At 57.0% G+C, this 115,343-nt stretch carries 96 protein-coding genes, 4 tRNA genes, 1 pseudogene and 1 other annotated feature (2 of these 102 running past the window's edge); of the genes and pseudogenes, 54 read left to right on the top strand and 47 right to left on the bottom strand.

Going from position 1 to position 115,343, the window contains the following annotated elements:
* The 3 genes in view from JOE09_RS17370 to cdiI are tightly spaced (at most 35 nt apart) and all read left to right on the top strand, a layout consistent with a single transcriptional unit that may run on beyond the window.
* A protein-coding gene (locus JOE09_RS17370; RefSeq protein WP_205066624.1) for a hemagglutinin repeat-containing protein crosses the window boundary here: on the top strand, positions 1-2,760 show its 3' end. The gene continues 6,597 nt to the left of window position 1, outside the view; the window shows 2,760 of its 9,357 coding nt (coding positions 6,598-9,357); its start codon lies beyond the left edge, outside the window; the stop codon is at positions 2,758-2,760.
* Positions 2,703-3,044, top strand: coding sequence for an EndoU domain-containing protein (locus JOE09_RS17375; RefSeq protein WP_205066799.1), 342 nt, complete (start codon positions 2,703-2,705; stop codon positions 3,042-3,044). Before JOE09_RS17370 ends, JOE09_RS17375 begins: the two co-directional genes overlap by 58 nt.
* A 35-nt stretch (positions 3,045-3,079) precedes the next feature.
* Positions 3,080-3,442 (top strand): ribonuclease toxin immunity protein CdiI, encoded by a 363-nt coding sequence (cdiI, locus tag JOE09_RS17380; protein ID WP_205066625.1) that lies wholly within the window; start codon positions 3,080-3,082, stop codon positions 3,440-3,442.
* Between the two features lie 136 nt (positions 3,443-3,578).
* Here the strand turns inward: cdiI and JOE09_RS17385 are convergent, their stop codons facing one another.
* The 7 genes and pseudogenes from JOE09_RS17385 to JOE09_RS17415 all read right to left on the bottom strand — a co-directional run bounded on the left by JOE09_RS17385 (position 3,579) and on the right by JOE09_RS17415 (position 9,170).
* Complete coding sequence (locus JOE09_RS17385; protein ID WP_205066626.1) at positions 3,579-4,169, bottom strand: cupin domain-containing protein; 591 nt, start codon at positions 4,167-4,169, stop codon at positions 3,579-3,581.
* 82 nt (positions 4,170-4,251) lie between these two features.
* Entirely contained in the window at positions 4,252-4,950 is a 699-nt protein-coding gene (locus JOE09_RS17390; RefSeq protein WP_205066627.1) for a DUF1989 domain-containing protein, read from the bottom strand.
* Positions 4,910-6,149 (bottom strand): annotated as a pseudogene (locus JOE09_RS17395) (M20 family metallo-hydrolase). The gene JOE09_RS17390 and the pseudogene JOE09_RS17395 overlap by 41 nt, the downstream one beginning before the upstream one ends.
* A gap of 46 nt (positions 6,150-6,195) precedes the next feature.
* Positions 6,196-7,011, bottom strand: coding sequence for an amino acid ABC transporter ATP-binding protein (locus JOE09_RS17400; RefSeq protein ID WP_205066628.1), 816 nt, complete (start codon positions 7,009-7,011; stop codon positions 6,196-6,198).
* Position 7,012: 1 nt separating this feature from the next.
* On the bottom strand, positions 7,013-7,651 hold the full coding sequence (locus JOE09_RS17405) for an amino acid ABC transporter permease (RefSeq protein ID WP_105593057.1): 639 nt from the start codon (positions 7,649-7,651) through the stop codon (positions 7,013-7,015).
* Positions 7,648-8,310, bottom strand: coding sequence for an amino acid ABC transporter permease (locus JOE09_RS17410; protein WP_172606599.1), 663 nt, complete (start codon positions 8,308-8,310; stop codon positions 7,648-7,650). Before JOE09_RS17410 ends, JOE09_RS17405 begins: the two co-directional genes overlap by 4 nt.
* 8 nt (positions 8,311-8,318) lie before the next feature.
* The gene (locus JOE09_RS17415; protein ID WP_239553152.1) at positions 8,319-9,170 is read right to left on the bottom strand and encodes a transporter substrate-binding domain-containing protein; all 852 of its coding nucleotides are present in this window, start codon (positions 9,168-9,170) and stop codon (positions 8,319-8,321) included.
* A gap of 557 nt (positions 9,171-9,727) precedes the next feature.
* Between JOE09_RS17415 and JOE09_RS17420 the strand changes: the two genes are divergently transcribed.
* On the top strand, positions 9,728-10,234 hold the full coding sequence (locus tag JOE09_RS17420) for an RNA polymerase sigma factor (protein WP_105593060.1): 507 nt from the start codon (positions 9,728-9,730) through the stop codon (positions 10,232-10,234).
* Between the two features lie 166 nt (positions 10,235-10,400).
* Here the strand turns inward: JOE09_RS17420 and JOE09_RS17425 are convergent, their stop codons facing one another.
* The 3 genes from JOE09_RS17425 to exbB are packed head-to-tail and all read right to left on the bottom strand — an operon-like array spanning position 10,401 to position 12,795.
* Positions 10,401-11,258: a TonB family protein gene (locus JOE09_RS17425; protein WP_205066629.1), complete on the bottom strand. Its 858-nt coding sequence runs from the start codon at positions 11,256-11,258 to the stop codon at positions 10,401-10,403.
* On the bottom strand, positions 11,255-11,692 hold the full coding sequence (gene exbD / locus JOE09_RS17430) for a TonB system transport protein ExbD (RefSeq protein WP_205066630.1): 438 nt from the start codon (positions 11,690-11,692) through the stop codon (positions 11,255-11,257). Before exbD ends, JOE09_RS17425 begins: the two co-directional genes overlap by 4 nt.
* A gap of 2 nt (positions 11,693-11,694) precedes the next feature.
* Positions 11,695-12,795 (bottom strand): tonB-system energizer ExbB, encoded by a 1,101-nt coding sequence (gene exbB / locus JOE09_RS26380; protein ID WP_338049368.1) that lies wholly within the window; start codon positions 12,793-12,795, stop codon positions 11,695-11,697.
* 391 nt (positions 12,796-13,186) lie between these two features.
* Between exbB and JOE09_RS17440 the strand changes: the two genes are divergently transcribed.
* Together JOE09_RS17440 and JOE09_RS26320 are read left to right on the top strand one after the other, a co-directional pair.
* On the top strand, positions 13,187-15,889 hold the full coding sequence (locus tag JOE09_RS17440; RefSeq protein ID WP_239553153.1) for a M16 family metallopeptidase: 2,703 nt from the start codon (positions 13,187-13,189) through the stop codon (positions 15,887-15,889).
* A gap of 50 nt (positions 15,890-15,939) precedes the next feature.
* The gene (locus JOE09_RS26320; RefSeq protein ID WP_205066631.1) at positions 15,940-17,193 is read left to right on the top strand and encodes a thioredoxin family protein; all 1,254 of its coding nucleotides are present in this window, start codon (positions 15,940-15,942) and stop codon (positions 17,191-17,193) included.
* 164 nt (positions 17,194-17,357) lie between these two features.
* Here JOE09_RS26320 and JOE09_RS17450 read toward each other — a convergent pair whose 3' ends face one another.
* Together JOE09_RS17450 and JOE09_RS17455 are read right to left on the bottom strand one after the other, a co-directional pair.
* Positions 17,358-19,955 (bottom strand): TonB-dependent siderophore receptor, encoded by a 2,598-nt coding sequence (locus JOE09_RS17450; RefSeq protein WP_205066632.1) that lies wholly within the window; start codon positions 19,953-19,955, stop codon positions 17,358-17,360.
* Between the two features lie 91 nt (positions 19,956-20,046).
* Positions 20,047-22,722, bottom strand: coding sequence for a M16 family metallopeptidase (locus JOE09_RS17455; RefSeq protein WP_205066633.1), 2,676 nt, complete (start codon positions 22,720-22,722; stop codon positions 20,047-20,049).
* Between the two features lie 149 nt (positions 22,723-22,871).
* Here JOE09_RS17455 and JOE09_RS17460 point away from each other — a divergent pair, with 149 nt between their 5' ends.
* Together JOE09_RS17460 and JOE09_RS17465 are read left to right on the top strand one after the other, a co-directional pair.
* Entirely contained in the window at positions 22,872-24,644 is a 1,773-nt protein-coding gene (locus JOE09_RS17460; protein ID WP_205066634.1) for an ABC transporter ATP-binding protein/permease, read from the top strand.
* A 29-nt stretch (positions 24,645-24,673) separates the two neighbouring features.
* Complete coding sequence (locus tag JOE09_RS17465; RefSeq protein WP_205066635.1) at positions 24,674-26,425, top strand: ABC transporter ATP-binding protein/permease; 1,752 nt, start codon at positions 24,674-24,676, stop codon at positions 26,423-26,425.
* A 31-nt stretch (positions 26,426-26,456) separates the two neighbouring features.
* On the opposite strand, the gene JOE09_RS17470 is transcribed toward JOE09_RS17465, so the two are convergent.
* Positions 26,457-27,434, bottom strand: coding sequence for a FecR family protein (locus tag JOE09_RS17470; protein WP_205066636.1), 978 nt, complete (start codon positions 27,432-27,434; stop codon positions 26,457-26,459).
* A 371-nt stretch (positions 27,435-27,805) separates the two neighbouring features.
* Between JOE09_RS17470 and fhuD the strand changes: the two genes are divergently transcribed.
* From fhuD to JOE09_RS17485, 3 genes are all read left to right on the top strand, one after another.
* On the top strand, positions 27,806-28,699 hold the full coding sequence (gene fhuD, locus JOE09_RS17475; protein ID WP_205066637.1) for a Fe(3+)-hydroxamate ABC transporter substrate-binding protein FhuD: 894 nt from the start codon (positions 27,806-27,808) through the stop codon (positions 28,697-28,699).
* Entirely contained in the window at positions 28,696-30,636 is a 1,941-nt protein-coding gene (gene fhuB, locus JOE09_RS17480) for a Fe(3+)-hydroxamate ABC transporter permease FhuB (protein ID WP_205066638.1), read from the top strand. The genes fhuD and fhuB overlap by 4 nt, the downstream gene beginning before the upstream one ends.
* A 147-nt stretch (positions 30,637-30,783) precedes the next feature.
* Positions 30,784-33,000, top strand: coding sequence for a TonB-dependent receptor (locus tag JOE09_RS17485; RefSeq protein ID WP_205066639.1), 2,217 nt, complete (start codon positions 30,784-30,786; stop codon positions 32,998-33,000).
* A gap of 99 nt (positions 33,001-33,099) precedes the next feature.
* Here JOE09_RS17485 and JOE09_RS17490 read toward each other — a convergent pair whose 3' ends face one another.
* Positions 33,100-33,789: a hypothetical protein gene (locus JOE09_RS17490; RefSeq protein ID WP_205066640.1), complete on the bottom strand. Its 690-nt coding sequence runs from the start codon at positions 33,787-33,789 to the stop codon at positions 33,100-33,102.
* Between the two features lie 331 nt (positions 33,790-34,120).
* Here JOE09_RS17490 and JOE09_RS17495 point away from each other — a divergent pair, with 331 nt between their 5' ends.
* Positions 34,121-35,137: a linear amide C-N hydrolase gene (locus tag JOE09_RS17495; RefSeq protein ID WP_234480028.1), complete on the top strand. Its 1,017-nt coding sequence runs from the start codon at positions 34,121-34,123 to the stop codon at positions 35,135-35,137.
* Between the two features lie 293 nt (positions 35,138-35,430).
* On the opposite strand, the gene JOE09_RS17500 is transcribed toward JOE09_RS17495, so the two are convergent.
* The 3 genes from JOE09_RS17500 to yjjJ all read right to left on the bottom strand — a co-directional run bounded on the left by JOE09_RS17500 (position 35,431) and on the right by yjjJ (position 37,934).
* Positions 35,431-36,018 carry a hypothetical protein gene (locus JOE09_RS17500; RefSeq protein ID WP_205066641.1) on the bottom strand — a complete coding sequence of 196 codons (588 nt, stop codon included), beginning with the start codon at positions 36,016-36,018 and terminating at the stop codon, positions 35,431-35,433.
* Positions 36,019-36,045: 27 nt separating this feature from the next.
* Positions 36,046-36,555 carry a hypothetical protein gene (locus JOE09_RS17505; RefSeq protein WP_239553154.1) on the bottom strand — a complete coding sequence of 170 codons (510 nt, stop codon included), beginning with the start codon at positions 36,553-36,555 and terminating at the stop codon, positions 36,046-36,048.
* Between the two features lie 74 nt (positions 36,556-36,629).
* Entirely contained in the window at positions 36,630-37,934 is a 1,305-nt protein-coding gene (gene yjjJ, locus JOE09_RS17510; protein ID WP_205066642.1) for a type II toxin-antitoxin system HipA family toxin YjjJ, read from the bottom strand.
* Positions 37,935-38,028: 94 nt separating this feature from the next.
* Here yjjJ and JOE09_RS17515 point away from each other — a divergent pair, with 94 nt between their 5' ends.
* A complete protein-coding gene (locus tag JOE09_RS17515; RefSeq protein ID WP_205066643.1) occupies positions 38,029-38,226 on the top strand; it encodes a hypothetical protein in 198 nt (65 codons plus the stop codon).
* 34 nt (positions 38,227-38,260) lie between these two features.
* On the opposite strand, the gene JOE09_RS17520 is transcribed toward JOE09_RS17515, so the two are convergent.
* Positions 38,261-38,336: transfer RNA gene (locus tag JOE09_RS17520), tRNA-Ile, on the bottom strand.
* Positions 38,337-38,995: 659 nt separating this feature from the next.
* On the opposite strand from JOE09_RS17520, the gene JOE09_RS17525 reads away from it, so the two are divergent.
* From JOE09_RS17525 to JOE09_RS17540, 4 genes are all read left to right on the top strand, one after another.
* On the top strand, positions 38,996-40,387 hold the full coding sequence (locus JOE09_RS17525; protein ID WP_205066644.1) for an MFS transporter: 1,392 nt from the start codon (positions 38,996-38,998) through the stop codon (positions 40,385-40,387).
* A gap of 24 nt (positions 40,388-40,411) precedes the next feature.
* Positions 40,412-41,476: a LacI family DNA-binding transcriptional regulator gene (locus JOE09_RS17530; protein ID WP_205066645.1), complete on the top strand. Its 1,065-nt coding sequence runs from the start codon at positions 40,412-40,414 to the stop codon at positions 41,474-41,476.
* Positions 41,473-42,468, top strand: a complete 996-nt coding sequence (locus tag JOE09_RS17535) for a nucleoside hydrolase (protein ID WP_205066646.1) — start codon at positions 41,473-41,475, stop codon at positions 42,466-42,468. Before JOE09_RS17530 ends, JOE09_RS17535 begins: the two co-directional genes overlap by 4 nt.
* A 357-nt stretch (positions 42,469-42,825) precedes the next feature.
* The gene (locus tag JOE09_RS17540; protein WP_205066647.1) at positions 42,826-44,061 is read left to right on the top strand and encodes an MFS transporter; all 1,236 of its coding nucleotides are present in this window, start codon (positions 42,826-42,828) and stop codon (positions 44,059-44,061) included.
* A 32-nt stretch (positions 44,062-44,093) separates the two neighbouring features.
* Here the strand turns inward: JOE09_RS17540 and JOE09_RS17545 are convergent, their stop codons facing one another.
* Positions 44,094-44,561 carry a YbaK/EbsC family protein gene (locus tag JOE09_RS17545; RefSeq protein WP_205066648.1) on the bottom strand — a complete coding sequence of 156 codons (468 nt, stop codon included), beginning with the start codon at positions 44,559-44,561 and terminating at the stop codon, positions 44,094-44,096.
* Positions 44,562-44,573: 12 nt separating this feature from the next.
* On the bottom strand, positions 44,574-45,692 hold the full coding sequence (locus JOE09_RS17550) for a GGDEF domain-containing protein (protein WP_205066649.1): 1,119 nt from the start codon (positions 45,690-45,692) through the stop codon (positions 44,574-44,576).
* 247 nt (positions 45,693-45,939) lie between these two features.
* Between JOE09_RS17550 and JOE09_RS17555 the strand changes: the two genes are divergently transcribed.
* Positions 45,940-46,224: a DUF1435 domain-containing protein gene (locus JOE09_RS17555; RefSeq protein ID WP_205066650.1), complete on the top strand. Its 285-nt coding sequence runs from the start codon at positions 45,940-45,942 to the stop codon at positions 46,222-46,224.
* 143 nt (positions 46,225-46,367) lie between these two features.
* Here JOE09_RS17555 and JOE09_RS17560 read toward each other — a convergent pair.
* From JOE09_RS17560 to rsmC, 4 genes are all read right to left on the bottom strand, one after another.
* Positions 46,368-46,454: transfer RNA gene (locus JOE09_RS17560), tRNA-Leu, on the bottom strand.
* Between the two features lie 35 nt (positions 46,455-46,489).
* A tRNA-Leu gene (locus JOE09_RS17565) sits at positions 46,490-46,576 on the bottom strand.
* 33 nt (positions 46,577-46,609) lie between these two features.
* Positions 46,610-46,696 (bottom strand) — tRNA-Leu (locus JOE09_RS17570).
* A gap of 176 nt (positions 46,697-46,872) precedes the next feature.
* Positions 46,873-47,907: a 16S rRNA (guanine(1207)-N(2))-methyltransferase RsmC gene (gene rsmC, locus JOE09_RS17575; RefSeq protein ID WP_205066651.1), complete on the bottom strand. Its 1,035-nt coding sequence runs from the start codon at positions 47,905-47,907 to the stop codon at positions 46,873-46,875.
* A gap of 104 nt (positions 47,908-48,011) precedes the next feature.
* Between rsmC and JOE09_RS17580 the strand changes: the two genes are divergently transcribed.
* From JOE09_RS17580 to yjjG, 3 genes are read left to right on the top strand one after another with little or no spacing between them, the layout of a single operon-like run.
* Positions 48,012-48,434: a DNA polymerase III subunit psi gene (locus JOE09_RS17580; RefSeq protein ID WP_105595805.1), complete on the top strand. Its 423-nt coding sequence runs from the start codon at positions 48,012-48,014 to the stop codon at positions 48,432-48,434.
* Entirely contained in the window at positions 48,397-48,837 is a 441-nt protein-coding gene (rimI, locus tag JOE09_RS17585; protein WP_205066652.1) for a ribosomal protein S18-alanine N-acetyltransferase, read from the top strand. Before JOE09_RS17580 ends, rimI begins: the two co-directional genes overlap by 38 nt.
* A gap of 13 nt (positions 48,838-48,850) precedes the next feature.
* Positions 48,851-49,531, top strand: a complete 681-nt coding sequence (yjjG, locus tag JOE09_RS17590) for a pyrimidine 5'-nucleotidase (protein WP_205066653.1) — start codon at positions 48,851-48,853, stop codon at positions 49,529-49,531.
* 481 nt (positions 49,532-50,012) lie between these two features.
* On the opposite strand, the gene yghU is transcribed toward yjjG, so the two are convergent.
* Positions 50,013-50,864, bottom strand: coding sequence for a glutathione-dependent disulfide-bond oxidoreductase (gene yghU, locus JOE09_RS17595; RefSeq protein ID WP_205066654.1), 852 nt, complete (start codon positions 50,862-50,864; stop codon positions 50,013-50,015).
* 169 nt (positions 50,865-51,033) lie between these two features.
* Here yghU and JOE09_RS17600 point away from each other — a divergent pair, with 169 nt between their 5' ends.
* The 10 genes from JOE09_RS17600 (at position 51,034) to deoD (ending at position 61,713) form a co-directional block, all read left to right on the top strand.
* Positions 51,034-51,681, top strand: a complete 648-nt coding sequence (locus tag JOE09_RS17600; protein WP_205066655.1) for a DNA-3-methyladenine glycosylase I — start codon at positions 51,034-51,036, stop codon at positions 51,679-51,681.
* A gap of 106 nt (positions 51,682-51,787) precedes the next feature.
* On the top strand, positions 51,788-53,377 hold the full coding sequence (prfC, locus tag JOE09_RS17605; protein ID WP_205066656.1) for a peptide chain release factor 3: 1,590 nt from the start codon (positions 51,788-51,790) through the stop codon (positions 53,375-53,377).
* 317 nt (positions 53,378-53,694) lie between these two features.
* Complete coding sequence (osmY, locus tag JOE09_RS17610) at positions 53,695-54,306, top strand: molecular chaperone OsmY (RefSeq protein WP_205066657.1); 612 nt, start codon at positions 53,695-53,697, stop codon at positions 54,304-54,306.
* A 136-nt stretch (positions 54,307-54,442) separates the two neighbouring features.
* Positions 54,443-54,604 (top strand): DUF1328 domain-containing protein, encoded by a 162-nt coding sequence (locus JOE09_RS17615; protein WP_105594818.1) that lies wholly within the window; start codon positions 54,443-54,445, stop codon positions 54,602-54,604.
* 106 nt (positions 54,605-54,710) lie between these two features.
* Positions 54,711-55,757 (top strand): patatin-like phospholipase family protein, encoded by a 1,047-nt coding sequence (locus JOE09_RS17620; RefSeq protein WP_205066658.1) that lies wholly within the window; start codon positions 54,711-54,713, stop codon positions 55,755-55,757.
* A complete protein-coding gene (locus JOE09_RS17625; protein ID WP_205066659.1) occupies positions 55,754-56,530 on the top strand; it encodes a TatD family hydrolase in 777 nt (258 codons plus the stop codon). Before JOE09_RS17620 ends, JOE09_RS17625 begins: the two co-directional genes overlap by 4 nt.
* 285 nt (positions 56,531-56,815) lie before the next feature.
* The gene (deoC, locus tag JOE09_RS17630; RefSeq protein ID WP_205066660.1) at positions 56,816-57,595 is read left to right on the top strand and encodes a deoxyribose-phosphate aldolase; all 780 of its coding nucleotides are present in this window, start codon (positions 56,816-56,818) and stop codon (positions 57,593-57,595) included.
* A 700-nt stretch (positions 57,596-58,295) separates the two neighbouring features.
* A complete protein-coding gene (deoA, locus tag JOE09_RS17635) occupies positions 58,296-59,618 on the top strand; it encodes a thymidine phosphorylase (RefSeq protein ID WP_205066661.1) in 1,323 nt (440 codons plus the stop codon).
* 63 nt (positions 59,619-59,681) lie between these two features.
* Positions 59,682-60,908: a phosphopentomutase gene (deoB, locus tag JOE09_RS17640; RefSeq protein WP_205066662.1), complete on the top strand. Its 1,227-nt coding sequence runs from the start codon at positions 59,682-59,684 to the stop codon at positions 60,906-60,908.
* Between the two features lie 85 nt (positions 60,909-60,993).
* Complete coding sequence (gene deoD, locus JOE09_RS17645; protein ID WP_105594813.1) at positions 60,994-61,713, top strand: purine-nucleoside phosphorylase; 720 nt, start codon at positions 60,994-60,996, stop codon at positions 61,711-61,713.
* A gap of 57 nt (positions 61,714-61,770) precedes the next feature.
* On the opposite strand, the gene JOE09_RS17650 is transcribed toward deoD, so the two are convergent.
* Both JOE09_RS17650 and JOE09_RS17655 read right to left on the bottom strand, forming a co-directional pair.
* Positions 61,771-62,163, bottom strand: coding sequence for a DUF4354 family protein (locus JOE09_RS17650; protein ID WP_205066663.1), 393 nt, complete (start codon positions 62,161-62,163; stop codon positions 61,771-61,773).
* 121 nt (positions 62,164-62,284) lie between these two features.
* Positions 62,285-62,995 carry a YtjB family periplasmic protein gene (locus JOE09_RS17655; RefSeq protein ID WP_205066664.1) on the bottom strand — a complete coding sequence of 237 codons (711 nt, stop codon included), beginning with the start codon at positions 62,993-62,995 and terminating at the stop codon, positions 62,285-62,287.
* 125 nt (positions 62,996-63,120) lie between these two features.
* Between JOE09_RS17655 and serB the strand changes: the two genes are divergently transcribed.
* The 3 genes from serB to nadR are packed head-to-tail and all read left to right on the top strand — an operon-like array spanning position 63,121 to position 66,769.
* Complete coding sequence (serB, locus tag JOE09_RS17660; RefSeq protein WP_200545110.1) at positions 63,121-64,098, top strand: phosphoserine phosphatase; 978 nt, start codon at positions 63,121-63,123, stop codon at positions 64,096-64,098.
* Positions 64,099-64,107: 9 nt separating this feature from the next.
* Positions 64,108-65,490 carry a DNA repair protein RadA gene (gene radA / locus JOE09_RS17665; RefSeq protein ID WP_105594809.1) on the top strand — a complete coding sequence of 461 codons (1,383 nt, stop codon included), beginning with the start codon at positions 64,108-64,110 and terminating at the stop codon, positions 65,488-65,490.
* Between the two features lie 49 nt (positions 65,491-65,539).
* Entirely contained in the window at positions 65,540-66,769 is a 1,230-nt protein-coding gene (gene nadR / locus JOE09_RS17670) for a multifunctional transcriptional regulator/nicotinamide-nucleotide adenylyltransferase/ribosylnicotinamide kinase NadR (RefSeq protein WP_146114185.1), read from the top strand.
* Between the two features lie 222 nt (positions 66,770-66,991).
* Here nadR and JOE09_RS17675 read toward each other — a convergent pair whose 3' ends face one another.
* Positions 66,992-67,993, bottom strand: a complete 1,002-nt coding sequence (locus JOE09_RS17675) for a zinc-binding alcohol dehydrogenase family protein (RefSeq protein WP_205066665.1) — start codon at positions 67,991-67,993, stop codon at positions 66,992-66,994.
* A gap of 95 nt (positions 67,994-68,088) precedes the next feature.
* Here JOE09_RS17675 and JOE09_RS17680 point away from each other — a divergent pair, with 95 nt between their 5' ends.
* Complete coding sequence (locus JOE09_RS17680; protein WP_205066804.1) at positions 68,089-68,985, top strand: LysR substrate-binding domain-containing protein; 897 nt, start codon at positions 68,089-68,091, stop codon at positions 68,983-68,985.
* A 169-nt stretch (positions 68,986-69,154) separates the two neighbouring features.
* On the opposite strand, the gene ettA is transcribed toward JOE09_RS17680, so the two are convergent.
* The gene (gene ettA, locus JOE09_RS17685; protein ID WP_200545115.1) at positions 69,155-70,822 is read right to left on the bottom strand and encodes an energy-dependent translational throttle protein EttA; all 1,668 of its coding nucleotides are present in this window, start codon (positions 70,820-70,822) and stop codon (positions 69,155-69,157) included.
* A gap of 205 nt (positions 70,823-71,027) precedes the next feature.
* On the opposite strand from ettA, the gene JOE09_RS17690 reads away from it, so the two are divergent.
* Complete coding sequence (locus JOE09_RS17690; protein ID WP_105594805.1) at positions 71,028-71,975, top strand: 2-hydroxyacid dehydrogenase; 948 nt, start codon at positions 71,028-71,030, stop codon at positions 71,973-71,975.
* Positions 71,976-72,100: 125 nt separating this feature from the next.
* Here JOE09_RS17690 and deoR read toward each other — a convergent pair whose 3' ends face one another.
* The 9 genes from deoR to atzF form a co-directional block, all read right to left on the bottom strand.
* Positions 72,101-72,844: a DNA-binding transcriptional repressor DeoR gene (deoR, locus tag JOE09_RS17695; protein ID WP_200562068.1), complete on the bottom strand. Its 744-nt coding sequence runs from the start codon at positions 72,842-72,844 to the stop codon at positions 72,101-72,103.
* 159 nt (positions 72,845-73,003) lie between these two features.
* The gene (gene urtE / locus JOE09_RS17700; RefSeq protein ID WP_205066666.1) at positions 73,004-73,702 is read right to left on the bottom strand and encodes an urea ABC transporter ATP-binding subunit UrtE; all 699 of its coding nucleotides are present in this window, start codon (positions 73,700-73,702) and stop codon (positions 73,004-73,006) included.
* 1 nt (position 73,703) lies between these two features.
* A complete protein-coding gene (urtD, locus tag JOE09_RS17705) occupies positions 73,704-74,495 on the bottom strand; it encodes an urea ABC transporter ATP-binding protein UrtD (protein WP_205066667.1) in 792 nt (263 codons plus the stop codon).
* A complete protein-coding gene (urtC, locus tag JOE09_RS17710) occupies positions 74,488-75,564 on the bottom strand; it encodes an urea ABC transporter permease subunit UrtC (RefSeq protein WP_123336405.1) in 1,077 nt (358 codons plus the stop codon). The genes urtD and urtC overlap by 8 nt, the downstream gene beginning before the upstream one ends.
* Positions 75,564-77,123, bottom strand: coding sequence for an urea ABC transporter permease subunit UrtB (gene urtB / locus JOE09_RS17715; RefSeq protein ID WP_205066668.1), 1,560 nt, complete (start codon positions 77,121-77,123; stop codon positions 75,564-75,566). The genes urtC and urtB overlap by 1 nt, the downstream gene beginning before the upstream one ends.
* Positions 77,124-77,200: 77 nt before the next feature.
* Entirely contained in the window at positions 77,201-78,469 is a 1,269-nt protein-coding gene (urtA, locus tag JOE09_RS17720) for an urea ABC transporter substrate-binding protein (RefSeq protein ID WP_200545120.1), read from the bottom strand.
* Between the two features lie 28 nt (positions 78,470-78,497).
* Positions 78,498-79,208, bottom strand: coding sequence for a GntR family transcriptional regulator (locus tag JOE09_RS17725; protein WP_205066669.1), 711 nt, complete (start codon positions 79,206-79,208; stop codon positions 78,498-78,500).
* Between the two features lie 10 nt (positions 79,209-79,218).
* The gene (gene uca / locus JOE09_RS17730; RefSeq protein WP_205066670.1) at positions 79,219-82,836 is read right to left on the bottom strand and encodes an urea carboxylase; all 3,618 of its coding nucleotides are present in this window, start codon (positions 82,834-82,836) and stop codon (positions 79,219-79,221) included.
* Positions 82,829-84,631: an allophanate hydrolase gene (atzF, locus tag JOE09_RS17735; protein WP_205066671.1), complete on the bottom strand. Its 1,803-nt coding sequence runs from the start codon at positions 84,629-84,631 to the stop codon at positions 82,829-82,831. Before atzF ends, uca begins: the two co-directional genes overlap by 8 nt.
* A gap of 262 nt (positions 84,632-84,893) precedes the next feature.
* On the opposite strand from atzF, the gene sltY reads away from it, so the two are divergent.
* A complete protein-coding gene (gene sltY / locus JOE09_RS17740; protein WP_205066672.1) occupies positions 84,894-86,816 on the top strand; it encodes a murein transglycosylase in 1,923 nt (640 codons plus the stop codon).
* A gap of 100 nt (positions 86,817-86,916) precedes the next feature.
* Positions 86,917-87,249, top strand: coding sequence for a trp operon repressor (gene trpR / locus JOE09_RS17745; protein WP_105594795.1), 333 nt, complete (start codon positions 86,917-86,919; stop codon positions 87,247-87,249).
* On the opposite strand, the gene yjjX is transcribed toward trpR, so the two are convergent.
* Complete coding sequence (gene yjjX, locus JOE09_RS17750) at positions 87,246-87,770, bottom strand: inosine/xanthosine triphosphatase (protein WP_200545125.1); 525 nt, start codon at positions 87,768-87,770, stop codon at positions 87,246-87,248. The two genes, trpR and yjjX, sit on opposite strands and share 4 nt — an antisense overlap.
* Before the next feature lie 49 nt (positions 87,771-87,819).
* Here yjjX and gpmB point away from each other — a divergent pair, with 49 nt between their 5' ends.
* Positions 87,820-88,467 (top strand): 2,3-diphosphoglycerate-dependent phosphoglycerate mutase GpmB, encoded by a 648-nt coding sequence (gpmB, locus tag JOE09_RS17755; protein WP_105594793.1) that lies wholly within the window; start codon positions 87,820-87,822, stop codon positions 88,465-88,467.
* 40 nt (positions 88,468-88,507) lie between these two features.
* On the opposite strand, the gene robA is transcribed toward gpmB, so the two are convergent.
* A complete protein-coding gene (gene robA, locus JOE09_RS17760) occupies positions 88,508-89,386 on the bottom strand; it encodes an MDR efflux pump AcrAB transcriptional activator RobA (RefSeq protein WP_205066673.1) in 879 nt (292 codons plus the stop codon).
* 214 nt (positions 89,387-89,600) lie between these two features.
* Between robA and creA the strand changes: the two genes are divergently transcribed.
* Positions 89,601-90,077, top strand: a complete 477-nt coding sequence (gene creA / locus JOE09_RS17765) for a protein CreA (protein ID WP_205066674.1) — start codon at positions 89,601-89,603, stop codon at positions 90,075-90,077.
* A gap of 77 nt (positions 90,078-90,154) precedes the next feature.
* Here the strand turns inward: creA and arcA are convergent, their stop codons facing one another.
* Entirely contained in the window at positions 90,155-90,871 is a 717-nt protein-coding gene (arcA, locus tag JOE09_RS17770; protein ID WP_105594790.1) for a two-component system response regulator ArcA, read from the bottom strand.
* A gap of 612 nt (positions 90,872-91,483) precedes the next feature.
* Between arcA and JOE09_RS17775 the strand changes: the two genes are divergently transcribed.
* The 5 genes from JOE09_RS17775 to thrC all read left to right on the top strand — a co-directional run bounded on the left by JOE09_RS17775 (position 91,484) and on the right by thrC (position 97,213).
* A complete protein-coding gene (locus tag JOE09_RS17775) occupies positions 91,484-92,182 on the top strand; it encodes a tRNA/rRNA methyltransferase (RefSeq protein WP_205066675.1) in 699 nt (232 codons plus the stop codon).
* Positions 92,183-92,375: 193 nt separating this feature from the next.
* Positions 92,376-92,447, top strand: coding sequence for a thr operon leader peptide (gene thrL / locus JOE09_RS17780; RefSeq protein WP_105594825.1), 72 nt, complete (start codon positions 92,376-92,378; stop codon positions 92,445-92,447).
* Positions 92,383-92,504 (top strand) — a sequence feature (Thr leader region). Its footprint overlaps the gene before it by 65 nt.
* A gap of 24 nt (positions 92,505-92,528) precedes the next feature.
* The gene (thrA, locus tag JOE09_RS17785; protein WP_205066676.1) at positions 92,529-94,991 is read left to right on the top strand and encodes a bifunctional aspartate kinase/homoserine dehydrogenase I; all 2,463 of its coding nucleotides are present in this window, start codon (positions 92,529-92,531) and stop codon (positions 94,989-94,991) included.
* Positions 94,992-94,993: 2 nt separating this feature from the next.
* Positions 94,994-95,923 (top strand): homoserine kinase, encoded by a 930-nt coding sequence (gene thrB, locus JOE09_RS17790; protein WP_200545131.1) that lies wholly within the window; start codon positions 94,994-94,996, stop codon positions 95,921-95,923.
* A gap of 3 nt (positions 95,924-95,926) precedes the next feature.
* Positions 95,927-97,213 carry a threonine synthase gene (gene thrC, locus JOE09_RS17795; protein WP_205066677.1) on the top strand — a complete coding sequence of 429 codons (1,287 nt, stop codon included), beginning with the start codon at positions 95,927-95,929 and terminating at the stop codon, positions 97,211-97,213.
* 110 nt (positions 97,214-97,323) lie between these two features.
* Here the strand turns inward: thrC and yaaA are convergent, their stop codons facing one another.
* Positions 97,324-98,100, bottom strand: a complete 777-nt coding sequence (gene yaaA / locus JOE09_RS17800; RefSeq protein WP_205066678.1) for a peroxide stress protein YaaA — start codon at positions 98,098-98,100, stop codon at positions 97,324-97,326.
* A gap of 266 nt (positions 98,101-98,366) precedes the next feature.
* On the opposite strand from yaaA, the gene tal reads away from it, so the two are divergent.
* A complete protein-coding gene (gene tal / locus JOE09_RS17805; RefSeq protein WP_105594784.1) occupies positions 98,367-99,320 on the top strand; it encodes a transaldolase in 954 nt (317 codons plus the stop codon).
* A 49-nt stretch (positions 99,321-99,369) separates the two neighbouring features.
* On the opposite strand, the gene JOE09_RS17810 is transcribed toward tal, so the two are convergent.
* The 4 genes from JOE09_RS17810 to JOE09_RS17825 are packed head-to-tail and all read right to left on the bottom strand — an operon-like array spanning position 99,370 to position 104,242.
* Entirely contained in the window at positions 99,370-100,470 is a 1,101-nt protein-coding gene (locus JOE09_RS17810) for a fimbrial protein (protein WP_205066679.1), read from the bottom strand.
* Positions 100,471-100,488: 18 nt separating this feature from the next.
* On the bottom strand, positions 100,489-102,924 hold the full coding sequence (locus JOE09_RS17815; RefSeq protein WP_205066680.1) for a fimbria/pilus outer membrane usher protein: 2,436 nt from the start codon (positions 102,922-102,924) through the stop codon (positions 100,489-100,491).
* Positions 102,924-103,616: a fimbrial biogenesis chaperone gene (locus JOE09_RS17820; RefSeq protein WP_205066681.1), complete on the bottom strand. Its 693-nt coding sequence runs from the start codon at positions 103,614-103,616 to the stop codon at positions 102,924-102,926. Before JOE09_RS17820 ends, JOE09_RS17815 begins: the two co-directional genes overlap by 1 nt.
* Before the next feature lie 32 nt (positions 103,617-103,648).
* The gene (locus JOE09_RS17825) at positions 103,649-104,242 is read right to left on the bottom strand and encodes a fimbrial protein (protein WP_205066682.1); all 594 of its coding nucleotides are present in this window, start codon (positions 104,240-104,242) and stop codon (positions 103,649-103,651) included.
* Between the two features lie 399 nt (positions 104,243-104,641).
* Between JOE09_RS17825 and mog the strand changes: the two genes are divergently transcribed.
* The 6 genes from mog to nhaR all read left to right on the top strand — a co-directional run bounded on the left by mog (position 104,642) and on the right by nhaR (position 112,391).
* Positions 104,642-105,229 (top strand): molybdopterin adenylyltransferase, encoded by a 588-nt coding sequence (mog, locus tag JOE09_RS17830; protein ID WP_205066683.1) that lies wholly within the window; start codon positions 104,642-104,644, stop codon positions 105,227-105,229.
* A 127-nt stretch (positions 105,230-105,356) separates the two neighbouring features.
* Entirely contained in the window at positions 105,357-106,661 is a 1,305-nt protein-coding gene (locus tag JOE09_RS17835; RefSeq protein WP_205066684.1) for an MFS transporter, read from the top strand.
* Between the two features lie 235 nt (positions 106,662-106,896).
* A complete protein-coding gene (gene dnaK, locus JOE09_RS17840) occupies positions 106,897-108,804 on the top strand; it encodes a molecular chaperone DnaK (protein WP_205066685.1) in 1,908 nt (635 codons plus the stop codon).
* Between the two features lie 110 nt (positions 108,805-108,914).
* Positions 108,915-110,054, top strand: a complete 1,140-nt coding sequence (gene dnaJ / locus JOE09_RS17845) for a molecular chaperone DnaJ (RefSeq protein WP_105594776.1) — start codon at positions 108,915-108,917, stop codon at positions 110,052-110,054.
* A gap of 267 nt (positions 110,055-110,321) precedes the next feature.
* Positions 110,322-111,482: a Na+/H+ antiporter NhaA gene (gene nhaA, locus JOE09_RS17850; RefSeq protein ID WP_205066686.1), complete on the top strand. Its 1,161-nt coding sequence runs from the start codon at positions 110,322-110,324 to the stop codon at positions 111,480-111,482.
* Between the two features lie 18 nt (positions 111,483-111,500).
* Positions 111,501-112,391, top strand: coding sequence for a transcriptional activator NhaR (gene nhaR / locus JOE09_RS17855; protein ID WP_205066687.1), 891 nt, complete (start codon positions 111,501-111,503; stop codon positions 112,389-112,391).
* Positions 112,392-112,448: 57 nt separating this feature from the next.
* On the opposite strand, the gene rpsT is transcribed toward nhaR, so the two are convergent.
* Entirely contained in the window at positions 112,449-112,712 is a 264-nt protein-coding gene (gene rpsT, locus JOE09_RS17860) for a 30S ribosomal protein S20 (protein ID WP_123336463.1), read from the bottom strand.
* A 317-nt stretch (positions 112,713-113,029) separates the two neighbouring features.
* Here rpsT and ribF point away from each other — a divergent pair, with 317 nt between their 5' ends.
* Together ribF and ileS are read left to right on the top strand one after the other, a co-directional pair.
* Entirely contained in the window at positions 113,030-113,968 is a 939-nt protein-coding gene (gene ribF / locus JOE09_RS17865; protein ID WP_205066688.1) for a bifunctional riboflavin kinase/FAD synthetase, read from the top strand.
* A 35-nt stretch (positions 113,969-114,003) separates the two neighbouring features.
* On the top strand, positions 114,004-115,343 hold the 5' end (the start) of the coding sequence (gene ileS, locus JOE09_RS17870) for an isoleucine--tRNA ligase (protein ID WP_205066689.1). The gene runs 1,480 nt beyond the window's last position; only the first 1,340 of its 2,820 coding nucleotides appear in the window; it begins with the start codon at positions 114,004-114,006; its stop codon lies off the right edge, out of view.

Here is a 115,343-nt window from a genome sequence, read left to right on the forward strand (position 1 = left end):
CGTAATACCGGCGTGACGGAAGAGGCCGGTAAGCGGATGGCGCAGGTGAGCGGCGAATGGCAGCAGGCGCTGGGCAGCCAGCTCAGTGCCGGGGGCAACCTCAGCCTTCAGGCCGGGCAGGATATCACCCTGCAGGGCAGCCAGGTTAAAGCCGGAGAGCAGCTTGGCGTGCAGGCGGGCGGCGATATCAAACTGCTGGCGGACAGCACCAGTAATAAAACACAGCTGGAGGCCGGAGCGCGTACCACATCGGTCAGCAACAGCCGTGAAGAGGAACGCCTGCTGCTCAGCACGCTGAGCGGCGACAAAGGCGTGAGCCTGCATGCGGGTAACACACTGCTGGCCGCAGGCGCACAGGTTGACAGCACGGCAGGCAGCATCGGATTAAGCGCCAACGATGTGACCATTAAAGAAGCGCATCAGCAGACGCAGGATCTGGACAGCGAACGACGGGGCGGTGGGAAATCCAAAAGCAGCCGCGTGGTGGACTCTTCGCGCGATGAGGTCACGGGCAGCACCTTCAGCGGGCGTGATGGCGTCACCGTTATTGCGCGTGAGGGCGATATCACCGCCACCGGCAGTACGCTGCACAGTGAAAAAGGGGGCATTGCGCTACAGGCGAAGAACGATGTGCTGCTGAACAGCGCCACGGAGCAGCAGTCGGAATACGTTGAATCGCACTCGCAGAAAAAAGGATTCCTGAAAAAATCCACCACCCATACGGTGCAGAACGATCGCGTGACGCGTGAGCAGGGCACCTTGCTGAGCGGCGACACGGTCAGTGTGGCCGCCGGAAAGGATCTAACGGTCAGCGGTTCGGCGATTGCCGCCGACCGGGACGTGGCTCTGCAGGCCGGTAACAACGTGGATATCCGCGCCGCCACGGAAAGTGAATCCCACTACCTGCTGGAGGAGAAGAAAAAAAGCGGGCTGATGGGCAGCGGCGGCATTGGCTTCAGCGTCGGTAAACAGTCCACGCGCCATGAGATCGATGAACAGGGCACCCGCCAGAGCCAGAGCGTCAGCACGGTGGGCAGCAGCCAGGGCAGCGTCAGCATTACGGCGGGCGATAAGCTGCATATCGGCGGTGCCGATCTGGTGGCGGGGAAAGATCTGACCCTGAGCGGCGACAGCGTGCAGATCGATCCGGGCTACGACCAACGCACTCGTAATGAGACGTTTGAAGCGAAGCAGAGCGGGCTGAGCGTGGCGCTGTCGGGAACGGCAGGCAGTGCGCTGAACACGGCGGTCAGCACCGCGAAACAGGCGAGGAAGGAGAGCGACGGAAGGCTCAGTGCGCTACAAAATACTCAGGCTGCACTCTCCGGCGTGCAGGCGGCACAGGCGCTGGAGCGGGACGGGCTGGTGACTGAAGCCGCGAATGCCGGCAACGCCGCAGCCGGTCTGCAATCGGGTGACAACGGGGCGGCGCAGGGTGCCACTAATACCGTGGGGATCAGCGCATCTTACGGCAGCCAGTCGTCGAAAAGTGAAACGCGCAGCGAAAGCCGCCAGTCGCAGGGCAGCACGCTGACTGCCGGGCAGAACCTGTCGATCAACGCCACCGGGAAAAATAAAACCGGCGGAAGCGGCGACATCACCCTCAGCGGCAGCGCGCTGAAGGCGGGCGGCGGGATGACGCTGGACGCCGCGCGGGATATTAACCTGCTGTCGGCGCAGAACACCGAACGTACCGAAGATAAGAACAGCAGCAAAGGCGGCAGCGTGGGTGTGGGTATCGGCGCGGGAGCTGGCGGATACGGTATCAGTGTTTCCGCCAGCGTGAATGCCGGTAAAGGTCATGAAAAAGGCCACGGCCTGACGCATACTGAAACCACGCTGGATGCGGGCGGCGGCATCAGCCTGACCAGCGGGCGCGACACCACGCTGAAGGGCGCACAGGTCAGCGGCGAGAAAATTACCGCCGACGTGGGCCGTGACCTGACGCTGCAAAGCGAGCAGGACAGCGATCGTTACGACGCGAAGCAGCAGAACGTCAGTGCGGGCGGCAGTTTTACGTTTGGTTCAATGACCGGCTCGGGCTATGTCAGCGCCAGCCGGGACAAGCTGCACAGCAACTTTGACAGCGTGAACGAGCAGACCGGGCTGTTTGCCGGTGACGGTGGCTATCAGATTACGGTGGGTAAGCACACGCAGCTTGACGGTGCGGTGATTGCCAGCACGGCGGATAAAGCAAAAAACAGCCTGGACACCGGTACGCTGGGCTGGAGCGATATCGACAACCGGGCGGACTTCAGCGCGGAGCACAGCGGTGGTTCGCTGAGTTCCGGTGGCCCGGTGGGCAAAGAGCTGCTGACCAATATGGCAGGCGGAATGCTGTCCGGTGCGAATAACAGCGGCCATGCGGCAGGCACCACGCAGGCCGCGGTCAGCGACGGTCAGCTGACTGTCCGCGACGGAGAGCATCAGCAGCAGGATATTGCCGAGCTGAACCGGGACGTGGAGCACGCCAACGACGGCAGCATCAGTGCGATCTTTAACAAAGAGAAAGAGCAGAAACGCCTGAAGGAAGCGCAGCTGATCGGCGAGCTGGGGATGCAGGCGATGGATATCGCGCGGACGCAGGGAGAGATAGCGGCGCTGGAGGCGCAGAAAGATCCGGCGAAGCTGGCGGCAGCGCGGGCGGAGCTGTTGAGCCAAAGCATCTATCAACAGCTGATGGATTTACACAAAAAGCAGGTATTTCCGGTGGTCATAATGCTGATTCATTTTATGATGCTGCAAAAAAATATAATGTAAAAATCGTGAGTGAAAAATCTACGAATGTTAATGGTATCAATGAAATAGAGTATTTAGTGCCGACGAAAGATCGTTCTGGTAATCTGACTGGAGGGTATAAGCCCAATCCAGAAAAGAAAACAATTTATGATCCAAAAATATTTACAGATAAAAAGATGTTAGATCTTGGTCAGCAGGCGGCCATAGTGGGTTATAAAGATGCAATAGCTAAAGGGCAGCAAGCATATGATGCAACAGCAGGCGGAGTAAAATTTAGGGTCTATCTTGATAAAAAAAACAGGTAGAGTAACTAACTTTCATCCTAAATAGGATTTGAAAAATGAAATTTTTATTTGATTTACCCTATGAGCAATCCGATCCCTATTGGGTCATAAAAAGCTACTTTGATCTTATGTATAATGATGATATTTTTTTAAATTCAGTTGAAAGTCTACTGAAAAATAACTCATTTATGAGGGATGGGGTTTATTGTTTTTTTCCTGATTTAAATAGTTATGATGAAAGTGAGCATTTTGAAGGGGTTGAGTTTGCTATTGGTTATCCACCATCTGAGGCAGAATCTATTATTGTGAGTGAAGATATTTGCTATCAGTATATTAGGGTTTCTTGTGAAAAGTATTTAAAATTTCACCCTGAAGATACAGATAAAGTTAATATTTTATTTGGTAAGATCCCTGTCTAATGAGTAAATTCCGGCCACTGAGCCGGGATTTACTTATCTGTCTTTCCTGACGCTGCAAAGCGAGCAGCGTAGCGATCGCTACGATGCGAAGCTACAGAACCTCAGCCACGACGCCTGACCCCAGCCCGAAAATCAATCAGAACGTCACCGGCGTATTCACCCACAGCACCTTCGCTACCGACTTCCCGCTGTTGCGATAGCCGTGCGGTACGTTGCTGGGGAAATAGAATGAATCTCCGGCGGTAAGGGTGTACGTCTGCTCGCCTAAAGCCAGCTCGATTTCGCCTTCCAGCACGTAGCCCATCTCTTCGCCGTGGTGTTCAATCTGCCCGTCGCTGGCCACGCCCGGTTCGATAATATGAATATTGCCCTGCAGCAGGCTGCCTTTGTGGTGAGGGGTCAGGTTCTCCAGCTCAATGCCGCCCTTTTTGTTGCGGGCAACAAAGCGTTTGCGCTGGCGCTGATCGGGCTTCAGTACCGGGGAATCCGCCACCCAGCTTTCGGCCATCAGATCAGAAATATTGGTTTCCAGCGCGCTGGCCAGCCGGTGCAGCATCGCCAGCGAAGGCGAGGCCACGTCGTTTTCCAGCTTGGAGAGCAAACTCTCCGAACAGCCGACCTTCAGCGCCAGCTGCTTCAGCGTAATCTCCTGCGCTAAACGCGCATGGTGCAGGCGCATGCCCAAATCAGGTAAAACAAAGCCACCGCTATCGCCGTTTTTTTTCATAAGTGTTTATCTGCAACCCTTCAATCCGTAAACGCCCGGCATTCTGCGGCCGGGCACTGTTGCACTGGCCAGAAAAGGCCGGTTATTCGGTCACGCTAAAGTGCACTTCCTGCGGGTTCAGGCCGTTAATCGGCACGATATCCTGCGGGCAGGCGGACATAACCACGATGCAGTCCAGTTCGGCGCGGATCTCTACGTAATCACCGGATTTGCTGACCGTTGGCAGCCAGGAGATGGTGTAATCCGGGTTAACCGGCGTGTTCATCCACAGGTTCAGCGGCTGCGGCACTTCGCGCGCGCGCAGTCCGATGGCGTTCAGCGCCAGGCGCATGTTATCCGCACAGCTGTCATGATACTCGGTGATGCCCATATTGCTGTAACGATACAGATCGCAGGCGGCAATCATCGTGTCGTGCACGCCCGGCGAGGTATCGGTCAGCAGGGTGCCGATGGCGCGGCGCTGGTTAGTCACCAGCACGTCGCCCGGCTGCGGGATGATTTTATTGATAAAGGCGCGGGTATGCTCCATCGAAGAGAACTCGCTTAAATCCGCGCTGTTAAACAGCCAGGTATCGCACACCTGGCTGCCCGGGGTGTTGATGATGCGAATTACCTGCCCCTTGCTCAAGCGTGCCGCGCGGCCACAGCGTGCAGGGACGGTGTACAGTTCGCCGATAACCGGCGTGCCGTCTGCGGAGATCGGTTCGCCGATGGTGGCGTTGGTGCCCAGCGCGCTGCCGTTATCTTTGTCGCAGCAGGAAGGATAGGTATGGGTGCTCATGGGGTAACTCCTGTCGTTTGATTGGCCAGTTCTGTCAGGCAGCAGGCAAGTGCTTTTGCGCCCAGGTACAGATACTGAGGATCGGTGTATTCAGCCGGGTTATGGCTGATGCCTTTATGGCTGGGTACAAAAAACATGCTGGTCGGGCAGTGGCTGGCCAGGTGCATCGCATCGTGAAATGCCCCGGAGGTCAGCGTGGCCGTTTTAATCTTCAGCGCGTCGCTGCAGGCGAACTGCTGTGCCAGAAGCTGCGAATGAAACGCCACCGGCGGGTTATTGAATACGCAGGCCACCTGCACGTTATCGGCGGTAATCTGCTGCATCCAGCGGTCAAACTCGGCCAGCACCTCAGGGTCGGCATGGCGGAAATCGAGGGTAAAAGTCACCCGCCCGGCGATGGTGTTGATCGCGTTGGGTTCCACTTCCCAGCGGGCGAACGTCAGGCGCAGCTCGTCTTTCGGCAGCGCTTCTGCACGCTGCTCCAGCTGGCTGACGATACGGCGGGCGAGGGTCATCGCATCCTGGCGGTCGGCCATCGGCGTGGTGCCTGCGTGGGCTGCCTGTCCGAGGCAGGTCACCTGATACCAGCGTACGCCCTGAATGCCCTGCACCACGGCCAGCGGCAGTCCGGCCTGCTCCAGCACCGGTCCCTGCTCGATATGCAGTTCGATAAACGCGGCCATTGGCACGGCGCTGCGGTGCGGCAGTGCGGGAAAACGCTGATGACAGCGGGTCAGCGCCTCGGCCAGAGTTACGCCCTGCGCATCCTGATGGCTGAGGTAATCCGTCAGTCGTTCCGGCTGTACGAAAGCGCTGGAGCCCATCGCGCCGGGCGCAAAACGGCTGCCTTCTTCATTCATCCACACCGCGACTTCAATCGGGCGCAGCGTCTCAATCCCGGCTGCCGCCAGCGCGCTCAGGCACTCCATTCCGGCCATCACGCCGTAGCAGCCATCGAGGTTGCCGCCGCCGGGTTGAGTATCAATATGACTACCGGTGACCAACGGCGGCAGATCTTCGCGGCCCGCGCGGCGGATAAACAGGTTGGCGCAGGCATCGGTAAACACCTCGCAGCCGAGGGTACAGGCCCAGTCAATCAGCCAGGCTCTGGCATCCAGTTCAGCTTCCGACAGCGCCTGGCGGTCAACGCCGCCGTTCTCCAGCGCGCCGAAGCGGGCCAGCTGCGCCAGGCGGTCCATCAGCCGCTGCTGGCTGATGGCATTAGCGGCGCGCAGCGCGATAGCATCAGGCATGGGTGGCCTCCGCATCATCCAGCTGCAGCGGGCGCTTAAACCACGGCGCAAGAAACGATTTCAGGCGTTCGGTCTGCGGCTGGCGGAACAGCGTGGCGGGCGCGCCGCTCTCAATGACCGAGCCGTCGGCCATAAACACCACGCGGGAGGAAATTTTGGCGGCGAACGACATCTCGTGCGTCACCATCACCATCGTCATGCCGTTGTTCGCCAGTGCTTTAATCACATCCAGCACTTCTTCCACGCGTTCCGGGTCCAGCGCTGAGGTGGGTTCATCCAGCAGTAGCAGCTCCGGCTCCAGCGCCAGCGCGCGGGCAATACCCACCCGCTGCTGCTGGCCGCCGGAAAGGCGTGCCGGGCGTGCCTGCGCTTTCTCCAGCATGCCGACCTGCGCCAGCGCCGCCGTCGCTTTTTTGCGGGCGTCATCGCGCGACATCTTCTTGCCCAGCACCAGCGGCGCGCAGACGTTCTCCAGCACCGTCAGATGCGGCCACAGATTGAACTGCTGAAACACCATCGCCAGCGGGCGGCGCACGTCGGCAATCAGCCCGGCGCCGTCGCGATGTTTCAGTTCCCGGCCGGTGCCGCTGTAGCCCAGCAGCTGGCCTTTAATCAGGATTTCGCCTTCATCGTAGGCTTCCAGAAAATTCATGCAGCGCAGCGCGGTAGTCTTGCCCGAGCCGGAAGGGCCGATCAGGGTGACGATCTCCCCGGCATTGACGGCCAGATTGATGCCCGCCAGTACCCGGTTGCTGCCAAACGATTTGCCGACGTTGCGTAATTCTAAAATCGGTCCGTTATTCATCATCTTATCCCTCTGTTGCCTGACGGCCGAGCAGCCGCACGCCCACGCTGACACCCTGCGCCAGCAGCCAGTAGCTGAGGATCAGCAGGGTGTAAGGCACGATGTAGGTATAGGTACTGGCGACGATCTGCCCGGTGGTCATGGTCAGCTCCGGTACGGTAATAATCGAAGCCACTGCGCTCTCTTTAATGGTCAGAATGAACTGGTTACCCAGCAGCGGCAGGCTGAACCGCAGCGCCTGCGGGGCCTGGATATGCCAGAAGCTCTGCCAGGCGGAAATATCGTGAACCTGCGCCGCCTCGAGCTGGCCACGGCCAATGCTCTGCCAGGCAGTACGGAAGATCTCGCCGAAGTAGGCCGAGCTGTAGATCGCCAGTGAAATCACCGTGGCTTCGACGGCGCTCAGCGTGATGCCCACGGCGGGCAGGCCGAAGTAGAACACCGCCAGCTGCGCCAGATACGGCGTACCGCGTATCAGCCAGACGTACGCGCGCCACGGCCAGAACAGCCAGCGGCTGAGGCTGCCGACCGCCTGCAGGATAAACCCGCCGCAGGCACCGATCAGTGCGGCGCTCAGGCTGATCGCCAGCGTCACACCGAGCGCGCGGGCGAAGTCCGGCAGATAAAGGATGAAATCGTTCATCGGTTCTCCCTGTTCCAGCGCCGTTCAACATAGCTCCCCAGCAGCGCCAGCAGGCTGGTCAGCACCAGGTAGGAGAGGGCGATAGCGATATACACTTCTAACGGGCGGTAGGTGGCGGAGGCCAGCTGCTGTCCTACCCGCATCAGGTCGGTAATCGCAATCACCGACACCACCGCCGACGCCTTAATAACGTCGATCAGCTCGGATATCAGCGACGGCAGCGTCAGCCGCAGCACCTGCGGGATCTGGATATGCCACAGCGTCTGGCGCGGGCTGAGCCCGCAGATCGCCGCGGCTTCCAGCTGCCCCGGTGGAATGGCATCAAAGCCGCTGCGCAAAATCTGCGACTGGTAGGCGGCGGTATTGAACGTCAGGGCCAGCACCGCTGCCATATAGCCCGGCAGCGAGAGTCCCAGCTCGCCGGGCAGGTAGAAGCAGAGTAAAACCTGCGCCAGCACCGGCGTGCCGCGAAACAGACTGATATAGAGACGGGCGAAAGCTCTGCCGACCGGTGAACGGCCGTTTTCCATCAGATAAATCACCACGCCGACGGCAAAACCGGCCACGATCGCCACGATGCACAGCGAGGCCGTGGTCACCGCGCCGTTAAACAACATCGGCAGCCACGAGGTCAGCAGCGGAAGAAATTCGCCCATCATCACTCCTCTTACAGCGCCGGTGCCGGCATTTTGTCCGCCGGAATATCCATCACGAAGCCAAACCACTTCTGCTGTAGCGCTTTCATGGTGCCGTCACGGTTCGCTTCACTGATGCCGTCGCTGAACAGTTTCACCATGCTGGCGCTGTCGGAATCTTTGCGGCCAACCCAGCCAAAGTAGGTGGTCGGGCCTAACATGGGTTTCAGCGTGGTAAAGATCCCCGGACGGGCTTTGATCAGCGGGCCAAGGTTCGCCAGCGACTGGGCAACGCCGTCCAGGCGCTTGTTCGCCAGATCGGCATAGGCCTCATCGAACGACACGTACTGTTTGATCTCTTTGATCCCCGGCTTGCCGCTGGCCTTCAGCTTTTCATTGAACTCCTGCAGTACCTGCAGCTGGCCCGATCCGGCCTGCGAACCGACGATTTTGCCGCTGAGATCGTCCAGCGTGGCAATCGATCCGTCGTTGTCACGCTTAAGCAGCGCAACGGTGGATTCGGCAATCGGCACGGTGAAAGCGAAGTGATCCATACGCTGCTTGTTGACGGTAACCGCGGTGATCACGAAGTCGAATTTTTTGGCATCAAGGCCGGGAAGGATGCCCTGGAAAGGCAGATCCAATTGTTTAACCGCCACGCCCGGCAGGCTTTTCTGCAGGATGTGGTTCATCAGATCCACGTCGTAGCCGACGATCTTGCCATTCTCGACCGACTCAAACGGCGCATAGCGCGCCTCGGTGGCGATGGTGATGGCCTTGTCGGCTTTAATGCGATCCAGCAGATCGGCGCTGTGTGCCGCCGCAGAAAAGAGGCCAGAACACAGCATGGCCCAGCAGAGAGAACGTGTTGTTTTGAGTTTCATGATGACCGCCCCGGTGAAAGTGGTGTGAAGTGTATTCAAGTAACTTGAATGTAATGACATAAGCATGAAGCGTGCCAGGCGGGTCGGCGTGATGAAAATGGCGAGAAACAGGGCAATAAGGCGCTATATTTAAACGGAAATTTCTCAAAGCGGTGCTGGCGGTGATAACGGGCACTTCACCGCGCCAGCAGGAAAGCTGCCGGTACCGCTGCACATAAAAAGTGCAGGAGCGGCAGTTTTGTGTGCAAATGATGTGCAAAATTCATTGCCAATAATTATCCCATTCAGCCGATGCGCGTCTGGCGGGTGGGGTTATCAGCATAACCCTGCGCCGAAACAGCAAGGTATTGGCGTTCTGACCGGCACGCTGGTTGACTTACATGAATATGCCGGGATGAACGATGGCGAAACGGTGTATGTTTTCTTGGGTTAAAATTCCACAAACCGTTACTCATTCTCAGATAATCAATATATGGAAATATTATTAGTGTGACGGGGTGAATTCTTTTATATTAACTTTAATATTGAAATATTCTTGCCCGTCTGGAGTTATAACCATGCTAGCAACTCATGACATTGTCGATGTCTTTGTTGACCTCCATCCGACATTACAGCGGATTGTCACCTATCGCACCGGTTCACGGCAGGTTGCTCAGGATCTGACGCAGGATATTTATTTTCGCATTCTTAATCTGGCTAATCAGTTTCCCACTCACGACGATGCGCGAAATTATCTGATCCGCATCGCCATGAATGCCTCAACGGACTATGTCCGCACCGAACAGCGCCGCAGTCAGCTGCTTAAAGGCACCTTTGAGCTGTTTGAAAACTACATGCCTACTCCGGAAGAAAATCTGCATTACAAGCAGAAAATCAAAGAGATAGATGAGGCTCTTTCTTCACTTCCTGAGAAGTCTCGTGAAATCCTCTACATGAGCCGCGTTGAAGGCATGACCCACGCGCAGATAGCGGAAAAGCTTGGCGTGTCCCGCAGCCTGGTAGAAAAATATGCGGTAAAAGCGGTGCTGCACTGCCGGGAAGTTTTGCTGAAGAACCAGTCATAATTTAAAATAGATTATCATTCCCTTCTTTATTTATTCTCTGCCGACTTTATTCCTCCCGGTAAAAATGAAATCTTTTCACTTTTTTAATTCATTTAATTTTATACGGACGTAAATAATCGCCACCGCCGCATAACGACGATGACGATAGTTTTATGTTATGCCTCAGCTAAACATTACGAATAGCAAATGAAACCGGCACGACTAATTCCATTCTGTCCGATTGAGTAAACGCGCTGGCTGGCGGTTTGGGCAGCGGTGATGCGCGCTCAAGCAGCTGCAGCGATTCACGATCCAGCGTGGCATAACCTTTACTTTTCTCAATGGCGGTTTCCAGCACGTTGCCGTCACGGTCGATGGTGAAGCGTACCATCACCGTATCCTGCTGTTTCATTCGCAGCGCATAGCCGGGATAGCGTTTTTCACGCTGGAGCTGGGCGAGGATCAGCGACTGCCAGCTCTGCTTCGCCGAGGCGGCCTGATTACTGGCGGCTCCGACCTGCGGTGCCTGATTCTGCCGCGAAAGTTGTTCGCTGCTGTTGCTGCGCATTGAATCCGGGGTGGTGACCGGGGCTGGTTTTTTCACCTCCACCTTTTTCGGTAGCGGTTTCACCTCGCGCGGCTTAACGGTTCGCTGCGGCCTGGACGGCTTTGGCTCCGCTTTCGGCTGCGGTTTGCTGTCGTGGACTACCGCTTTAACCTCGGCATTTTTCACCTCTTTCTCCGCTGCGTCCAGTTTGGCAGGAGGAGGTGGCGGTGCCGATTCGTCGGGCTGGCTGGCCTGCTGCGCCACGCTTTCCTGGCTGGAGATCTGCGACGTGGTTGGCATCACCGCCATGGTTATCACCATCGGGGCCGCCGCCGGGCTGGGCATCACCATCGGCGCCGCCGCCGGTTTCCACAGCAGGTACATCAGCACCAGCAGATGGGCGGTGACCGCCAGCAGAGGACCGGTTGACCACAGCAGCTTCTCGCCGCGCGGTTTCGCGGGCGGCGGCAGGGCGTTATCAAGAATAAAGCTGGTCATGGCTTGGTCCCCGCTGCCTCACCGGGCAGGCCAATCAGCGCCACTTTGGTATAGCCGCCGTCGCGCAGCAGATCCATAAAGGTCATCAGCCGGGCGTAGTCGATATCTTTGTCTGCCCGCAGGAAAATCCGTGCGTCCTTGTCGCCGTGGGTGCCGCTATCCAGCTCGGCGATAAAACGCGCCCGGCTGACCGACTTATCGCCGATATACAGCCGGTTATCGCTCTTCAGGCTGACGGTAATCGGTTCCGGCGCGGGCGTTGGCTGGCTGGAGGTGGTAGACGGCAGGTCCAGCGGAATATTGGCGGTGGAGAGCGGTGCCGCCACCATAAAGATGATCAACAACACCAGCATCACGTCGATAAACGGCGTTACGTTGATCTCGGCCAGCGCGTTCAAATCGTCGCCGTCAGCGGGTTGAGAGGAAAAGGCCATCGCTATGCTGCGCTCGTCAAAAGAGGGTGGGCGTTCTGTTCCAGCGCATCCAGATCGTGGCTGAGCAGGCACAGGGTCAGGGTCATCGATTCGGCCAGCAGCAGGCGATAGCCGGTAATCAGTCGGCCGATCACGTTGTAGAGGATCACCGCCGGAATGGCGACGACCAGCCCCAGCGCAGTGGCGAACAGCGCCTCGGCTATGCCCGGTGCCACCACGCTGAGGTTGGTGGTCTGCGACTGCGCGATGGAGATAAAGCTGTGCATGATGCCCCACACCGTGCCGAACAGACCGATAAACGGCGCAACGGCGCTGGTGGTGGCAAGGATGCTGGCTCCCCGGGTAGCCCGGCGCGCTTCAGCCGCTTCAACGCGCTGGATGCGGGCGACAACCCGGTCGCGCAGCGCCTGTAGCGCCTGAGCTGAGAGGCGGCTATCGGCACGATCCAGTTCAGTCAGTGCCACCTGACGCATCTGTTCGCAGCTTTGCGCCGAGAGTTCGCCGCACTGGTGCAGCGAGCGTTTACCGGCCAGCAGCGCGAGGTTTTTTCTCAGGCGGCGACCGCGTACCAGCAGCTCCAGGGTTTTGCCGGACCAGATGCTCCAGCTGAGTACGGAAGCAAAAATCAGGATCAGGATCACCGCTTTCACTATCTGGTCGGCGTGGTGATAGAGGGCGAGCGGTGAAAAGTCGGTCAGCACCGGCGGCTTAGCGGCTGCGGTAACGACAGTTTGTGGCGTGCCTGAGGTGGGTGCAGCCCCGGGGGACTGTGCCACATCGCTGGATGTAGAAGGATTCTGCGACTGAGCTGAAATCTGAGACGGTACGCGCTCCGTATTCCCCGGCCGGTTCTGGCTTTGTGCCTGCACCTCAGTTCGATCGGCCGCCTGCACAACAGCCTGTGGTTGAGCCTGGCCGGTAGCAGGAACCGCCGTTTGTACCGTAACCCGATCGCTGGCGGAAACCGTATCGACCGGCGTGGCCGGTGTTTCGGCCTGCACGGTCGTCGAGGCTGCGAAAGCTAACAGCAGCGCCAGGCCGACGCCGACGCGGATTTTTGCCGCACCCGACGCGTCGTCAGATTTTTCAGAATTGGTATGCACGCTCACTCACTCCTCACCACACTGGCAGAAATCATTCGGGAAGCCGCAGGTCAGCAGAGAGCACAGCGGCGATATGATGAAAACGACCCTGCCCGCCGTTTTCATCACTCGCCGCGGAAAAATAACGCGATATTTTTAATGTCGCATGATTTGTGGTGTTTTTTTCTACATGAATCGTAATGGTTAGATAATTGTGCTGATTAGATCCGTCTTCAGCGTCAACGTCTTTATATCCTGTTGATTAACCGGCGGCAGAAAATATTTTTCACCGTTGCTGCGAATAATCCCTCGTTCAGTCGTTTCTCTCTCGCCCGGCCCCTGAGCCGGTCTTTCCTGAATGCCGCCCGGCGGCGTTCTGATATGTCATGGCACAGCCGAGAGAGGATTGATTTTGACTACGCAGTTCACGCCACAACCCGCATCGGATAAGCGCGAGCCTCTGGCCGATATCGCTTTTCCCACCGGCACCTTCACGCTGGATAACGGACTGACGGTTATCGTGGCTGAAAACCGCGACGTGCCGCTGGTGTCGTATCAGCTGATCTACCAGGTCGGTTCTAAAGATGAACCCGCAGGGATGACCGGGTTCGCCCATTTGTTCGAGCATCTGATGTTCGAAGGCAGCGAGCATGCGCCCGGCTCGTTTCTGGAACATATGACCCGCGCCGGGGCCACCAACCTCAACGCCTATACCAGCACCGATCGCACCACCTATCACGCCACGCTGCCGACCGGGTCGCTCGACTATGCGCTGTTTATGGAGTCGGACCGCATGGGGCATTTCTGCGACAGCATCAGCCAGTCGTCGCTGGATCAGCAGCGGCGGGTGGTGCTCAATGAGAAACTGGAAACCGAAAGTGGCCCGTACGGCAAGCTCTACGAGTTTAAATCGCGGGGCTGCTTCCCCGCTGAACACCCGTATGCGCATACCGTTATCGGTGAAAAGGCGGATCTGGTCTCCGCCACGCTGGGCGACGTGCAGCGCTGGTTCCGCAAATACTACACGCCGTCCAATGCGGTACTGGCGCTGTGTGGGGATATTGATCTCGCTACCGCGCGGGAGAAGGTCAGCCACTGGTTTGGCGATATCCCACCCGGCCAGCCGCTGACCCGGCCCGACAGCTGGATCGCGGATATCACCCCGCAGCGCCGCGATCGCTATCAGGCGAACGTCGCCAGTGGCACGCTGCTGCTGGTGTGGAATATTCCCCCGGCGGGCAGCCCGGATGCCACGCTGCTGTCACTGGCGGCGGATTATCTGGCCTCCGGCCTGTCGTCGGTGCTGGTAAAAAACCTGGTGTACGCCAGGAAAATCGCCAGCAGCGTGCAGGCCGAAGTCGCCGACGGTGCGCTGTGCAGCCAGTTTATTCTCAGCGCCACCGTCGCCGAGGGGCAGTCGCTGGCCGCGCTGGAGCAGAGCCTGTTGGATGAGCTGCACGCTTTCCTTGCGCAGCCCTGCGATGGCCCGCGCCTGCGCGAGGTGAAAAACGATGCGCTTAACCTGTTCCGCGACAGCTATAAAACGTCGGCGCAGATTGCCGCGCTGCTCTCTGTCAGCCGGGTCACCCTGGGCCACGCCGATGCTTTTCGCCAGCAGCTCAGCCAGCTGGATGAAGCATCGCCTGACGATCTGCATCAGGCCGCGCAGCGCTGGCTGAGCCGCCCGCACTACACGCTGGAAATTGACCCCTTCAGGGCCAGAACCGATGAGTCGGCCACCGCCGCGCCGCGCACGACACCGCCAGTAATTCAGCCTCCGGTGCCGCTGGTGCTGCCGCAGGCGCAGCATGCCCGGCTGGATAACGGCATCCGGCTGGTGCTGCTGGAGCGCCACGGCCAGAACGATATTTACCTCGACCTGCTGCTGCCTGCGGTTGCGCTGCCGCATCCCGGCCAGCATCAGTTGCTGAGCGAACTGCTTAACCAGGCCGGAGCCGGTGAACGCGATGCCTTTGCCTTCAGTCAGGCCTGTCGCGATCTGGGCTGCCGCATGGGGCTGCGCAGGCGGCTGCGTCATCTTTCCCTGCTGCTCGCCTGCCGCAGTCCGCAGCTGCCCGCTTCGCTGGCGCTGCTCAGCGATCGCCTGGCAAACAGCGTGCTGCTGGAGGCCGATTTTGAGCGCCAGCGCGCTATCCAGCTTGATGCGCTGACCGAACAGCAGCAGGTGGCCAGCGCGCTGGTCGAGCGCGTTCTGCCGGGCCTGATCTATCCCGCAGGCCATCCCTGCCGGGTGCCGGGCGGGCCGGAAGGGACGTTTGCCGGGCTGGCGCAGACCACCTTCGACGCGCTGACGGCGGCGGTGCCGCAGCTGCTGAATATTCAGGATGCCACGCTGATTGTCACCGGCGACACCACGCTGGCACAGCTGCTGCCGCTGCTGAATGCGTCCTTGGGGCGGCTGGCCGGGCTACCGCGGGATGCTGTTGTTGTGCCGCAGGCCGAACAGCCGCCGCGGCCGCGCATCTGGCTGCTGGATATTCCCGGCGCGGAGCAAACCGCCATTGCGGCGGCTTCGCTGCTGCCGGGCGTCAGCGGCACCGATGAAGCCGGATTCGAGCTGCTGAACGCGGTCTTCGCCAGCGGCTTTACCTCCCGCATTAACCTCAACCTGCGGGAAGACAAAAACTGGACCTACGGCGCGAAAGGGCGGCTGATTAACGATTTTCAGCAGCGGGCGCACTACGTACTGACTGAAGTGCAGGCCGACCGCACCGGCGATGCGATCCGCGAGATCCTGGCGGAATACCGGGCGCTAATCGCTGACCGTCCGGTGACGTCGGACGAGCTGGAAGAAGTGCGCCGCACCAGCCTGCTCGGCTTCAGCAGCAGTGCCGAAAGCCTGCCCGGACTCAACAACATGATCTCCTGGCTGGCACGCAGTGAGCAGCCCGATGATTTCTGGCAAAGCCACCAGCAGCGCATCGCTGACATCACCCTGGAACAGATTAACGACCTGGCGCAGCAGCTGTTTTCCCCCGAGCGGCTGACGTGGGTGGTCGCCGGGGATATCAGCCTGTTCCGGGACGAACTGGCCGCGCTGTTCCCGGCTGGATTGCAGTTTATCAACGACGGCGGCGATGCCCTGTATGACTGAACAAAGCCGCTTCATTACACCTAATCTTGTTCCAACATCATGGAGTTACTATGTCTGACCTTATTACTAACCTGACGGACAGTACGCTGGACGACGCCCTGAACCATGCTTCCCAGCCGGTGCTGCTGGATCTGTGGGCACCCTGGTGCGGCCCCTGCCTGGCTATCGCCCCGCTGCTGGAGAAAGTGGCGGCGGCAACCGAAGGGCAGCTGACGGTGGCCAAGCTGGATGTGGAACAGTATGAACATCTGCTGCCGCGCTTCCGCGTACGCGGCATTCCGACGCTGCTGCTGTTCCGCAACGGCAGCGAAGTGGCGCGCAAAGTGGGCGTCGATTCCCTGTCCGATCTCAACGGCTGGCTGCGATCGCAGGGGATCGCCATTGAATCCGAGGGGGAAGTGGTGGTGCCGGAGGTGCAGCCGTGGTCGTCGTTCTACGGCGATGATGCGCTGCGGGCGTTCCTGACAAACCGCCTGAAAGTGACCGCGCTGGCGGCTGAGATCTCGCACTATGCCTTCCCGCGCCCGCAGGATCTGTTGACCGCGCCTTACGTGCTGGCCGGGCAGGAATCACTGGACGTTTTCGAGCGCGTTACCGGTCTGCCGCCCGCGCTGGCGCTGTGGCTAGAGGTGCTCGACTTCGTCACCCCGCAGCAGATCGACGAGCTGATCGCCGTACTGGCGAGCGGTAAAGCCTACGGCGATGCCCCGCTGCACCTGCTGGCGCAGTGGCTGGAAGATGCTGATGTTCGCTGGGCAAGCGTGCTGTCCGCGCCGCTCAACGCGCTGCGTTTGCGCTGGCTGGCTTTGACCCACAGCTATCTTAACGGCCAGCAGACGCCGCGCCAGGCGTGGCTGGCGATTCAGCAGGAGGCCAGCGCGCATCACGATAGCTGCCAGAGCGGGCAGGATCTGGAGCAGCATCTTTGTTCGCTGCTGTTTATCCTCTCTCCGCCGTCGGCGCTCAACGATACGCAGGCATCGAGTACCATTCAGCATCACTGGTATCAGATCCAGTTCCACCTGGGGCAGATTAGCGCGGGATGGAGCAGCGAGGAGCTGGCGCTGGCCGATCGGCGCTGGGCATGGATCGAGCCGCAGCTGGCGGCAATCCCGGAAGAGGAATCAGAAGGGGCATTAGAGTCACTGCACCTGAAGTGGCGGCAGCAGTCACCCGAGTTTGCCGACTACGTGCAGAAGGAAGCGCTGTATCACGAGGATTTTGCCGCGGGAGAACCGCAGCGTACCCAGCTGTTCAGAGAACGGTTCCTGCTGTTGCTGAAGCAGGCGCCGGACGCCGCATAATCCCCTGAAGTAAAAAGCCTGCCCGCGGGCCTGATGCCATGGTTTTAAGTGACCGGCATCAGTCCCGGGGCAGGTTTTTTTTCGTGCTGAATTCGGCGCATAAAAAACCCCGAACGATCATTCGGGGTGCAGCAACAGGCGATAATGGCCAACGGACCAGCCGGTCAGTCAAAGGTGCCGCTAATTGACAGCACAAAATTACGCGGATCGCCGTACCAGTAGCCGCCGAAAGTGCCGCCGACGGTAGAGTAGTAGGTTTTATCAAACAGGTTATTGCCCAGCAGGGCAACGCTCCAGTTGCGGTTAATGGCGTAGCCGATTCTGGCGGAATACACCGCATAGAACGCGGTGTTGGCGTTGTAGTTGCGGATCGTATCGGTTTTCTCGTCGTACAAGGTGCCGAGCTGTTTGGTTTTACTCTGCGCCTGCACGCCAACGCCAAAGCTGAACTTGCTTAAGGTCTCCCCGGCATCGTTAAACTGGAAGTCGTTCCACCATTTGATGGTGTGCTTTGGGGTAAACGTCGTAATGCTGTCGTTAAGGCCGTCCGGCGATGAAGACGATTTATTAAAGTTGTAAGTATAGCCCAGTGAGGTCTGCCACCACGGCTGCACGCTGCCGGTGATCTCCAGATCCACGCCCTTGCTGATATCCGCTTCCGGCGCGTTGCGGTAATAGCCCTGGCGGCCGCCGCCCAGATCGACGGAGTTTCCGCCAATCAGCTGCCCCTGATTCACCAGGCGGATTTGATACAGCGACAGCGACGCGTTCAGCATACCGCCCGGCTGGGCGTACTTGAGTCCGGTTTCCAGATTGCTGCCGGTTTCCGGATCGATCTGCTGACCGGAGGGCGAGATCATATTGCTCTGCGGAATAAAGATTTTGGTATAGCTGCCGTACCAGCTCAGATCGTCGTTGATATCGTAGCTGACCGAGTAGTAGGGGCTTTCCCACTTGCGGGTAAATTCGCTGGTGTCGCTCTGGTCGTTGGCGGTACTGGTGTGGGTATTGCTTTTATAGGCGTTCAGGCGTAGTCCTAAGCCAAAGTGCAGCGGCTTCCACGGCGTGAGCACCAGCTGCGAATACATCCCCCAGTTGATCGAGGAACCGCTACTCAGATAGGCGTAATAACCTGACGGGATGGACGGTGCCGGTACCGAAGTATCCCAGTTCCAGGGGTCCATTGAGGGACCGGTGTTGCCGAACCAGCCGCCGGTATTGCTTTCAGCATCCGGCGAGGTCATCCAGTAACTCTGTTTGGAATAATTAGCGCCCAGGGTCAGCTTCTGCGGCAGGCCGAAGACATCAAATTCACCGGCCAGCGTGGAGTCAAAAGAGAACTGTTTGTTGTTGCTGTTACCGCCGTCAGCGGTAATCGGATCGGCTGAGAACAGACCGGTATCCGGCATGATGCTCCCGGCGACGTTAGAATAAATCGTGCTGTTGCGCTGATACAGCCCGCTGTAGTTCAAATTGAAGTTCCAGCGGTCGCCAATTTTTTGATCCAGCTTGGCGAAAACTTCACGCGTGTCGGAGTCGGCTTTTTCCCACGGAAACACCCACGCCGTTTTACGGCTGAAGTGCGGGTCGTTGCCGTCCGAGTAAAGTGCCAGACCGTTAGACAGCGGCACGCCGCGAATGCGCTGGTAGCTGCCGCCGAAGGTTAGCAGGGTTGAGTCGGTGAGATCGGCCTCCAGCATGCCGTAGGCCACGGTTTTTTCATCTTTTGCGGTACGGTAAAAATGGTGGCTGTCCTTGCGGGTCAGCACGGCGCGCGCGCGCAGCGTACCGGCATCATTCAGCGGTGAGCTGAGGTCCAGCGAGTTCTGGTAGTTATCCCAGCTGCCCGCCGAGCCGTCGTACTTTAGCTGAAAGTGATCGAGCGGGCGCTTGCGCACCAGGTTGACGGTGCCGCCCGGTCCGGTGGTGCTGAAGCCGTTAAACAGATCGTCGGCACCGCGCAGGATCTCCACGTGATCGTACATCGACATATCAAAAGAGGGTGAAAAGCGTTTATTGAAGTTGGTGCCGCCGCTGATATCGATCGGCGATCCGCCGTCGATGCTGGCGCGGGTGATCTGAAAGCCGCGTGAGTAAAACGCCTGCTCGCGGGAGTTGTTGCCCTGCTGAACGGTGATGCCGGTGGCCTTTTGCATCGCATCGTTCAGGGTGCGAATACCCTGCTGCTGCATGGTTTCACTGGTGATCACGCTGACCGACTGCGGCGTGTCCTTGACGCTGGTGGCCCCCTTCGATCCGACGGTGAGCATGCTGCCGTTCAGGCTGCCGGAGCCCTCGGTGGCGGTGATATCGGTACTGCCGTTGACGCCGCCGATCGCGGTGGCCTGGTCCAGCGCGCCGTCCACCTGCACCGCGCCCAAAACCTCGGTGCCGTCGGTAGAGGCCACCGTGTTGCTGTAGATCTGGATGGTATTGGTGCTGACGTATTTAAAGCCCAGCGAGGTGCCCGACAGCAGCGTGCGCAGCGCGTCATCCGCCGGGTAGCTGCCGCTGACCCCGGCGCTGGAAAGCCCGCTGGTCAGTTCGCTGGGTGCAATCAGCTGCAGCCCGCTTTGCTGACCAAAGGCCAGCAGTGCCCCGGCCAGCGAGCCGCCGCCGGGGATGCTGAAGTTATGCCGCAGTGCCTGGGTAGCGCTGTCTCCGGCGGGGGCTGCCTGCTGTGCCAGCGCGGAGGTGCCGCCCGCCAGGTTCCCGCCCAGCACCGCCAGCATCAGCCAGGAGTGGTAGTGTTTCGATGCCATAAAGTGTGATTCCAGTCATGAGTTAGTGTTATCTCTGAGTGAACGAATCAGCGGCGAAAACATCGCAACGAAAAACCGGCGGTAAAAAAATTTATTTATACAGATCCTCCGGCTGAGGCGGGAAATGCCCGGCGGGCAGCGACAGAATGGCCGACAGTTCGTCGGCAATCGCGCTCACGGAGCCTTCAATCAGCCATTTTCCATACCCTGGTGCGATCGTCTGGCGTAACAGGGGATCGATCCGGTCCACGCTCATGTCGGCCAGTGCGCCCAGCAGCCGCTGGCGGTAATCCTCCGGCAGCCCTTCGCGCAGCAGCGACTCCTGCTGGCACAGCGCCTCGAAGTCATTGCCCACCGGACGGCCCAGCCGCAGCTGCTCGATCTGGATCAGCCCGGCCAGTTCCTGCGCGGTCAGCGGGCGGTCGCCCAGCAGGGCATCGCATTCGCGGCGAATGGCGCGCACCGCCGCCAGAGTGCTCCCGGCGGCCACGCTCAGTTCAAAACCCAGCAGGCGGCTGCCCGGCAGCGACTGCATCAGCGGCGTGACGTTATAGGTCAGGCGATCCACCTCGCGCAGGGCGAAGTTAATGCGCGAGGCAAAGCTGGCGGCCAGCAGCGGATGGATCAGCTGCACGGCGGCATCGTGCGACGATCCGCTGCCCGGCAGCACAAACCACGCCTTCAGCGTGCTCACCGCCGATGCGGGGTTATCGATCAGCAGCAGTGCGCCCGCGCTATCGGCCGGGGGGATTGCCGGTTTCTCCGGGGCCGACACCGCGCCGGGCTGCCACTGCGCCAGGCTGTTTTCCAGCAGCGCGATGAGCTGTTCAACGGGGAGCGAACTGCGCAGCAGCAGGGTGGCATTGTGCGGCTGATAGTGCCGCTGATAAAACGCACTCGCCGCCTCGGGCGTCAGCTGCGCCAGTCCGTCAGGGGTGCCCTGAATAAACGCCGGGCGCTTCAGCGGGTGCTGCGGCGGGAAGCTAATCGCCGGTAAGGCCCATGCCGTGTTGTCGAGATCGTTGAGTACCTGGCGGTAATGCTCGCGGTGCGCCTCCACGCTTTCCGTCGAGGTCGGGTCACGGTGCAGCACCGCGCTCAGGTGATGGAAAACCTGTGCGGCATTCGGCTCCGGCATCTGCATTCTCAGCGCGATGCTGGTTGCGCCAACGTCCAGCGCGATGCCCGCGTCCTGCGACCACAGCCACTGTTCCAGGGTAATACCGTCGTTTTCACCACCTGCGACCAGCCCGGCAACCAGTTGCGCCAGGCCGTCGTGCTGCGGGGGATCGAACTGCGATCCGGCGTTGACGATCAGGCTGGCGCTGAGCAATCCCGGCTGCATTGCCGGAACCACAACGATCTTCAGGCCGTTTGACAAGATCCGCCGTTCGGCAACCGGCGCTGGGGCCAGCGGCGCGACGGTAATCGGCGGTGGGGTCAGAGCGGGGGCGGGATCGCGGCGGGCGGCCACGGTAGTAATCGGATCGACGGTGACCACCAGCCTCCCCTGATGCAGCCAGCGCTGCGCCGCCGCAACCACGGTTTCAGCGGGCATGTTCAGCGCCTGAACCACCCGCTGGCGCAGACCTTCGGCGCGCTGCGGCGAGAGTTCGTGGCGGCCCAGCGCGGCGGCCAGCGTCAGGGGATCGGCCCACTCGGATCGCGCATTTTCCAGCAGCTGCTGCTGGCTGTGCTGAAGCAGGTCGGGGTTCAGCGGGCTGGTGCGCATCTCGTCCAGCGCCGCCAGGGTGTGGCGCTCCACCTCGTCCGCGCTGACGCCCGGCTGCAGTTCGATGCGCAGATTGAAATAGCTTGCCAGCATGCCGGATTCCACGAAGGCCGAAATCTCGGTGGCAAACTGATTATCCACCATCAGCCGCACCACCAGCGGCGACCAGGCGGTATCGGCCAGCACCCCGGCAAACAGCTCCAGCGCGGTGGCATCCTCCTCCCCGAACGCTGGGATTGTCCAGCAGATGCGCAGCAGCCGGTTGTCGATGTGGTCCTGTAGCCGCAGGCGTTTTTCGTGCGCCAGCGCAGGCAGCCAGCGCTGCACGGTTTCCCGTGCTGTGCCCGGTACGATGTTGCCAAACCAGTGCTGCACTTTTACCCGCGCGGCGTCAGTGGTGACCGCCCCCGCGAGGGTAATCACCGCATTGTCAGGCCGGTAAAAATGCTGACTCCACGCCTGCACATCGGCATAGCTGACCTGCTGTAAATCGGCACGTTCACCGGCCACTTTATGGGCATACGGATGCTCCGCCGGAAACAGATGGCGCAGGATCGCTCCCTGCACCGCGCCCAGCGGCTGCAGCTCGTTCTCTTCCATTTCACGAGTGACCACATCGCGCTGCACTTCCAGCGCTTGCGGCGACAGTCCACCTGCCAGCCAGCCCATCCGGTCCGCTTCAGCAAACAGCGTATAGTCCAGCGATCCCGGTGGTACCGACTGGAAAAACTGGGTGATATCGGCGCTGGTTACGCCGTTCAGCCCTTCGGCTCCGGCGCGCTCCAGGTGGCTGATATAGCTGCCCGGCAGGGCGGCGCTGCCGGAAAACATCAGGTGCTCCATCAGATGCGCCAGGCCAAAGCGACCGACGGGCTCATCCTTCGCGCCAACGCCGTAGGCCACGTGGACCGCCACTGTGGGTGAATCTGCGTTTTCAAGCACCAGCAGGGTCAGGCCGTTATCAAGGATAACGCGCTGGAAAGGGATCTCGGGCAGCGCGGCCGCGAGATTTGGGGTGGTGGTGACGTCGTTCATGCAGGCTCCAGAAACAGGGGATATATCGGGAAAGTTCGATGCAGACAGAACGAGTCAGGCCGCATTTTTCCACAATTTTCCCGTACGTTTGTGGATTAACGGCGGCTTGATCGTTCTCTGGATATCTGGAAACCCTGTGGATATTTGCCATGTCAGTTGATGAACAACCTGCTGCCACCCGCAGCTATAAACTGAACGCGCTGTTTTTTCGTCGGCTCTGGACGCTGAGCGCTCCCTACTGGTGCCGTCGCGAGGCCTGGAAGGCGTGGTCGATTATGGCGATGCTGCTCTCCTCCGCCGCCGCCTTCAGCCTGGTCGGCGGCTATATCTCGAATCTGGTGGCGGACTCCACCAATGCGCTGGTGGCCAAACAGAGCATCTACTGGCGGATTATGATCTGGATGACCTTCGTGGGCCTGATGCAGACCCTGGCGCTGCAGGTCACCAGCTGGTTCAGTGCCTGGCTGCTGCTGGACTGGCGTAAATGGATGACGAACCATCTGCTCAACGCCTATATGCACAACCGCACCTACTATGAAATTGAGAAAGACGGCTTTATCGATAACCCGGACCAGCGGTTACAGGAGGAAGTGCCGTCGGTGTGCCAGACGGTGATCGGTGTCCCGCAGTTTATTCTCAGCTCGCTGATGACCATTGCGGTGCAGGCCAGCATTATTGTGCAGGTTTCGCCGGGCATGTTCTGGGCGGTGGTGATCTATGCCGGAGTGAACACGCTGGTCTCCATGTGGCTCTATAACCCGACGATCCGGCAGAGCTGGGATTTGACCGTGGCCCAGGCGCGTATGCGTACCGGGCTGATGCACCTGCGTGATAACGCGGAAACCATCGCCTTCTATCGTGGTGAAAACAGCGAAAGAAAGGGGCTGCACCAGCGGCTGCGCGATGTGGCAAGAGTCAAAATGACGATGATTTTTTACGGCATCCGCATGAGCGTGGTGAATCAGGTGATGGGCCTGATCTTCAGCCTGCTGCCGATCTTTTTTGTCGTGCCGCTCTACTTCAGCGGCAAGGTGGCCTACGGCTCGATCGATCAGGTCGGGGCGGCGGCGGCGATGGTGCTCTCCGGCCTGTCGGTGATCTCTAACTTTATTCCCACCATGACCAGCACCATGCCGAGCGTGGTGAGACTGTCCGAGATTCAGGAAAAATTCAATCAGCTCAACGATCCCCGACGGGTGCAGGAGGCGGCACGCATCCGCCATCGCGAAGGGGAGATCGTGGTGCTGGAACAGGTGGATGTCGCCACGCCCGGTGGCGAACAGCAGCTGGTGCGCAACCTTTCCCTGCGCGTGGAAGAAGGCCAGCACACGCTGATCGCCGGCCAGACCGGTGTGGGTAAAAGCTCGCTGCTGCGGGCGATTGCCGGGCTGTGGCGGCGCGGTGAAGGCGAGATACAGCTGCCGCCGTATCAGCAGCTGATGTTTATTCCGCAGAAGCCCTACATGATCCTCACCGATTTACGCTCCCAGCTGCTGTACCCGGAACCGGCGGAAAGCGCGGAGGATGTGCGGATACAGCAGGCGTTTGTTCGCCTCGGCAGGCCGGATTTCCTGGCAAAGCAGGGCGGGCTGGACTGCATTAAGGACTGGCGCAAGGTGCTGTCATTGGGCGAGCAGCAGCTGGTGGCGTTTGCCCGCATTTTGCTGCGCCAGCCGCGCTATGTGTTTCTGGATGAGGCCACCAGCGCGATGGATGTGGAAACCGAACGCCAGGCCTATCGCGCACTCGGCGAGGCGAATATCACCTGCATCAGCGTCGGGCATCGCGAAACGCTGCTGCAGTTTCATCCGCAGAAGCTGCACCTGCTGGCTCACGGCGAGTGGCGGCTGACGCAGCATCGCGAAGAGGCCTCGCCGGATGCCGATTCCGATTCATTTCATCTTCAGGCCCGGGCGGTCTGATTTTCTTAATTTTTCGCAGGGTATGACTGATGGCCGTGATGTTATCGGAACTGAAAAACGATCAAAACCGGCACCGGTTAAATCGCCTGTTCTTTCGCCGCGTGTGGCAGCTGGCCGCACCTTACTGGACCCGTAAAGGGGCATGGAAATCCTGGCTGACGGTGGGCATTCTCTGCCTGATGATGGGCGGCTTCAGCCTGGCGGGGGCGAAATTCACCCAGCTGACCGCCGATGTCACCAACGCGCTGGTGGATAAGCGCACCGATCTCTACTGGGAGCTGTTTACCTGGCTGACGGTGCTCGGCGTGCTGCGCTTCGGTGCAGATCTGGTGCAGCAGCTGATCGATTCGATGCTGGCGATGCACTGGTGGCGCTGGCTGACCGAATACATTATGGATAACTACCTCTACCGCCACGCCTACTACCATATTTTGCAGGATGAGAAGATCGACAACCCCGATCAGCGCATTCAGCAGGAGGTAGAACCATTCTGCGGTACGGTGGGCGCGTTCCCTCGCCAGTTCCTCGGCTCGCTGATGGATATGGGCGTACAGACCACCATTATGATGAGCATCTCTACCCCGATGTTCTTCGGGGTGATCGGTTTTGCGCTGTTCCAGGCGGTGGCGATGTATTACATCAACCGGCCCACCATTAAACAAAACTTCGACGTCACCGTGGCCGAAGCGGATTTGCGCTACGGGCTGACCCACGTGCGCAACAATGCGGAGAATATTGCGTTTTACCGCGGCGAGTCGGTAGAAGTCGGCCATATCGGCACCCGGCTGCTCAACGCCACCCGCAAACAGATGCGGGCAAACGTCTACGGTATTTATATGCAGTTGATGAACGAGGGTGTGGGCCAGGTGTGGAACTATCTGCCGCTGATTATCCTCGTGCCGGTCTATTTCCGTGGCGATATCAGTTACGGCAGCATCGCACAGGCCACCGCTTCGGCTACCATGTTGTTGAATAGCCTGTCGGTGTTGACCACCTATATCCCAATGCTCAGCCAGACCGTACCGAACGTGGTGCGACTGGCGGAGATCCACGAAACCTTCCTTAAGCTGCAGGAAAATCAGGTCGATGAAAAAAATCATCTGGTGATGAAGCCCGGTAAAACCATTGCGCTGAGCAACGTCAGCCTGAAAACGCCCGGCGGCGAGCAGTCGCTGGTGCAAAACCTTAATCTTGAGCTGCCGGAAGACAGCCGCCTGATCATCGTTGGCCGCACCGGGGTGGGGAAAAGCTCGCTGCTGCGCGCCATCGGCGGGCTGTGGCAGACCGGGCAGGGCAGTGTGACGCTGCCGCAGGAGGAAGGGGGCTGCCTGTTCCTGCCCCAGCGCCCCTATACCTTTGAAGGCGATCTGCGTAGCCAGATCTGTTATCCCGCGGCGCAGTCGCCGGTCAGCGATGAGACGCTGGCGGCGCTGCTGGATAAAGTGTGCCTCGGCGATCTGCTGGCGCGCCACGGTCCGCTGGACCGGGTGGCCGACTGGCCGCGCGTTTTGTCGCTGGGCGAGCAGCAGCGCATTGCCTTCGCCCGTATGCTGCTGATTAAGCCGCGCTATCTGTTCCTGGATGAAGCCACCAGCGCCGTCGATTTGCAGACCGAAGCGGCGCTGTATCAACTGCTGGAAGACGTGGGAACGGCGTGGATCAGCGTCGGGCACCGGCCAAGCGTGATGCGCTTTCATCGGCAGGCGCTGCGGCTGCATGAGGGAGGAAGCTGGGAGCTGCTGACCATGGCACAGCTGAACGAACTGGCGGACGGCGACTGACTGTGGGGCGCTAAGGCGGTGGCCTTAGCGCTTATTTGCGCTCGCGCAGCCAGACTACCGGACCGACCCGGCTGATGTTCACCGGCAGCGACTGCTGCAGGCCGTCGTACCAGTCGTCGAGATGGTTGATGTCGATAATGGCGTTGAGCTTAACCGCCGCCAGACGCTCGCTGTTAAACACGATCACCCGCTTATCGTAGCGCTTCAGGGTGGCGAGAATGGTCCCCAGCGGTTGCTCCTCGAAGACCAGCTGCCCCTGATGCCAGGAGAGCACCTGGCCGGCATTGACCGAAGTGATTTTCGCGCTGTCCTGCCCGCCGTGCAGCTCCGCCTGCTGGTTCGCGTTCAGCTGCATATCGGGATGATCCCTGCGGCTCAGTTCGACCCTGCCGCGCTCCACGGTGACCACCATACCGTCGCCATCACGCTGCACGCCAAAGGCGGTGCCCAGCACTTTGACTTCGCCAACGCCCGCATCAACGATAAACGGCTGTACCGGGTTATGCACCACGTCGAAGAAGGCTTCACCGCGCGCCAGCCGCACGAAGCGCTGCCCGGAATTCACCCGCACATCCGCCGCGCTGTCGGCATCCAGCCACATGCGGCTGCCGTCATCCAGCGCCAGCATGCGCTGCTCCCCGCTGGAGGTATAGTGATCGTACTGCCAGCGCGACAGCCAGTTTTGGGTCATGATTGCCGAGAACAGCAGCAGCCCCGCGGTGGGCAGCATAATCTGCCAGCGCCACAAGCGGCGGCGCGCCTGCTCGTGCGGAGAGATACCGCTCAGGGCATCCGGCTGATAGTAGTTTTCCAGCGACATCCCCATGCTGACCCACAGACCACGCGCATCCGCCAGCGCGGCTTCATGGCGGCTGTCGGCGCTGCGCCAGCGCTCAAAAGCCGCCAGCTCATCGCTGGTGATATCACCCGAGGTCAATCGCACCAGCCAGGTTACGGCCTGCGTATTGATTTCCGTCGTGTGCTCTGTGTTGTCCCCGGTCACTGGCATCGATCAGCGCCGGTCCGCATCAGGTTGGGTGGACATCCGGTAACTCCCTTTGGCAGACAGGTAAAATGTATGATTACAGTATGTTATGCGAAATCCGGCATCCTTCCGGTAAACCCTTATCGTAGCATAATTCAGCCCGTATCCGCGCAGGCGTGCCGGGGACGATAGCAGCCCCGGTTCTCCGCGAACGGCATAATTCAATGAAGAAACGAACGACGGAGGGATTTTCATCAATCAATATGAAAAATTTTTCATCAAAGGCGCGATGACCGGCATCGGCGATCGTTTATCGGATCAACGCCCGGCTTTTTTGGCGCTGACCGACGGCTCAGGCATAATGCGACTCATTCGTAAATTGATGCCTTAACGTTATGACCTTAACCTCTGAACAGCATACCCGCCGTCGCCTGTTGATGCTGCTGGCGTGTTCGCCGCTTTTTGTCACGCCGGGACTCCTGGCTGCGCCTGCCGATCCCCACCGGGTTATTGCCCTGGAATGGCGGCCGGTGGAGCTGCTGCTGGCGCTGGGGATTATGCCGCTGGCGGTTGCCGATCTGCCTAACTATCGCCGCTGGGTGGTGGAGCCGGTTCTCGCCCCTGATGTCATTGACGTTGGGCTGCGCAACGAGCCCAATCTTGAGCTGCTGCAGCGCCTCAAGCCGTCGCTGATGCTGCTATCGCGCGGTTTTGGCCCAAACGCCAAACGCATCAGCACGCTTTCCCCGCAGTGGACCAGCCAGTTCAGCACCGCAGAGCGCGGGCCGCTGGCCAGCACCGTGGCCGATATTCATACGCTCGGCAGCCTGCTGGGCAGAGACGCCGAGGCCGATCGCTATCTGGCCGCCATGGATCGGCGGCTGAATACCAGCGCAGAGCGGCTACAGGGCTACCGGCAGGAAAAGCTGCTGATGTTCAGCTTCCTCGACAGCCGCCGGGTGATGGTATTCGGCAAGGGCAGCCTGTTCGGCGATATTCTGAGCCGTCTGGGGCTGAACAGCGCCTGGCAGGGGGAAACCAACCAGTGGGGCAGTACCATCGTCGGGATTGAACGCCTGGCGAAGATGGAGGGCGTGCGGGCGCTCTGCTTCCTGCACGGCGATGATGATCCGATGCGCGAGATCGCCCATGCCCGGTTGTGGCGCAGTATTCCGTTTGTGCGTGAAGAGAAACTGCATCTGCTGCCAGCGGTGTGGTTCTTCGGCGCTAACTTTTCCGCGCTGCGTTTCTGTCAGCTGCTGGAACAGACGCTGGAGGCCAGGGTATGAGCCGCGGGTTATGGCTGGTTTTACCGGTATTAGCGCTGGCGCTGATGGCAGGAAATTTTATGCATCAGCTGGATTTTCAGCTGTGGTGGCAGGCGATTACTGCACCCGATGAAAGCGACGTCAGCCAGATGCTGTTTCACTTCAGCCTGCTGCCCCGCACGGTACTGGCACTGTTGGTCGGTGCCGGGCTGGGCGTGGCGGGTATCCTGTTTCAGCAGATCCTGCGTAACCCGCTGGCCGAACCGTCAACGCTTGGCGTCGCCGCCGGTGCTCAGCTCGGCCTGACGCTGGCGATCCTGTTTGCGCCTGCATGGGGAGAGACGGGCCAGCAGCTGGCGGCGCTGGCCGGAGGCTTATCCGCCGGGGCGGTGGTGCTGGCTATCGCCTGGGGGCGGCAGCTCTCGCCGGTCACGCTGATCCTTGCCGGGCTGGTGTTCGGTCTTTACAGCGGGGCGATAAAAAGCCTGCTGGCGTTGTTTAACCACGAACGGCTACAAAACCTGTTTATCTGGAGCAGCGGCATGCTGAACCAGTATGACTGGAGCGCGGTGCAGTTTCTCTGGCCGCGTATGCTGGCGGCCATGGTATTGATTGTGCTGATGATCCGCCCGCTGACGCTGCTGGGGCTGGACGACAGCGTGGTGCGCAACCTGGGCATGCGGCTGGCGCTGGTGCGCATCAGCGGACTGCTGCTGGCCGTGGCGCTGAGCGCGCTGACCGTTGCCAGCGTGGGGGTGATTGGCTTTATCGGCCTGTTCGCGCCGGTGCTGACCCGGCTGCTGGGCGTGCGGCGGCTCGGCCCCCGGCTGTTCTGCTCCGCAGCGCTGGGGGCGGGCCTGCTGCTGATTAGCGATCAGGCGGTGATGCTGCTGGCCCACCACTGGCGCGAGCTGCCAACGGGCGCGGTGACCGCGCTGATCGGTGCGCCGCTGATGCTGTGGATGCTGCCGCGCCTGCGTCATACCAAGGTGGCGAACTCCGCTGCCCCGGTCACCGAACGTGCACGCGGAGCCTCGCGTTATCTCCCGCTGCTGGTGGCGGGCGGACTGCTGCTGCTGATCGCCGCCGCGCTGTTCAGCGGTGACGGTGGGCAGTGGCTCATTTCCGACCTCTCATTGCTCCAGTGGCGCTGGCCGCGCGTACTGGCTGCGGCGGCGGCGGGGGCGATGCTGGCGGCGTCCGGCATGCTGATACAGCGGATGACCGGTAACCCGATGGCCAGCCCGGAAGTGCTGGGGGTCAGCTCCGGCGCGGCCTGTGCCATTGTGCTGCTGATGTTCCTCGTCTCCGGTGATGTGGATAGCTGGCTGCTGCCTGCCGGAACGGCGGGGGCGATGCTGACGCTGGGGGTCATGGTGATGCTCTCCCGCCGGGAAGGGTTTTCCGCCACCCGGCTGCTGCTGGTGGGGATTGCACTGAGTACCATTTACGGCACGCTGCTGACCCTGTTCCTCGCCAGCGGCGATCCGCGCAGCGGCGTGGTGCTGAGCTGGCTGGCAGGTTCAACTTATCGGGTAACCGGTGAGCAGGCGCTGGGCGTATCGCTGCTGGCCGTGCTGCTGCTGGCGCTGATCCCGCTGCTGCGCCGCTGGCTGACGGTGCTGCCGCTGGGCGGCGTGACGGCATCCAGCGTTGGCGTGCCGATGCTCAAGTCCCGGCTGTTGATCCTGCTGCTGTCGGCCGGACTGATCGCCGCCGCCACGCTGATGATTGGCCCGCTGAGTTTTGTTGGTTTAATGGCTCCACATCTGGCGCGCCTGCTGGGCTGGCACCGGCCGCTACCGCAACTGGCCGCGGCGGCTACCATCGGCAGCAGTATGATGCTGCTGGCGGATCTGCTGGGCAGGGTGGTGATTTTTCCCTATCAAATTCCGGCGGGTTTGCTGGCAACCTTTATCGGTGCCCCCTGCTTTATCTGGTTGTTGCGCCGGCGATAATTCCTTCCTGCTGCAATCCCTCTCCTTAACCGGAGAGGGCAATCCTGTTTCGCAGCGCGAATTTTTAGCTTGATCTGGAAAGAATGAGTCGGATAATCGCAAGCTCAATAATAAGTATTATCATTCCATACACAGACAGGATAAGAGATGTCCGCTTCATATTCCCCCTCTGGCCGATTCCGCCTGAAACTGCTGGCGCTGGCCGTCGGCGCTGCAACGTTGCCAGCCATGGCAGCAACCGAAACCCGTCAAACCGCAACCTCCCCAGCCAGCAACGAGCAGACACTGACGGTCACCGCGACTGCTGATTCTCAGTTCACTCCAGGCGGCGATAAGCTGGTTCCTGCCTATCTTGACGGGCAGGTAGCGAACGGCGGCCGCATGGGGATGCTGGGCCAGCAGGACGCGCGTAATGTGCCGTTTAACATCGTCAGCTACACCTCCAAACTGATTCAGGATCAGCAGGCCAAAACCATCAAAGATGTGGTCGCTAACGATGCGTCGATCCAGAACGTGCAGGGCTACGGTAACTTTGCGGAGACCTACCGCATTCGCGGCTTCGATCTCAACGGCGATGACATGACCTTCGGCGGCCTGTCCGGTGTGATGCCGCGCCAGGTGGTATCGACCCAGATGGTGGAGCGTGTTGAGGTGTTCAAAGGTGCCAATGCGCTGATGAACGGCAGCGCGTCGAGCGGCGTGGGCGGGATGATTAACCTCGAACCTAAACACGCGGATGATGTGCCGTTGACCCGCGTAGGCGTTGACTACACCGGCAAAAACCAGCTGGGTGCCAGCATTGATGCCGGTCGCCGCTTTGGCGACAACAATCAGTGGGGCGCGCGCGTTAACCTGCTGGACCGAGAAGGCGAAACCGCGGTGGATAATGAGAAACGCCGCACCACGCTGGCCTCCATCGGCCTGGACTATCGCGGCGATCGGCTGCGCACCTCCCTCGATATGGGTTATCAGAAGCAGGCCTTCCACGGCGGTCGGCTGGGCGTGAACGTCAGCGGCGTGGATTTCATTCCTGAAGTACCGAAAGCCACCAGTAACTACAGCCAGGACTGGGTATACAGTAACCTGGAAAGCGAATTCGGCATGGCGCGCGCGGAGTATTACGTTGCCCCGGACTGGACGCTGTACGGTGCGCTCGGCGGGCAGCACTCTCACGAATACGGTGCCTACGGCACGCCGAAACTTACGGATGCCAGCGGCAATGCGGTGATTGGCCGTATGGATACCAATAAATTTGTCGATGCCTTCAGCGGTCAGGCCGGTATTCGCGGCCAGTTTGCCACCGGCGTGGTGAACCACAGCGTTAACCTCGGCTATTCGGCGATGAACCGTCGTGAGAAAACCTCCTACGGCATGGCGAAAGCGGCCGAAGCCGTTGGCACCAATATTTATGAGCCTTCCGCCGTTAACCCGCCGGAGATGACCTCATTCGGTGGCGATCTCAACTCTCCGCGCCCAACCAGTCGCGTGCGCAGCCAGGGATTCCTGCTGTCGGATACGCTGGGAATGTTTGACGACAAGCTGCTGCTGACCCTGGGTGCTCGCCATCAGAAAGTGGTGGTGCGCAACTACTATTACGGTACGGCAATTGAGAAGGACAAAGAGCGCTTCACCAAAAATCGCTGGACGCCTGCCTACGGTATCGTGTTCAAACCGTGGGAGTCGATTTCTCTCTACGCTAACCACATCGAGTCGCTGTCTCCGGGCGAGACGGCACCGTCAACGGCTACGGCTAATCCGGGTACCGTTTCTGGTATCTCGCTGGCGAAGCAGAATGAAGTGGGCGTGAAGTTTGATTCAGGCCGGGTCGGCGGCTCGCTGGCGCTGTTTGAAATCAAAAAGCCGAAAGGGCTGACCAACCCTGAAACCAAATACTTCTCGCTGGACGGCGAGCAGCGTAACCGTGGCGTGGAGCTGAACGTCTTCGGCGAGCCGGTATTTGGCCTGCGCCTGAACGGCAGCGCGACCTGGCTCGATCCGAAAATGACCAAAACTCAGAACGGCACCAACGACGGTAAGAACGCGGTGGGCGTAGCCGAGTTTTACACCGTGCTGGGCGCGGAGTATGACATCAAGCCAATCGACGGTCTGACCGCCACCGCGCGCCTGACCCACTCCGGTTCGCAATATGCCAACGCGGCGAACACCAAAAAGCTGGATGCGTATACCACGCTGGATCTCGGTGCGCGCTACCGCATGAAGGTGCAGGACAACGACCTGGTCTGGCGCGTGGGCGTGGATAACGTCACCAATAAACGCTACTGGTCTGGCGTGGAGAGCGGCGGCACCTATATTTACCAGGGCACGCCGCGACAGTTGAAAGTGTCGATGTCTTACGACTTCTGATGACGTAAGTATTTAAAGTACTGCACGACTGCGGAAATGCCCGGCCTTAACAGGCTGGGCATTTTTTTTAACTTAATGAAGAAGAGGGAGAGGTCAGCGTTAGAAACGCCACGTTACCCCAATAGCCGGGCCGCGCAGCAGGGTGTCATAGACGTGGCCGTTATGGTCGTAATCCACTTTCAGCGCCTTATAGCCTACCGATGCCGAGATATTATCCGTAAAGGTGTAGTTGATGCTGGCCAGCACCGACCAGGTGAGGTCGGCCCCCATACCAAACCCGCCCACATCGGCCTCTGTCTGGAACGAAAAATCGTTCGTCAGCGGCAGGAACACGCGTGCACCGACCAGCGGATCGACCCAGCTGAAACTCTCACCGTACGAGGCGGTTCGGCTGCCAATCAGCGAATGGCTGGCCGACACGGTGATATCGTTAGACACGTGCCATACGCGCATGCCGCCGAGCAGATCGAGAGTAAAATCAGGCGTTTCCATTACGCGATAACCGCCCAGCAAAGTGGCCATAAACTGTCGGCTATCCACTTTTGCGTCAACGTTAGATCCGGGCGGGATAGTCACGCCGAATCCCGGGATCTGGAATGCGGAGAGCGGGCCGCTGGCGTGGCTGTCTGTGGTATCGACATACATCAGATTTCCGGAGAAGACGAAACGATCGTAGCGCGCCCAGATATCAAGGAATCCCCCAAAGTTCAGATCGTCCATCACCTCTGAAAAAGGCTTATCCACATCCACCGTCGAACCGCGCTGAAACGGCGAGATACTGCCGCTCATGCTTGCCGCCCACAGAAACGGCGTGACCTGAAAGGCCCAGTCCGGTTTTTCTGATGTGTTGATGAGTGGTCGGTCGGGAGTCGTGAGGGCTGAGGGGGCCGCACCGGCTGCCTGAAATCCGTAGAGAGGCAGTATGGCTAAGACGGCAAGTCGTTTCAAAGCATCGTCCCTTTTATAAAATTTATTAACGGTATTGGGTAAAATAATGCCAGTTACTGTTACATTAACATACCGTTTTTGGGAACTTCACACAGAAAAAACACAGGGAAACAGAGCGATGATTTTGAAAAAGAACTCATTTTTTGCGAAGTGTAGCGCAGCGCTTCTGACGATGGGCATGCTGATGCCGACGGTGGAAGCATGCACGCGGCTTGTCTATCTGGGCGCAAACGACCAGGTGATCACCGCGCGTTCGATGGACTGGAAGGTGGATGTCGGCACCAATCTGTGGATTTTCCCGCGCGGCATGCAGCGCACCGGTGAAGCCGGGCCAAATTCCGTTAAGTGGACCTCGAAATACGGCAGCGTGATCGCCTCCGGCTACGATATCTCTACCACCGACGGTATGAACGAAGCCGGGCTGGTGGCGAATGTGCTGTGGCTGGTGGAGTCTTCTTATCCAAAATACGACAGCAAAAAACCGGGCCTGACGATCGCCGCCTGGGCGCAGTACGCGCTGGATAATTTCGCCACCGTTCAGGAAGCGGTTGATGTGCTGAGTAAAGAACCGTTCAGCATCGTCACCGACAAAGTGCCGGGGGAAGATCGGTTGGCCACGCTGCACCTCTCGCTGTCTGACGCTACCGGTGACAGTGCGATTATCGAATATATCGATGGTAAACAGGTTATTCACCACAGCCGTAGCTATCAGGTGATGACCAACTCACCGATTTTTGAGAAACAGCTGGCAATGGAAGAGTACTGGAAGCAGATTGGCGGCACGGTGATGCTGCCGGGTACTAACAGCGCGCCGGACCGCTTTGCCCGCGCCAGTTTCTACGTTAACGCGATCCCTAAATCTGAAAACGCGGTTGAAGCCATCGCCAGTACCTTTAGCGTGATCCGCAATGTGTCCGTGCCTTACGGTATCTCAACGCCCGGCCAGCCGAATATCTCCTCCACGCGCTGGCGGACCGTCTCCGATCAGAAGCGCGGGCTTTACTTCTTCGAGTCTGCGCTGACGCCGAACGTGTTCTGGACCGACCTGAAAAAGATCGATTTCTCGGAAAAAACCGGCAGGGTGATGAAGCTCGACCTGGGGCCAAACCAGACCAACATCTATTCAGGCATGGCCAACGACCATTATAAAGAGGCGAAGCCGTTTACCTTCCTCGGGTTGAAAATGTAGTTCAGTTAACAGCTGGTTTTATTGTTGTTGGCGGAAGCATTCATGGTGATGCGGGGGAAATGTTTTCTGGAATAGTGTGCTCGCGCTGGCTGGTTGATGGCCCGCTCGGGGCATCAGTCAGCCTGCTTTGTGACTTTTGCGTTGCCTGCTGCACTTTAGACAAAACAAGCGATTATGAGTCCCAACTTAATTCATTTAGAAACAATGAATTACTGTGATTTCAACGGCCTGAGTCGTTGAATGCTGTTTAATACCATTGCATAGTTCTGTGCTCTGCTGCCGTTTTGCTGCCATTACCGATTCGGCAGCGGCTCGTCGGCAAGCCAGCTGAGCCACTGATCTTTTGACAGTACCAGGGCACAGGGACGGACTGACGTTCTGATATACGCCAGAATTTCAGCATCGGTCATTGTTGATGCAGTGGAAGGGTAGCCAATGCCGTCATCGAACAGATAGAAGTAAAGCCAGTTTAGATGCTGACAGATTTTACTCACCAATTTCGGGTTGGCTTCTACCCAGTAATCAACGAAAAAACGCAGGTGGCCTTCAGCGTCCTGCACGGTCTCACAGCGAATCAGATGCTCAAGCTGAATTCTCAACCACACCAGCGTGCTGAGCTTCGTCCCCGGATAGACCAGACCCGCTTCGATCATATACCGACCGAGGTAGTCGCGGATTTCATCCTCATTCGGCGTGGCATCCAGGCCTAACGAAGCGAGGATCAGCAGCGGTTCGGAATGATTGCCGGCAATCACGGCTTCCTCGGCCCACTCCACGATAGCTCTCGCATAATTTTCATTGGCGAGATGACGGGCGGTTTTCCTTAATTCCATCAGGCACAGCAGGTCGTTTAACCTGTCGATGGCGTGAATCGGTGGCATATCAGGCTCGCAGCTCAATAGCGTTGGTCAGGGGGCCGTCATCGCAAAGAGAATAACGGTGCCCAGCGCATTGGTTTTTTTGGAAATGAAAATGTCTTTATCAAACTGAAAATTCCCTTCGGGATAACATATTTTGATATTCCGCCCCAGATCGGGATCGTCAACTCTTGCCCCGGCGCAGGATTTATGGCCGCGCGGGGAATAGGTGTAGCTGGCGGCATAGGCGGAGGTTTCACCGGGAAGATAGTAAGCAACCGTCATTAATGGAATAATGGCTATTACCATTAAAACAATAAACGATCCAAGGAAAAATTTAAGATAATCAATGCGTTTTCCGCTCTTAATTAGCCCGCGATGAAACGCAAAAAGAGAGAGGCAGAGTGATAACCCCAGCGTCATCAGGATAAAGTTTTTTCTGGTGGCATCATTAAGAAAGGTTTCGGCATAAATCCCGCTGCGCCAGACGATAAAACCGAATATCACCAGCAGAACCGCGATGCTGATCGTGAACAGGTAAAGATAGGAATAGTTTTTCATTGTCCCCATTACGGCTTTTTCAGATCCCTCGTTAGCCGAATCATAGCATCACGCCGCTGAGCTGCACTCGCCTTTTATCCCAGGCGGGCGATACGCGAGCTGGCCTCGTTAAGATGGCGGCGTAATACGTCAAGACATGGGGTGAAATTGGCGGAAAAGCGGTTGCAGCTGCTGGCTATAGCATAAAAGTTCTCAGCCAGTTCCAGCGCTTCCTGCCAGGTGTCTCGACTAATGATTTCCGGTAATGACGCCGCCCGAAGCTCGTTCACGATTGCGCCGCCGGCTCTGGGGGCAAACCCCATAGGCAGGATGTCGTAGGCCGGGGCGAGATGATAGGGGCGGCCACGGTCGCTGATGAACGACAGATTGCCGTGGTGCATGTCGGTATTGCCAATCAACATGCCGAATGCCCAAAGCCGTGCGGTGCTGGCTGCCGATTCAGAGTCGACATGTCCTTGCGTAACAAGGTTATTAACCAGAACAGGCCAGGAGGCAGGGGCATTGCCGACAAATTCTGCATCAAGCGCGCGCAGCGAGAAGACGCCAATACGGCCCAGCTGTCCAACGCGGTCGAATCGGGGGATCTCAAGGAAGCGCTGACCGCCAAAATCGAAAACTTCTGTTTCCACACCCAGCACCCCCAGCGCCAGGTGTTCGGCCAGCAGAAGGTCGCGCCAGCGTTCGCTGACCGGATTATTGTCCGGGGCCGAGAATTTCACCAGTACGTGCCCGCGTTCTGTATAGGTACAGAATTTTGGCTGTTCTCCTCCTGCTGATGATCCAGGAGCCTCACCGGCACCCGCTGCCAATGCCAGCGCGGGATACGCCGTGGCGCGCTCAACCGGGGTGGGGTCCGGCATTTCCAGGAAGCGGTTTCGCGCCTGTTCCCCTATCAGCAGGTTGCCGATAGCATCATGGCCCTGTGCGAGCAAAGCTCTGACCACATCGGAATCGATCCACTGCTCTGGATTCATCGGCAGGCCGAGATCGGCCGCATGTGCTGATGCCCAGGCGCGCCCAAGATACCCCTGTGGCCGCATGTCAAACAGCCACCACGGCAGTCCGTCGCTATGGAGACTGACGTTGTCAGTCTGCACCATAACAAATCCCTCAGGCCGAACCGGAATGAGTTCGCCAAGCGGCATGACGCGGCCTTCAGCAGTGATACGGTAAATGGGCGCAGATCTGAATCCGCGCCAGGCGTCGCGCAGGGCATATTGAATAGATGGGCCCGCTCCAATCCGCACAATATCATCCCCCATATCCCTTAATGCACGGGACATCGTTGGTTGGCTGATTTCCAATATTTCAATAAGTTGCCGAGCTTTCATCGGCCCCTGGTTGAGTAACTGGCGTAATGTGTCAGTGCGAACAGGCATAATATTGAATCGCTTTATGAATAGATAAGTGAATAGATAAATGAATGACTATCTTATCAGTTAAATTTTAACCGATCACCTCTCTGGAAGGGGCGTGTGGGTGTTTTTTGATCGGAAAAAGATTGTGTGTGGGGATGGCATCAGGTTGCTGGCGAAGGCATGGGGTAAAAGCGGTAAGGCGGCAAGCAAAGTGGGACCGGTAATGGATTATAACGTTGAAGCAGCAAAGCAATTTCTCTGCCGCCACTTTGCTGCCACTCAAGTCTCAGGCAACAAAAAAGCCACTCAATAGAGTGGCTTAATTATATGATTCTAAAGCTAAAATTTGGTGGCCCCTGCTGGGTTTGAACCAGCGACCAAGCGATTATGAGTCGCCTGCTCTAACCACTGAGCTAAGGGGCCTGAGGCGCAGGATTATAATGGAACTGCGCGCAGCGATCCAGCGTTTACCATTTGTATGTCTATTTTCCAGGCAAACTACGATAGCCCGGAACTGGTTGAATTACAGACAGTTTGAGCACGACGATAGAACGATCCCCCATAGCTAACCTGCGCAATGTGCTTCCATAAATCTTTCCGACCTTCATTTTTCTGTAATATTTTCCCGTTAAAAATCGGGCTGCGCGATTCGGCCGGGTGGAAAACGTTGTGCCTCTGCCGGGCTTTGGTGCGATAGAAAAAGTTGAATTTTTAACCTGTTTTATCCCCTTGATTTTGTTTGTAATTCCATTGGTTTTTCGTGATGAATATCAAGATTAATTAATGAGTTAGTCCTGCTGCCTTGATTTATCTACACGCGTAGATAGAATGCGTGTTGAGTGAAAATTCACGGCGTGGGAAATCCGGCGGCCACGTGAAGGTCAATTTTGTTTCGCGTTACTTATATGACTGGTCGCTTTTGAACCGGCGAGCGCGGAACGAAAAACATGTTCCAACACCAGGGAACCCGTTACCGATCTTTGCTACAGGGCTTTATGTTTCTCTCCCCCGACCGTGTTTTTTCCTCATGCAGGAAGCTCACGGCAGGGGCCTTAAATGGATTTTCAAATCAGGATTTGTCTATGTCTCAACCTAATAGCGTTGCCAAACCCGATACGGTGCCACCTACCGCAGCGGCCGATGAACGTTTAACCACCGAAGAAGGGCGTAAGGATTTTTGGCGTGCGACCCTGTCATGCTGGCTGGGTACAGCCATGGAGTACGCTGACTTTGCGCTGTACGGGTTGGCCGCCGGTATTATCTTTGGCGATGTCTTTTTCCCCGAAGCCAGCCCCTCAATGGCGCTGCTCTCCAGCTTCGCGACCTGGTCGGTGGGCTTTATCGCCCGCCCCATCGGTGCGCTGTTCTTCGGCTGGCTGGGCGATCGCCGTGGCCGAAAAATCGTCATGGTCTCCACCATTATTCTGATGGGCGTTTCAACGACCCTGATTGGCCTGATCCCCTCTTATGCTTCCATCGGACTGTGGGCTCCCGCCTGTCTGGTGATCCTGCGCTTTACTCAGGGTTTCGGAGCCGGGGCGGAGCTTTCCGGCGGTACGGTGATGCTCGGTGAATATGCCCCGGCGCAGCGGCGTGGGCTGGTATCCTCAATTATTGCGCTCGGTTCCAACAGCGGCACGCTGGTTGCGTCGCTGGTGTGGCTGGCGGTGGTGCAGATGGATCAGCAGTCGCTACAGGAGTGGGGCTGGCGTATTCCTTTCCTGTGCAGTTCGCTGATTGCCCTGGTGGCGCTGTGGATACGCCGCCATTTACGCGAAACGCCGGTGTTCGAACGTCAGAAACAGGCGCTACAGCAGCAGCGCTCGCAGGCGCAAAACGCACCGGCAACCACCGATAACCGTGGATTCTGGCAGCGCAGCCGTGCTTTTCTGGTGATGGTCGGCCTGCGAATTGGTGAAAACGGTCCCTCGTATCTGGCTCAGGGGTTTATCATCGGCTACGTGGTAAAAGTGCTGGCCGTAGATAAATCCGTGGCGACGACCGCCGTGTTTATTGCCTCTCTGCTTGGCTTCCTGATTATTCCACTGGCGGGCTGGCTGTCGGACCGCTTTGGCCGCCGGATTACCTATCGCTGCTTCTGCCTGCTGCTAATCCTCTATGCCTTCCCGGCCTTTATGCTGCTCGATTCCCGCGAGCCTGCCGTGGTGATTGCCACTATCGTCACCGGAATGGGGCTGGCATCGCTGGGGATTTTTGGCGTACAGGCGGCGTGGGGAGTAGAGTTGTTCGGCGTGACGCATCGCTACACGAAAATGGCCACGGCGAAAGAGCTGGGATCGATTCTCTCCGGCGGTACGGCACCGCTGGTGGCTGCGGCGCTGCTCTCCTGGACCGGGCACTGGTGGCCGATTGCTACCTACTTCGCGGCGATGGCGGCGATTGGACTGATGACAACGTTTGTTGCACCGGAAACGCGCGGGCGCGATCTCAACGATCCCGACGACGCAATTTAACGACAAAATAAGGATAGCGGCTGAATGGCAGTAAATAATCTGACGAAGTCGGCGGCCGCAAAGCAAAACCCTCATCGAGCCACGCGTGCCGATGTTGCCCGAGAAGCCGGAACGTCGGTGGCCGTGGTCAGCTATGTGATCAATAACGGCCCGCGTCCGGTGGCGGCGACCACGCGCGAACGTGTTTTGGCGGCGATTAAGAAAACCGGCTATCGCCCCAATAATGTGGCGCGGGCGCTGGCCTCCGGCACCACCAAAACCTGGGGCCTGATTGTGCCGAATATCGATAACGCCTTTATCGCTTCGCTGGCCCATGCGCTTCAGCAGGAGGCGCTGGCCAACGATATGGTGATGCTGTTAGGCGATTCGGGTGACAGCCGCAGGCGCGAGCTGCAGCTGATTAATAATATGCTCAGCCAGCAGGTCAGCGGGCTGTTTTATATCAGCGTGGATCGCCACCCTTATACCGATTTACTGCAGGCCAGCGGCACGCCGTTTGTGATGCTGGACAGTGTCGATCCGGCACTGCAGGTCAGCGTACTGCGGGTGGATGAGCGGGAGGCTTCCCGTCAGGTGACCGCTCACCTGTTAAGTCATGGCTACGGCGAGGCGGGGATTATCTGCGGTCCGCTGGAGATGCTGAATACGCAGGAGCGCCTGCTCGGCTGGCGGGAAGCGCTGGCAGAGCACGGCGTGCAGGAAAATCCGCAGTGGATTTTTAGCACGCCCTACACCCGCGAAGGTGGCTATCTGGCGGCAAAAAAAATGTTACAGGGGGCGACGGTGCCGCGTGCGCTGTTTGCTACCAACGAAGCGCAGGCAATTGGCTGTATCCGCGCGCTGAGCGAGCAGGGGCTGAAGGTGCCGGAGGATGTGGCGCTGGTCTGTTTCAACGGCACGCAGCAGTCGGCGTATCACGTGCCTTCGCTGACCACCGTTCGGCAGCCGGTGGCCGAGATAGCCAAAGCGGCGATCGTCATGCTCGCAGAATGGAACGGTAAAGCCATGCTGCGCGAGTTTTCCCACCGGCTGGAGATTGGTGAATCCTGTGGCTGTCAGGCAGCCCCTTATTCCGATAGCGAGTTATGAAGAGATTAATTATTGACTGCGATCCCGGCAACGGGATTGCCGGAGCCAATGTAGACGACGGGCTGGCGATAGCACTGGCGCTGGCGGCTCCGTCGCTTTCACTGGAGCTGATCACAACGGTGGCGGGAAATACCCCCAGCGAGGTGGGATACAGCGTGGCGAAAGATTTGATGCAGCGTACCGGCAGGTCGGTGCCGGTGGTGAAAGGGGCCGACAGGGCGTTGTATGAACCTGCCGGGCCGTGGCGCGAAGTGCTGGATCGCCGGGTAAACGATAATCAACTGGGATATCTGTGGCAGGGGGTACGTCAGCCCGCCAGTTTTGAACCCACGCAGCAGGAGGCGGCGGATGCGATCGGCCAGCTGATTTGCGACAATCCGGGTGAAATTACCCTGGTGGCGATCGGTCCGCTGACCAACGTTGCGCTTGCGCTTCAGCGCTATCCACAGATGGCGCAGGCGGTGCAGGAGATTGCCATTATGGGCGGCGTGTTCGCGCTGGATGATTTTATTAAGGACACCAACTTCGGTATCGATCCAGAGGCGGCGCATCAGGTGCTGACCAGCGGCGCGAATATCACGCTGGTGCCGATGGACGTCACCAGCAAAACGATGATGACCCACGGCGATCTGGATCGTATTGCCCAGCTACCCGGGCCACTGGCCGAATTTGTCAGTGAAACGCTGCGGCCGTGGATTGATTACTCGATGCAGACCCGTCGCCTGCCGGGCTGCTGGATACACGATGCGCTGGTGGTGGCGTGGCTGATTAATCAGGACGTTGCCCGTGCGGCGGATTACTACGTCGATGTTGAACTCCGACCAGGCATGACGCGCGGTAAATCCTGGCGCTACCGCCCGCCGCTGCGGCTGGATGTGGGGATTGACCAGCCCGAGGGGGGACTGATCCACGTGTTGCAGTCCGTGGATAACGATCTGCTGTTATCGATGCTGGAGACGTATCTGGCGATGGCCCAACCTGCCATTCCCTGAATCGATGAAAGCGTGAGGCTGATGCAGCATGGTCTTTCGATTGCACAAGATCGAGGCCGATGCATCAGTATCCTCTGACTTTTATCGTGCAGGCCGGTAAGCGCTATTTCCCTCCTTTGCCAGGCGCCTGGTAAATATGCACCGGTTTCCTCGTTCGTTCAAAAGCGGCCTGGCACTACCTGATCTCGGCGCGGTTTTGACACTGACTCGATGATTACCTGCCTAATAATTACTCGAGAAACAAACTGAAACTTCCGCTTACACCCTGATGATAAGCCTGACAAAAGGGTTCCCTTGGGCTTGTTGTTCACATGCTATAAACAAATAAATAACAAATATCCCCTACAGGACATCCCCATGCTTAACTGGACTTCTACCCAGCGCAATGTGGCGTTCGCCAGCTTTGCCAGCTGGACGCTGGATGCGTTCGACTTCTTTATTCTGGTCTTTGTGCTGAGCGATATTGCCGCCAATTTCCACACCGAAATTTCCGATGTCTCGCTGGCGATCATGCTGACGCTGGCGGTCAGGCCGATTGGTGCACTGCTGTTTGGCCGCCTGGCGGAAAAATACGGGCGACGCCCGATCCTGATGACCAACATCATTATCTTTTCACTGTTTGAGCTGCTTTCCGCCTGGTCGCCGACGCTGGAGTGGTTCCTGATCTTCCGCGTGATCTACGGCGTGGCGATGGGCGGCGTGTGGGGCGTAGCCTCCTCGCTGGCGATGGAAACCATTCCCGATCGCTCGCGCGGACTGATGTCCGGCGTGTTTCAGGCGGGTTATCCCTGCGGCTATCTGCTGGCGTCAATCATCTTCGGCCTGTGCTACAGCATGGTGGGATGGCGCGGGATGTTCCTGATTGGCGCGTTGCCGATCCTGCTGCTGCCGTTTATCTATTTTAAAGTGCCGGAGTCGCCGGTGTGGCTGGCCGCCCGCGAACGTAAGGAGAGCGCGGCGCTGATGCCGGTGCTGCGCAGCCACTGGAAGCTGTGCATCTATCTGGTGCTGCTGATGGCCTGTTTTAATTTCTTCAGCCACGGGACTCAGGATCTCTATCCTACCTTCCTGAAAGTGCAGCACGGCTTCGATCCGCATACGGTCAGCATTATTGCCATCTGCTACAACATTGCGGCAATGCTGGGCGGCATATTCTTCGGTTCACTGTCGGAGAAAATCGGCCGTAAGAAGGCGATGATGATCGCGGCTTTCCTTGCGCTACCGGTGCTGCCGCTGTGGGCGTTTTCCAGCGGCTCGTGGATGATTGGCTGCGGCGCGTTCCTGATGCAGTTTATGGTGCAGGGCGCGTGGGGCGTGGTGCCGACTTATCTGACTGAACTGGTACCGGCCAATGCCCGTGCGGTGCTGCCGGGATTTGTCTATCAGCTGGGGAATCTGATTGCGTCGGTGAATGCCACACTGCAGTCGAAAATTGCCGAAGCGCACGGCAATAACTACGGGCTGGCGATGGCGATCGTTGCGGGAACGGTGGCCGTGCTGATCTGCCTGATTGTCGCCTTTGGGCGTGAAACCCAGGGCGTTAAAATTTCAGGTAGTGAGGACCGGGGGCAGGGCGCAGCGGAAAACCGGTGAGGGGACGACAGCCTGGGGCCGTCGTCGGTAAGTCATTCAGGCGGCTGGCAGACGTCGACCCATTCGGCGTTGGTCAGGGTGGCCATATACTCCGGCGCGATGCGCACCGCGCTGTGGATAGCGCCCGCTGCGGGTAACACTTCCGGATAGTCGCGGAGTGAAATGTCACAATAGACGGTGAGCGGATTTTCCAGACCAAACGGGCAGACGCCGCCAACAGGATGACCGGTCCAGCTCACCACTTCTTCGCCGTTTAGCATGCGGGCTTTCGCACCCAGAGCCTGCTTAAGCTTGCGGTTATCCAGCCGCGCATCGCCACGTGTCACGACCAGCACCACGCGATCTTTCACTTTCAGCGACAGTGTCTTGGCAATCTGCCCCGGTTCAACCTGATGGGCCCGGGCGGCCAGATCGACGGTGGCGGTACTCTCTTCCAGTTCGATAATGGCAATTTCGGGTGCGCGCTCGGCAAAAAACTGCCGTACGGATTCCAGACTCATGTTAATTCTCCTTTATTTTCCGCCGGTCAATACATTCTGAGGCTCGGCGGCCTGTGGCTGGGTGCTGTTCATCAGATCCTGCCAGGACAGCAGCATATTGCGCCCCTGATTTTTGGCCAGATACAGCGCCCGGTCGGCATTGGTCAGCGCGGTGTTAAAATCATCACCTTCCAGCGGGGCAATACCGGCGCTGAGGGTGACGTGGGTCGATACCTTATCGTTAAAGCGGTGGGATATCTCCAGATTAACTACGTACTGACGAATGCGCTCCGCCAGCTGCATGGCGATGGTTTCATTGACGTTGGTCAGCAGCACCAGAAACTCTTCGCCGCCAAAGCGGGTAACGACATCCCGCGATCGTACCGCATCGCGGATGGCGGCAGAAACGCGTATTAACGCCTGATCGCCCATGGTATGGCCGTAGTTGTCGTTGTAGGCCTTGAAATTGTCGATATCCAGCAGCAGGACAAAGTGACTGCCCGAGTGTTTTTCAAGAATGCTTTGCAGGCGGTTATGCAGGCCCCGGCGGTTATATAAGCCGGTGAGCGGGTCCAGCATGCTGAGATCGTTGTAGGACTCTTTTTCTGCGTAAAGCTGGCTGAGCAGACGACGGGTGAAATTATCCAGCCGCCGCAGCATCAGGTGATGAAGGGTAAAACCGACCAGCGGCAGCGTGATGGTAAACAGCATTAACAGTAAATTGCGACCACCATCAAGGATCAGCACGGTCGCGGCGGTCGGCAGGGCGTGCAGGCAAAACGCCAGCAGATGATCCCCTAACGCAATGGCACTAATAAAGAAGACGCTGACCAGGGCAACCAGCAGGTAATTATCGGCGATATAGAACTGATAATGATAGCGGGAGAATATATGCCACGCCCAGAGTAGGCCGGTAAATAAAGCCACGCTATTCAGGCGCTGTATTTGTGCTGCAGGATTAATTAGCAATCTTGCTAGCAATGCCACACTGAATATCGCAATAAGTAATGTGGGGGCACAGGCCGTGAGCGGCGTGTGGCTGGTGGCGCGAAGCGACAAAAATAAAGCAGTAACAATATTTAAAAAAAGAAATAACATTAACGACAGGCGACGCTTGCTGTTAAGCAATTCATCATAGATTTTAGTTTGCATTTTATATACTCGTGACTGCCCTGGAATATCAAAGCATGGCTTGCTGCAGGTGGCAGATGCTTATCAACTGGAATAGTTTAGAGCTGTTATTATTTGATTTTTCTGAATTGTGATCGGAGTCAATCTAACATTTATCGACCAGGCTGTCATCCGCCGGAATAAAGTTTCAACAATGTTGCTGCAAAGTGATAAAAAATATCATATGATATTGGTAATCATTATCATTTAAAATTGTGTGGACACAGCTATGGTAGCCGCAATGATCACTGCGTGTGGACTATGGGGGATAAGCTGGATGATGGGTAAAAGACTTGATAGCGGCTGGGGCGTGCTGCTGCCCTGCACGGTTATGCCACTGATGGCGATGATGGAACTGTCATTTACCGAATGGCGGATGCTGATGGTGGTCGCGTTTCTGGCAACCGTGGTGATGCTGTTTCACAAGCGTTTGCGTCACTATATGCTGTTGCCGTCGTGTATTGCGCTGGTGGGCGGGCTGGCCGCGATTACCGTTAACTTCAGTACGCAATAAGCCGATAATAAGCACCATCAGGGATGATGGATATATCAATACAGACGTTCAGGACGAGTGAGAATAAAACGAATAATACCGGGAGTGAATGACATACTGCTGGGGAAAAGTGCTGGGTGTCTTTCAGAAGGAAGTCATCAACATGGTGCGAAGAGAGGGACTTGAACCCTCACGTCCGTAAGAACACTAACACCTGAAGCTAGCGCGTCTACCAATTCCGCCACCTTCGCGTCCTGTTGATTTTTCTTATTCACATCACCGCATTTGGTGCGAAGAGAGGGACTTGAACCCTCACGTCCGTAAGAACACTAACACCTGAAGCTAGCGCGTCTACCAATTCCGCCACCTTCGCGCAGATGCTGCGTAATATGAATAACATGGTTTTTGGTGCGAAGAGAGGGACTTGAACCCTCACGTCCGTTAAGACACTAACACCTGAAGCTAGCGCGTCTACCAATTCCGCCACCTTCGCATACCCGCAACACAACAACGTTGTATCGCAACCACGGAGGCGCATTCTAGAGATTTTACCAGGTACGTCAACAGTTATTTTTTATTGCTGGATCAATCGCATGAAAAAACAGCGAATGAGAGGTTTTTGGCGGTTTTAAGGTGCTTTCAGGGGACCCTGCGGCCCCCTGGTGACTATTAACGTGATGCTTTCGGCGTGCGGCCTTTAACGGCGCGATACACCTTGAAGCGGCCGTTCTGCAACAGCACTTCATGGCTGCCGAAGGTTTCATCCAGCACCTGCGGATACGGCAGGAAGGCGTTAGCCACAATGCGCAGCTCGCCGCCGGTGTTCAGATGGGTGACCGCACCGCGGATCAACGTCTGTGCCGCATCCAGGCTGGTCTGCATACCATCGTGGAACGGTGGATTGGAAATAATCAGATCGAAGCGCCCGCTAATGCCGGAATAAACGTTACCGGCGACCACGGTACCTTCCAGGCCGTTGGCGGCCAGCGTGGCTTCACTGGCGGCGACGGCGCTGGCGCTGGCATCGGTCAGCGTCAGTCGCACTTTAGGAGAGTGGCTGGCCAGCATGGCGGACAGCACGCCTGCGCCGCAGCCTACGTCCAGCACTTTGCCTTTGGTGTGTGGCGTCAGCGTGGAGAGTAGCAGCTGGCTGCCGACATCCAGTCCATCGCGGCTGAATACGCCCGGCAGGGTTTTGATGGTCAGATCGCCCAGTGCGTAATCTTCCCAGTAGCCGTCGGCATCAAACGTTGGCTGCTGCTCCAGACGGCCGTGGTATAAACCACAGCGGCGAGCGCTGTCGATTTTTTCCAGTTTGGTCCAGTTTTCCAGCATCTGTTCCGCGCTGCGCACGCCGCTGCGGTTTTCACCAATCACAAAGATGTCGGTGCCAACCGGCAGCAGGGCCAGCAGGTTTTGCAGCTGGAACTGGGCTTCCGGCTTGTTTTTCGGCCAGTAGTACACCAGGGTGTCGCAGCCCTCGGCGATCTCTGCCGTAGCCACCAGACCGAAAAGAACGTTTTCACCCATCGCACGGTTCAGGATCTGCCAGTGATGATATTGCTGGGTATGCGCCCGGCTCTGTGCGGTTTCCAGCTGTGCGGGCAGGTCATCCTGCAGATCGCCAGCAAACAGCACGCGGCGTTGGGAAAATTCATCACTGTGGCGCAGTATCACTTCACTGGCCGGGGTAAATGCGGACATCGGTCACTCCTTAAAAATCAGAGCGGCGATTATAGTTGTTTGTTGGCGCAGTTTCGAAGGCTTTGTTACCCTATGCCGGTTACACGGGCAGCCAGACAGGAAAAATGATGTCTTCCAGACGCGACTGGTTATTACAGCAAATGGGTATTACGCAGTATACGCTGCGGCGTCCGCGCGCCCTGCAGGGAGAGATCGCGGTGACCTTACCCGCAGAAACCCGGCTGGTGATTATTGCCGAGGTGCTACCCGCTATGCAGGACCCGCTGGTCGCGGATGTGCTGCGTGCGCTGGAACTGCGCGAACCGCAGGTGCAGATGCTTACGCCTGAACAACTGGCGATGCTGCCGGATGACACCCGCTGTCACAGCTGGTGCTTAGGATTAGATGCTCCGGGCACGCTTGCCGGAACCCACCTTGTTTCGCCGGTGCTGGCGGAGCTTTATCACAATGCCGGTGCCAAACGGGCGCTATGGCAGCAGATTTGCCAACATGAATCAGATTTCTTTACTCACCACGCACGATCTTGATGTCGCGTTTGCTATTGAGCAGCGCAGTCACGCTTTCCCCTGGTCGGAAAAAACCTTTGCCAGCAATCAGGGCGAACGCTATCTGAACTTCCGTCTGGAAGTGGATGGCGTGCTGGCCGCGTTCGCTATCACGCAGGTGGTGCTGGACGAAGCCACGCTGTTTAACCTGGCCGTCGATCCTGCATTCCAGCGCCGTGGCCTGGGCCGTGAGCTGTTGCAGCACCTGATCGCCGAGCTGGAGCAGCGCGGGGTTCTGACCCTCTGGCTGGAGGTTCGCGCCTCTAACCGGCCGGCTATCGCGCTATACGAGCAGCTGGATTTCAATGAGGTGTCGATCCGCCGCAACTACTACCCGACCGCAGACGGCAAAGAAGACGCCGTGATTATGGCCTTAACGATTTAACCGGGAATGACCGATGCTTACCCAATGGGACTGGATTTTATTTGACGCTGACGACACGCTGTTTCACTTCGATGCTTTTGCCGGATTACAGCGGCTTTTTGAGCGATACGACGTGCAGTTCAGCCATGCTGATTTCGATGATTATCAGGCGATTAACAAGCCGCTGTGGGTGGACTATCAGAATGGCGCAATCAGCGCCCTGCAGTTGCAGCATCAGCGTTTCCAGGGCTGGGCGGATCGTTTGCAGGTGACGCCGCACGATCTGAATAGCGGTTTTCTGACCGCCATGGCTGAGATTTGCCTGCCGCTGGAGGGGGCAACGGATCTGCTTAATGCGCTGAAGGGCCGGGTGAAAATGGGCATTATCACCAACGGTTTTACCGCGCTTCAGCAGGCGCGGCTGGAGCGCACCGGCTTCCTCGGCTATTTCGATCTGCTGGTGATTTCCGAGCAGGTGGGCCACGCTAAGCCGCACCCGGCGATTTTTGATTATGCGCTGTCGCAGATGGGCAATCCGCCGCGCGATCGGGTGATGATGGTGGGGGATAATCCGGATTCGGATATTCTCGGCGGGATCAATGCCGGGATGGCGACCTGCTGGCTGAATGCAGACGGGCGCGCTCAGCCGGAGGGGATCAATCCGATGTGGCAGGTGGCGTCGCTGGGTGAGTTGCAGGATAAGTTATTGAGTTAAGGTTGGATTAAGGCGCTTCAATTTCACCGCCTGGCGAATCGCGGGTAGATTAACGCGCTGTATGTTCTGTGCCTGGCTTATCGGGGCTGGCCGGAACGCGGACCCGCTGTTACGTTCCAGTGCTTGGGGAGTTGCTTCAGATTCTGCGTCTGGCGTATCGGGGCTGGCCGGAACGCAGACCCGCTGTCACATCCCTGTTCGCTCGGCCTCGCACATCCATGTGCTCGGACGGTCCGCTTATCCGTCCAGCCCCGATTGCCTGAGTGCTTCAGTGTTGCTGCCTGAAGAACTGATTGCATCTGGCAGCAACGCAATGATTTGAAAGGGGAATCGTTACGGAACAGGTTAGCCGGGTGTCTGCCGCAGGGATGCGGCAGCCAAGCCCCCAGGGAGCGGGTTTACGGCGACCCGGCGATCTGCCCGTAACGGTCGCCCCATTCACTGAACTCACCGCGATCTGCGAACAACGATCGCCCGAACCTTACAGCCCCAATTTCGCAAAATCCGACGCGTCGTGGCGCTCGGCCAGCTGCTGATCCTCCGGACCCCAGGTACGGTTCACGATCCGGCCGCGCTTCACCGCCGGACGCTGCGCAATCTCATCCGCCCAGCGCACCACGTTCTTGTACGACGCCGCATCCAGGAACTCCGCCGCCTCATACATCAGACCCTGCACCAGCGTGCCGTACCACGGCCAGATCGCGATATCAGCAATGCTGTACTCATTACCCGCGATGTAACGATGCTCACCCAACTGCTTATCCAGCAGATCAAGCTGGCGCTTGGCTTCCATCGTAAAGCGATCGATGGCGTATTCGATCTTCACCGGAGCATAATGATAAAAGTGGCCGAAACCGCCGCCGACGTAAGGCGCGGCGCCCTGCAGCCAGAACAGCCAGTTCAGCGTTTCGGTGCGTCCGGCAGGATCTTTTGGCAGGAAGTGGCCAAACTTTTCCGCCAGATAAACCAGAATGGCACCGGACTCGAACACTCGGGTTGCCGGCGTGGTGGTCGTGTCCAGCAGTGCCGGGATCTTGGAATTTGGATTTACCGCAACAAAACCGGATGAGAACTGATCGCCCTCACCGATGCGGATCAGGTGCGCGTCATACTCAGCACCGTGCTCATTCAGTGCCAGCAGTTCCTCCAGCAGAATCGTGACTTTCTGGCCGTTAGGCGTGCCCAGCGAGTACAATTGCAGAGGATGTTTACCGACGGGCAGAGTGGCCTCGTGGCGTGCACCCGCCGTCGGGCGGTTGATGCTGCCCCATGTGCCGCCCAGCGCCTTATTTTCGCTCCAGACTTTTGCTGGCTGATAATCGTTGGTGCTCATAACGCGATACCCTTGTTAAGAAGTGAGTCGGCTCTGATGCCGCAGGTGAAGTAAAAATAGCGGACGGCCACGCTAAAAGCCAAATGCCGCATTTTTCTCTGCTTAGATATAGCATTGCTAACCGAACTGCGTTTATCCGCAACGAGCACCGTAATGGATTGAGGTGAAGATGAAACACGAGAAGAACGATGCGCAACATGAGACGGGATTGATCGTTGATGCAGAAGGCCGTACCTGCTGCTACTGGCAGCCGCAGATGCCCGATTACCACGACGGCGAATGGGGCAGGCCGGTCACTGACGATCGGCTGATTTTTGAAAAGGTCTGCCTGGAAGGCTTTCATTCCGGCATGTCGTGGCAGATGATCTACAACAAGCGTGAAAATTTCCGCCAGGCCTTTGCCGGGTTTGATTTCGAAATCGTGGCGGGCTTTAACGAGGGCGATATCGCCAGGCTGATGGCGGATAAAAGTATTGTTCGCAACCGGGCGAAGATCCTTGCGACCATTAATAATGCGCAGCGCGCGATTGAAATGGTGGCGGAAGCGGGTTCGCTGGCCGCCTGGTTCTGGCAGTTTGAACCAAAGCCGGAAGCTCGCCCGCAGACGGTCGATATTCACTACTGGCAGGGCAATAACACCTCGCCGGAAGCAGAAGCGATGTCGAAAGCGTTAAAAAAACGCGGCTGGCGCTGGGTTGGACCGGTAACCACTTACGCGCTGATGCAGGCGCTGGGGCTGGTGAATGACCACCTTCAGGGCTGCTGCGTGCGCGATATCTGCGAAGCGGAAAGAGGGCGGCTGAAACGACCTGGTTGAGCAGCGGCGAGTCTTTCGGGCGATTAAGCGGCGTTCTGCATTGTTTCTGACGGCAGAATCGGCGAAAATGCCGGCCATTAACGATTAATTGGCTCAGAAGAACTTCATGTCTAATGCACCCTTTATGCAAGAGGTGGCCCGTCGCCGCACTTTTGCCATCATTTCCCACCCGGATGCCGGTAAAACCACCATCACTGAAAAAGTGTTGCTGTTCGGACAGGCGATCCAGACTGCCGGTACGGTAAAAGGCCGCGGTTCCAACCAGCACGCGAAATCGGACTGGATGGAGATGGAAAAACAGCGTGGTATTTCGATCACCACCTCCGTGATGCAGTTCCCGTATCGCGAATGCCTGGTTAACCTGCTGGACACCCCGGGGCATGAAGACTTCTCGGAAGATACTTATCGTACCCTGACGGCGGTGGACTGCTGTCTGATGGTTATCGACGCCGCGAAAGGCGTTGAGGATCGTACCCGCAAGCTGATGGAAGTCACCCGTCTGCGCGATACGCCGATCCTGACCTTTATGAACAAGCTGGACCGTGATATCCGCGACCCGATGGAAGTCATGGACGAGGTGGAAAACGAGCTGAAAATCGCCTGCGCGCCTATCACCTGGCCTATTGGCTGCGGCAAGCTGTTTAAGGGCGTTTACCACCTGTATAAAGATGAAACCTATCTGTATCAGACCGGTAAAGGCCATACTATTCAGGAAGTTCGCATCGTCAAAGGTTTGGACAACCCGGATCTGGATGCGGCCATCGGTGAAGACCTGGCCGCGCAGCTGCGCGATGAGCTGGAGCTGGTGCAGGGCGCATCCCACGAGTTCGATCGTGAGGCCTTCCTTGAAGGGCAGCTGACGCCGGTGTTCTTCGGTACCGCGTTAGGCAACTTCGGCGTTGACCATATGCTGGACGGTCTGGTTGAGTGGGCGCCATCACCGATGCCGCGTGAAACCGATCAGCGCACCGTCACCGCCGCCGATGAGAAATTCAGCGGTTTCGTGTTTAAGATTCAGGCCAACATGGACCCGAAACACCGTGACCGCGTGGCGTTTATGCGTGTAGTGTCCGGCAAGTATGAAAAAGGCATGAAGCTGCGCCAGGTTCGCATTGGTAAAGATGTGGTGATTGCCGACGCGCTGACCTTTATGGCCGGTGACCGCTCTCACGTGGAAGAAGCCTATCCGGGCGATATTATCGGCCTGCACAACCACGGCACCATTCAGATTGGTGACACCTTTACCCAGGGTGAGAACATGAAGTTCACCGGTATTCCGAACTTCGCGCCTGAACTGTTCCGCCGCATTCGCCTGCGCGATCCGCTGAAGCAGAAACAGCTGCTGAAAGGGCTGGTTCAGCTGTCGGAAGAGGGTGCCGTGCAGGTCTTCCGCCCGGTACACAACAACGACCTGATCGTGGGTGCGGTGGGTGTGCTGCAGTTTGACGTGGTGGTTGCGCGCCTGAAAAGCGAATACAACGTCGAGGCGATTTACGAATCGGTGAACGTCTCTACCGCCCGCTGGGTAGAGTGCAGTGACGTGAAGAAATTCGATGAGTTCCAGCGTAAGAACGAGGTTAACCTCGCGCTCGACGGCGGTGATAATCTGACTTATATCGCGCCGACGATGGTCAACCTGAATATCACCCAGGAGCGCTATCCTGACGTGGTATTCCGTAAAACCCGCGAGCACTAATCCCGGGATTTGCGCACCTGCTCGTTAGCAGGAAACCATCATAATGGGGGGCGATCTGCACAGCAGGTCGCCCCCCTTTTTCGTTACAGACTACTCCTAAAACCCCTTTATTTTGCTGCTTTAGCCATCAATTCCTCCGTCTTATCCGGTGAAATCCTGATTCCTGACTATATTCATTTCTACAGGACGCAAAAAGGACGGCAGCGACTGCTGCGATATTAACGGTGATGGACAACCGAAACTGAGAACTGTAGCTACGCCGTTTGTAGCTGAAAAGCTCACCGTTGTGAGTGATGAAGACGAAAAGGAACGAATCGATGATGAAGACTAAGATTGCTAAAACTCTGATGACTGTACTGGTAGGTTCTGCGCTGGTGGGCGGTTCTGCAATGGCGGAAGAGTCCATGATGAATAAAGCGCAAAGCTCAGCCGACAGTGCGGGTTCAAAAATCGATAGCTCTATGAAAAAAGTCGGTAACTACATGGATGACAGTGGCGTGACGGCGAAAGTTAAAGCGGCGCTGGTAGATGACGAAGCGATTAAAAGTACGGATATCTCCGTTAAAACCCATGAAGGCGTGGTGACGCTAAGCGGCTTTGTATCCTCTCAGGATCAGGCCGAAAAGGCTGTCGCGTTGGCTAAGGGAATTGAGGGCGTCAAATCCGTCAGCGATAAACTGCACGTAAAAGACAGCACCAAACAGAGCGTGAGCGGTTATGCCGGTGATGCGGCAACGACCAGCGAAATTAAAGCTAAACTTTTAGCTGATGACATCGTGCCGTCACGCAACGTGAAGGTTGAAACCACCAACGGCGTGGTCCAGCTTTCCGGTACGGTGAAAACACAGGCGCAGTCTGAGCGCGCTGAAGGAATTGCCAAAGCCATTGATGGCGTAAAAAGTGTGAAGAACGATCTGAGCGTTAAATAGCAAAGAGGACATTCAGTCAGCCTGCTGTTGCTGAGCTGAAAAACATCCCGGACTGATTCCGGCGGAGGTTAACCAATGCCGGATTATGAAGAGATGCAAGCCGTTCGATTTCAACTTTGGTGGTAAGGAGAAGCTTATGTTTCGTTGGGGCATTATCTTTCTGGTTATCGCGCTGATTGCAGCCGCGTTAGGTTTTGGTGGTCTGGCTGGTACTGCGGCGTGGGCGGCAAAACTCGTCTTCGTCGTGGGTATTATTATCTTCCTGGTAAGTCTGTTTACCGGACGTAAGAAGCTCTAGCAGCCGAAACAATTAAATCGAATTGCAACAAAAAGCAAAAAGCGCCTTACGGGCGTGACTGAGACCAGGTATCCTCTGAGGTTCTTGTGTTAAGAGGATACCTGACTTGGGCAAACGCATCCCGATAACCCTCGGCAATATCGCGCCGCTGGGTCTCAAACCTTTCCGACCGGGCACGATGGCCCTGGTGTGTGAAGGCGGTGGGCAGCGCGGTATCTTCACCGCTGGCGTACTGGATGAATTCCAGCGTGCTCACTTCAATCCTTTCGACCTCCTGCTAGGCACCTCCGCCGGTGCGCAGAATCTTTCTGCCTACGTTTGCGGTCAGCCCGGCTATGCCCGACGGGTGATCACCCGTTACACCACCAGCAGCCAGTTCTTTAATCCACTGCGCTTTGTGCGCGGCGGCAATCTGATCGATCTCGACTGGCTGGTGGATATCACCCGCAAGGAGTTCCCACTGGCGCTGGATGCCGGAGAAAAACTGTTCCGTTCCGGCCGTGAGTTTTATATGTGTGCCTGTCGCAGCGACGACTACGCGGCGAACTACTTCTCGCCCGATGCCGACAGCTGGCATGACATTATTAAGGCGTCAAGTGCGATCCCGGGCCTGTATCGCAATGGGGTGGACCTGTCCGGCGTAAGCTACCTGGACGGTGGCATCACTGATGCAATCCCAGTGCGCGAAGCTGCGCGCCTGGGGGCGGACACCATTGTGGTGATCCGTACCGTGCCGTCGCAGATGACCTATACGCCGCAGTGGGTGAAGCGCATTGAGCGCTGGCTGAGCGACAGTGCGCTCCAGCCGCTGGTGAACATCCTGCAGCTGCACGAGGATAGCTATCATCAGATCCAGAGCTTTATTGATTCCCCACCCGGCGGGCTGCGCGTTATTGAAATCTATCCGCCGCGTGCGCTGGCCAGTAACGCGCTGGGCAGCCGGGTGGTTTCACTGAATCAGGATTATCATCTGGGCCGCCGCTGTGGGCGTTATTTCCTCGCCACGCTCGGCCAGTGGCTGGGCGGCAGTCAGCTGCATCCGAAAGCCGTGGTGCCGCCTGCCCCGGTGGCAAACGAACCCGATCGCCAGGGGATCGTTGTCGATCCGGCGGCGGGCTTTGACAGTGAACTGGATAAAGGATCTCTGGCATGAGTCTGCAATTTGTTGATACCCACTGCCATTTTGACTTTCCTCCGTTTGTTGGAAATGAGCAGGAAAGTCTGCGGCTGGCGGCGGAGGCGGGCGTAGAGAAAATTATCGCCGTCAGCGTGTCGGCCGAGCGCTTCGATCGCGTTATGGCGCTGGCCGCTGAGCATCACTCCGTTTATGCCGCGCTCGGGCTGCACCCGATGGCGATTGACGAGCACGACGATAGTGCTCTGGCCGCGCTGGAGGCGATCCTGCGCCAGCGGTCTGGCAAGCTGGTCGCGATGGGTGAAATGGGGCTGGATCTGTATATTGAGAATCCGCAGTTCGAACGCCAGCAGGCGGTGCTGGATGCTCAGCTTCGTCTGGCGCGTGATTACGATCTGCCGGTGATCCTGCATTCACGCCGAACGCACGACCGGCTGGCGCAGCATCTGCGCCGCATTGAAGTGCCGCGCCGTGGCGTGGTTCATGGTTTTGCCGGTAGCGAGCAGCAGGCGCTGGCGTTTATCCGTGCGGGCTACGCCATCGGCGTGGGCGGCACCATCACCTATCCCCGCGCCAGTAAAACGCGCAATGCTATCGCTCGCCTGCCGCTGAGTTCGCTGCTGCTGGAAACGGATTCGCCCGATATGCCGCTGCAGGGCTTTCAGGGACAGCCTAACCGGCCTGAACGTGTGAAAAACGTCTGGCAGAGCCTGTGCGAACTGCGTTCTGAACCCCCCGAACTGATCGCTGAAACCATCAGAGAAACGACCCGCGCGCTGTTTGCCCTGTAAACGGACTATCCTGAAAGCAGGCGCAGCGCAATTCACTTCCCTCGTCACACCAAATGTTATTATTGTAACATTGCAGTGATATGCTGCCTGTAACAGACCGATGACAAGGATCGCACACGGATAATGTGTGATTTATCTAACATTAAATGCAATAATCCTGAAAGATAAAGCGCCTTATTGTGACCTGTGCTGCAAAAATTACTCTATCGTAGTGTTACTATTCTAACATTGCAGGGTGGCTGCCGCGTCAGGCCTGACCCTTAATTCCCTTTTCTGGAGAGAACCATGTCCGATGTGAAAACCCAGGCGCTGCGCGCGCTGAAACTGATGGATTTAACCACGCTGAATGATGACGACACCGATGCGAAGGTCATTGCCCTTTGCCATCAGGCGAAATCCCCGGCGGGTAACACGGCGGCAATCTGCATTTACCCACGTTTTATTCCTGTCGCCCGTAAGGCGCTGCGTGAGCAGGGCACCCCTGAGATCCGTATCGCGACGGTGACCAACTTCCCGCACGGCAATGATGATATTGAGATTGCCCTGGCGGAGACCCGCGCTGCGATTGCCTACGGTGCAGATGAAGTCGACGTGGTTTTCCCGTATCGCGCGCTGATTGCCGGTAACGAAACGGTCGGTTTTGAGCTGGTCAAAGCCTGTAAAGAGGCCTGTGCGGCGGCTGGCGTGCTGTTGAAAGTGATTATCGAAACCGGAGAACTGAAAGACCCGGCGCTGATCCGCAAGGCATCGTCTATTGCGATCGATGCCGGTGCTGATTTTATTAAAACTTCAACCGGTAAAGTGCCGGTGAACGCCACGCCGGAAGTGGCGGAAATTATGATGCGGGTGATTGCCGAGAAGGGCGTGCAGCAGCAGGTTGGCTTTAAGCCAGCGGGCGGCGTGCGCACTGCCGATGACGCGGCGCTGTATCTGAAGCTGGCCGATGACATTCTGGGCAGCGGCTGGGCCGACGCGCGTCATTTCCGCTTTGGTGCATCGAGCCTGCTGGCCAGCCTGCTGAATGCGGCGGGTTTTGCCGGGGTGAGCAGCGATAGCAAATATTAATAGTGTATTCGCTTTGATGGTGCGGGTTTTGCTGGCGTAGCGGATACGGCTGGTCGTGGCTGGAGCGTTAAGGCTTTTGGGTCGAAAGGTCGCTTTAGTCGGTTTAGTCGGTTTAGTCGGTTTAGTCGGTTTAGTCGCTTTGGTTGTCGTGGGTGTTTCGGGTCTCTGCGGTGGCTTGATGGCAGTCCTCGCGCCGCGCTTTGCGCGGTGCCTTCGGCTCCGGCATCCGGCCTTACGGATCGGCAATGAGCGGGCGTCCTGCCCGCGCATTGCCTGACGTCAGCGTCCCTGCTGCCGTCTCCGGGCCAGTTGCCTTCGCCTCAGCGCTGCGGATTGCCATCAAGCCACCGCAGAGGCCCTTTACTCTCAGGCATTCCAATTGCTGTTTTTCAACGGCTAAACCCGCGGCACAAAGCGGACTGGCGGTGTCAGTGGTCGAGTTAATCCGATGTGCATAGCAATTGAACGCAACAGATGCCGGATGCAGCAGACATAGTATTCAAACAAGCAGCAGGTCTGGTGTTTCACAAAGACGACACTAACGAAACCAAGCGGGCTGGCGGTGTCTGTGGCGAGGACCCGCCCTGGACACAGACACCGCCAGCCAGCGTAGATCGCTATTCCGGCAGGCGACGCAATGTCATGTAAATAACAAGCACCGAGCCGCCCGGCGGCCACACTAAACTTATTGGGGGTTACCGTGTTTCTGCCACAGGAAATTATTCGAAAAAAACGTGACGGACAGGCGCTGAGCGAAGAAGAAATCCGCTTCTTCATCAACGGCGTGCGCGACAATACGGTCTCTGAAGGACAAATTGCCGCGCTGGCAATGACCATCTATTTCCACGACATGTCGCTGCCGGAACGCGTGGCGCTGACCATGGCCATGCGCGACTCCGGATCGGTACTGAACTGGCAGTCGCTGAACCTCAACGGCCCGATCGTCGACAAACACTCCACCGGCGGCGTCGGCGACGTGACCTCACTGATGCTCGGACCGATGGTCGCCGCGTGCGGCGGCTATGTGCCGATGATCTCCGGTCGCGGCCTCGGCCACACCGGCGGCACGCTGGACAAGCTGGAAGCGATCCCCGGATTTGATATCTTCCCGCAGGACGATCGTTTCCGGCAGATCATTAAAGAGGTTGGCGTGGCGATCATCGGTCAGACCAACTCGCTGGCTCCGGCGGATAAGCGCTTCTACGCTACCCGTGATATCACCGCGACGGTGGATTCGATCCCGCTGATCACCGCTTCGATCCTGGCGAAAAAACTGGCCGAAGGGCTGGATGCACTGGTGATGGATGTGAAAGTGGGATCGGGGGCGTTTATGCCAACCTTCGAACAGTCCGAACTGCTGGCGCAGTCGATCGTCGGCGTGGCAAACGGCGCGGGCTGTAAAACCACCGCGCTGCTGACCGATATGAATCAGGTACTGGCGTCTACCGCCGGTAACGCGCTGGAAGTCCGTGAAGCGGTGCAGTTCCTCACCGGAGAATACCGCAACCCACGCCTGCTGGAAGTCACCATGGCGCTGTGCGCCGAGATGCTGATTTCCGGTGGCCTGGCGGGCTCGGATGAAGAGGCACAAACCAAACTGCAGACCGTACTGGATAACGGCCGCGCCGCAGAAATCTTTGCCCGTATGGTTGCCGCACAGAAAGGCCCGACCGATTTTATCGAGCGTATGGACAGCTATTTGCCTGCGCCGATGCTGAGCAAAGCGGTTTACGCCGATCGAACCGGTATCGTCAGCGCCATGGATACCCGTGCGCTGGGCATGGCGGTCGTATCGATGGGCGGTGGTCGCCGCCGTGCCAGCGACAGTATTGACTACAGCGTTGGGCTGAGTGACGTCGCGGCCCTTGGCACGGTGGTGGACGGCCAGCAGCCGCTGGCGGTGATCCATGCCTCCAGCGAAGAGAGCTGGCAGGAAGCCGCTGCCGCCGTCAAAGTGGCGGTCACGCTGTCTGAGACGCAGCCCGAGAAAACACCGGTTATCTATCGCAGAATCTCGCAATAAGCGGTATTCTGTTCTGATCGCATTTTTTTAACGCTCATCGCGACAATCGCGCAGGAGATCAGGATGAAACGTGCATTTATTATGGTGCTTGATTCCTTTGGAATTGGCTCCAGTAAAGACGCCGATAAATTCGGTGATAAAGGCTCGGATACCCTCGGACACATTGCCGAGGCGTGCTTCAAGGGTGAAGCAGATAAAGGGCGTAAAGGCCCGCTCAACCTGCCTAATCTGACCAAACTGGGTCTGGGCAAAGCCGCAGAGGCCTCCACGGGTAAATTCCCGCTGGGATTGGATAAAGACGCGGAAATCATCGGCGCTTACGGCTATGCCAGCGAACTTTCCTCCGGGAAAGATACGCCGTCCGGCCACTGGGAAATCGCCGGCGTGCCGGTGCTGTTTGACTGGGGCTACTTCAGCGATCTGGAAAACAGCTTCCCGCAGGATCTGCTGGATCTGCTGGTGGAAAAAGCCAACCTGCCGGGCTATCTCGGTAACTGCCACTCGTCCGGTACGGTGATCCTCGACAAGCTGGGCGAAGAGCATATGAAAACCGGTAAGCCGATTTTCTACACCTCTGCCGACTCGGTGTTCCAGATTGCCTGCCACGAAGAGACATTTGGCCTCGATCGTCTTTACGAGCTGTGTGAAATCGCCCGCGAAGTGCTGACCGAAGGCGGCTACAACATTGGCCGCGTGATCGCGCGTCCGTTTGTAGGCGATAAGGCCGGGCACTTTGAGCGTACCGGCAACCGTCACGATCTGGCGGTAGAGCCACCGGCACCAACCATCCTGAAAAAACTGGTGGATGAGCAGGGCGGTGAGGTGATCTCGGTGGGTAAAATTGCCGATATCTATGCTCACGTTGGTATCACTAAAAAAGTGAAAGCCACCGGCCTGGACGCGCTGTTTGACGCCACCGTGACGGAAATGACCACTGCGCCGGATAACAGCATCGTGTTCACCAACTTCGTTGACTTTGACTCTACCTGGGGCCACCGTCGCGACGTTCCGGGCTATGCGGGCGGGCTGGAGCTGTTTGACCGCCGTCTGCCGGAGCTGATGGCGCTGGTGAAAGAGGGCGATATTCTGATCCTCACCGCCGACCACGGCTGCGACCCGACCTGGGCCGGTACCGAACACACCCGCGAACATATTCCGGTGCTGATCTATGGTCCTGGCGTGAAGCCAGGCTATCTGGGCTATAGCGATACTTTTGCCGACATTGGTCAGACGGTTGCCAGCTATTTTGGCCTGTCGCCGATGGACTACGGCAAAAACCTGTTGAAGTAATGCTGTCGCTCCAACGGGCGGCAACACGTAATACTACTCATAACCGGCCAGGCATCAGCCTGGCCTGATAAATAAGGATTAAAACATGGCTACGCCTCATATTAACGCTGAGATGGGTGATTTCGCTGACGTGGTTCTGATGCCGGGCGACCCGCTTCGCGCGAAGCATATCGCGGAAACCTTCCTGCAGGACGCGGTAGAAGTGAACAACGTGCGCGGCATGCTGGGCTATACCGGCACCTATAAGGGCCGCAAAATCTCTGTAATGGGCCACGGCATGGGTATCCCGTCCTGCTCAATCTATGCGAAAGAGCTGATCACGGAATTCGGCGTGAAGAAAATCATTCGCGTAGGTTCATGCGGTGCGGTACGCGCCGACGTTAAACTGCGCGATGTGGTGATTGGTATGGGCGCTTCCACCGATTCCAAAGTGAACCGTATGCGCTTCAAAGACCATGATTTTTCAGCCATTGCTGACTTCGATATGGTGCGCAACGCGGTTGATGCAGCGAAGGCGCTGGGTGTGGATGCTCGCGTCGGTAACATCTTCTCCGCCGACCTGTTCTATACCCCGGACCCACAGATGTTCGACGTAATGGAGAAATACGGCATCCTGGGCGTGGAAATGGAAGCGGCCGGTATCTACGGCGTTGCCGCCGAGTTCGGCGCAAAAGCGCTGGCGATTTGTACCGTGTCCGATCATATCCGCACTCACGAGCAGACTACTGCTGCCGAGCGCCAGACAACCTTCAGCGATATGGTTGTGATCGCGCTGGAGTCGGTTCTGCTGGGCGATAAAGAGTAATTTCCCGCTGAGGCTGGCATTCGCCAGCCTCGCTGTTTCCCACTTTCTTGCGCGTTTTTAGCCGCAGTTATGTGCAATCTTCAACTGGTTGACGTCGAAAACACTGTCATCAGCCGCGGAGAATACCGCCAGACCGGTCACTTTTTTCTGCGGTTTAAGCTTCCCTTTGGTCAGCGCCTCCTGAACCCGGGCAACCGGAAATTCTTTGCCCTCGCGGGAATAACCGCGCAGGCAAATAGTATTCAGATCGACCGAATTTGACGTCAGGTTTTCCAACGTGACCTCGAAGGTTTTTCCGTAGTTGTTAAGATCGCCCTCAGACCTTGAAGTCTGCTCTTTCTCGGTCGCGTAGACGGTGAGGCCTTTTGGAACGCTGTCAGCAAAGGCCGCGCTGGAAAAATACAAGCCTGCTGTGGCGATCAGAACGGCAATCAGAGAGTTCCGTTGCATATGTTTCTCCTTAAGTTTACTGGGTGCACAAAGGCGGCGCTTATGCGCCTTACCGGTAAACAACATGCTGTGGAACGGGGAATCTGTACAGGACACGAAGAGCTATTCCAGAGGAATAGCTCTATTTGTTGGTGGGGGCTTTTGGTGAGTCTTTTACGTCATCGGCGGCGGGAGAATCGCTCTCGGTTTCGCTTTCAGTATCGCCGTCGCTGTCTTCACGGAGGGGATTATTCGCGGTTAGCAGGAACGGCGATTGCTGCCAGCGGGTGCGGCGATCGCGCAGCAGGGTGCGGCTGAGAATAATACCGATAGCCAGCGCCAGCAGCATCATCAGCCGCAGGATGTTGGTCGTGTTATCCACCTGCTTGGCTTCGGTGACCAGTACGTGGGTATCCAGGGTAACGCGCAGAAAGCCGCGTGGGCCATCTTTACTGGTCAGCGGCTGGACAATCTGGTGATTGAAGTAGCTACCGGCACGCTGGCCGTCCAGCGCCAGGCGGTCGCGCACGTTGATGGTTTCGCCGCTGCGGGCGAGCAGGCTGCCGTCATCATCGTAGACCGCCGCGTCGAGAATACGGCTTTCATGGGTCAGCTGGTCAAGCGTGTCGACGATTTTCTGGTGATTATCGTCGCTGTTTTCCATCAGCGGCGTCAGGGTCCACGCTACCTGGCGGGTCAGCGTCTGGGCCAGTTCTTCAACCTGCCCCGAGCGGGCCATCTGGCGGCCAAGACTGAACCAGGACGCGCCCTGCATCAGCACCACCAGCAGCGCCAGGCAGATCAGCACAATCACCGTTCGATGCAGGCGGAATTTAAGTTTGGCTTTTGCCATCGTGACCCTTCAAAAAATAGACAGACAGACCTGCTTTATGTTGCCAGAAGGCGGGCTAACAGGGTAGCCTCTTGCCAGCTTTATCGTCGTTCTGTCGTAGTTATTAAGTCCCTACAGGAGCTGTAATGCCAAATAGTCTGACCTGGTGCGACCTGCCTTCCGATGTCTCTCTCTGGCCGGGGTTACCTCTTTCTCTCAGCGGTGATGAAGTGATGCCGCTGGACTACCGCGCGGGCCAAACCGGCTGGCTGCTGTATGGGCGTCAGCTCGACAAAGCCCGCCTGACGGACTATCAGCACCGTCTGGGTGCGGCGATGGTGATCGTCAGTGCCTGGGGCGTGGAAGATTATCAGGTGCTGCGCCTGGCGGGTTCCCTGACCCCGCGCGCCACCAAGCTTGCCCATGAACTGGGTCTGGACGTTGCGCCGCTGGGCCGCATTCCCCATCTGAAAACGCCGGGTCTGCTGGTGATGGATATGGATTCGACGGCGATTGAAATCGAGTGCATCGATGAGATTGCCAAGCTGGCTGGCAGCGGCGAGCTGGTGGCCGAAGTCACCGAACGCGCGATGCGCGGCGAGCTGGACTTTGCCGCCAGCCTGCGCCAGCGCGTGGCCACGCTGAAAGATGCCGATGCTAATATCCTCAAGCAGGTGCGCGATGTGCTGCCGCTGATGCCGGGTCTGACTTCGCTGGTGCAGAAGCTACAGGCGCTGGGCTGGGAGGTGGCGATCGCTTCCGGCGGCTTTACCTATTATGCCGAGCACCTGCGCGACACCCTGCACCTGTCGGCCGTTGCCGCTAACGTGCTGGAAATCCGCGACGGTAAACTGACCGGTGAAGTGCTGGGCGATATCGTTGATGCGCAGTATAAAGCCGACACGCTGAAGCGTCTGGCCGAGCGGTTTAACATTGCGCCGGAGCAAACGGTGGCGGTGGGCGACGGCGCGAACGATCTGCCGATGATTAAGGCCTCCGCGCTGGGTATTGCCTACCACGCGAAGCCAAAAGTTAATGAACAGGCCGCGGTGACCATTCGTCATGCGGATCTGATGGGCGTGTTCTGTATTCTCAGCGGCAGCCTGGTTCACGAAGAGCGTTAAGGGGAAGTTTTGGCTAAAGCGGTAAAACGCGCCTTTGTCTGTAATGAATGTGGCGCAGACTATCCGCGCTGGCAGGGGCAATGCAGCGCCTGCCATGCCTGGAACACCATCACCGAGGTGCGGCTGGCCGCGTCTCCTGCTGCTGCGCGCAACGAGCGCCTGTCAGGCTACGCCGGCAGTGCCGGGACCAGCCGCGTGCAGAAGCTGTCGGAAATCAGCCTTGAGGCGCTGCCGCGCTTTACCACCGGGTTTAAAGAGTTTGACCGCGTGCTGGGCGGCGGCGTGGTGCCGGGCAGTGCGATTCTGATCGGCGGTAATCCGGGGGCGGGCAAGAGTACGCTGCTGCTGCAAACCCTCTGTAAGCTGTCGGAGGGAATGAAAACCCTCTACGTTACCGGGGAAGAGTCATTGCAGCAGGTGGCGATGCGTGCGCATCGCCTGGGGCTGCCGACCGAAAATCTGAATATGCTGTCGGAAACCAGCATCGAGCAGATCTGCCTGATCGCCGAGCAGGAACAGCCGAAGCTGATGGTGATCGACTCCATTCAGGTGATGCATATGGCGGACATCCAGTCGTCGCCGGGCAGCGTAGCGCAGGTGCGCGAAACCGCCGCCTATCTGACGCGCTTCGCCAAAACCCGCGGCGTGGCCATCGTTATGGTCGGCCACGTCACCAAAGATGGATCGCTGGCCGGTCCCAAGGTGCTGGAGCACTGCATCGACTGTTCGGTGCTGCTGGACGGCGATGCCGACTCACGCTTCCGTACGCTGCGCAGCCATAAAAACCGCTTCGGTGCGGTGAATGAGCTGGGCGTGTTTGCCATGACCGAGCAGGGCCTGCGTGAAGTCAGCAACCCGTCGGCGATTTTCCTCAGTCGCGGTGATGAAGTCACTTCGGGCAGCTCGGTAATGGTGCTGTGGGAAGGAACGCGGCCGCTGCTGGTAGAGATTCAGGCGCTGGTCGATCACTCGATGATGGGCAATCCGCGCCGCGTGGCGGTGGGTCTGGAGCAGAACCGCCTGGCGATCCTGCTGGCGGTGCTGCATCGCCACGGTGGTCTGCAAATGGCCGACCAGGATGTCTTCGTTAACGTGGTGGGCGGCGTGAAGGTCACTGAAACCAGCGCCGACCTGGCGCTGATGCTGTCGATGGTCTCCAGCCTGCGCGATCGTCCACTGCCGCAGGATCTGGTGGTGTTCGGTGAAGTTGGCCTGGCCGGGGAGATCCGTCCGGTGCCGAGCGGCCAGGAGCGAATTTCTGAAGCGGCAAAGCATGGTTTCCGCCGAGCTATCGTTCCCGCTGCCAACGTACCGAAGAAAATGCCGGAAAATATGAAGGTTTACGGAGTGAAGAAGCTGGCGGATGCGCTGGCGATTCTTGACGACCTATAATGAGACAGGACGGGCCGAACTGGCCCGCCGATCGCGCAGGAGGCATGTTGTGTCGTCGTTTGATTATCTGAAAACCGCCATTCGCCAGCAGGGCTGCACGCTGCAGCAGGTTGCTGACGCCAGCGGCATGACCAAGGGCTACCTGAGCCAGCTGCTGAATGCCAAAATTAAAAGCCCCAGCGCGCAAAAGCTGGAGGCGCTGCACCGCTTCCTTGGCCTGGAGTTTCCGCGCCGTGAAAAAACCATCGGCGTGGTGTTCGGCAAGTTTTATCCCCTGCATACCGGCCATATTTATCTGATCCAGCGCGCCTGTAGCCAGGTGGACGAGCTGCATATCATCATGGGCTACGACGAACCGCGCGACAAAAAGCTGTTTGAAGACAGTGCGATGTCGCAGCAGCCTACCGTCAGCGACCGCCTGCGCTGGCTGTTGCAGACCTTTAAGTACCAGAAAAACATCCGTATCCATTCGTTTAACGAAGAGGGAATGGAGCCTTATCCCCACGGCTGGGACGTGTGGAGTGAAGGCGTCCGTGCGTTTATGGACGATCGTGGTATCGTGCCCGACCGCATCTATACCAGCGAAGAGGGCGATGCGCCGCAGTTTAAAACGCATCTGGGCGTAGATACGGTGGTTATCGATCCGCAGCGATCGTTTATGAGCATCAGTGGCGGGCAGATCCGCCAGGACCCGTTCCGCTACTGGGAATACATTCCCACCGAAGTGAAGCCGTTCTTCGTGCGCACCGTGGCGATCCTCGGCGGCGAGTCCAGCGGGAAATCGACGCTGGTTAACAAGCTGGCGAACATCTTCAACACGACCAGCGCATGGGAGTTTGGCCGCGATTATGTCTTCTCGCACCTTGGCGGCGATGAGATGGCGCTACAGTATTCCGACTACGATAAAATTGCGCTGGGGCAGGCTCAGTACATTGATTTCGCGGTGAAATACGCCAATAAAGTGGCCTTTATCGACACCGATTTTGTCACTACTCAGGCCTTCTGCAAAAAGTATGAAGGGCGTGAACATCCCTTTGTGCAGGCGCTGATCGATGAGTACCGCTTCGATCTGGTGATCCTGGTCGAGAACAACGTGCCGTGGGTGGCCGACGGCCTGCGCAGCCTGGGCAGTTCGGTCGATCGCAAAGAGTTCCAGGAACTACTGGTATCGATGCTGAATGAGAACGGCATCAGCTTTGTTCACGTCGAGCAGGATAATTATGACGAACGCTTCCTGCGCTGTGTGGATCTGGTGAAGGAGATGCTGGGCGCGCAGTAAAGGTGGTGATACCCGCGTGCGGTAAACGCTTGCCTGTTGCAACCTGAGGTGGTGGAAGCGTGTTACTGCTGACGTTATCTCTCTCCACCGCATTATAACGGTGGAGAGAGAGACACGGATTCAGCATCACGCAGTACGCATCACGTTGCCCGTTTCAACGGCTCTGCCGTCATCCTGACGAGCGGCAATCGGCATGAGCCCAAATGCTGAACCTGCTTCGACTCAATACACAATCACCACTTTGCCACGCATATGGCCTTCCAGCACCAGCTGATGCGCTTCGGTCAGGGTTTCCACACTCAGACCATGCAGCGTTTTGCTGAGCGAGGTGGCAATTTCACCCTCATCCAGCAGTTTAGCCGTCGCGTCCAGAATCTCGCCCTGACGGGCAATATCGTCGGTAGTGAACATGCTGCGGGTGTACATAAACTCAAAATGCAGCGCCGCGCTTTTCAGCTTCAGCTGATCCATGCTCAGCGGTTTCTCATTTTCCACGATGGTACAAATCTGCCCCTGCGGCGCGACGATCTGGCTCATCGCTGCCCAGTGTCCGTCCGTATCGTTCAGGCAGAAGATATAATCGACATATTTGAGGCCGTGCTTCTCCAGCTCCGCCGCCATATCTTTGTAATCAATCACCAGATCGGCACCGCGATCTTTACACCACTGTGCGGAATCCGGGCGTGAAGCGGTGGCGATCACTTTGACTTTGCTGTGCAGTTTGGCAAATGGGATCGCCAGCGATCCTACACCACCTGCGCCACCGACGATCAGCAGCGTTTTACCTTCTGCTGCTTTGTCGATCTGCAGACGATCGAACAGGCCTTCCCACGCGGTCAGCGCGGTGAGCGGGATCGCCGCCGACTGCGCCCAGTCGAGGTTACGCGGCTTGTGGCCGGTAATACGTGCGTCAATCAGCTGTTGCGTGGCGTTGCTGCCGGGGCGAGTGATATCACCCGCGTAATAAACTTCATCACCGATGCTAAAACCGCTGACCTTGCTGCCAACGGCCAGTACCACGCCGCTGGCATCCCAGCCGAGAATGCGCGGCTGCTGCAGGCCGTTCTTCTGCGCGCCTTTGTGTACTTTGGTATCGACCGGGTTAACCGAGACGGCCTTCACTTCCACCAGCAGATCGTACTCGCCTGGCGTCGGCTGCGGCTGCTGAATTTCAATAAACTGCTGCGGGTTTTCCGGGTTAATGGCAATCGCTTTAATGGTCATACTGTTCTCCTTAGTGAGTTAACACCAGTGTAGAAGCTCAGCGCGATGATGATAAGATGGACAATAACGCACTCAGTGTTCTTCTCAGGTGAACAATCATGTTCAGACAGCTTCAGGATATGGCGCTCTTTGCGCTGGTGGCCGAATGCGGCAGCTTTACCGCCGCGGCGAAACGCGCCGGTCTGCCGAAATCCAGCGTCAGCCAGCGCATCAGCCAGTTAGAGCAGGCGCTGGGCCTGCGCTTACTTAATCGCACCACCCGTCAGCTGAATCTGACCTTTGCCGGGGAGCGCTATCTGGTGCACTGTCAGGAGATGTTGCAGGCCAGTGAACGTGCCGGGCAGGCGATTGAGCGCCTGCGGGAAAACCCCAGCGGTCGGCTGCGCATCACGTCCCCCGCCGGTATCGGTGCGACGCTGCTGGCGCGGTTTAACGCCGCATTTCAGCTGGCTTACCCTGACGTTACGCTGGAGGTGCTGGTCTCCGATCAAATCCGCGATTTGGTTCAGGAAGGATTTGATATTGCGCTGAGAACCGGACAACCGCAGGATTCATCGCTGATTGGTCGCCGGATTGGCTACTGTGAGCGGCTGCTGGTGGCTTCGCCCGAGTATCTTGCGCATCATGTGCCACTGCGCGATCCCGGACAGCTTTCAGAACACCGCTGCATTGCCCATCATGCCTGGAGCGAATGGGGGCTGAAGCGCGGGAATGACTATTATCGCTGGCTGCTGCCGCCCACCCATATGACCGATAATCTGGTTTACGCCCGTGAGTGCGCGCTGAATCATGCCGGGATCACCCTGCTGCCGCGCTTTCTGACCGAGGAAGCCATCGCTGCAGGCACGTTGCAGCCGGTGCTGCCGGAATGGGAAGTGGAGGGCAATGAACTGTGGCTGGTTTATCCGGGGCGCAAGCTGAATACGCCTGCGCTGGCGAGCTTTATTGAGTTTGCAATGAAGTCACCGGTGTTTGGGGATTTTTATCGCTAACGCAGTGATGAATAATGCGAATGTTGGCGACAATATCATTATCGGTTTTGACAGCCATAAAGTGTTGAACTGCGTTTTGATTAGAAAAGATGGGGAAGGGTATCAGGGACCCGTTTCCGGCTGGCAGAAGCTTTAAGAAAACGGCGGGATTACCCGCCGTTTTTAATGATTACTTAATCATACGCTTGTACTTGATACGCTTCGGCTCCAGCGCGTCGGCGCCCAGCGTGCGTTTCTTGTACTCTTCGTATTCGGTGAAGTTACCTTCGAAGAACTCGATCTTGCCTTCATCCTGGTAATCCAGAATGTGGGTGGCGATACGGTCCAGGAACCAGCGGTCGTGCGAGATAACCATCGCACAGCCCGGGAACTCCAGCAGGGCGTTTTCCAGCGCGCGCAGGGTTTCGATATCCAGGTCGTTGGTCGGTTCATCGAGCAGCAGCATGTTGCCGCCAACCTGCAGCAGCTTCGCCAGGTGCAGACGACCGCGCTCACCGCCGGACAGTTCGCCCACGCGTTTGCCCTGGTCGACGCCTTTAAAGTTAAAGCGACCCACGTAGGCACGGCTTGGCATCTCGGTGTTGCCGATACGCATAATATCCTGCCCGCCGGACACTTCTTCCCACACGGTCTTGGAGTTGTCCATGCTGTCGCGGAACTGATCGACCGAGGCCAGCTTAACGGTTTCACCCAGCACGATTTCGCCGGAATCAGGCTGTTCCTGACCGGACATCATGCGGAACAGCGTGGATTTACCCGCGCCGTTCGGGCCGATAATCCCGACAATCGCACCCTTCGGTACGGAGAAGCTCAGATCGTCAATCAGCAGGCGGTCGCCGTAGGATTTACGCAGGTTGCTGACTTCCAGCACTTTGTCACCCAGACGGGCTCCAGGTGGAATAAACAGCTCGTTGGTTTCGTTACGCTTCTGGTATTCGGTGTTGTTCAGCTCTTCGAAGCGAGCCAGACGTGCCTTACCTTTCGACTGCTGGCCTTTGGCGCCTTTGCGCACCCACTCCAGCTCTTTCTCAATCGATTTACGGCGTGCGGCTTCGCTTGAGGCTTCCTGCGCCAGACGCGCGTCTTTCTGCTCCAGCCATGAGGAGTAGTTGCCTTCCCATGGGATACCCTCGCCACGGTCCAGCTCCAGAATCCAGCCCGCCACGTTATCCAGGAAGTAACGGTCGTGGGTAATCGCCACAACGGTGCCTTCGAAGTCGTGCAGGAAGCGTTCCAGCCAGGCCACGGACTCGGCGTCCAGGTGGTTCGTAGGTTCGTCCAGCAGCAGCATGTCTGGTTTTTCCAGCAGCAGGCGGCACAGCGCGACGCGGCGGCGTTCACCACCGGACAGGTTGGCGATTTTGGCATCCCAGTCCGGCAGGCGCAGCGCATCGGCAGCACGTTCCAGCTGGGTGTTGAGGTTGTGGCCGTCGTGCGCCTGGATAATCTCTTCAAACTTGCCCTGCTGTGCGGCCAGTTTGTCGAAGTCTGCATCCGGCTCTGCGTACTTCGCGTATACCTCGTCCAGACCTTTCAGCGCGCTAACCACTTCGGCAACCGCTTCTTCCACCGATTCGCGCACGGTGTGTTCCAGATTCAGCTGTGGTTCCTGCGGCAGGTAGCCGATCTTAATCCCCGGCTGTGGACGCGCTTCGCCTTCGATGTCTTTATCGATACCGGCCATAATGCGCAGCAGGGTAGATTTACCCGCACCGTTCAGGCCGAGCACGCCGATTTTGGCACCCGGGAAGAAGCTGAGTGAGATGTTCTTTAGAATATGACGCTTCGGCGGCACGACTTTGCCGACGCGATGCATGCTATAGACGAATTGAGCCACGTAGATTGAGCCTCTTATGGTCTGAGTTATTAGCAGGGCGCACTGTTGCCCCTTCAAACCACGGAGTTTAGCTGTTTTCCCCACTTAATCACAGCCACCTTGCAGCGGATTATCCCGATATCACCCCAACAATCGGATATCTGTTTGATTTCTCACCATGTAACGCTATGCTAATTTTTTTGCCTTATAAATTATGGAGATATCGATGAGAGTCCTGATCGCGGCGCAAGAAAATGCCTGGGGCGGTATGATCCAGCAGCTACGAGAGACGCTGCCCGACGTTGAATTTGTCGCTTCCGCAGAGCAGGCCGGGAAGAGCCTGGCCGGGTTTGATGCGCTGATCCCGACCATGACCCAGGTCAGCGAGCCGCTGCTGCAAACGGCCGATCGGCTGAAGCTGATCCAGCAGTCGGGTGCCGGGCTGGAGCGGGTGGATATCGCCGCCGCCCGCGCTCGCGGCATCGCGGTCGCCAACGTACCGACCGATATCTCCGGCAATGCGGATTCTGTTGCCGAGCTGGCAATCTGGATGATGCTGGGCCTGGCGCGTAAAGCCAGCGAAGTGCCGCAGATGCTGGCGGATCGTCGGCTCGGGCAGCCCATAGGCCTGGGGCTGAAGGGAAAAACCGTGGGCCTGGTGGGCCTCGGCGGCATCGGCAAGGCGCTGGCGCAGAGGCTAGCGGCGTTTGAGATGCGGACGATCGGCGTAAAGCGCAGCGTAGACGCAGAATTTGCCCGCCGCCATCGGCTGGACTGGCTGGGCACTATGGAACAGCTCCCGCAGCTGCTGGCTGAGTCTGATTTTGTGGTGCTGAGCCTGCCGGATAACCCGGAAACCCACCATATTATCGATGAACCTGCGCTGGCGAAGATGAAGCCCGGTAGCTTCCTGATTAACGTGGGTCGCGGTGGATTGATTGAGAAGGGGGCACTGCTGGCGGCGCTGGATAGCGGGCAGCTGGCCGGTGCAGGGCTTGACGTATTCTGGCAGGAGCCGCCCGATCCGCAGGATGTGCTGTTCCGCCACAACGTGATCGCTACGCCGCATATCGGTGGCGTGACCGATATTTCCATCAGCGGGATCGTGGCCGGGGTGTGCGAGAATTTGCGCCGTCTGCGAGACGGCGAGGCGATCCTTAACGATCAATCTTAACGCCTGAGGGGCTGGCGGTCGCCGTGCCGTAAAGCCGGAGCGACCTTCAGTTGCGGATAAGCCTGCTTGAAAATCAGGCTTTTTAGCGTGCAGGGAGTAAATGGCTGCGGGGAGGAACGTCAGCTTTACGGGCAGATCACCGGAATTCCCAGGTCCTGCGGCGGAGCGGCATCGCTAATCAGACCGTCGAAGGCGCTGAGATCGGCGATGCGCGCCGGAAGCACCTTGCCGAATTTGCTGCTGTCAGCCACCAGCAGTCGCTGGCGTGCACGCTGAAGCGCCAGCAGCTTTACCGGCAGCTCGTTCAGGTTATAGCAGCTGGCACCCTGTTTGATATCTACGCCCGCTGCGGAAATAAACGCCTTATCCGGGCAGAGGTTATCCATCACCGACAGCTGACCCAGTGGGGTAAACATGGCGTTGTCCGGGTGGAATTCACCACCGCAGAGGATCACCCGGCAGGCCGGTTTTTCCTTCAGGGCGAGGAAAGTATTCACCGCACAACAGACGGCGGTAAACGGCATATCGTCGTCAATCGCGTCAATAATCCACGGAATAGTGGTGCCGCAGTCAAAGTAAATCGTCTCATTGGGATTAATCAGCGCCGCCGCGCGCAGACCCAGTAGCCGTTTTTGTTCAACGTGCTGGCTCATCTGGTCGGAGACAAAATAGTGGCTCTGATTACGAATGGGATCGGCAACGATATAGCCGCCGAGCAGCACCACCGCACCGGGACCTTCATTCAGATCGCGGCGGATGGTCATCTCAGAGACGCCCAACAGCCGGGCGGCTTCTTTCAGATGGATTTTATCGGTGCGCTTCAGCGCCTGGGCCAGCTTGTTTATGCGCTCGTCGCGCCGGGTTTCCATGATGGTTCTTCCAATGTGGCGAATGACGGTAAAGGTCAACATTAACCTGGCCATTTCAGACAATTTGGAGTGTACCTTCAATAGGATAGCGCCGCAAATTCCACGCAAACCTGCCGGAAAGCCAATCCTGGCCGCACACAGGCGCGGGCAGGGCGGGCATCAGATCGCTACCAGCCCGCGTACGCCGTCCGCTTCCATATCCTCGCCGCGACCGCGCTGAACAATCTCCCCGCGCGACATCACCAGATAGCTGTCGGCCAGTTCAGCGGCGAAGTCGTAGAACTGCTCCACCAGCAGGATCGCCATATCACCGCGTTTCGCCAGCCCGGCGATCACCGCGCCGATCTCTTTGATCACCGAAGGCTGGATCCCTTCGGTGGGTTCATCAAGGATCAGCAGCTGGGGTTTACAGGCCAGCGCCCGCCCGATTGCCAGCTGCTGCTGCTGGCCGCCGGAAAGATCGCCGCCGCGCCGCTGCCGCATTTCCAGCAGCACCGGGAACAGCTGCCAGATCTCCTCCGGCACTTTAGCGGCCTGAGCGCCGGAAAAGCGCGCCAGACCCATCAGCAGGTTCTCTTCCACGGTCAGGCGGGGGAAGATCTCTCGGCCTTGCGGCACGTAGGCAATCCCGGCCTGCACCCGCTGGTGTGGCTTACGATTGTTAATCGACTTATCCTGCCAGCTGATGGTGCCGGATTTGGCGGGGATCAGTCCCATCAGGCATTTCAGCAGGGTGGTTTTCCCCACACCGTTGCGGCCCAGCAGGCAGGTGACCTCGCCGGGGCGGGCTTCAAACGACAGTCCGCGCAGAATATGGCTGCCGCCGTAGTACTGATTCAGTTCCGATACTTTTAACATGTCAGCGCCCCAGATAGACTTCAATAACCTGCTCGTTGGCCTGCACCTGACGCAGCGATCCTTCCGCCAGTACCTGCCCCTGATGCAGCACCGTCACGTGGTCGGCAATGGTTTCTACAAAGCCCATGTCGTGTTCCACCACCATCAGCGAATGTTTTCCGGCGAGGCTGCGGAACAGCTCGGCGGTGTACTCCGTTTCCGCATCGGTCATTCCCGCCGCGGGTTCATCCAGCAGCAGCAGATGTGGCTCCTGCACCAGCAGCATGCCGATCTCAAGGAACTGTTTCTGACCGTGGGACAGCAGCCCGGCGGGGCGCTGCCGACTGCCGCCGAGGCGCAGCAGCTTAAGGACGTCATCGATCCGATCCTGCTGCTCGCCGTTCAGCTTTGCCCGCAGGCAGGCCCAGACGGATTTATCGGTTTTCAGCGCGATTTCCAGATTTTCAAACACCGTCAGCGCCTCAAACACCGTTGGCTTCTGAAACTTGCGGCCAATGCCAACGCGGGCGATTTCCGGCGGCGACAGCGCTGTAAGATCGGTATCCTGGTCATAAACTACCCGGCCATTATCCGGGCGGGTTTTCCCGGTGATCACGTCCATCAGCGTGGTTTTACCCGCGCCGTTGGGGCCGATAATGCAGCGCAGCTCGCCCACGCCAATCTGCAACGAGAGATCGGTCAGCGCCCGGAAGCCGTCAAAGGAGACGTTGATCTTCTCCAGCTGGAGGACCGGATCGGTTTGCGCGCGGTGGCGGTCGGACGGGTGGGGCTGGGTAAACAGTTGTTCAGTCATGTTTCCTCCTGCGCAGCAGGCCAATCACGCCACGCGGCAGGAACAGCGTAACGAGGATAAACATCAGGCCGAGGAAAAACAGCCAGAATTCCGGGAAGGCGACGGTAAACCAGCTTTTCGCACCGTTGACGATCGCCGCACCCAGCATCGGGCCAATCAGCGTTCCGCGACCGCCCAGGGCGACCCAGATGGCGGCCTCAATCGAGTTGGTCGGCGACATTTCACCGGGGTTGATAATGCCAACCTGCGGCACGTATAGCGCACCGGCCAGCCCGCACAGCACCGCCGACAGCGTCCAGACGAACAGCTTAAAGCCGCGCGGATCGTAACCGCAGAACATCAGGCGGTTTTCCGCATCGCGCACCGCGGTCAGCACGCGGCCAAACTTGCTGCGGGCCAGCGCAAAGCCGATGCCGAGGCTGATGACCAGCAGCAGCACCGTGGCGACAAACAGCCCGATGCGCGTGCCGGTGGTGGTAATCGGGAAGCCGAGCAGCGTGGTGAAACCGGTGAAGCCATTATTACCACCGAAGCCGGTTTCATTGCGGAAGAACAGCAGCATGCCAGCATAGGTCAGCGCCTGGGTCATAATTGAAAAGTAGACCCCTTTGATCTTCGAACGGAAGGCAAACCAGCCGAACACCAGCGCCAGCACGCCCGGCACCAGCACAATCAGGCACAGCGCCCAGGCGAAGTGCTGCGTTCCGGCCCAGAACCACGGCAGCTCGCTCCACGACAGGAACGACATAAAAGCGGGCAGGCCATCACCGGCGGCCTGGCGCATCAGGTACATGCCCATCGCGTAGCCTCCCAGCGCGAAGAACAGGCCGTGACCGAGCGAGAGCAGCCCGGCGTAGCCCCACACCAGATCCAGCGCCACGGCGACAATGGCGTAGCAGAGGATTTTGCCGACCAGCGTCAGCGTGTAGGTTGACAGCGCCAGCGGGTTATCCTGCGGCAGCAGCGCAAGGAACGGCAGCACCAGCAGGGCCAGCAGCAGCACCGCCCCCAGCCCGAGGGTCAGACGCGGCGCTTTCTGCGCCACGGTTAGCGTCATGGGTTGCGTCATCAGTCAATCACCCTTCCTTTAAAGGCGAACAGCCCCTGTGGCCGCTTCTGGATAAACAGCACGATCAGCACGAGGATCAGGATTTTGCCAAGCACGGCCCCGATCTGCGGTTCCAGCACCTTATTGAGAATACCGAGGCCGAGCGCGGCCACCACGGTACCGGCCAGCTGGCCAACGCCGCCGGTCACCACCACCAGGAAGGAGTCGATAATATAGCCCTGACCCAGCTCCGGCCCGACGTTGCCCAGCTGTGAAAGCGCCACGCCCCCCAGCCCGGCAATGCCGGAACCCAGGCCGAAGGCCAGCATATCCACGCGCCCGGTGGGCACGCCGCAGCAGTCGGCCATGGCGCGGTTCTGCGTTACCGCCCGCACGTTCATGCCCAGACGCGTTTTATTGAGCAGCAGCCAGGTCAGTATCAGCACGCCAGCCACAAACACCATTACCGCCAGGCGGTTGTACGGCAGAACGAGGTTCGGCAGCACCTGCATTCCACCCGACAGCCAGGCAGGGTTAGCGACTTCCAGGTTCTGGGTGCCAAAGACGACGCGGACCAGCTGGATCAGCATCAGGCTGATGCCCCAGGTAGCCAGCAGCGTTTCCAGCGGGCGGCCATAAAGATGGCGAATGATGGTACGTTCGAGCACCATGCCGATGGCGGCGGTAATAAAGAAGGCTACCGGCAGCGCCAGCAGCGGATAAAATGCCAGCCACTCCGGGGCAAAACGCTGAAACAGGTTTTGCACCATCCAGGTGGCGTAAGCACCCAGCATCAGCATTTCACCGTGGGCCATGTTAATCACCCCCAGCAGACCATAGGTGATAGCCAGACCGAGTGCCGCCAGCAGCAGCACGGAGCCCAGCGACAGGCCGGTAAAGGCCTGGCCGAGCACATCACCCAGCATCAGGCGATGGCGGATCTGTTTGAGGCTATCGGCGGCGGCGGCGCGTACGGTGGCATCCGTTTCATTTTGCGGTGACAGCAGGCGTTCCAGGCTGGCCTGGGTTTGCGGATCGCTGGTTTCGCCCAGCAGTTTGACCGCCTGCAGACGCACCTGCGGGTCGCCGTCGGCCAGCTGTAACCCGGCAACGGCCTGGGCTAATACCGCATGGACGCTGCTGTCCTGCTCTGCCGCCAGCCTCTGGCGCAGCAGCGGCAGCTGATCGGGCTGGGCATCATTTTGCAGCGCACGCGCCGCTTTCAGCCGCGTCGCGGCCTGCGGGCTGACCAGCTGATGGGCGGCGAGCGTGGTGGCAATCATCGTGCGCAGCCGGTTATTCATAAACAGCTTTTTGGTGGCACCCACCGGCGCAGCGCTGCCTTCCAGCGGCGTCAGCTGGTCTTTAAGCTGGTTGAAGGGCTGTTTGTTCTCGTCGAGAACCACGGTTTCACCGTGCAGGGCCTGCAACAGCGGCAGGCGGGCAGGGTCCGGCGCTGCGGCCCACTGCTGGAGGATCTTCAGCTGATCGCTGCGGCTGGCGGCGGAAAAGTCCGCTGCCGGTCCGGCCACGGCAAGGCATGGCAGGCTGAACAGCAGTATTAGCAGCAATCGCATCATAGTGTGCTCTCTCGCTTTTCTCGGGTGCGATGAATTTCAGCGGGCCAGGCAGCGCCTGGCCCTTCGGAACGGGACTATCAGTTGGTGGTTTTAACCGGGTGGTCAGGCTTTTTGTCGTTACCGGCGATGTACGGGCTCCACGGCTGGGCGCGAACCGGCTTATCGGTCTGCCACACCACGTTGAACTGGCCGTTATCTTCGATTTCGCCAATCATCACCGGTTTGTGCAGGTGGTGGTTGGTTTTATCCATGGTCAGAGTGAAGCCGTCCGGTGCGGCAAAGGTCTGTCCGGCCATGGCGGCGCGGACTTTATCCACGTCGGTGGTGCCTGCTTTCTCTACCGCCTGCGCCCACATATGGATGCCGACATAGGTGGCTTCCATCGGGTCGTTGGTCACCACGGTATCGGCGTTCGGCAGTTTGTGCGCTTTGGCATAGGCTTTATACGCCGCGACGAACTTGGCGTTAGCCGGATTATCCACCGACTCGAAGTAGTTCCACGCGGCCAGGTTGCCGACCAGCGGCTTGGTATCAATCCCGCGCAGCTCTTCTTCGCCTACCGAGAAGGCGACGACCGGTACATCGGTCGCTTTGATGCCCTGGTTAGCCAGCTCTTTGTAGAACGGCACGTTAGAGTCACCGTTGATGGTAGAAACCACCGCCGTTTTGCCACCGGCAGAGAACTTTTTGATGTTGGATACGATAGTCTGGTAATCGCTGTAGCCAAACGGCGTGTAGACCTCTTCGATATCGCTGTCCTTCACGCCTTTAGAGTGCAGGAAAGCGCGCAGGATCTTGTTGGTGGTGCGCGGATAAACGTAGTCTGTACCCAGCAGGAAGAAGCGTTTTGCCGAACCGCCATCTTCACTCATCAGATACTCAACCGCCGGAATCGCCTGCTGGTTTGGCGCGGCACCGGTGTAGAACACGTTTGGCGACATCTCTTCGCCTTCATACTGCACCGGATAGAACAGCAGGCCATTCAGCTCTTCAAACACCGGCAGAACGGACTTACGGGACACCGACGTCCAGCAGCCAAACACCACGGCGGCTTTATCCTGGGTCAGCAGCTGGCGGGCTTTTTCCGCAAACAGCGGCCAGTTAGAGGCGGGATCGACCACCACCGGCTCCAGCTTTTTGCCCAGCACACCACCTTTGGCGTTAATTTCATCAATGGTCATCAGCGCCACGTCCTTCAGCGGCGTTTCGGAAATCGCCATGGTGCCGGAGAGCGAGTGCATAATGCCGACTTTAATGGTGTCGGCCGCCTGAGCGTTCCAGGATAATCCCATGCCAATAACGGTGGCAGAAAGTGCAAAGGCCTTGAGCAATGAACGTCTTTTCATCAGTAATCCCCTGAAATTTTTTAAAAGATTATGTGGGTGAAACCGTGTGTAGCCTCGCCTGCTGGAGCATATGCAATGTGATTTTTCTGACCTCTGCCCGACTGACGGCAATGTGGTCGGTCAGAATTTGTTGGGCCTCCTCGCTTTGCTGGTGAAGTACTGCGTTTAAGATCCGGGCGTGTTCGTTATAGGTGGCATCAACGCGATCCTCACGGGTGAAGTCGAGGCGGCGGATGATGCGGATTTTTTCAGTTAACTCGCTGTGAATACGGGCCATTTCCTCGTTGCCTGCGGCGGAAACCAGCGCCATATGAAACGCTTCGTCATGCAGGGAAACGGCGATAAAGTCCGCCAGGCGCGGTTCGTCAATCCAGAAGCGCGTCAGCCGGTCGAGCAGCTCGCTGCACTGCCGGGCGGGCAGGCGGCAGAGCCGTTTCACCGCCTCGCACTCCAGCACCGTGCGCAGATCGTACAGCTCTTCGAAGTACGCAAAATCAAACTGGCGAACCTGCCAGCCGAGGCGGTTCCACACTTCGACATAGCCTTCACGCTCCAGGCGAAACAGCGCCTGGCGCACCGGGGTGCGGCTGACCGCCATGCGCGTGGCGATTTCGCTTTCGCTGAAGCGGTCGCCCGGCATCAGACGAAAGTCGAAAATGTCATTTTTCAGCGCGTGGTAGACGCGATCGGCCAGCACCTCCGGCCGATCTTTGCTGTTTTTCTGCGACGATCCCTGCATGCTCACATCCTTATTCCAGCCACAGCAGCGCATCGCCCGGGCTGACCGGACGGCCTGACTGACAGCCAATGCGTTTTACCCGACCGGCCTGCGGTGCGTTGATGGCCAGCTCCATTTTCATCGCCTCTACCACGATCAGCGGCTGCCCGGCCTCCACGACGTCACCTTCCTGCACCAGAATTTTCCAGATGTTGCCGTTCATATCGGCACTGACCTGCAGGGCGCTGTCGTCCTCTTCCGGCGGCAGCAGATTCTCGCGGCTGCTGAGCGGCGCACCTTCCTCTTCCTGCGCCCACAGTGCGACTTCGGCATCAAAGGCGCTGGCCTGGCGGCTGCGGAAGGCAGCGATGGACCCGGCGTTATCGGCGAGGAACTGCGTGTGTTCCGCAAAGTCGAATTCGCCGTGTTCAATACGCACGCTGGCGCGGCCTTCGCGGAAATCATCACGCAGCACGTCCAGCTCGGCTTCGCTGACCGGATAGAAGCGCACCTGGTCGAAGAAGTGCAGCAGCCAGGGTTCGTTGGCGGCAAACTGCTCGTTTTTCAGGAACTTGTTCCAGATTGGCAGCGTGCGGCCCACCAGCTGATAACCGCCGGGGGAGTCCATACCGTAGATGCACATATACATGCCGCCGATGCCGACGGTGCCTTCGGCGGTAAAGGTTCGCGCCGGGTTGTACTTCGAGCTCAGCAGGCGGTGACGCGGGTCAATCGGCACCGCGCACGGTGCGCCGAGGTAAACGTCGCCCAGGCCGAGGATCAGATAGCTGGCGTCGAAGATCGTATCTTTCACCTCATCGCGGCTGCTGAGGCCGTTAATACGCTGGATAAAATCAACGTTGTTCGGTAACCACGGCGCGCTGGCTCGGACGGTTTCCTGGTAGCGTTCCACCGCGCCTAACGTCGCGCTGTCTTCAAAGGCCATTGGCAGATGCACGATGCGCGACGGCACCTTCATCCGGCTGACGTCACCGAGATTTTTCTCAAGATCCTGTAGCAGCGTCATCAGCTGTTTCTGGCTGAGAATGCGGCTGTCGTAGCGTATTTGTAGCGAGCGCACGCCGGGGGACAGCTCTTCAACGCCGGGCTGGCCGTACTCGCGCAGCGCGGTCATCAGCAGATGGATACGCAGGCGTAGCGCCAGGTCCAGCACGTTATCGCCGTATTCCAGCAGGATGTAATTGTCACCCGCCTGGCGCCACACCACCGTTGGTGTGGTGGCGGTGGCTTTCAGTGAGCCGAGAATGGTGGCGGAACCATGCGCCGTTTCTGCCAGCGACGGCACCTCAAAACTCGGCAGATGCAGCGCGCTCAGGTTTTCCACGCTGCGGGCCTGAGCCTGCTCCAACGCATGGGCTTCTTCCGCACTAATCGGATGGAAGCGCAGGCGATCGCCCGGTTTTACCTGGCCGACTTTCCACAGCTCGGCTTTGGCGATGGTCACCGGGCAGACGAAGCCGCCAAGGCTCGGTCCGTCGCGGGTGAGGATCACCGGGAAGTCGCCGGTAAAGTTGATCGCGCCGATGGCGTATTCGCAGTCGTGAACATTGGAAGGGTGCAGCCCGGCTTCGCCGCCGTTATCACGCGCCCAGCCGGGTTTTGGCCCCACCAGGCGTACGCCAAGGCGGTTTGAGTTGTAGTGGACGTGCCAGTCGCTGGCAAAGAACTCATCAATCGACTGCTGGGTAAAGAAGTCGGGTGCGCCGTGCGGCCCGTAGAGTACGCCGATGCGCCACTCATCGCCGTAGACCGGCTGTGCGGCCACAGGCAGCGCCCGGGGTTCGCTGACCGGTGCCGGGGTCGTGCAGGCTTCCAGTTCGGGCTGCGAAATCGCCAGCATATCGGCAACGCGCAGGGTGCGCCCGGCGTGGCCGCCAAACTGGCCGAGGGCAAAGGTAGAACGGCTGCCGAGGTATTCCGGCACATCGAAACCGTTACGCACCGCCAGATAGGTACGGCAGCCCTGCTGCGCACGACCTAATGTCAGCGTCTGGCCTGCTTTCACCGCCAGCGGCTGCCAGTAAGCAACCTCTTCATCGTCCAGCTTGGCCGGGCAGCGCGCACCGGTCAGGGCGATCAGTGCATCGCTGTGGAAGCGCAAAGTCGGTCCCTGTAGCGTGAACTCCAGTGCGGCGGCTTCTTCCGCGTTGCCGACGATGCGGTTAGCCAGTTGGAAAGCGTAATCATCCATCGGGCCGGAAGGCGGCACACCGATATCCCAGTAGCCGAGGCGGCCCGGATAGTCCTGAATACTGCTCCAGGTGCCCGGTTGAATCACTTCAATTACCGGCGACGCGGCGCTGAAGCTGTCCAGCATGCGCGTCCACACCTTGCCGCTGTGGAAGGCCTCCGTGGCGACGACCTGGCGCAGATAGTCGAGGTTGGTGGCGATGCCGTGCAGGCGAGTCTGATTCAGCGCGGTCTGCATTTTCTTCAGCGCCGCCTCGCGGTTTTCGGCATGGACGATTAGCTTGGCGATCATCGGATCGTAGAAGGCGGAAACTTCGGTGCCGGTGGTAATCCAGCTGTCCACGCGCACATCGCCCGGGAAGCTGACTTCGGTCAGTACGCCAGGGCTGGGCTGGAAGTTCTTCAGCGGATCTTCCGCGTAGATACGTACTTCGATAGAGGCACCCTGCGGGGCCTGAGCCATCCGCGTCCAGTCGGGTTGTTCGCCCGCCGCGACCTGCAGCATGCACTCCACCAGGTCCAGACCGGTGACGCATTCGGTGACCGGATGCTCCACCTGCAGTCGGGTGTTCACTTCGAGGAAGTAGAATTCGTCGCGGGCGGCATCGTAGATATATTCCACGGTTCCGGCGCTGCGGTAGTTCACCAGCTCGCCCAGCTTTACCGCAGATTCCAGCAGCGCGCTGCGTGTGGCGGCGGGCAGGCTGGGTGCCGGGGTTTCTTCCACCACTTTTTGGTTGCGGCGCTGTAAGGAACAGTCGCGTTCGCCGAGGGCAATCACTTTGCCCTGACCGTCGCCGAAGATTTGCACCTCAACGTGGCGGGCGCGATCGATGCAGCGTTCCAGGAACACGCCCGCATCGCTGAAGAACTGCTCGCCCAGGCGGCGGACGCTCTCCCAGGCGCTGCGCAGTGCGGCGTCGTCCTCACAGCGGGTCAGGCCGATGCCGCCGCCGCCCGCGGTGCTTTTCAGCATAACCGGGTAGCCAATGCGCTCCGCGGCGGCCAGCGCTTCCTCCAGCGAGGCGAGCAGCGGCGTGCCGGGTGTCATCGGTACGCCTGCGGCAGCGGCCAGTTCACGCGCACGGTGCTTCAGGCCAAACTCGCCGATCTGATGCGCGGTCGGGCCGATAAAGACCACGCCAGCCTCTTCGCAGGCGGCGGCAAACGGCAGACTTTCGGACAGAAAACCGTAGCCCGGCCAGATGGCCTGAGCGCCAGTTTCCAGCGCGGCATTGAGGATCTTGTCAATTTTCAGGTAGCTGTCGCTGGCTTTTTCGCCGCCCAGCGCAATCGCAATATCGGCATCTTTCACGTGCTGGGAATTCCGATCCGCATCGGAGAAAACGGCCACGCTGGTAATCCCCAGGCGCTTCAGGGTGCGGATGGCGCGGCAGGCGATTTCGCCACGGTTGGCGATCAGTACGGTATTAAACATGTGACGTCTCCTGACGGGCCAGCCAGTTGCGCCAGCCACCGAATGCGGTGATTTCAGTTGCCTCTGCCAGTGCCGCCGGTTCGCAGATAAAGCCCTTCACGGTGCGGCCATCGGCCAGTTCCAGCGTTCCAATACCCAGCGGGGCCGGGATTTCTGCAACAAACTCGCCGAAGCGGGCCAGCGGGATATCCCACAGCTCAACGGTAATTGCTGCGCCCGCGCTGTCTTTCGCCAGGCCGGGTTTCGCCGGTGTGGCGTTAGCCAGCGCATACAGCCGGTAGCAGGCGGCGGTGGTGGTTTCTTCCACCAGCACGGCATCGCGGCGGGTCAGCTGGTGGTTCAGCGGCATGCCGGTCAGGTGGGCACCCACTACCGCAACGCGCACGTGCAGTGGAGACGCGGGTAATGACGTTCTGGACGCGGGCTGCGGCAGGCCGGTCGCACCGAGGCTGAGCGCCTGCTGTTGCTGCCAGCGGCGACCAAATTCTGCCAGCGCGCGGTCGTACCAGGCTGGTGCGATAACGGTGATCCCGGCAGGCAGCCCGTCGGCACGGAACGGGCCGGGAAGCGCCAGCGCGGACAGGTCTGCGAGGTTGGTAAAGTTGGTGTAGGTGCCGAACTGCGAGTTGTAACGCACCGGCTCCTGCTTCATCTCTTCCAGGGTATGAATGGTCGGTGAGGTCGGCACCACCAGCGCATCAAACTGGCTCAGGGTCTGCTGGATCTGACGGGTCAGCTCGGCGCGCAGGTACTCGGCTTTAAAGGTATCCACCGCGCTGTAGTTATGGCCGCTGTTAACGATGCCGTACACCACCGGGTCCATCTCCTCCGGGCGGTTGAGCATGTCGCCGACGGCCACGGTACGTTCGGCCACCCACGGGCCGTAGTAAAGCTGTTCCGCCAGCTGGTGGAACGGGGTGAAATCAATGGGATGCAGCGTTGCGCCCCCGGCAGTGAGTTCTGCCAGTGCGGCTTCCCACGCGGCGGCGGCCTTTGCATCGCCGAAGAATTCCGGGATGGCCGGAATAGCCAGGCGCGGCGCGGCGGAGAGGGCGGCCGGAGCCAGGCCCGGGTCAATGCGTGAATAGGCATCCTGGCTGTCGTAGCCTCCGGCGCAGCTGGCGACGAGGAAGGCATCCTCCACCGTCAGGGCGAAAATCGAAATGGTATCGTTCAGGCGGCAGGCGGGCAGCATGCCGGTCGCCGACAGCCAGCCTTTGGTCGGCTTCAGGCCGACGATGTTGTTGAACCCGGCGGGAACGCGGCCGGAACCGGCGGTATCGGTCCCGAGGGCAAAACCGACCAGGCCGCGCGCGGTTACCGATGCGGAGCCGGAGCTGGAACCGCCGCTGACGTATTCCGGGTTAAAGGTGTTGCATACCGCGCCGAACGGCGAGCGCGTGCCGACCAGCCCGGTAGCGAACTGATCGAGATTGGTTTTGCCAATGACCACGGCACCGGCGGCCTTCAGCCTGGCTACCGCAGTGGCATCGGCTGCGGCCTGATAAGTGAAGGTCGGGCAGGCGGCGCTGGTTGGCCAGCCTGCGACATCAATATTGTCTTTAACCGCGAAGGGAACGCCAAACAGCGGCAGCGACGCGGGGTCCTGCTGCCAGGCCGCCAGCAGCGGTTCAACCTGCGCCCGCAGTTGGGCGGGAGAAGCAAGGTACAGCCAGGCATTATCGGCGGTAGAAAGCCCGGAGAGCAGCGACTCCAGCGTGGAGAGCACCGAATCAGGATGCTGCTGATAGTGATGCTGCCAGTCCTGTAACGTAAATCCTGTGGTTAAAGCCATATGTTGAATTCCGTCTGGTATACAAGATGGAATTCAATAGAGCAAAGGATGTGCCATGTTTTTAATTGATTGAATTTTATTGTTTTTAATTCATCCCTGCGCTGAGCGTGCACAATCAACGCGCAGCGAATGAGCAAAAATGGGGCGCAGAAAGGATTTCGGTAAATATTTGTTCGTCACGTGGCACAACCGGCTGTACCTGGTTAGCATGAAGGGGGTAGTTTTGGGTGTTCAGGATTAACAAAGTAAGGTGGGGAAGGTCATGGCGGACAAGTGGCAGTTGTGGACAGTGGCATCCTGTTTGGTGCTGGCGGCAGGCAGTGTGCAGGCGGATTCGCTTGATGCGCAGCGCACCCGGTATTTGCAGATCAAGCAGGCCTGGGATAGCAAACAGATGGATACCGTGGCACAGCTGATGCCCACTTTGCAGGATTATCCGCTTTATCCCTATCTGGAGTATCGCCAGCTGGCACAGGATCTCGGTCAGGAAACCGGGCTGGCGGTGAACGCCTTTATTCAACGCTATCCGACACTGCCACCCGTGCGCTCGCTGCCCGCCCGTTTTGTTAACGAGCTGGCGCGGCGTGAAGACTGGCGCGGGCTGCTGGTCTTCAGCCCCCAGGCTCCCAAACCCGTTGCCGCGCGCTGTAACTGGTACTACGCCAAGTGGGCCACCGGCGAGCAGCAGGTCGCCTGGCAGGGAGCTAAAGAGATCTGGCTGACCGGCTCGTCGCTGCCTGCCACCTGCGACAAACTGTTCAGCGTCTGGCAGCAGGCAGGAGAGCAAAATCCGATCACCACGCTGGAGCGCATCCGCCTGGCGATGAAAGCGGGCAACGGCAGCCTGGTGAACTATCTGGCGAAGCAGCTGCCTGCGGACTATCAGACCATCGCCAGCGCGGTGATGAATCTGCAAAACGATCCGATGACAATTCAGACCTTCGCGGCCAGCGTGGGTCCAACCGATTTTACCCGCCAGGCGACGGCGATTGCGTTCGCCAGCGTGGCGCGCACCGATGCAGAGCAGGCCCGGCAGATGATCCCTTCACTGGCGGTGCAGCAGAAGCTGGACGAGCAGCAGGTGCAGGAGCTGAAAGAGGCGGTAGCCTGGCGGCTGATGGGCAACGACATTACCAGCGAGCAGGGCCGCTGGCGTGATGACGTGGTGATGCGCAGTGATTCGACCTCGCTGGTTGAGCGCCGGGTGAGGATGTCGCTGGGCAACAACGATCGCCGTGGCTTAAACACTTGGATTGCTCGCCTGCCGGTGGAGGCGAAAGAGAAAGACGAGTGGCAGTACTGGCAGGCTGACCTGCTGCTTGAGCGCGGGCGCAATGAGGAAGCCGAGGGCATTCTGCGTAAGCTGATGCAGGAGCGCGGCTTCTATCCGATGGTGGCCGCGCAGCGGCTGGGCGTAGAGTATCCGCTGCAGATCGATAAGGCTCCGGCGGTTGACGCTGCGCTGACAACCGGTCCGGAAATTGCCAGGGTGCGCGAACTCATGTACTGGGGCATGGATAATCTGGCGCGCAGCGAGTGGAGCTATTTGATCGGCAGCCGCACCGCCGGTCAGCAGCAGATGCTGGCCAGCTACGCGCTGAAGCAGGGGTGGTGGGATCTTAGCGTGCAGGCGACTATTGCAGGTAAGTTGTGGAACAGCCTGCAGGAGCGCTTCCCGCTGGCCTGGCAGAGCCAGTTTGAGCGCTACATCAGCGGAAAAAGCATACCGCAAAGCTATGCAATGGCGATTGCACGGCAGGAGAGTGCCTGGAATCCGAAAGCCCGCTCGCCGGTAGGTGCATCCGGATTGATGCAGGTGATGCCGGCAACCGCTCAGCATACGGTGACCAAATTCGGCATCAGCGGCTACAGCAATAGCAGCCAGCTGCTTGATCCGGAAACCAATATTCAGATTGGGACACAATATCTGGAATCGGTTTATCAGCAGTTCGGGCAGAACCGCATCTTTGCGTCTGCTGCCTATAACGCCGGTCCGGGGCGGGTAAGAACCTGGCAGGGCAACAGCGCCGGGCGTTTAGATCCGGTGGCCTTTATTGAAACCATTCCGTTTTCAGAAACGCGCGGCTATGTGAAAAACGTGCTGGCCTATGATGCCTATTACCGTTATTTCCTCAATAAACCGGACAAGCTGTTTGCCGACAGCGAGTGGCAACAGCGTTATTAAGGTGCTTTCCGGGCCGCAGCGGCTGATAGCAGTTGCGGCTTCAAGTATGGCGGGGATGATGCTACACTTCTGTACTAGTTAAATAGTATGGTTGCCCATCATGACCGATGATTCTCCTGTTCCGGTATCCGTTGAACCCCCAAATGAAGACTGGCTGCGCTTTGTTGTGCTGATGCAGCGCGCCTATCAGAGTGAGCTGCATCTGCCGCTGCTCCAGCTGATGCTGACTCCGGATGAGCGTGAAGCGTTAGGAACCCGGCTACGGATTGTGGAGGAGCTGATGCGCGGTGAGATGAGCCAGCGCGAGCTTAAAAATCAGCTGGGTGCCGGCATTGCCACGATTACCCGTGGATCGAATAGTCTGAAAAGTGCGCCACCAGCCCTGAAAGCCTGGCTGGAAGCGCAGCTGCTGAACGGCAGCGATCGGGTTTAAACCGGCTGGCTGTAAACGTCGTTATGGAAAGGACAGAGGGCGAGGATCAGCGCCTGATGATAAACGCTGGTGCGGGACAGATGCCCGGCGGTGAAGGCGCCGATAGCGCCGCCTTTCTGTTTGATGTTATCAATACCGGTCAGGCGTGCCATCTCTTCGCCCAGCTCGCGCCCTTCACGAATCCCTTTCATTACAACCGCCGGCAGCGTAAAGCTGGCAGAGCGGGATTCACCGCGTAGTTTATGGTTTTCAATCACCATCCAGGCGAAAGCGGTGTCCTCTTCGATCCCGGCTTCAATCGCCACCCAGAAGTCGGCTTCAGGTCGGACCTGTCTGGCATTCATCACTCTTTGACGTGCGCCAGTTCGCGTTTCTGCATTTGTCATGGGCTGTGCCGCTACGCCGCTGTCGACCTCTACACCCTCGATGTGGCAGGATCTTTCTCCGAAAATATCGCTGAAGGCCTGAGTAATTGCCCTAATTTTGGCTGGATTGCTGGTAGCAGCGACAACATGGTACATAATTGGTTGAACCCTTTACGTAAATAATCGCAGTATAACGGAAAAACGTATGTTACAGGTCTATCTTGTTCGCCACGGAGAAACGCTGTGGAATGCCGCACGGCGCATTCAGGGGCAGTCAGACAGTGCGCTGACTGCAAAAGGAGAATTACAGGCGCATCAGGTGGGTGAGCGGGTTAAAAGCCTCGGTATTACCCATGTCATCGCCAGCGATCTGGGCCGTACCCGCCGTACTGCTGAGATTATTGCCGATGCCTGCGGTTGCGATGTGACCGTCGATCCCCGCCTGCGCGAGCTGAATATGGGCGTGCTGGAGCAGCGTGCGCTGGATTCCCTCACGCCGGAAGAAGAACGCTGGCGTAAGACGCTGGTGGACGGCACCGTAGATGGGCGTATTCCTGAAGGGGAATCAATGAGTGAGATGGCCGATCGTATGCATCAGGCCCTCAATGCCTGCCTTGAACTGCCTGCCGGTAGCCGCCCGCTGCTGGTCAGTCACGGCATGGCGCTGGGCGTATTGCTGAGCACTATTTTGGGTCTGCCTGCCAATGCAGAACGTCGGCTGAGGCTTCGCAACTGCTCAATTTCTCGCATCGAACATCAGGAAAGCCCGTGGCTGGCATCCGGCTGGGTAGTGGAAACCGCTGGCGATATTACCCATCTTGATGAACCGGCGCTTGACGAGCTGCAGCGCTGAGCAAAAAGGGCCGGAGTGACCGGCCCTCGCTGTTTCCCATTTATTCCGGTGTGCGCCGGATAGGGATCAGATATTCGCAGCGAATTTCAGTCGGTGGCTCAGCGCGTTTTTTGCCACCGTGAGTGTAAAAGCGCTCAATATCCTGGCCGTTGCGTCGTGTGAGATGCAGCATTGGCATACAGGTGCCGTACAGCAGCAGGACAAACTCCTGTAATCCGCTGGTTGATCCCTCATAGGTAAACTGTACATAGTCTCCCCCTTCCAGTGTGACCGGCTGCGCTGATTGTAGCTGGCTGGTGTTCTGGTCGGGCATGACTGCTGTTGTGTAGAGTATCTCCTGCTCATCATCTTTTTCAGAACTGGGGTGCGACTGGTGTAAGCCATACAGCACCGGTGGGACAGTATCCGTTTCGGTCAAAAACTGGCGCCAAAAATGCACGCGCATATCATCACGAAAACGGGAGATCTGTTCCAGCGTGCAGGTATAACTCTGCGTCTGTCCCAGTAATGTTGTTTCAGGCATGCTAACCCACGTTGGCTCCGGGAGTTTAAATTCTCCCAGGCGGATGGGTGGGCGAAGCCCTGAAGCATTCCAGTCAGATGAACGGCGATACCAGGCTGGAGTCTGGGTAAATTGCTTTTTGAAGGCCCTGGTAAAGGTTTGTTGGGAATCAAAACGATACTGCAAAGCGATGTCCAGAATCGGACGGCTGGTCAACCTCAGGGCGACCGCCGCTTTTGACAAACGACGCGCACGAATATATGCACCAATGGCATGCTCCGTGACATCTTTAAACATTCTTTGCAAATGCCATTTTGAATAACCCGCCTTTGCCGCGACGTTATCTAACGACAGCGGTTGATCCAGGTGGCTCTCCAGCCAGACAAGCAAATCTCGAATGATACCGGCTTGGTCCATTAAATCGTCCTCATTCTACTCAGTTCAGTGTTGCAACAAATAAAGCAAAGTCGGTGGATAGTAGCACTAAATGCAAAATTAAAGTACGCGGTTATAGTTTTAAGAATGTGCTAAATCAATTGCTCATTGAATAGTTCGCGTGAGTAGCGGTGAGCTATGTATGTCACCCAAGATGACTTACAATGTCGGCTATTTTCTTTGAAATGGTAACGTCATGACAATTAAAAAATTGTTAATAGTCGCTTCAGTCGCGCTGGTTTCATTCTCTCTACAGGCTGAAGAGATTGGCTCTGTTGACACGGTTTTCAAACTATTTGGCCCCGATCATAAAATTGTCGTAGAGGCATTTGATGATCCGGATGTGAAGAATGTGACCTGCTATCTGAGCCGCGCAAAAACTGGCGGCATCAAGGGTGGGCTGGGGCTTGCCGAGGATACGTCGGACTCGGCAATTTCCTGTCAGCAGGTTGGCCCTGTTACGCTTTCCGATAAAATCATGCAGGGGAAATCAAACGGAGAAGTGGTTTTCCGCAAGCGTACTTCGCTGGTATTTAAAAAGCTGCAGGTTGTCCGTTTCTATGACAAAAATCGTAATGCTTTAATCTATCTGAGTTATTCCGATAAGGTTGTTGATGGTTCGCCAAAAAATGCACTCAGCGCCGTGCCAATTATTCCGTGGGGAGGAAAGTGATCTGCGGAACCGCATGATTTTTAGATAAAAAAATGGGCCGAATAAATTCGGCCCATGAATACTTAATACGATTTCCGTTAATCTTCTAGATCGCCACAGAAGCGATAACCTTCACCATGAATAGTGGCGATAATCTCAGGTGTATCAGGAATTGATTCGAAATGTTTACGAATTCGGCGAATGGTGACATCAACAGTGCGATCGTGCGGTTTCAGTTCGCGGCCTGTCATTTTTTTCAGCAGGTCAGCACGGGTTTGAATTTTTCCCGGATTTTCGCAGAAGTGCAGCATCGCACGGAACTCGCTGCGCGGTAGCTTGTACTGCTCGCCCTGCGGGTTGATCAGAGAGCGGCTGTTAATATCCAGCTCCCAACCGTTGAAGCGGTAGCATTCTACCAGTTTACGCTCTTCGCTTACCGCGGCCAGATTCATGGTGCGCGACAGCAGGTTACGGGCACGGATGGTCAGTTCGCGCGGGTTAAACGGCTTGGTGATGTAATCATCTGCGCCGATTTCAAGACCGAGAATCTTGTCAACTTCGTTGTCGCGCCCGGTCAGGAACATCAGGGCGACATTGGCCTGCTCACGCAGTTCACGAGCCAGCAACAGGCCATTTTTACCGGGCAGATTGATGTCCATAATGACCAGATTGACGTCGTTTTCCGTCAGGATCTGGTGCATTTCGGCACCATCCGTAGCTTCATAAACCATGTAGCCTTCGGCTTCAAAAATACTTTTGAGTGTATTACGAGTGACTAATTCGTCTTCAACGATAAGTATGTGCGGGGTCTGCATGTGTTCGCTACCTAAAATTGCCAACAAAACTGGAACAGGACATACCGCCGTCGCGAGGCTGATGTGAAAAATCAGCGATAAAAGAACAGCAGTACAGAATAATTTTCTTGATACACCTTAGTTACTGTCAACAACATGGTCAGCGTAGCCAAACGGGTGGCGTCTGAATGCCCCGGCAGTGCAAATACGGCATACATCCTAACTGCAATAACGGCAACATAACAGCACTGGCAACAACCATTAAGCAATAAAGTAACGCTTAGTTGACTTATATCAAACCAATTGTAGCACGTTAACAGTTTTGTGAAAAACTCTTCCCAGAATGCCAGCTTAGCTCACAAACAGAGCCAAATGCTAACGATTAAGGATGAGAGGTTAATCTAACGTTTACTATACATTTAACAATTGTTACTTAATTGATAAAACTGATTTTATTTACGTAACATCAGGTTTTTATTGCTTATTCAACAGAATGCTAGTGTAACATCAGATTCTTCTCTTTTAAATTGCTACCACTCGGCTGTTGGCGAGTTGTTAAATATCAGCGTCTGTCATTTGTGCCTTCGGCATGGCAAAGTACCCGCTCTGGTTTTGTTAATAGTAAAGGCGGTTATGCGTTTCCCTCTTATTCTTGTTTCTCCTGCTCGTCCTGAAAACGTCGGTGCCGCTGCGCGTGCGATGAAAACCATGGGATTTAGTGAGTTACGTATTGTCAGTAGCGATGTCCATCTTGATGATGCCGCCAGACGGGTTGCCCACGGAGCCTGCGAGATCCTCGATAATGCCACGCACTGGGATTCGCTGGCCGCCGCGCTTGAGGATATCGATTTCAGCATTGCCACCACGGCCCGCAGTCGTGCAAAGTTTCGTTACTACGCCACGCCACAGCAGGTACAAACCGTACTGGAAGAAAAGCAGCAATGGATTGGCAGCGCCGCACTGGTATTTGGCCGTGAGGATAGCGGCCTGACCAATGAGGAACTGGAGCTGGTCGATCTGCTGACCGGGGTCCCGATGGCCGGGGACTATCCGTCGCTGAATCTGGGCCAGGCGGTGATGGTCTACTGTTACCAGCTATCTGCGCTGCGCCAGGTCAGTGCTGCCGCCGAGCCTGCGGCAGAGGTTCCCCAGCTTGCTGCACTTCGCCAGCGTGCGCAGCTGCTGTTGGAGAAACTGGACGTAGCGGGTGACGTTAAACTGGCGGACTGGCTACAGCAGCGGCTGGGTCTGCTACAGCAGCGAGATACGGCAATGCTGCACCGTTTACTTCACGACGTGGAAAAAAAGCTGGCAGATAAAAACGCTGGCTAATGCCGAATTGATGGCGTGATTTACTGCCATCCATCGCAGGGATAACAGAACAGATCGGCATCAGGCTAAATTTGTCTCAACTGACGTCGCCGGGCCGATAAGGCGCAGGCGATAAAAAAATTGACTTAGTGGGGCAATTGCTTTACTTCTGAAGGCCGACAGATTTTACAGACAGACAGACGATAAATCTAAAATGCGTAAAAACAGCCTGATTACCACAATCATTATTACCACCACCATTACCACAGGTAACGGTGCGGGCTGACGCATAAAGAGTAAAATAGAAAAAAGCCCGCACCTGAACAGTGCGGGCTTTTTTTTGGTGAAAATTCAGGAGAGTTTGAACATGCGAGTGCTGAAATTCGGTGGAACCTCGGTAGCCAATGCGGAAAGATTTCTGCGTGTGGCTGACATTCTGGAAAGCAATGCAAAGCAGGGACAGGTTGCTACCGTATTGTCCGCGCCAGCAAAAATTACCAATCATCTGGTGGCGATGATTGAAAAAACCATCGGTGGCCAGGATGCCGCGCCGAATCTCAGCGATGCCGAACGTATTTTTGCTGAGCTGTTGCAGGGACTGGCTGATGCCCAGCCGGGCTTCGATTTTGACCGCCTGAAGAGCGTGGTCGATCAGGAGTTCACCCAGCTTAAGCAAGTTCTGCACGGGATTAGCCTGCTGGGACAGTGCCCGGACAGCGTTAATGCTGCCATCATCTGCCGCGGTGAAAAACTCTCAATTGCCATTATGGAAGGGCTGCTCCAGGCGCGCGGCTACGGCGTCAGCGTGATCAATCCGGTAGAGAATCTGCTGGCGATTGGTCACTATCTGGAATCAACCGTGGATATTGCGGAATCGACCCGCCGCATCGCTGCCAGTAAAATCCCGGCCAGCAATATGGTGCTGATGGCCGGTTTCACCGCCGGTAACGAGCGCGGCGAACTGGTGGTGCTGGGCCGTAACGGTTCTGACTATTCTGCTGCGGTGCTGGCCGCCTGTCTGCGTGCCGACTGCTGCGAGATCTGGACTGATGTTGACGGCGTCTATACCTGCGACCCGCGTCAGGTCCCGGATGCAAGGCTGCTTAAGTCAATGTCGTATCAGGAAGCCATGGAGCTTTCCTACTTCGGCGCTAAAGTTCTCCATCCTCGCACTATCGCTCCTATCGCCCAGTTCCAGATCCCCTGCCTGATAAAAAATACCGCCAACCCACAGGCTCCAGGTACGTTAATCGGTGACAGTGCCAGCGATGATGACACGCCGGTAAAAGGCATCACCAACCTGAACAATATGGCGATGTTCAACATTTCCGGCCCGGGAATGAAAGGCATGGTTGGCATGGCGGCGCGCGTATTCGCCACCATGTCCCGCAGCGGTATCTCAGTGGTGTTGATCACTCAGTCATCATCGGAATACAGCATCAGCTTCTGCGTATCTCAGAGCGAGCTGTCGCGGGCCCGTAAAGTGCTGGAAGACGAATTTTATCTGGAGCTGAAGGACGGCCTGCTGGAGCCGCTGGATGTGATGGAGCAGCTGGCGGTGATCTCCGTGGTCGGCGACGGCATGCGCACGCTGCGCGGCATCTCGGCCAAGTTCTTCTCCGCGCTGGCGCGTGCCAACATCAATATCGTTGCTATCGCTCAGGGTTCTTCCGAGCGCTCTATCTCCGCCGTGGTCAGTAATGATGAAGCGACCACCGGCGTGCGCGTAGTGCACCAGATGCTGTTCGCCACCGATCAGGTGATTGAGGTGTTCGTGATCGGTAGCGGCGGTGTCGGCGGTGCGTTAATCGATCAGATTAATCGCCAGCAGGCCTGGCTGAAGAACAAACATATCGATCTGCGCGTTTGCGGTATTGCTAATTCCCGGGCGCTGCTGACTAACGTTCACGGTATTCCGCTGGAAAACTGGCAGGAGCAGCTGCAGACGGCAAAAGAGCCGTTCGATCTGGACAGGCTGAAGCGCCTGGTGAAGGAATATCACCTGCTGAACCCGGTGATCGTTGACTGTACGTCGAGCCAGCAGGTTGCCGATCGCTACGCTGATTTCCTGGCCGATGGCTTCCATGTGGTGACGCCGAACAAAAAGGCCAATACCTCGTCGTATAGCTATTACCAGCAGATGCGTGCGGCAGCGGCGAAATCACGCCGTAAGTTCCTGTACGATACCAACGTCGGTGCCGGTCTGCCGGTGATCGAGAACCTGCAAAATCTGCTGAACGCCGGTGACGAACTGATTCGCTTCTCCGGTATTCTCTCCGGCTCGCTGTCGTTTATTTTTGGTAAGCTGGACGAAGGCGTATCGCTCTCTGCGGCCACGAATATGGCACGTGAGATGGGCTTTACCGAGCCGGACCCGCGCGACGATCTTTCCGGGATGGACGTGGCGCGTAAGCTGTTGATCCTTGCGCGTGAAGCGGGCTATCAGCTGGAGCTGGATGATATTGAGATCGAAGCGGTGCTGCCGGAAGAGTTTACCGCCATTGCCGATGTCGATACTTTTATGGCGCGTCTGCCGGAACTGGATGATGCGTTTGCCGCCAGGGTTGCCAGCGCGCGTGACGCGGGTAAAGTCCTGCGCTTCGTCGGTGCGATTGAAGAGGGCGGCGTCTGTAAAGTGAAGATTGATGCCGTGGACGGTAACGATCCTCTGTTTAAAGTGAAAAACGGCGAAAACGCGCTGGCCTTCTACAGCCGTTACTATCAGCCAATTCCGCTGGTGCTGCGTGGTTACGGTGCCGGTAATGATGTGACCGCGGCGGGCGTGTTTGCCGATCTGTTACGCACTCTGTCGTGGAAGTTGGGAGTTTAAACATGGTTAAGATTCATGCCCCTGCCTCAATTGGCAACGTCAGCGTCGGCTTCGACGTGCTGGGGGCGGCGGTATCGCCGATTGACGGTACGCTGCTGGGCGACTGCGTCAGCGTGGAAGCGGCTGACGAGTTCAGCCTGCGCAATGAAGGCAGTTTCGTCAGCAAACTGCCCGCCGATCCGAAAGAAAATATTGTTTATCAGTGCTGGGATCGCTTCTGTGAAGCCATCGGTAAGCGCGTGCCGGTGGCCATGACGCTGGAAAAAAATATGCCGATTGGCTCCGGCCTCGGTTCCAGCGCCTGCTCGGTGGTGGCCGGTTTGATGGCGATGAACGAGTTCTGCGGCAAGCCGCTGAATGATACCGAACTGCTGGCGCTGATGGGCGAGCTGGAAGGGCGTATTTCCGGCAGCGTGCACTACGATAACGTTGCGCCGTGCTTCCTCGGCGGCATGCAGCTGATGCTGGAAGAAAACGGCATTATCAGTCAGTCCGTGCCAGGCTTTGATGACTGGCTGTGGGTGATGGCGTATCCGGGGATCAAAGTCTCTACCGCCGAGGCGCGCGCGATTTTACCCGCGCAGTATCGCAAAGAGGATATTATTCGCCACGGCCGCTACCTCGGCGGCTTTATTCATGCCTGCCATACGCAGCAGCCAGAACTGGCCGCGAAGCTGATGCAGGACGTGATTGCTGAACCTTACCGTACCCGACTGCTGCCCGGTTTTGCCGACGCGCGCGAGGCCGCAGCCGATATCGGCGCGCTGGCCTGCGGTATTTCGGGTTCAGGGCCGACGCTGTTTGCCGTATGCAATCAGCTGGATACGGCACAGCGGATGGCGGACTGGCTTCGCCAGAACTATCTGCAAAATGATGAAGGCTTCGTTCATATTTGTCGTTTAGATACGGCAGGCGCACGTAAACTGGGATAACGCATGAAACTGTACAATCTTAAGGATCACAACGAGCAGGTTAGCTTCGCCCAGGCGGTGAAGCAGGGGCTGGGTTCACAGCAGGGCCTGTTCTTTCCGCTGGAATTACCGGAATTCGAACTGACCGATATTGATGCACTGCTGGAGGAGGACTTCGTCACTCGCAGCAGCAAGATCCTGTCGGCGTTTATCGGCGATGAAATTCCAAAAGAACAGCTGCTGGCGCGTCTGAAAACCGCCTTTACCTTCCCGGCGCCGGTTGCCAGCGTGACTGACGATATCGCGTCTCTGGAACTGTTCCACGGTCCGACGCTGGCTTTTAAGGACTTTGGCGGCCGCTTTATGGCGCAGATGCTTTCCCACGTCAGCGATGCAGATGAGAAGATCACCATTCTGACCGCGACTTCGGGTGATACCGGTGCCGCAGTGGCTCATGCTTTCTACGGCATGGAAAACGTGCGCGTGGTGATCCTGTATCCGCAGGGTAAAATCAGCCCGCTGCAGGAAAAACTGTTCTGTACCCTGGGTGGCAACATCCAGACTATCGCTATCGACGGTGACTTTGATGCCTGTCAGGCGCTGGTTAAGCAGGCCTTTGACGATGAAGAGCTGAAAAAGGCGATTGGCCTGAACTCGGCTAACTCGATCAACATCAGCCGCCTTCTGGCGCAGATCTGCTACTACTTCGAAGCCGTTGCCCAGCTGCCGCAGGAAAAACGCAATCAGCTGGTGATTTCGGTGCCAAGCGGTAACTTTGGCGACCTGACCGCGGGTCTGCTGGCCAAATCACTGGGCCTGCCGGTGAAGCGTTTTATCGCCGCTACCAATGCCAACGATACCGTGCCGCGCTTCCTGGCCGACGGTCAGTGGACGCCAAACACCACCGTTGCCACGCTGTCTAACGCGATGGATGTGTCGCAGCCAAACAACTGGCCGCGCGTGGAAGAGATCTTCCGCCGTAAAACCTGGCGTTTGCAGGATCTGGGCTTTGGTGCGGTGAGTGATGAAACTACCAAAGAGACTATGCGCGAGCTGGCCGACCTTGGCTATATCTCAGAACCTCACGCGGCGATTGCCTACCGTCTGCTGCGCGATCAGCTGCAGGAAGGGGAGTTTGGTCTGTTCCTCGGCACCGCGCATCCGGCGAAGTTTATCGAAAGCGTGGAAGCGATCCTCGACCGCAAAATTCCTCTGCCAGAAGCATTAGCCGAACGTGCCGATCTGCCGCTGCTGTCGCATAAGATGAAGGCCGAATTTGCCGATCTGCGTGAATTCCTGCTGAAGAAGTAATTTGTGCCGGGGCAGAAAAGCTTCGCCCTTAGCTATCTCGCTGATTAGCCGCTCACAGTCGGTTAATCAGCGACAAAACGGAGGGGGTATCGCCCACTCCGTTTCTTTTTTCAGGCCACTTCCCGCCGCTTAAACACCAGCTCATTCCCCTTGCTGCCGTCGGCATCGTAAACGTATCCGTCAACATCAAACTTTTTCAGCTGCTCGGGCTTCGTCAGGCGGTTCTGAATAATGTAGCGGCTCATCAGGCCGCGCGCTTTCTTGGCGTAGAAGCTGATGACTTTGAACTTGCCGTTCTTCTCATCGAGGAACACCGGCTTGATAATCTCGCCGTTCAGCTGCTTAGGTTTTACAGATTTGAAGTACTCGTCGGAAGCGAGGTTCACCAGCACATCATCGCCCTGCGCAGCCAGTGCATCGTTCAGCGCCAGGGTCAGCCGGTCGCCCCAGAAGCTGTAGAGGTCTTTGCCCGCCGGGTTTTCCAGCTTAATCCCCATCTCAAGACGATAGGGCATCATTAAGTCCAGCGGGCGCAGCAGGCCATACAGGCCGGAGAGCATGCGCAGGTGCTGCTGGGCATAGTCAAAGTCATCTTCGCTAAAGCTTTCCGCCTGCAGGCCGGTGTACACATCGCCTTTAAACGCCAGAATGGCCTGGCGCGCATTTTCCGGGGTGAATTCCGGCTGCCAGTCATTGAAGCGCTCCGCGTTCAGCACCGCCAGCTTGTCGCTGATATGCATCAGTGAGCCAATCTGCGCCGGGGAAAGCTGACGCGCAACGGCGATCAGTTTCTGTGACTCCTCCAGCAGCGCGGGCTGGGTAAAACGTTTGGTCGCCAGCGGGCTTTCATAGTCCAGCGTTTTTGCGGGGGAAATTACCATCAACATGATCGGGGGTCCTTGTGCATCGCGAAAAATTGCCAGTGCATACTGTAGCAAAAAAGCGTTAATAGAGGACAAATCGCTGTCATTGGTGGATCTGCTGATTCATCGTAAAGAAACGGAAAAAGCCCGTTTGTGTTGAGGTTTTATCCCCCTGTGGCACAGGGTTTTATGGTTGTTGCATGGCGGGGTACGCGTGCTATCATCCGGGGCAGACATTTTCAACACCCTGACAAATCAACCTTGTTTCAACCTTGATGAGAATGACAACTATGACGGACAAATTATCCTCCCTGCGTCAGATCACTACCGTTGTTGCCGATACCGGCGACATCGCTGCGATGAAACTCTACAAACCGCAGGATGCAACCACTAACCCTTCTCTGATCCTCAGCGCTGCCCAGATCCCAGAATACCGCAAGCTTATCGATGAAGCCGTTACCTGGGCGCGCGAGCAGAGCAGCGACAAAGAAGCGCAGGTTTCTTTTGCCGCGGACAAACTGGCCGTCAACATCGGTCTGGAAATCCTTAAGCTGGTTCCGGGTCGTATCTCTACCGAAGTGGATGCACGTCTGTCTTACGACACCGAAGGCAGCATCGCGAAAGCGCGTAGCCTGATCAAACTGTACAACGATGCCGGCATCAGCAACGACCGCATCCTGATCAAACTGGCTTCGACCTGGCAGGGCATCCGTGCCGCCGAGCAGCTGGAAAAAGAAGGCATCAACTGTAACCTGACCCTGCTGTTCTCCTTCGCTCAGGCGCGCGCCTGTGCTGAAGCTGGCGTGTACCTGATCTCGCCATTCGTTGGCCGTATCCTCGACTGGTACAAAGCTAACACCGATAAGAAAGAGTACGCGCCGGCTGAAGATCCAGGCGTGATCTCCGTGACTGAAATCTACGAATACTACAAGCAGCACGGTTACGAAACCGTGGTGATGGGCGCAAGCTTCCGTAACGTAGGTGAAATCATTGAACTGGCCGGCTGCGACCGTCTGACCATCTCTCCGGGCCTGCTGAAAGAGCTGGCTGAGACCGAAGGCAGCATCGAGCGCAAACTGTCTTACACCGGTGAAGTGAAAGCACGTCCGGCGAAAATGACCGAGTCTGAGTTCCTGTGGCAGCACAACCAGGACCCAATGGCGGTTCAGAAACTGGCTGAAGGCATCCGTAACTTTGCCGTAGACCAGGGCAAACTCGATAAGATGATTGCTGACCTGCTGTAATTCCCGCTAGTTCTTACGGTGGCCCGTTCGGGCCGCCGTCTTATTCTCTTCAGTCATAGACAAAATTGACCATCGCCGTTGTGCGAACGGGCCCACTGCTCAGCTGTCGTCTGTTGTAAACGTAGTACCAGGCAAACATCGGTATCGTTAATTTCGTTGGAACCTGCTCCTGAGCGGCATAAGCAAATAGTGGCGTCGCATCACCGATGTCCGTTGGTGACGCGCTGAATTTTATCGGCGTTGCACTGGTGACTTTCTGAATGCGAATGCCTACACCGGTGGCGCTGCCGGGATCGGGAGAAATCAGCGTGCTGTTATCGGTGGGTAAAATATTGGTGCTGCTCAGATAGGCACTCATCGCCCTCGATGTTGCGCCGTAAACCTGTCCGGCACAGCTAAAATTAAGCGTAAATAACTTTTTGGCATTTTCGCCTGCAATCAGGGAGGACATGTTGATGTCATTCATCACGATGGTCTTATTATCATCATCAAAACTGCAGGTGGTAACGCGCTTAACGAATCGGATCATCAGTGGTTTGTAGTATATGTCGTAGTTATGAGTCGGCCACGTCCAGTTGAAAACAAAATAGGCGAAGTCACTGATCATGCGGGCAATGTTTTGCAGAACCGTTAATCCGGTGCTGTCCTGAGCAATAACAACCGGGTTTATTCTGGCAATATCATTATTGACCACCATGACGTTTTTGGTTGGTACGGTTTTCATTAATTTAAGGGTAATAGTAAAATTAGCGTCAATATCCGATCCTTTATTTGTCCCGACATTAGGATGATTTTCTTGCGGAGACAGATTGCTGATATCCAGGCTGACATAGGCATCACCAGGGAACTTAAGATAAATCGTTTGTTGCGTATAAGGTGAAGAGTTATCAACCGAGTTCTTGCCGCCTATAATTCCCCATGCCGGCATCGTACAGGTGAAAGTACCTGGATAAAGTGTTGTTTCTGAGAAAGAAGAAAAACCGCTAAAGTTCAATGCATCACTGGCATCGTAGTAGATCGGCATCGCCGTAACGGGTGATTTTTGTATACAGTTAGCCCGGGATTTTATTGGCAGTGAGATAAACAGAAACAGCAGAGTGAAAAACATTATCCTTACTCTGCCTGCCGGGGAACGGATAATATTATGCATGCGGATTCTCACTGTTGATTACAGACAATGATTAATATTCCCGGATAGCTCCGTACCCGGATGGCTAACCGTGCAGGTACGATCGCTACTGCTGCTCAGATGCACAATGACCTGTGCGGGTAGCTGATTGCTGCGGATGAAAATAATGCTTCCCTGGCCAACGTATCCCAGTTCATCACCTCGACTATTTGTGACGCTGGTTCCAAAAGGTAATGGTGTATTGCTACCTTCTACCGCACGGAAAATAAACGTTTTTCTCTGGTCGGTTTCAAATTTAACGTAATTAATCGATCCGGAATAAGGCACGATGTCTTTGCGATTTCCGACCAGTTGAGCACCATCGCCAGGATTCGTGGTATCGAGGGTTAAAGCATTTTTACGGTAGGGGGATATATAGGGAATTAAGGCCTTCCCCTGGCTGTTTGTCATAATGGTGGCATCGCTGTTTACCGTTGCGTTGGCTACCCCAGGCGCATCAACGATGGCGTAGGTATCCCCCATCTGGTTAGCAAAGAGCAAGCCTCCCCGCCACGCTACCAGACTCCCCGTCATACCCACTCCGGCCTGGTGAAAGGAGGAGGACTGGCTGTATGAGGCATTCAGTGTTGAAGCGTTAGCGCGATAGCTGGCGTTAGTATTCACCGTGGTGCCACCACCATGATTATTCGCCATATCAAGATTATAATTCCATTGGTTGCTTTTTCCGGCGGTGCCGCTGATACCAAGATCGCTGTTAGTATAATTTTTCCCATCCATTGTGGCGTTGGTTGTCAAATAGACGGGAGCTTCAAATAAGCTAAATGGAATAGATAGCCCGGCATAGTAGCGCATCTCTTCTCGATATTTATTATCCCGTGTTCGGCTGAACGACGTATTGTAAGTGATATCATGGAAGGTGTTTGAATAACCAATCTGATACTCTTTACTTGGTTTTCTGTTTCCCCAATAGTTTCTTATCGTTCCCGAAAAGAAGAAGGAACCTGCTGCGCCGCCGAGATTCTGATTAATATTAAAGTTGAGGCTGTTCTTCTGATTTATCGTACTGTAATCCGTATTTTTGCTATCGTTACTTTCTCTTTGCACGGCATCCTCCAGGGTTAGAAATCCTCCGGTGGAATAACGATAAGCAGCAACGGCAATATTGGTTCCTGAACTGGCAATGAATTTACTGAAAGCCAGTCGATAACTCTGGCCGGTGTTTTTGGGCTGATGTCGGGTGGCGTCCTGGCTGGCCCAGGTGGCATCCAGGGAAATAGCGCCAAAAGGCAGGTTTAACCCTGTGCCAATCAGGGCGGAGTGATAGTGATTGCTGCCAATACCACCGGTATAAAGGGTAAAGAGGTTTGAAATACCTCGACGCCAGGTTCCCTGAAGGAAATCCGGGTGCGATCCAATCCCAGGAATACGCACTTGACCCATAGTGAGGTTGTAGACGTTGACTCCCGGTTTTAACATATCGGGGACTGAAGAGTAGGGGACGATAAAGCGCTGTATTCGCCCATCTGCTTCATCGACTTCAACATGTAAATCACCGCCGGAACCCGTTGGCAGGATATCGTTTATCGCAAAAGGGCCCGGAGAGACACTTTGCTGATAGATAGATACACCATTTTGAATGATTTTAACCAACGCATTGGTTTGGGCTACGCCGTGAACGACAGGAGCAAAGCCCTGTAGCGAGTCTGGAAACATACGGATATCGGTGCCCAAACTGACGCCACGAAATCTATAGGAATCAAAGAGATCTGAGGTGGTATAGCTATCTCCCAGGCGCATCTGGGAATCGATGCTACTAAAGTTTCGCTGTATGTAGCGTGTGTTGTTCTTCCACTGGGACTTACCCGCAGAGGAATAGTTGTAAACGCTGTTATCACGCAGCTGCCAACCGAGCAGATTAAAACCACTGTTTAATGAGATATATGCGCTGTCTTCACTTTTTTGATTATGCGAAGCAGCGTGATAGTAATTCGCCTGATAGGACAAAAGATAGCCCGGGATGCCCTGCTGCCAGAATTTAGGATCAACGTATCCTTCCCATTTGGTGTTAAGCGATTCCTGAGGAACGATAAGATTGACGCGCAGCTGTCCAGAGTCGAAACTGCTTTTTATACCGTTCGGAAGTTTGTATATATTCACCAGTTCCCCGGGTTTCTTTTTCTTATCCTGCCAGGGCTCCTTAATCCCTAAACGATCGAAATCTGTTTTGCTGATGCGAATGTCATTATTACTGCTGAAAATTTTGCTTTTATAATTTCCCTTCCATTCATTGTTAACGTAAATGTCAACGTCGTATGCTCCCGGTGGAACGTCACCCTCTTTATAAAACTGTGATAGATCGGAGTTTTTAGCTTTACCCTGAAGAAAATTAGTATTAAAGGATAATCCGTAAGCAGTGTGCTGAATGAGCAGGATTAAAAATAATATTTCATTTTTATTGATTAATCGGCGATTCATTATTTTATTTCTTTTTCAGTGCTTATGTTTGCGCCATAGTCATTGATATAAACAACTGAAATTCGATCTCCCGCTCGTAATGCGATGTTAATGGCAATCGATTTCTGAGAAAACGGAGAGATCATTAATCCTTCACTTAGTAAATTTTTTTTTGATGAAGCGGGAGTGATTGCAGAGAGCGTCAGGTAATAAGGCGTTGTATTATCGATGTTTAACTGGTCTCCTTTGTTATAGATACTGATTTTTTTAACCATGTCACTGACAGGAATTTTTAGTCCTGTGGGTCGGAAAAAGAATTTTATTCGTGATTTTATCGCTAGTTGCATAACGCTTCTTCCACGAAGATTTTCCGGCTCAGGCGGAATGTCCAGAACATTTAAATAAAAAACAGATTCGCGATCCTTAGCCTGATTACCGCCGATATATTTTACTTTAAGCTGTTGACCGCTGTGACCTGAAACCTTAACAACGGGAGGCATGAGTAAAAACGGCACGTTTGCTGTCTCCGGAGTCGAGTTTGGATCTCCGTCATCAATCCACGCCTGTACCAGAGAGGGTTCAGAACCGTTATTGAGCAATTGCACTGAGATCTCTTTGCTATCAGATGGATAAATCTCACGTGTCGCACTAATAATAACGTTTGCGTGAGAAACGAAAGGGATTAATACTGTAGCCAGTAAAAACTTTCTCATGATACAATCGCTCAGTTTATTAAAGTCCGGAATTACAGGTATGAAACGCTGTAAGTCACCATCGTTCTGACCGTTCCGGCCTGGGCTGGTTTAGTATCAACTTTATAATATTTTGCGTAAAAATTTAGCGTGTCGGGTTTTGATGTGTTACCTGCCAGTTTTGTATCCAGTGCCTGGTTTAGCATTATGGGTTGAGTTTCTGAATCTTGTAATACAATGGCGATGCCAACATTATTTGCCTGCCCATTAGGGCCATTTTCCTGGTTGATAAGGTATTTACCATCATTAGAAATCGTATTAGATGATGAGAACTGAATTTTCAATGTGGGTGCGGGTTGTGTCCCACCCGCAGCGGCGCTTTGTGCGGATGAACAGTTAGAGAAGTCCAGAGAGAATGCTTTCTTCTCTGTATCAATCAGCCCCTCTGCTGTCCCTGCCTGCTCGGTGGTAATGGGATTAAGTGCAACCGAGAGCGAAGCTGGATTATTACCATTAATCGTACAGGTCGAGTCTGTTACCGCTCCAGTAAAGTTGATGGTTCCACCGGATACGTTTGTTGAAGCTAAAGATGTGTAACTAAATACCGTTAAGGACACGGCCGAACTAATCGTAATGATCTTATTCATTTTTCGTTCCTGATTGATGAGTTATTCCTTTTTGGGGGAATGTATTTTTTAACTGATTCATAATAATGAAAAGTACCTGGGTGTTCACTAAGTCAGTGTGGTTATATAAAGTCACACCTCCTGAAATTAACATGAGCATCCATGTTAGTTAATGTTGTTATTTGTTTTACGCAAAAAAAGCGATTATCGAATTTTCATTATTATAGATTGGTGTTAATTGATTATTTATATTTTTCCGTTTTGTAATTTGATGTATTTTTATGTTGTTAAAAATAAATAGTGTGAAATTCAGATCTGATTTTTTTTTAGGTTTATCATGATTCAGTGTATTATTTAGCGAAGATAAACTTACAAACACCGACCTCATTGATTTCAGTCGGTCTGAATGGTGATAACGCAATGAATACACTACGCATAGGATTGATTTCAGTATCCGATCGCGCGGCAAACGGCATCTATCAGGATCTGGGGCTGCCCGCGCTGGAAGCCTGGCTTTCTGAAGCGCTATCCACGCCGTTCAAAATTGAGAAGCGGCTGGTCCCCGATGAGCAGCCGATGATTGAGCAGGCAATTTGTGAGCTGGTCGATGAACTGTTTTGTCATCTGGTGCTGACCACCGGTGGCACCGGGCCTGCTCGCCGCGACGTGACGCCCGATGCCACACTCGCGATTGCCGATCGCGAGATGCCCGGGTTTGGCGAACAAATGCGTCAAATCAGCCTGAATTTTGTTCCTACCGCGATTCTTTCCCGTCAGGTTGGTGTGATTCGCAAACAGTCGCTGGTGATTAATCTGCCCGGCCAGCCGAAATCGATCAAAGAGACGCTGGAAGGGCTGAAGGATGAGCAGGGCAAGACGGTTGTGCACGGTATTTTTGCCAGCGTGCCTTACTGTGTTCAACTGCTGGACGGGCCTTATATAGAGACCAATCCACAGGTAGTAGCAGCATTTAGGCCAAAAAGCGCCCGGCGCGAGACAAACAGCTAAAAAACAGGATTCTCAGGTATAAGATCCAGTGCTGTCTGGTGTAGAAGATAATTGCCGTTATAGTAAGCATAGCTTTACAAGGTGAATTATTTTTCTTCTCTCTGACTATGGATTTACTCGAAGAATCATGGATCAAGAACAAGCTCGACCTCTGAACCGACAGGATTACAAAACCCTGGTGCTCGCCGCGCTCGGTGGCGCGCTGGAGTTCTACGACTTTATTATCTTCGTCTTTTTTGCAGCGGTAATCGGCGAACTGTTTTTCCCCGCCGATATTCCGGAATGGCTACGCCAGCTGCAAACCTTTGCTATTTTTGCTGCCGGCTATCTTGCGCGTCCGCTGGGCGGCCTGATTATGGCCCACTTTGGCGACAGCAAAGGGCGCAAGAAAATGTTCAGCCTGAGTATTCTGTTGATGGCACTGCCAACGCTGGCGATGGGGCTTCTGCCCACCTACGCGACGCTGGGCATCGCTGCACCTGTTCTGCTGCTGTTAATGCGCGTGCTGCAGGGGGCAGCTATTGGTGGTGAGGTTCCCGGTGCCTGGGTGTTTGTGGCCGAACACGTGCCGCAAAAGCGCGTGGGTTTTGCCTGCGGCACGCTGACCGCCGGGCTGACCTTTGGCATTCTGCTGGGTTCGCTGGTTGCCACATTGATTAATACCAGCATGACCCCGCAGGCTATTGCTGAGCACGGCTGGCGTATTCCATTCCTGCTCGGTGGTGCCTTTGGCCTGCTGGCGATGTACCTGCGCCGCTGGCTGCATGAAACGCCGGTATTTACCCAAATGCAGCAGCGCAAAACCTTATCGGATGAGCTGCCGCTGAAAACGGTGATTGCCAGCCACCGCCAGAGCGTGGTGGTGTCCATGCTGCTGACGTGGCTGCTCTCAGCCTGCATTGTGGTGGTTCTTTTAATGGCACCCGTGCTGCTGCAAAAGCTCCACGGCCTGCCCGCAGCACTGACCTTACAGGCCAATAGCCTGGCGACGATAATGCTGATTTTCGGCTGCATTATTTCCGGCGCGTTGGTCGATCGCGTTGGTGCAGCAACCACGCTGATCGTCGGCAGCCTGTTGCTGGCGGTGGCCAGCTGGACGTTCTTTACCGTTGCCGCCGAGTATCCGGCCTGGCTGTTCAGCGCCTATGCGCTGGCCGGTCTGTGCGTTGGCGTTGTGGGCGTGGTGCCTTTCGTGATGGTGTCGGCCTTTCCGCCCGCGGTCCGTTTTACCGGTATCTCCTTCTCTTACAATCTCTCGTATGCCATTTTCGGTGGGCTGACGCCGATCATGGTCACGCTGATGATGAAGCTGACGCCGATGGCACCGGCTTATTACGTGCTGGGGCTGGCCGGTGTCGGTGTACTGGTGGGTTTATGGCTCAAACGGGAGTCCGCGCAGCGTGTCCTGTTAAAGCAGGTGAACGCGCAGTAACCGCTTTTTTACCGTGGTTAAACCGGACTGGCCTGCGCCGGTCCGTTTTTTTTCAATAAAAACGAATTTTTTTTGCTGTTGCCCCTTGATGCGGCGCCTGGCGGCCCCATCTTATTTGGCATCCGAGGCTACGGACCTGGAAAAAAGAGCGGGATGAGCAGTTGAAACTGTGAAAAATGCCCGCATTTAAGGTTCATAACCTGATTTGAAATGAATTTAAGTGGGAGACGTTTAGATGGGTAAGATTATTGGTATTGACCTGGGTACAACTAACTCTTGTGTAGCTATCATGGATGGCGGCAAGGCTCGTGTACTGGAGAATGCGGAAGGCGATCGCACCACGCCATCCATCATTGCTTACACTCAGGACGGCGAAACGCTGGTGGGTCAGCCTGCTAAACGTCAGGCTGTGACTAACCCGCAGAATACCCTGTTTGCGATTAAGCGCCTGATTGGCCGTCGCTTCCAGGATGAAGAAGTACAGCGTGATATTAAAATCATGCCGTTCAAAATCGTTGGCGCTGACAACGGTGACGCATGGCTGGACGTGAAAGGCCAGCGCGTAGCACCTCCGCAGATCTCTGCAGAAGTGCTGAAAAAAATGAAAAAAACAGCAGAAGATTATCTGGGTGAGCCGGTGACTGAAGCGGTTATTACCGTACCGGCTTACTTTAACGATGCACAGCGTCAGGCAACCAAAGATGCCGGCCGTATCGCTGGTCTGGAAGTCAAACGTATCATCAACGAACCAACCGCAGCCGCACTGGCCTACGGTCTGGATAAAGGCCAGGGCAACCGCACTATCGCGGTATACGACCTGGGTGGTGGTACATTCGATATCTCTATCATCGAAATCGATGAAGTTGACGGCGAAAAAACCTTCGAAGTTCTGGCAACCAACGGTGATACCCACCTGGGTGGTGAAGACTTCGATAGCCGCATGATCAACTACCTGGTGGCTGAGTTTAAGAAAGATTCAGGTATCGATCTGCACAACGATCCGCTGGCGATGCAGCGTCTGAAAGAAGCCGCTGAAAAAGCGAAAATCGAACTGTCTTCTGCACAGCAGACCGACGTCAACCTGCCGTATATCACTGCGGATGCGACCGGTCCTAAGCACCTGAACATCAAAGTGACCCGTGCAAAACTGGAATCACTGGTAGAAGACCTGGTTGCTCGCTCTATCGAGCCGCTGAAAGTTGCGTTGCAGGATGCGGGCCTGTCCGTGTCTGATATCAACGACGTCATCCTCGTTGGTGGCCAGACGCGTATGCCAATGGTGCAGTCAAAAGTGGCTGAGTTCTTTGGTAAAGAGCCGCGTAAAGACGTTAACCCGGACGAAGCCGTTGCCGTGGGCGCAGCCGTACAGGGTGGCGTGCTGGCGGGTGAAGTGAAAGATGTTCTGCTGCTGGACGTTACCCCGCTGTCGCTGGGTATCGAAACCATGGGCGGCGTGATGACTTCACTGATCGCCAAGAACACCACCATCCCAACCAAGCACAGCCAGGTGTTCTCTACTGCAGAAGACAACCAGTCTGCCGTAACCATCCACGTTGTGCAGGGTGAGCGTAAACGCGCTGCGGATAACAAGTCACTGGGCCAGTTCAACCTTGACGGTATCCAGTCAGCACCGCGCGGCATGCCGCAGATCGAAGTGACCTTCGACATCGACGCCGACGGTATTCTGCACGTGTCCGCTAAAGACAAAAACAGCGGTAAAGAGCAGAAGATCACCATCAAGGCCTCTTCCGGTCTGAACGACGAAGAGATCGAAAAAATGGTGCGCGATGCGGAAGCTAACGCTGAATCTGACCGCAAGTTTGAAGAGCTGGTGCAGACCCGTAACCAGGGTGACCAGGTTGCGCACAGCACCCGCAAGCAGCTGACCGATGCCGGTGACCAACTGCCAGCAGACGTGAAAGCGCCAATCGAAGCGGCTCTGGCCGAGCTGGATACTGCGCTGAAAGGCGAAGACAAAGCTGAGATTGAAGCGAAAATCCAGGCGCTGATGGAAGTCTCCGGCAAGCTGATGGAATTTGCTCAGCAGCAGCAGGCCGCTGGCGGCGCAGCTGAAGCAGCCGAAGGTAAGAAAGATGACGACGTCGTTGACGCCGAATTCGAAGAAGTTAAAGACAAGAAATAATCGCCCTTGAGCGGGCATGATGCTCCCCTGATGGAGCATCGTATTAACCAGCACGGGCGTGGAGATTTCTCCCCGCCCGTGCACGCATGTTAAGGGCAGGATCAATAACAATGGCGAAGAAAGACTATTACGAGGTTTTAGGCGTTTCCAAATCTGCGGAAGAGCGTGAAATCAAAAAGGCTTATAAACGTCTTGCGATGAAGTTCCACCCTGACCGCAACCAGGGCGATAAAGAAGCCGAAGAGAAATTCAAAGAGATCAAAGAAGCGTACGAAATTCTGACCGATGCGCAGAAACGTGCGGCTTACGATCAGTACGGCCATGCTGCCTTTGAACAGGGCGGAATGGGCGGCGGCGGTGGTGGTTTCGGCGGTGGCGGTGCAGATTTTAGCGATATCTTTGGCGACGTATTCGGCGATATCTTCGGCGGAGGACGCCGTCAGCAGCGCGCCGCTCGTGGAGCTGATTTGCGCTACAACATGGAACTGACGCTGGAAGAAGCGGTACGCGGCGTGACCAAAGAGATCCGCATTCCAACGCTGGAAGAGTGTGAAGTTTGCCACGGCAGCGGAGCGAAAGCGGGAACCAAGCCGCAGACCTGTTCAACCTGTCATGGTGCAGGCCAGGTGCAGATGCGCCAGGGCTTCTTCACCGTTCAGCAGGCGTGTCCGACCTGTCACGGTCGCGGTTCGGTGATTAAAGATCCGTGCAACGCCTGTCACGGCCACGGTCGTGTAGAGAAATCAAAAACGCTGTCGGTGAAAATTCCGGCGGGTGTGGATACCGGCGATCGCATTCGTCTGAGCGGCGAAGGTGAAGCGGGTGAGCACGGCGCACCGTCTGGCGATCTGTACGTTCAGGTTCAGGTGAAAAAACACCGTATCTTCGAACGTGAAGAGAACAACCTGTACTGCGAAGTGCCGATCAACTTCGCGATGGCAGCCCTGGGCGGCGAGATTGAAGTGCCGACCCTTGATGGCCGCGTGAAGCTGAAAGTGCCTGCGGAAACGCAGACCGGTAAGCTGTTCCGTATGCGTGGTAAAGGCGTGAAATCCGTACGCGGTGGCGCGCAGGGCGACCTGCTGTGCCGCGTGGTGGTGGAAACCCCGGTCAGCCTGAATGAGAAGCAGAAAACGCTGCTGCGCGAGCTGGAAGAGAGCTTTGGTGGCCCGAGCGGCGATCAGAACAGCCCGCGTTCAAAGAGTTTCTTTGACGGCGTGAAAAAGTTCTTTGACGATCTGACTCGCTAATCTGCTTTACCTCTTAAGCGCAGTATTCAATGGGCGATCTCGGCAGAGATCGCCCATTTGCTTTATGCGGCTTCCGTTTTCACCGGCATGTTTGTGGCGGCTCACGGGAATTTTCCCGGCTTCGTATCGGCACATGGCTACGGCAGCGGAGAGCAATGCTTCGGAAATTCCGATCGGTTAACCATTTATAATCTGTTTTTTACGAAGAGTTAAAACGAGTATGCTGTGGTCTTCTTCACGCACACACTCGAATTAATGGAATCTTCGATGAAAACAGCTCTTAAGCGCCTGCTTAACAATGACGCCACCGGCGGTGTGGTCCTGATCGTGGCCGCTGCCATTGCGATGTTTCTGGCGAACAATAGCGCGACGCAACAGGGATATCAGGCGCTGCTGGCGATGCCGGTACAGTTCCGTTTTGGTGAACTCGACATCAACAAAGACCTGCTGCTGTGGATCAATGATGCGCTGATGGCGCTGTTCTTCCTGCTGATTGGTCTGGAAGTGAAGCGTGAACTGGTCACCGGCTCGCTAAACAGTCGCGAGCGGGCGATGTTCCCGCTGATCGCCGCGCTGGGCGGAATGCTGGCTCCGGCCCTGATCTTCACCGCCTTTAACCATAACGATCCACTGGCGATCCACGGCTGGGCGATCCCCACCGCCACGGACATTGCCTTTGCGCTGGGTATTCTCGCGCTGCTGGGGAGTCGGGTGCCGGTACAGTTAAAAATGTTCCTGATGGCGCTGGCGGTCATTGACGATCTCGGTGCGATCGTGATTATCGCCTTCTTCTACACCAGCGACCTTTCGCTGCTCTCATTGGGTATTGCTGCTGCTGCGATTGTCGCGCTGGCACTGCTTAATCTGTGCGGCGTGCGTAAAACGTCACTGTATCTGCTGGTCGGGATGGTGCTGTGGATTGCAGTGCTGAAATCGGGCGTTCACGCCACGCTGGCGGGGGTCATTGTCGGCTTCTTTATCCCGCTGAAGGAAAAGGAAGGCGTTTCACCGTCGGTCGATTTGGCGCACGGATTACAGCCGTGGGTCAGCTGGATTATTCTGCCACTGTTTGCCTTTGCCAATGCCGGGGTGTCGCTGAGCGGCGTGTCGCTTAACGGCCTGTTCTCTGCCGTACCGCTGGGGATTATCCTTGGCCTGTTTATCGGCAAGCCGTTGGGGATTACGCTGATCTGCTGGCTGTCCGTGAAGCTGAAAATTGCCGCGCTGCCGGAGCGGACTAAAATGGTCGACATTGCCGCCGTCGGCGTGCTGTGCGGGATCGGTTTTACCATGTCGATCTTTATCGCTTCACTGGCCTTTGATGCCCAGCATGAAGAGATGGTCACTCTGGCGAAGCTGGGCATCCTGACCGGCTCGGTGGTTTCCGCCGTGGTGGGCTATCTGCTGCTGCGGATTAAGCTGAAGTAAGGTACCGCGAGGGATGACATGTCGCAGATGAACTTTAACCACCTCTATTACTTCTGGCAGGTCTGTAAAACCGGCTCGGTGGTTAAAGCTGCTGAGGTACTCAACCTCACGCCACAGACCATTACCGGCCAGCTGAAGGCGCTGGAAGAGCGTCTACAGGGCCGCCTGTTCAAGCGGCAGGGGCGGGGACTGGTGCCCTCAGAGCTGGGACAGCTGGTGTTCCGCTACGCCGACCGCATGTTTACCCTCAGCCAGGAAATGCTGGATATCGTTAACTACCGCAAGGAAGCCAGCCTGTTATTTGACGTTGGCGTGGCCGATGCGCTATCCAAAAAGCTGGTCAGCCAGATTCTGGCCACTGCCGTGCAGGAAGCGGAGCCTATCCATTTGCGCTGTTTTGAATCCACTCATGAGCTGCTGCTGGAGCAGCTCAGCGAGCACAAGCTGGATATGATCCTCTCCGACTGCCCGGTTGACTCCTCGCAGCAGGCGGGGCTGTTTTCCATCAAGCTGGGTGAATGTGGCGTCAGTTTCTGGTGCCACGATGTGTTGCCCGATAGCGCGTTTCCTGCCTGTTTGACCGCACATAATTTGCTGGTCCCCGGCAGGCGTTCGATGCTGGGGCGCAGGCTGCTGAACTGGTTCCAGTCGCAGAATCTGGACGTTACCATTCTCGGTGAATTCGATGATGCGGCGCTGATGAAGGCTTTTGGTGCCGCGAATCGGGCCATTTTTGTGGCGCCAACGCTGTACGGCAAGGAGAGCTATTACGCTGAGGGGATTGTCGAACTGGGACGACCGGAAGCGGTGGTTGAAGAGTACCACGTGATTTTTGCTGAACGGATGATCCAGCATCCGGCGGTGCAGCGGATCTGCAATAAGGATTTCAGCGCGCTGTTTGCCGTTTAACGGACATAAAAAAACCGCCGTTAGGCGGTCTTTTTAACACGGATTAACAAGCTGGCATTACGCCAGGTTGCCGATCTGTGCAGCCAGGTTTGCTTTATGACGAGCAGCCTTGTTTTTGTGGATCAGGCCTTTAGCTGCCTGGCGGTCCACGATAGGTTGCATTTCATTGAATGCAGCCTGTGCAGCTGCTTTATCGCCAGTAGCGATAGCTGCGTATACTTTCTTAACAAAGGTACGCATCATTGAACGACGGCTAGCGTTGTGCTTACGACGCTTCTCAGACGTTACGGCGCGTTTCTTAGCTGATTTGATATTAGCCAAGGTCCAACTCCCAAATAGTTCTATGAGGACAATTCAAAGGCCGAGGAATATGCCCTTTTCGCCTTCGGTTGTCAATGGATTTGTGCAAATAAGCGCCGATGAAACATTGGCACTTGGTTACGTTTCGATGGCGCAAGATTCTACCAGCATAAGCCTGGCGAATACAGCTTATTCACAAGAAAAAATATAATCCCATGGCCAGCGAGTACCATACAGAATGAAATGGCAGTAAGAAAGCGCGAAAGCCCGCAATCGCGGGTTAACCTTCATCGCTGTACAAGGTATAATCCGCCGATTTCCACAAATTTGAGCCAGCCATGAAGTTTATCCGCGGTATACATAACCTGAGAGAGCAGCATCGCGGCTGCGTACTGGCTATCGGTAATTTCGATGGCGTACACCGCGGTCACCAGGCGCTGCTGGCGCGCCTGTGCGAAGAAGGGCGACAGCGCAATCTGCCGGTGATGGTGATGCTGTTTGAACCCCAGCCGCTGGAGCTGTTCGCGGCTGACGGTGCCCCGGCGCGGCTGACCCGCCTGCGTGAAAAAGTTCGTTACCTTGAACAAGCCGGCATTGATAACGTGCTGTGCGTGCGCTTCGACAGGCGTTTTGCTGCCCACACGGCGCAAAGTTTTATTGCCGATCTGCTGGTCGATAAGCTGGGCGTGCAGTTCCTTGTCGTCGGTGATGATTTCCGCTTTGGCGCTGGTCGCCAGGGCGATTTCCTGTTATTACAGAAGGCTGGCGTCGAATACGGTTTCGATGTCATCAGCACCCAGACATTTTGCGATAATGGCAAACGCATCAGCAGCACGGCGGTACGCCAGGCGCTGGCAGACGACGATCTGGCGCAGGCCGCCGTTTTGCTGGGGCATCCCTTCAGCATTTCTGGTCGCGTGGTCCACGGCGATGCGCTGGGCCGGACGATTGGTTTCCCCACCGCTAACCTGCCGCTGCGTCGTACCGTTTCCCCGGTAAAAGGGGTGTATGCCGTTGAGGTGCTGGGCCTTGGGGAGCGTCCGCTGCCGGGCGTTGCCAATATTGGCACCCGACCCACCGTGGCCGGGCTGCGTCAGCAGCTGGAAGTGCATCTGCTGGATGTCACAATCGACCTATACGGGCGCCATATTGATGTGGTGCTGCGTAAAAAAATTCGCAACGAGCAGCGCTTTGCCTCGCTCGATGCACTGAAAGAGCAAATTGCTAAAGATGTGGTGACTGCCCGCGACTTTTTCGGGCTGAAGACACCGGTTTAAACAGAACTGAAGCGAAATACGGAATCGAGAATCTGATGAGTGACTATAAATCAACCCTGAATTTGCCGGAAACGGGGTTCCCGATGCGTGGCGATCTGGCCAAACGCGAACCGGGAATGCTGCAACGTTGGTATGATGACAAACTGTACGGCATCATCCGCGAAGCCAAAAAAGGGAAAAAAACCTTTATCCTTCATGATGGCCCTCCTTATGCGAACGGCAGCATTCATATTGGTCACTCAGTAAACAAGATTCTGAAAGATATTATCGTTAAGTCGAAAGGCATGGCGGGATACGATTCGCCGTACGTACCGGGCTGGGACTGCCACGGTTTGCCTATCGAGCACAAAGTTGAGCAGATGATCGGCAAGCCGGGCGAGAAAGTGACCCCGGCCGAGTTCCGTGCTGCCTGCCGTAAATACGCTGCCGAGCAGGTTGAAGGACAGAAAGCCGACTTCATCCGCCTGGGCGTGTTGGGTGACTGGGATCGCCCGTACCTGACGATGAACTTCAAAACCGAAGCCAACATCATCCGCGCGCTGGGTAAAATCATCGGTAACGGCCACCTGCACAAAGGCGCTAAGCCGGTGCACTGGTGCCTGGACTGCCGCTCTGCGCTGGCGGAAGCCGAAGTGGAGTATTACGACAAAACTTCTCCATCCATTGACGTGATGTTTAACGCGCTGGATGCCGATGCCGTGCGCGCGAAGTTTGGCGTTGCCGCTTCAGAAGGCCCGGTTTCGCTGGTTATCTGGACCACCACCCCGTGGACCATGCCGGCCAACCGCGGTATCTCCCTGCATCCGGAATTCGAGTACCAGCTGGTGCAGATCGAAGGCCGTAGCCTGATCCTGGCAAAAGAGCTGGTAGAAAGCGTGATGAAACGCGCGGGCGTGGCCGAGTGGACCGTGCTGGGCGAATGCAAGGGTGAGGCGCTGGAGCTTCAGCTGTTCCAGCATCCGTTCCTTGAGCAGATCCAGTCGAAAGTTGTGCTGGGTGAACACGTAACGCTGGAAGCCGGTACCGGTGCTGTCCATACCGCACCGGGCCACGGCCCGGATGACTATGTCATCGGTCAGAAATACGGTCTGGAAACCGCAAACCCGGTTGGTCCGGACGGCAGCTATCTGCCGGGTACTTATCCAACGCTGGACGGTGTAAACGTCTTTAAAGCCAACGATATGATCGTTGAGCTGCTGAAAGAGAAGGGCGCACTGCTGCATGTTGAAAAACTGCACCACAGCTATCCGCACTGCTGGCGTCACAAAACGCCGATCATCTTCCGTGCTACCCCGCAGTGGTTTATCAGCATGGACCAGAAAGGCCTGCGTGCGCAGTCGCTGAAAGAGATCAAAGGCGTGCAGTGGATCCCGGA

Source organism: Pantoea coffeiphila (assembly GCF_016909495.1).
In the GTDB taxonomy this organism is placed as follows: domain Bacteria; phylum Pseudomonadota; class Gammaproteobacteria; order Enterobacterales; family Enterobacteriaceae; genus Erwinia; species Erwinia coffeiphila.

What these genes read in the sequence shown, in the direction of transcription:
- JOE09_RS17420 (WP_105593060.1), top strand. Translation starts at nt 9,728, where the DNA reads ATGCTAGCAACTCATGACATTGTCGATGTCTTTGTTGACCTCCATCCG.
- creA (WP_205066674.1), top strand. Translation starts at nt 89,601, where the DNA reads ATGACAATTAAAAAATTGTTAATAGTCGCTTCAGTCGCGCTGGTTTCA.
- thrA (WP_205066676.1), top strand. Translation starts at nt 92,529, where the DNA reads ATGCGAGTGCTGAAATTCGGTGGAACCTCGGTAGCCAATGCGGAAAGA.
- osmY (WP_205066657.1), top strand. Translation starts at nt 53,695, where the DNA reads ATGATGAAGACTAAGATTGCTAAAACTCTGATGACTGTACTGGTAGGT.
- JOE09_RS17725 (WP_205066669.1), bottom strand. Translation starts at nt 79,208, where the DNA reads ATGCAGGGATCGTCGCAGAAAAACAGCAAAGATCGGCCGGAGGTGCTG.
- deoR (WP_200562068.1), bottom strand. Translation starts at nt 72,844, where the DNA reads ATGGAAACCCGGCGCGACGAGCGCATAAACAAGCTGGCCCAGGCGCTG.
- JOE09_RS17535 (WP_205066646.1), top strand. Translation starts at nt 41,473, where the DNA reads ATGAAGAGATTAATTATTGACTGCGATCCCGGCAACGGGATTGCCGGA.
- JOE09_RS17400 (WP_205066628.1), bottom strand. Translation starts at nt 7,011, where the DNA reads ATGATGAATAACGGACCGATTTTAGAATTACGCAACGTCGGCAAATCG.
- nhaA (WP_205066686.1), top strand. Translation starts at nt 110,322, where the DNA reads ATGAAAACAGCTCTTAAGCGCCTGCTTAACAATGACGCCACCGGCGGT.
- JOE09_RS17460 (WP_205066634.1), top strand. Translation starts at nt 22,872, where the DNA reads ATGTCAGTTGATGAACAACCTGCTGCCACCCGCAGCTATAAACTGAAC.
- JOE09_RS17470 (WP_205066636.1), bottom strand. Translation starts at nt 27,434, where the DNA reads ATGCCAGTGACCGGGGACAACACAGAGCACACGACGGAAATCAATACG.
- arcA (WP_105594790.1), bottom strand. Translation starts at nt 90,871, where the DNA reads ATGCAGACCCCGCACATACTTATCGTTGAAGACGAATTAGTCACTCGT.
- yjjX (WP_200545125.1), bottom strand. Translation starts at nt 87,770, where the DNA reads ATGTACCATGTTGTCGCTGCTACCAGCAATCCAGCCAAAATTAGGGCA.
- ribF (WP_205066688.1), top strand. Translation starts at nt 113,030, where the DNA reads ATGAAGTTTATCCGCGGTATACATAACCTGAGAGAGCAGCATCGCGGC.
- JOE09_RS17540 (WP_205066647.1), top strand. Translation starts at nt 42,826, where the DNA reads ATGCTTAACTGGACTTCTACCCAGCGCAATGTGGCGTTCGCCAGCTTT.
- trpR (WP_105594795.1), top strand. Translation starts at nt 86,917, where the DNA reads ATGACCGATGATTCTCCTGTTCCGGTATCCGTTGAACCCCCAAATGAA.
- JOE09_RS17580 (WP_105595805.1), top strand. Translation starts at nt 48,012, where the DNA reads ATGATGTCTTCCAGACGCGACTGGTTATTACAGCAAATGGGTATTACG.
- sltY (WP_205066672.1), top strand. Translation starts at nt 84,894, where the DNA reads ATGGCGGACAAGTGGCAGTTGTGGACAGTGGCATCCTGTTTGGTGCTG.
- JOE09_RS17495 (WP_234480028.1), top strand. Translation starts at nt 34,121, where the DNA reads ATGGGCATGCTGATGCCGACGGTGGAAGCATGCACGCGGCTTGTCTAT.
- JOE09_RS17615 (WP_105594818.1), top strand. Translation starts at nt 54,443, where the DNA reads ATGTTTCGTTGGGGCATTATCTTTCTGGTTATCGCGCTGATTGCAGCC.
- rimI (WP_205066652.1), top strand. Translation starts at nt 48,397, where the DNA reads ATGAATCAGATTTCTTTACTCACCACGCACGATCTTGATGTCGCGTTT.
- JOE09_RS17555 (WP_205066650.1), top strand. Translation starts at nt 45,940, where the DNA reads ATGGTAGCCGCAATGATCACTGCGTGTGGACTATGGGGGATAAGCTGG.
- tal (WP_105594784.1), top strand. Translation starts at nt 98,367, where the DNA reads ATGACGGACAAATTATCCTCCCTGCGTCAGATCACTACCGTTGTTGCC.
- JOE09_RS17625 (WP_205066659.1), top strand. Translation starts at nt 55,754, where the DNA reads ATGAGTCTGCAATTTGTTGATACCCACTGCCATTTTGACTTTCCTCCG.
- yghU (WP_205066654.1), bottom strand. Translation starts at nt 50,864, where the DNA reads ATGAGCACCAACGATTATCAGCCAGCAAAAGTCTGGAGCGAAAATAAG.
- JOE09_RS17385 (WP_205066626.1), bottom strand. Translation starts at nt 4,169, where the DNA reads ATGAAAAAAAACGGCGATAGCGGTGGCTTTGTTTTACCTGATTTGGGC.
- JOE09_RS17410 (WP_172606599.1), bottom strand. Translation starts at nt 8,310, where the DNA reads ATGATGGGCGAATTTCTTCCGCTGCTGACCTCGTGGCTGCCGATGTTG.
- atzF (WP_205066671.1), bottom strand. Translation starts at nt 84,631, where the DNA reads ATGGCTTTAACCACAGGATTTACGTTACAGGACTGGCAGCATCACTAT.
- rsmC (WP_205066651.1), bottom strand. Translation starts at nt 47,907, where the DNA reads ATGTCCGCATTTACCCCGGCCAGTGAAGTGATACTGCGCCACAGTGAT.
- nhaR (WP_205066687.1), top strand. Translation starts at nt 111,501, where the DNA reads ATGTCGCAGATGAACTTTAACCACCTCTATTACTTCTGGCAGGTCTGT.
- JOE09_RS17825 (WP_205066682.1), bottom strand. Translation starts at nt 104,242, where the DNA reads ATGAATAAGATCATTACGATTAGTTCGGCCGTGTCCTTAACGGTATTT.
- JOE09_RS17820 (WP_205066681.1), bottom strand. Translation starts at nt 103,616, where the DNA reads ATGAGAAAGTTTTTACTGGCTACAGTATTAATCCCTTTCGTTTCTCAC.
- dnaJ (WP_105594776.1), top strand. Translation starts at nt 108,915, where the DNA reads ATGGCGAAGAAAGACTATTACGAGGTTTTAGGCGTTTCCAAATCTGCG.
- JOE09_RS17835 (WP_205066684.1), top strand. Translation starts at nt 105,357, where the DNA reads ATGGATCAAGAACAAGCTCGACCTCTGAACCGACAGGATTACAAAACC.
- JOE09_RS17650 (WP_205066663.1), bottom strand. Translation starts at nt 62,163, where the DNA reads ATGCAACGGAACTCTCTGATTGCCGTTCTGATCGCCACAGCAGGCTTG.
- serB (WP_200545110.1), top strand. Translation starts at nt 63,121, where the DNA reads ATGCCAAATAGTCTGACCTGGTGCGACCTGCCTTCCGATGTCTCTCTC.
- thrC (WP_205066677.1), top strand. Translation starts at nt 95,927, where the DNA reads ATGAAACTGTACAATCTTAAGGATCACAACGAGCAGGTTAGCTTCGCC.
- gpmB (WP_105594793.1), top strand. Translation starts at nt 87,820, where the DNA reads ATGTTACAGGTCTATCTTGTTCGCCACGGAGAAACGCTGTGGAATGCC.
- yaaA (WP_205066678.1), bottom strand. Translation starts at nt 98,100, where the DNA reads ATGTTGATGGTAATTTCCCCCGCAAAAACGCTGGACTATGAAAGCCCG.
- JOE09_RS17775 (WP_205066675.1), top strand. Translation starts at nt 91,484, where the DNA reads ATGCGTTTCCCTCTTATTCTTGTTTCTCCTGCTCGTCCTGAAAACGTC.
- JOE09_RS17525 (WP_205066644.1), top strand. Translation starts at nt 38,996, where the DNA reads ATGTCTCAACCTAATAGCGTTGCCAAACCCGATACGGTGCCACCTACC.
- fhuB (WP_205066638.1), top strand. Translation starts at nt 28,696, where the DNA reads ATGAGCCGCGGGTTATGGCTGGTTTTACCGGTATTAGCGCTGGCGCTG.
- deoC (WP_205066660.1), top strand. Translation starts at nt 56,816, where the DNA reads ATGTCCGATGTGAAAACCCAGGCGCTGCGCGCGCTGAAACTGATGGAT.
- fhuD (WP_205066637.1), top strand. Translation starts at nt 27,806, where the DNA reads ATGACCTTAACCTCTGAACAGCATACCCGCCGTCGCCTGTTGATGCTG.
- JOE09_RS17550 (WP_205066649.1), bottom strand. Translation starts at nt 45,692, where the DNA reads ATGCAAACTAAAATCTATGATGAATTGCTTAACAGCAAGCGTCGCCTG.
- yjjG (WP_205066653.1), top strand. Translation starts at nt 48,851, where the DNA reads ATGCTTACCCAATGGGACTGGATTTTATTTGACGCTGACGACACGCTG.
- prfC (WP_205066656.1), top strand. Translation starts at nt 51,788, where the DNA reads ATGTCTAATGCACCCTTTATGCAAGAGGTGGCCCGTCGCCGCACTTTT.
- thrB (WP_200545131.1), top strand. Translation starts at nt 94,994, where the DNA reads ATGGTTAAGATTCATGCCCCTGCCTCAATTGGCAACGTCAGCGTCGGC.
- JOE09_RS17505 (WP_239553154.1), bottom strand. Translation starts at nt 36,555, where the DNA reads ATGAAAAACTATTCCTATCTTTACCTGTTCACGATCAGCATCGCGGTT.
- exbD (WP_205066630.1), bottom strand. Translation starts at nt 11,692, where the DNA reads ATGGCCTTTTCCTCTCAACCCGCTGACGGCGACGATTTGAACGCGCTG.
- dnaK (WP_205066685.1), top strand. Translation starts at nt 106,897, where the DNA reads ATGGGTAAGATTATTGGTATTGACCTGGGTACAACTAACTCTTGTGTA.
- JOE09_RS17530 (WP_205066645.1), top strand. Translation starts at nt 40,412, where the DNA reads ATGGCAGTAAATAATCTGACGAAGTCGGCGGCCGCAAAGCAAAACCCT.
- JOE09_RS17485 (WP_205066639.1), top strand. Translation starts at nt 30,784, where the DNA reads ATGTCCGCTTCATATTCCCCCTCTGGCCGATTCCGCCTGAAACTGCTG.
- robA (WP_205066673.1), bottom strand. Translation starts at nt 89,386, where the DNA reads ATGGACCAAGCCGGTATCATTCGAGATTTGCTTGTCTGGCTGGAGAGC.
- JOE09_RS17425 (WP_205066629.1), bottom strand. Translation starts at nt 11,258, where the DNA reads ATGACCAGCTTTATTCTTGATAACGCCCTGCCGCCGCCCGCGAAACCG.
- uca (WP_205066670.1), bottom strand. Translation starts at nt 82,836, where the DNA reads ATGTTTAATACCGTACTGATCGCCAACCGTGGCGAAATCGCCTGCCGC.
- JOE09_RS17675 (WP_205066665.1), bottom strand. Translation starts at nt 67,993, where the DNA reads ATGACCATTAAAGCGATTGCCATTAACCCGGAAAACCCGCAGCAGTTT.
- JOE09_RS17545 (WP_205066648.1), bottom strand. Translation starts at nt 44,561, where the DNA reads ATGAGTCTGGAATCCGTACGGCAGTTTTTTGCCGAGCGCGCACCCGAA.
- JOE09_RS17815 (WP_205066680.1), bottom strand. Translation starts at nt 102,924, where the DNA reads ATGAATCGCCGATTAATCAATAAAAATGAAATATTATTTTTAATCCTG.
- urtA (WP_200545120.1), bottom strand. Translation starts at nt 78,469, where the DNA reads ATGAAAAGACGTTCATTGCTCAAGGCCTTTGCACTTTCTGCCACCGTT.
- mog (WP_205066683.1), top strand. Translation starts at nt 104,642, where the DNA reads ATGAATACACTACGCATAGGATTGATTTCAGTATCCGATCGCGCGGCA.
- JOE09_RS17465 (WP_205066635.1), top strand. Translation starts at nt 24,674, where the DNA reads ATGGCCGTGATGTTATCGGAACTGAAAAACGATCAAAACCGGCACCGG.
- JOE09_RS17450 (WP_205066632.1), bottom strand. Translation starts at nt 19,955, where the DNA reads ATGGCATCGAAACACTACCACTCCTGGCTGATGCTGGCGGTGCTGGGC.
- JOE09_RS17455 (WP_205066633.1), bottom strand. Translation starts at nt 22,722, where the DNA reads ATGAACGACGTCACCACCACCCCAAATCTCGCGGCCGCGCTGCCCGAG.
- JOE09_RS17390 (WP_205066627.1), bottom strand. Translation starts at nt 4,950, where the DNA reads ATGAGCACCCATACCTATCCTTCCTGCTGCGACAAAGATAACGGCAGC.
- JOE09_RS17490 (WP_205066640.1), bottom strand. Translation starts at nt 33,789, where the DNA reads ATGAGCGGCAGTATCTCGCCGTTTCAGCGCGGTTCGACGGTGGATGTG.
- JOE09_RS17600 (WP_205066655.1), top strand. Translation starts at nt 51,034, where the DNA reads ATGAAACACGAGAAGAACGATGCGCAACATGAGACGGGATTGATCGTT.
- JOE09_RS17655 (WP_205066664.1), bottom strand. Translation starts at nt 62,995, where the DNA reads ATGGCAAAAGCCAAACTTAAATTCCGCCTGCATCGAACGGTGATTGTG.
- JOE09_RS17415 (WP_239553152.1), bottom strand. Translation starts at nt 9,170, where the DNA reads ATGAAACTCAAAACAACACGTTCTCTCTGCTGGGCCATGCTGTGTTCT.
- deoB (WP_205066662.1), top strand. Translation starts at nt 59,682, where the DNA reads ATGAAACGTGCATTTATTATGGTGCTTGATTCCTTTGGAATTGGCTCC.
- JOE09_RS17690 (WP_105594805.1), top strand. Translation starts at nt 71,028, where the DNA reads ATGAGAGTCCTGATCGCGGCGCAAGAAAATGCCTGGGGCGGTATGATC.
- JOE09_RS17500 (WP_205066641.1), bottom strand. Translation starts at nt 36,018, where the DNA reads ATGCCACCGATTCACGCCATCGACAGGTTAAACGACCTGCTGTGCCTG.
- yjjJ (WP_205066642.1), bottom strand. Translation starts at nt 37,934, where the DNA reads ATGCCTGTTCGCACTGACACATTACGCCAGTTACTCAACCAGGGGCCG.
- cdiI (WP_205066625.1), top strand. Translation starts at nt 3,080, where the DNA reads ATGAAATTTTTATTTGATTTACCCTATGAGCAATCCGATCCCTATTGG.
- deoD (WP_105594813.1), top strand. Translation starts at nt 60,994, where the DNA reads ATGGCTACGCCTCATATTAACGCTGAGATGGGTGATTTCGCTGACGTG.
- urtD (WP_205066667.1), bottom strand. Translation starts at nt 74,495, where the DNA reads ATGACTGAACAACTGTTTACCCAGCCCCACCCGTCCGACCGCCACCGC.
- urtB (WP_205066668.1), bottom strand. Translation starts at nt 77,123, where the DNA reads ATGATGCGATTGCTGCTAATACTGCTGTTCAGCCTGCCATGCCTTGCC.
- JOE09_RS17405 (WP_105593057.1), bottom strand. Translation starts at nt 7,651, where the DNA reads ATGAACGATTTCATCCTTTATCTGCCGGACTTCGCCCGCGCGCTCGGT.
- urtC (WP_123336405.1), bottom strand. Translation starts at nt 75,564, where the DNA reads ATGACGCAACCCATGACGCTAACCGTGGCGCAGAAAGCGCCGCGTCTG.
- urtE (WP_205066666.1), bottom strand. Translation starts at nt 73,702, where the DNA reads ATGTTAAAAGTATCGGAACTGAATCAGTACTACGGCGGCAGCCATATT.
- JOE09_RS17810 (WP_205066679.1), bottom strand. Translation starts at nt 100,470, where the DNA reads ATGCATAATATTATCCGTTCCCCGGCAGGCAGAGTAAGGATAATGTTT.
- JOE09_RS26320 (WP_205066631.1), top strand. Translation starts at nt 15,940, where the DNA reads ATGTCTGACCTTATTACTAACCTGACGGACAGTACGCTGGACGACGCC.